Source organism: Virgibacillus kekensis (assembly GCF_042654125.1).
Lineage (GTDB): Bacteria > Bacillota > Bacilli > Bacillales > Amphibacillaceae > Lentibacillus > Lentibacillus kekensis.
This window is the reverse complement of record NZ_JBHSFU010000004.1, coordinates 922,743-1,038,085: the sequence shown is the minus strand read 5'-3', so window position 1 is coordinate 1,038,085 and position 115,343 is coordinate 922,743. Positions and strand designations below refer to the sequence as shown.

Below are 115,343 nucleotides of genomic sequence, written 5' to 3'. Positions count from 1 at the left end.
TTATTCCGCCTTTATAGGGTCCAATGGCACTATTGAATTGAACACGGTAACCCCGGTTCACTTTCACTTTCCCTTGATCATCGACCCATGGGACACGAAAGGTAATGATTCTTTCAGGTTCAACAATCTGTTCAAGAACCCCGCTCTCCATGTATCTTGGGTGTTTAACAAATACAGGCACAAGTGAGTCAAAGATTTCCTTAACAGCCTGATGGAACTCTTTTTCGTGAGGGTCACGTTTTTTAACTGCTTCATAGACCTCGTTGACATAATCTTTAGCCTTTTGTATCCCATCGTGCTTGATCTCCGTAATTGTTGCCATTATTATTCACTCCCTAACATTTAAAAAAGCTATATCTAATAAAAGCCCTAAAAGAAAAATTTCAGTTTTTTTACTTAAATGTATTTTATAAGTTATAATTAATCGAAACAATATCTAATTTAGATAATATTAATGCCGAAGTAAGATTAATTGAAACAAGAGGTGAACCCAATGGAATTAAGGCAAATACAATACTTTATAGAAGTAGCCTTAAGAGAGCATGTAACGGAGGCCGCTAATAATCTGCATGTTGCACAATCCGCCATTAGCCGTCAGATTGTTAATTTGGAATCAGAATTAGGAGTTCCTTTGTTTATAAGGGAAGGAAGAAATGTAAAATTAACCCCTATCGGGAGGATTTTTTTGGAGCATATGCAGAACGCCATGAAGGTTATTGAAACTGCGCGGCGTGAAGTAGAAGAATATATAGATCCAGATCGTGGTACCATTCGAATTGGTTTTCCAAGCAGTCTGGCTACTTACATGCTTCCAAATGTCATCTCTGCCTTTCGGGAGTCTTATCCAAATGTGAAATTCCAGCTCAAACAAGGATCTTATCATCAGCTGGTAGATGCCGTTGTAAAAGGCGAGATGGATATGGCCCTCATCGGACCATTACCGAAGCAAAATAAAAACATTAAAACAGAGATATTATTTGTTGATAACATCGTCGCTCTCTTGCCATCTAACCATCCTCTAGCTGAAAATACCCTACTTAAGCTCAGTCAGTTGAAAAATGATTCATTCGTTCTATTTCCTGACGGGTTCATACTTCGGGATATTGTGGTCAACGCTTGCCAATATCAAGGATTCCAGCCCAAGGTATCATTTGAGGGAGAGGATATAGATGCCATAAAAGGCTTGGTTTCGGCAGGTTTAGGGGTAAGCTTGATTCCTGAGATTACGTTAATTGATAATTTGCCACGCTCCACAGTCAAATTACATATTACGGACCAGCAAGTCACCCGGACAGTTGGAATCATTACTCCTAGTGATCGGAAATTACTTCCCTCAGAAAAAACTTTCTATGATTTTATAATAGACTTCTTTGAAACTGCCAGAAGATTTTCATAGCCATGTAGGAATTTTAGTGTTGTGGATTGGTGTTTTTCTCAATAAATTTAAAGGAAATCTCACATACATGCGTTTTCGGTGAACCTTATCACAAATAGTGTTGTAAGGTGGTAACGAATTATAACAAGTTATATAACAACAAGTCCCCTTAGAACTCCTACACAAGTTGGGGGTTTTTTTATAAAAAGAATTAATTATTAAAGAGAATAAATGTTCCCTTTTATTAATTCTTCCAATGTATAGATGGTATAATATTACATAGTAGAAGGTTAGAAAGTGGTAAGTAAGTTTCTATTAAAGAGGGAGTGATAGGTTTGCAAAATGAAACTGATGTCCTAATCTATCAAACAGAAGACGGAAACACAAAAATAGATGTTAGATTAGAAAATGAAACCGTTTGGATGACACAAAAGGCCGTAGCAGAATTATATCAAACCTCACCTCAAAATATTACGCTTCATATTAAAAATATATATGAAGAAGCAGAATTGCAGCAAGACTCAACTTGTAAGTATTACTTACAAGTTCAAAATGAGGGATCAAGAGAGGTAACTAGAAAAGCAAAACACTACAATCTCGAAATGATTATTGCAATCGGCTATCGAGTTCGCTCCCATCGTGGCACACAATTTCGTCAGTGGGCTACTGAAAGGTTAAATGAGTATCTTGTTAAAGGCTTTACTATGGATGATGATCGTTTGAAAGAAATGCGTAACTTTGGCCAGGATTACTTCGATGAATTATTGGAGCGAATCCGTGACATCCGCGCTTCTGAGAAGAGGTTCTATCAAAAGATTACGGACATTTACGCTACCTCTGTTGACTATGATTCTAAGGCAGAAATCACTCAGGAATTCTTTGCAACGGTTCAAAATAAACTCCACTTTGCAATTCATGGTCAAACTGCTGCTGAACTCATTTCAGATAGAGCAAATGCTGAGACCGAAAATATGGGCCTTAAATCATGGAAGGGAGATAAAGTACGGAAACAGGATGTCACTGTTGCTAAGAATTGTTTATCAGAAAAAGAGTTAAAGTCGCTTAATCGAATTGTTACGATGTATCTAGATTATGCCGAGGACCAGGCAGAAAGACAGCGACCAATGCATATGAAGGATTGGATTGGTAAACTAAATGCATTTTTGCAATTCAATGATCGTGAAATTCTTGAAAATGCTGGAAAGGTCTCTAAAGTTGTTGCAGATGAAATAGCCATTCAAGAATACGAGAGATTTAATCAACATCGAATTAACCATGATACTAATGATGATTTTGAACGATTTATTGAGAACAATAATCTTAAGAAGTAAATTTCCAGTGGTTTTTGAAGGAACTGTATCGAACTCAGGAATTACAGTATCAGACACTTTTTTTGCTTTTTCACTAGTTTGTAAAATCTAAGATGACCGAGGTGCATTCCATTCTTAGTTAATCTGCTAAAGCCGTGATGATTAATACAATAATGATAATAGATAGATAAATCTGATATAATTTACACCAACAACCGTAAAACTCAGAGGTGCATATGGAAGTTATACATTGGATGATAAAAAAAGTGCGTCAAACGGTGATGGACTACCAATATTCGATTCATGAAACGCTAGCCGGGCGGTATAGGATTGAAGAAATATTACGGAATGGCAGTTATGGCATCATTTATTTATGTTGGAATCTGGAATCCAACCAAAGATGCGTGGTCAAACAGATGCGCAAGAGTAAGAAAAAAGAGAATGAAGAAAACTATAAGCAGGAGACGGCCATTCTTCAGATGCTGGATCATCCGGGTATTCCCAAACTGATTGAAACTTTTTCGTATCAGAATAAGCAGTTCTTTTCTATGGAGTTTATCGAGGGGGAGAATTTAGAAGATACGTTATTTGCGTCGAAGCAGAAGTACAGTGAGAGCGAATGCCTGGTAATGGCAAAGAAGCTGACTGCCATTACCTGCTATATTCATGAAAAAGGAGTTATCCATGGCGATATCAGGATTCCGAATGTACTCCTTAACCGTGGGGAGTTATATCTGATAGATTTTGGATTGGCCCACAACCTGCATACAGACAACCACGCCAAAGAACATCAGGAACAGTTAATTCAAGAAGATTTTTATGACATAGGGGATTTCCTGCTCTTTCTTCTATACTCTCCCTACGAGGCTGAAACAAAGAAAAATAGATCCTGGACCGAAGAGCTAACATTAAATCCAAAAACAACAAATATCCTCAAAAGGTTGCTTCAGATTAATCAGCCGTACCATCGGTGTGAAGATATCCTTGCAGATATGGAAGAAGCAATCACCATTCTTTCAGCCACTGACCATAAGTAAAAAACTCCATTCAGCAGGGTGTTATCTTCCCGCCCAATGGAGCCCTGTAGCAAGTCATCCAGATAGCTATCAGCTACTACTTCGGTAAAAGCCTTTTTTCTTGTAACGATGTGAGCCTTGGTAGGGATAACGTCCGCGTCGTCCACTGTTGCTTCCGTAATACGGCCGCTTCTTTCTGTCGCTAGAGCTGCGACGATGGTATCTTGACCGGCCATTGCTGCTGCCGTGCTTTTTCATCTCATGAGAAACTTTCTTTAGGAACTTTTTAAACATAGAGCTCCCTCCTTTACTGTTTATACGGATTGGTATTTAGAGAGGTTTCATGATTTCGGGTAAAAGCACTCTCGTATACGAAACATAGGGTTGCCATTCTGATTGATCTATTATAATGAACCTTCGTATATCTGAAGCGGCCCAGCACCTATGCAAAAGTACAGGTAGTGGAAGTTGCGGATAAGAAGGTCACAGAGAATATGAGTGTGGCTGAAACGGAAGAGATGAAACAGAAAGAAGGCAAACGCATTCTTGCCAATATTAAGCAGGATACATACGTGGTGACCCTCGAGATCAACGGTAAAATGCTAAGCTCTGAGCAGTTTGCAGCCAAAATGGACGAGCTTGCAACATACGGGAAAAGTAAAGTAGCGTTCGTGATTGGCGGGTCGCTTGGGATAAGTGAAGACGTTCAGAAACACAGTGACCTGGCATTGTCTTTTTCGAAGATGACATTTCCACATCAGGTTATGCGGCTGATATTGTTAGAGCAGGTTTATAGAGGTTGCAGGATAAATCGGGGGGACCGTATCATATAGTGATAAGACAACTAGTGGAACTGTAAATTGATAAAGAATGGCTTAAGCAAGGGGTTGGTTCTTCGCTTCCATGAAGCAATAGAACCGTCCCTTTGCTTCGAAAGAACGAGAGAAGGTAGAGAATAAGAGAGATTGAAGGGAGCGGCGGCACTGTGAGAAGTGCCGCCGTATTTTTGGTACAATGTAAAGAACAACATAAAGTAATCGGTAAAAAGGATTGAATTGAATATAACCATCATTGCGGTCGGAAAATTAAAGGAAAAATATCTCAAGCAGGGAATACGAGAATATTTGAAGCGGCTCAGCACTTATGCAAAAGTCCGAATTATTGAAGTTGCTGATGTAAAAGCACCAGAGAATATGAGCGATGCTGAAATGGAAGAAGTTAAACAGAAGGAAGGCGAACGGATTCTCTCCAACATTAAGCAGGATACATACGTAGTAACCCTCGAAATCAATGGAAAGATGCTAAGCTCCGAACAGCTTGCAGCCAAAATGGACGAGCTTGCAACGTACGGGAAAAGTAAGGTTGCTTTTGTTATCGGCGGATCACTTGGGATTAGTGACGATGTGCAAAAACGCAGCGACCTGGCGTTGTCTTTTTCGAAGATGACATTTCCGCATCAGGTTATGCGGTTGATTTTGTTGGAGCAGGTTTATCGCGGATTTAGGATTAATCGGGGGGAACCGTATCATAATTAGGTAAGGTTTTTTTGGGTGAAATATAAGGCTCTTAATAACATAGAATCTTCGTGTTCCTATTCTTCTCTTTTTCTCCCATTCATTAACTTAAATAAATCACTTCATATCTCGATTATTCAAAATGATATTAATTGTTGGCATAATTATCAAAAATAGTCCTTACAATTTCTGCCTCATCTTCAACAATTACAAGTTTCTTCTTAATGCTTTTATATCCTAAAAATAAAAGCATAAAGTATACATGTAGGGATAATTACATTGCTATGTTTGAGTGGGGCGGTAATTCGTCTCACTTTTTACTTTTAACGGACTCAAAGCTTGACTATAGGAAAAAAATAATATAATTTTTTTGGCAATTATACTTTACAAGCAATTTATTTTGTTATAAGTTATATATAACAAAATAAATCGGAGGTGACTCATGCTTCTGGAAGAAATAGCGTCTATAAACCCTGGGTTGGTTCTCTCGAGAAAACGAGCTGATGAAACAGATAACAATATTTTCACTTATACAATGCTTTCTTTAACGGATATTGACCCTTCAGGATACATTAAGGCAGGGGTTTTTGAAGAATACAAATCAAAAGAGAATATTAAACAGAGTTTTCTCACTAAAAAAGATGATGTAATCATGCGTTTAACTTACCCATATACAACTTTGTTGATTGATAGCACGTTTGAAGACTTGATTATCCCCTCGTCATTTGCAGTTATTCGAATAATTGATAGGGAGTTTAAGCCTTCGTATGTTGCTTGGTTTTTGAATCAATCATCCATAAAACAATACATTCAATCCATCCAAAGCGGTTCTGTAATTGGAAGCACAAACAAAAAAGTTGTAGGGTCTATTGAAATCAAAAAACTTCAATTGGAAGATCAAGAAAGGCTTCAAGAAATTAACCGTTTAAAACACAAAGAAAAACAACTTTTAGAAAAGCTTTGGGAAGAAAAAGAGAAACTTTATCAGTATACAACACAACAAATTATAAAGGGAGAGAGTAAACATGATTAAAGAAACAGTCACACAATCAGATATTAACGCTGTACTATGGCGAGCGGCAGACACGTTTAGAGGGAAAATTGATTCAAGTATCTACAAGGATTATGTTCTGACAATGCTGTTTATTAAATACATAAGCGATGCTTATAAAGAGCATCTTACGGAGTACACTGAAAAATATAATGGGGATGAAAGACGAATCCAACGTGCCTTATCACGTGAAAGATTTGTACTTGAAGAGTCCGCTTCGTTTGATTACCTTTATGATCAGCGTCATAATCCTGAAATCGGTGAGATAATCAACAAAGCCTTAGCAAAGCTTGAAGATGAAAACACAGGAAAACTACGTGGGGTATTCCGTAACATTGACTTTAACTCAGAATCTGTATTAGGCAAAACTAAAGATCGCAATTCAATGCTGCGATCACTTTTAGAAGATTTTAACACAATCTCATTAAAACCATCTGTTGTTGGTAGTGAAGATGTCATTGGCGACTCTTATCAATACATGATTGAACGATTTGCATCGGATGCTGGGAAGAAGGGAGGAGAGTTTTTTACCCCCTCAATGGTATCTGAGTTATTAGCCAGACTGGTTCAACCGCAAGAAAACGATCGAATTTATGACCCAACATGCGGATCAGGTTCCTTATTGATTCGTGTTGCCAATCAAGTTCCAAATAAAAAAGTTGCCATTTATGGGCAAGAACGTAATGGTCAGACACAATCATTAGCAACCATGAACATGTACCTGCACGGCATAGATGATGCGAAACTTGAGTGGGGTGACACATTAGCTAACCCTCTTCACTTGGAGAATGACAAGCTCATGAAATTCCAACGGATAGTTGCTAATCCTCCGTTTTCTTTAGACAAATGGGCGATGGGTTTTGCTGAAGATACCTCAGATGATAAGAAGTTCAAAATGGATGCTTCATTAGACCCTTACAGACGATTTGAGTGGGGTGTGCCACCAAGTTCTAAGGGGGACTATGCTTTTGTTCAACACATGTTGTATTCCTTAGCAGAAGATGGTTCAATGGCAACCATTCTTCCACATGGTGTGCTATTCCGCGGGGCAAGTGAAGGAAAGATTCGTAAGCAGATCTTAGAGATGAATCTATTAGATGCTGTAATTGGGTTACCAGAAGGGTTATTCTTTGGAACAGGCATTCCTGCTTGCATCATGGTATTTAAAAAGAACCGTACACGAGATGACGTCCTCTTTATCGACGCTTCAAGTGAAGGGAATTATGAAAAAGGGAAAAACCAAAACAAACTTAGAGAAGAAGACATTCAGAAAATCGTCGAAACTTATGAAACCTATGAAACAATTGATAAATATTCTTATGTTGCTTCGATGGATGAGATTAAAGAGAATGACTTTAACTTGAATATTCCAAGATATGTGGACACTTTTGAGGAAGAAGAGCCTGTGGATATGGAAGAGGTTAAGCAGAATATCAATGAAATAAAGGCGGAACTTCAAGACGTTGAGAAGAAGATGGAAGCTTATTTAATAGATTTAGGATTGTAGGTGACTTTAGTGAAAAAAGAATGGGATACTTTTAAAATAAAGGAAATATCCGAGAGTATTACAGCTGGTGCAACACCGAGCACAAAGATTCCTGATTTTTGGGATGGGGATATTCCTTGGATGAGTTCTGGAGAGATAAATAAAAGAGAAGTTTTTAATACAGATAGAAAAATCACAGTGAAGGGATTTAAGGCGACCAGCACTAAAATGATTCCAAAAGAAAGCATTCTCATTGCACTGGCAGGTCAAGGTAAAACGAGGGCCACTGTCGCGATAAACAAAATAGAATTATGTACTAACCAATCTATTGCCGCAATTATTCCTAATAAAAAAATTAACCATAAGTTTTTATTCTATAACCTTGATAATAGATATTCTGAGATTAGAAGACTTTCCACTGGTGATGGGGGAAGAGGTGGGCTTAATTTAAAAATAATAGGGAGTATCAAAGTAGATATTCCACCATTAAAAGAACAACAAAAAATCGCCGATATCCTCTCTACTTGGGACAAAGCCATCGAACTTAAAGTGCAATTAATCGAACAGAAGAAAGAACAGAAAAAAGGGTTAATGCAGAAGTTGCTAACTGGTGAAGTGAGGTTACCTGGGCTTGATGGCGAGTGGGAAGAAGTTAAGCTTGGAGATATTGGTAAAACTTATAACGGATTATCAGGGAAAACAAAAGACGATTTTGGGTCTGGTAAACCTTATATTCAATACAAAATGATATTTGATGACTTTAAAATTAATTTAAATCATGTTGGATACGTGAATGTAGAAGAAGGAGAAAATCAAAACAGAGCTAAGTATGGAGATGTTTTCTTCACTACTTCATCTGAAGTAGCAGCAGAAGTGGGTATGAGTTCGGTCCTTTTGGACGAATACGATGAGTTATATTTAAATAGTTTTTGTTTTGGGTTCAGGTTTAATGACACACAGACTCTTATACCAGAGTTTGCTCAATACCTATTTAGAAGTTCGGTTTTCAGAAAACATACATTGAGATTGGCACAAGGCTCAACTCGATTCAATTTAAGTAAGAAAGAAATAATGAAAATTAAAATGCAAATACCTTCGTTAAATGAACAACAAAAAATTGCAGATGTATTAAATGCAGTGTCAAGAGAAGTTGAATTATTATCTAAGGAAGTCAAAGTACTGAAAAAACAGAAGAAGGGTCTCATGCAATTATTATTAACAGGAAAAGTGCGTGTAAAGGTTTGATACCACATGCCTCGTCTGTTAGTTGGAGGTGAAGAAATGGATTATATTGATCAATCAGAATTGGCAGTTAGCCAGCAACCTGCTATTGATGTGTTAATGAAGTTAGGCTACACGTATTTAACACCGGAAGAAGCGGAACAGCAACGCAAAAGTATATATGATGTATTGCTTTTGGACGTGTTAGAAGGTCAATTGCGACGACTGAATGAATTTGAATACAATGACAAAACCTATTCTTTCAGCAATGCAAATATCCATCAAGCCATCGAAGATTTAGATGAGAATTTGACAGATGGCTTAGTTAAAACTAATGAGAAAATCTATGAAACAATTATGTTAGGTCGGAGTTATTCAGAGACTCTGCCCGATGGTTCAAAAAAATCATTTACTATTCAATACATTGATTGGGAAAAACCTGAACACAATCAATATCATGTGACAGAGGAATTCAGAGTGGAACGTCGGGATGGAAAAGACACCATACGTGTTGATTTAGTGTTATTCATAAACGGTATCCCTTTCGTCACAATCGAATGTAAACGTGCATCTATACCTGTTTCAGAAGGTATTAGTCAGACGATTCGAAATCAAAAGCCTGATTATGCGCCTCAATTGTTTAAGTTTATTCAGCTCGTTTTATCGACTAATAAGAATGAGGTGAAGTATGCAACATGCAATACACCAGCAAAGTTTTGGTCGGTTTGGAAAGAGGAAGATTCCGAATTGCTAGATACCGAACTGGTTCGGACAGTAAAAGGACGTCTTCCGACTGAACAAGACAAAAACTTGATTTCGCTCTGCCACCCTGAGCGTCTCATCGACTTTACGCGATACTTTGTCATCTTTGATAAAGACGTTAAAAAGGTGGCAAGATATCAACAATATTATGCCATCAAAGAAATCATCAAGACAATCGAAGAACGTGATGAAAATGGCAACCGTCAAAGCGGTGTCATTTGGCATACTCAGGGGTCTGGTAAATCACTAACTATGGTGATGTTAGCCAAGTATATTTTGTCCGAATTGATGAAGCACAACCCTAAAGTGGTTGTTGTGACGGATAGAATAGACTTGGATAAACAAATCCACAAGACGTTTAATCATTCGAGATTAAAAGCCAGCCGAGCTCGAACAGGGCGACATTTGGTTGAATTAATCAATGACAATAAAGCGGACGTCGTCACAACGTTAGTTCATAAATTCGATACAGCGGTTAATAACCAAGAACCGATTAAATCACAAGACATCTTTGTCTTAGTTGATGAATCGCACAGAAGTCAATATGGTGAACTGAACATTAAGATGCAAAAGCTTTTCCCTAATGCTTCTTATCTCGGATTTACAGGCACGCCATTGTTAAAAAAAGAGAAAAGCACGATGATAAAATTTGGTAAACTCATTCATAAATATACGATTGCGGATGGAGTAGAAGATAAAGCCATCTTACCGTTGTTATACGAAGGGCGTATGGTGGAACAAACCGTTAATCAAAAAGCGATCGACAATCGTTTAAACATGATTACACGTCATCTGAATCAAGAACAGAAAGATCAAGTGATGAAGAAGTGGAGTAGGTTTGAACACATTGCTTCCTCAAACCAACGAATCAGTTTGATTGCTTATGATATTAACGACCACTTCCTACGTAATTACAAAACAAAAGGGTCTGGTTTTAAAGGAATGCTTGCAACGAATAGCAAGATTGAAGCTATTCGCTATTTAGAAGCTTTTGAAGAGTTGGGAGACTTAAATTGTGCCGTTGTCATCTCTCCTCCCGATCAACGCGAAGGTCACGAAGCCGTCGATCAAGAGTCTCAAGATATGATTCAGCAATTCTGGAAACGAATGATGGATCGCTATGGCGATGCAGATAAGTATGAGGATGGCATTAAAGATGAATTTACTCATGGGGATGATATAGATATCCTCATAGTAGTAGACAAGCTTTTAACGGGTTTTGATGCACCAAGAGCAACGGTGCTTTATATCGACAAAATGCTTAAAGAGCATAACTTATTGCAGGCTATTGCACGTGTGAATCGCTTATATGAAGGTAAAGATTATGGCGTCATCATTGATTACCGTGGGCTTCTTGAGAAACTCGATGAGGCGATGGAGATGTATTCTGGTTCAGGCTTGGATAACTTTGATCCGGAAGACCTTAACGGAGCTTTACACGATGTTGTATCAATTATCGGAAAGATTCGTCAAAGTCACTCGGATTTGTGGGATATCTTTGCTCCAGTTAAGAATAAAAAAGATGGAGAAGAATACGAGGTCTTATTGGCAGATGATGAGATTCGGACAGATTTTTATGATATCTTAAGTCAATTTGGTCGTAATATGGCGATAGCGTTAGAGTCCGAACGGGTCTACGATGCTTTAGGTGAAGAAGAGCTATCAAAATATAAACGGGAGCTGAAGTTCTTTCAAGAGTTACGTCGAAGTGTGAAACGTCGTTATTCAGATGATATCGATCATAAAGAGTATGAAGCGAAAATGCAAAAGCTTATGGATCAGTACATCTCTTCCGAAGATATGATGCAAATTACCAACCCTGTCGACATTTTGGATAGGAAAGGTTTTGAAGAAGAAATGGAACGGCTGGGCTCCAAGCGTGCGAAAGCTGATGCGATTCGGACACGGATGACGCGGAGCATCAATGAAAAATATGAAGAAAACCCAGCGTATTACAAGAAGTTCTCTGAGCGCATCAGAGAAACTTTAGATGCTTATAAAGAAAAACGAATCACAGAAGCGGAATATTGGCAGCAAATGAACAAACTAAAAGAAGAATACCAAGTTGGATCGTCTGATGAAAATTATCCTGAAGCAGTTCGCGGGAATGGTACTGCTCAAGCATTTTACGGTGTCACCAAAGATATTATGGAAGAAGTAAATGAAACTATGCCGTCTTATAACGTTGTCGGGGACTTAGCAAAAGAGATGAACGGGGTAGTAAATAACCACGCTAAGGTAGATTGGCAGAATAATACAGACGTTCACAACAAAATTGAGCAAGAAATCGATGACTTACTCTTCGATTTTGCTGAAAAACATGGGGTTAAGCTTTCTTACGATGAAATCGACAAGATCATTGATCAGGTTAAAACAATTGCCATTAGACGATATAACAATTAGAAAAGGACGACTCTCATGGAAAAACATCAAATCGAACACAACAATAAAACAATTACATTCTTTATTGAGCGCAAAGATGTTAAAAACGTCAATGTGAATATTAAACCTGATATGACTGTTGTGGTCTCCGCAAATAACCGAGTTCCAATAGATTTTATTGAAGGATTGATTCGAAAGAAGGCTCCGTGGATTTTAAAAAATGTTAAAGGGTTTGAGAAGGTGCAGCCAGAGCGAAGAAGTGAACGTGAATACGTAAGTGGTGAAAGCTTCAAATATCTCGGAAAACAATATCGCTTGGGGGTTTATGCAGTTGACCAACAAAAAGATGAAGGGGTAAAGTATCTGCGAGGGTATCTTCACCTCTATGTTAAAAATTTGCAAGATAAGATAAGGAAGAAGAACTTACTTGAACAATGGTTACGTCATCGTGCTCAGATTGTTTTTCATGAACAACTTGAAAAAGCGTATAAGAAGGTTGGCAAATACAACATAGACAAACCTGAAATATCTATCCGAACGATGAAAGTGCGTTGGGGTTCAGCTCTCTTAGATAAACAAATGATTCAATTGAACTCTGAATTAATTAAGGCTCCTAAATCTTGTATTGAATACGTGATTCTGCATGAGCTTATACACTTTATTCACAATAACCATTCGGAGACTTTTTATACGATGTTAGACGTTTCTATGCCTGATTGGGAGGATAGAAAGCGAATACTGGATGAAGAGATAGTGAAAGAGCTATGACGTTAACAAGAGAGCTTGAATTGTAAATTGTGTTAAGAAAAAATCAATATAACTAACTTACATCATGAGGCAGCTAACTACAAGGGTATAGAGCTGTCTTCTTTTTATAAAAAAATCAATGGAGGAATGAAAAATGACTAAAAAAAGAATTTTTATTAGCTTTGCTATGGAGGATAAGACTTTACGAGATTTTTTGGTTGGGCAGGGGAGAAATGACAAATCTCCATTTGAATTTGTCGATATGTCTGTCAAAAAACCATGGGATTCAGCTTGGAAAACAAATTGCAGAACGAGAATTAAGGGGTGCGATGGGGTAATTGCTATTGTTACAAAAAATACGAAACAGGCTGATGGTCAGCTTTGGGAAATAAAATGTGCAAGGCAAGAGGGTGTTCCTGTTAGAGGAATTTGGGGGAATGCAGATAACAAAACTTCTAATTTGCCTGATGAATTGAAAGGAGTAAAGGTCGTTTATTGGAATTGGGAAAATATTAGTTCGTGGATTAAAAAATTATAAAGTGAAATGGAGAGATAAGCATGAAAAAAGCATTAGTTGTTGGTATAAATGATTATCCTACTGCACCACTAAATGGCTGTGTAAATGATGCAACTGCACTTAAGAATGTAATTGAAACTAATGGGGATGGCTCTCCCAACTTTGATGTTCGATTATGTACAGATGTACAGACTAAAGCAGATTTGAAACGATTAATCACTGAATTGTTTCAAGGTGATAGTGAAACTGCACTGTTCTATTTTTCGGGTCACGGTTATATTGATGATATTGGTGGTTACATTGTTACGCCCGATGCTAAAGAACATGATTACGGGGTTTCCATGGATGAAATTCTAAGTATTGCAAATGAGTCAGAGACTAAAAACAAAATCATCATCCTTGACTGTTGTCATTCTGGTGCAATGGGGACCCCAAAAACCAGTGGAGGAGTTTCATCCCAGATAGTAGAAGGAGTCACAATTCTAACAGCAAGTAAAGATAGTGAACCTTCATTTGAGATTGATGGGCAGGGTATTTTTACATCATTGTTACTGGATGCACTGAAAGGCGGAGCGGCTGACCTTAGTGGATATATAACGCCAGGGAGTATTTATGCATATATTGATCAATCACTTGGACCATGGGATCAAAGACCAGTATTCAAAACGAATATATCAAAGTTTACATCCTTAAAATCTGTTGTCCCTCAAGTGCCTACTTCGATAATAAGGAATTTGGCTAAGTATTTCCCACAACCTGAACAAGAATATCAATTAGACCCATCCTATGAAGAAATGAATAGCCCTGATGTTGAGGTTGAATTAAAGAAACCCTATGCAGAAGAAGAGAATGTCAGGATCTTCAATGATCTTCAAAAACTTGAAAGTGTGGGACTCGTTGTTCCAGTTGATGAAGAACACATGTATTTTGCTGCAATGAACTCAAAATCATGTAAACTTACTGCATTAGGATTTCATTATTGGAGACTTGTAAAAGATAAAAGAATTTAAAATCGTTAGTAGTGATTTTTAAAACAACTGTCAACTGATGAAAAGGCATTCAAGTAGAAGTTGGATGCTTAAGAAAATGGAAGAGTCATAAGGGACAACTGGCCTTTTTATTTGGTTTCATTGCTATCTTAGGAAAAGCTAAGGGAAGATTCTCCTGCTTCATTGAATCAGAAGAACGGTCCCCTTGTTTTATTTTGGATGATTCTATATAAAGAAAAGCACACAAAAAATTGGGAATCCAGTGTGTTTTTCAGAGGCCTTTCATATTGAAAAGATACTTTTTATTCAGGCGTAACAGCTATAAATTCGTCAATAGTTTCAGGGGTATTTTTACCTTCTTTTCCTTTGAAAAGGTCCAAATTAACGGTTACATCCATACAGCCAAAGTATTTTCCATTTTCATCACGTACCGCCATGAACTCTTGGTAGATTTGCCCGGTTTCTTCACCGGAGCGTTTTGGAAACCAAAATTCCCAATCGTCACGTGCTCCTGAACGGAAATCATTCAATAACTTTTCAACGTGGTGAGCCGCTTTTGGGTGAAGCTCAAGCACATTGCGACCAATCGCTTCTTTACGGCGACCATGTACGCGGTCTAGATTATTTGAATACCAGCGGAAAATATCATTGGCATCACAAAAGCCCATTTCAAATGGCAAAAGGTTGATGATTGAATCCAAAGTACTTGCTTTGACCGCACCGGTTTCAAAGTTAATGACAGCTTCAGGACTAATTAACTCAGACAATTTATCTCTAAACATCTAGAACTCCCCTTTATGCATTCTCCCTCTATAAGAAGAATGTAATAGTAAAAATCTATTTTCAGGTGATTATTATCTAACTCATAAATAATGATAGCATTATTATGGATAGCGAATTGTGATTTATATCACAAAAGTTGATTTAGATAAAAACAAAAAACAACCATGGGTGAAGGATGATTTACTAAGGAACAAACAACAAATTAGAATCCATAGTAGACAAGAGACTTTTTAAGTGGCTTGGTTAAATAGAGGGCCCGATTCACAAGGTAATTAAAAACGCAGAGGTTTATTATCTTCTGTTTTTCCGCTTCTGGTGAGAATGCTAACTTTTCTCATTTTTGCAGTTGTTAAGTAAAGCTTGGCAACTGAGTCCTTTTCAATTGGCTAAAAGCAAAGGGACGGTTCTTTTGCTTCATGGAAGCAGAAGGACCGTCCCCTTGTTTTATGTATAACTGTAAAAAGTCCCCCAATTTTCTTGTCTGGAAAGTTGAGGATAGGTGGACATGAAGTTAATGATTATTGGAGCATAATCCAGTTTGGGGTGTGCATTGAAAAGAAGCCTATCACCGTATCGGATAGCTGTTAATGCCAGAGGTAATTCACGCCTGAATATTTCATTTCGTTTTTCTGATACATGGAGGTCATGCTCTCCTTGATCAATATATAGATAGACACAATAATGCAAGTGATCTCCATTTACTCTCCATTCAGCTAATACCTCATTTCGCATAGGATTGATTTTATCCCAGGCATAATGCTTTCCAATTGATAAAAATAGCTCACCCGCAGTATCAGAGTGAGTCAATGTGTACAACCTCGGAGTGACAGGTGCTGTGAGAGAAATGCCATTATTGAATTCCACAAATAATTTATCTGGTTTGAATTCGCTCAAGCGATCATCTCCAAACTTTTTAAAAGAACATTATGCTGATATTCTTTTATCCATGCATGCTTTACCATTAAAAATCCATAAAATAAAGGGCACCCCGATAACAGGTGCCCTTCCAGTAATAACTTATTTTGTAACTGTGCCCGCATCTGCCGGGTGAACGCCATGGCGGTAAAATTCTTTATACTCCGGATCCAATGGTTTTTTTCCAATGATAATATCTGCTGCTTTTTCCGCCAGCATCAACACCGGTGCATGAATATTCCCGTTTGTGGTAGATGGCATAGCAGATGCATCTACTACCCGTACGTTGTCCAGTCCATGAACTTTCATGGTCTCCGGGTCTACCACTGCCATCGGGTCGGAGGCAGGTCCCATTTTTGCCGTGCATGATGGGTGAAGTGCTGTTTCCGCGTCTCTCGTTACCCATTCTAAAATTTCCTCATTTGTTTGAACAGAAGGACCAGGTGAAATTTCACCCGTACTGTAAGGTGTTAACGCTGGCTGAGAGAGGATCTCTCGTGAAACGCGTATAGCTTCAATCCACTCTTGTCGATCCTCTTCGGTAGATAAATAGTTACATACGATGCTTGGATGCTCGAAAGGGTTACGTGAGCGGATTTTCAGGCTTCCTCTGGAGTTGGAATACATCGGTCCGACGTGTACCTGGAATCCATGCTTTGTATCCGCCTTTTGTCCATCATAGCGAACCGCGAGCGGAAGGAAATGGAACATCAAATTCGGATAATCAACTTCTTCATTCGAACGGACGAACCCGCCACCTTCAAAATGGTTCGATGCTGCCGGTCCCTTACGTCCAAGTAGCCACTGCAGGCCAATCCAAGGCATTTTAGCTTTATTTAAGCTAGGTTGTTCTGAAACTGGCTGTGGACAAGCATGCTGAATGTATACTTCGAGGTGATCCTCAAGGTTTTCACCTACGCCTGGCAAATCAAGAACCGGGTCAATGCCAAGTGAGCGTAAATGGTCAGCGTCTCCCACTCCAGACAATTGTAATAACTGCGGCGTGTTGAAAGCACCACCAGAAAGAATCACTTCTCCCGCGTTGACATGATAGGTTTTACCGTTCTTTTGGTAGGTTACACTCTGCGCCTTGGTACCATTGAAATTGATACTTGTCACAAAAGCACGAGTCTTTACGGTAAGGTTTTTGCGTTTCATTGCCGGACGTAAATATGCGCGTGAAGCAGAGACACGTCTTCCGTTATGCACTTGGCTGTCGAATGGGCCAAAGCCTTCTTGACGGAACCCGTTCACATCGGGTGTTCTGGTATAACCAGCCTCAACAGCTGCATCGAAAAAGGCTTGAAATAAAGGATTTGTTGCAGGTCCGCGCTTTAACTTAATCGGACCATCATGGCCGCGGTACTCATCCGATGAATCAGATCCAAATGCTGTCTCCAGTCGTTTAAAGTACGGAAGGCAATGGGCAAAATCCCAAGTTTCCATGCCCGGGTCTGATCCCCACTTATCATAGTCCATTGGGTTGCCGCGTTGATAGATCATGCCATTTATGGAACTTGATCCGCCAAGAACTTTCCCCCTGGCATGTGCCACACGACGTCCATTCATATACGGCTCTTCATCTGTGGAATAAATCCAGTCATAGAAGCGATTGCCCGATGGGAACATCAACGCTGCGGGCATTTGAATAAATAAGTCCCAAAAGTAATCACTGCGCCCCGCTTCCAGAACAAGAACACTGCTATTCTCATCTGCACTTAGACGGTTTCCGAGCACAGAACCTGCGCTACCTCCGCCAATAATTACATAATCGTATGTTTGATTCATATAAAATACCTCCATAAAAATTTTCAATGGAATACAGCCTACAAAGGAAGTTGAAAGCATTCATCAAAAGCGTCCGAAGTTTCATTTAGTTGAACGAATTCAGTAATCCAGCAAACTGTTTCATTTTTTAACTCTATTAGTTATGTTTATTTAAACTTGTAAATCCGGAAGTAATCTACTTCTGGAGCTTTACAAGTCACTGGTTGGTACGAACTCAATATAGCTCTAAACCTTGTTGTTAAAGAAGGCTTAGAGCTATTGATTAAAAAATAAAGATTCACACCAGGATTATTTAAACCAATTAACAGGTGCAGGTTGTTTGTTACGATAAATATGCTTAACTTCGGTATATTCATCCATACCTTCACGACCAAGTTCACGGCCAATACCTGATTGCTTATACCCGCCCCATGGCGCTTGTGCAAAATAAGGATGGAAGTCATTGATCCAAACGGTACCCATGCGTAAGCGTGCCGCAACGAATTCAGCCTTACTCAAATCCTGCGTCCAGACGGCTCCAGCCAAACCATAAATCGTATCGTTCGCAAGTTTGACAGCTTCCTCTTTGGTCTTGAAGGTTTCTACGGTTAATACAGGCCCGAATACTTCTTCCTGGACGATGCGCATATCGCTTGTACAGTTTGTGAATATGGTAGGTAAATAGAAAAAGCCGTTTTGCAGTTCGGGATCATCAGGACGCTTTCCGCCGACAACTAGTTTGGCTCCTTCTTTTTTGCCTATTTCCACATAGTTTTCAACTTTCGCACGGTGTTCTGCAGAAATCATTGGGCCGCTTTGTGTGTTTTCATCAAAACCATTGCCTAATTTGATGTGTTTCGTCCGTTCAATGAGTGCTTCAACAAATTCATCATGGATGCTTTCTTCGATTAAAAGCCTGGATCCAGCAGAGCAAACTTGTCCTGCGTGGAAGAATACAGCATTTAACGCCTGATCAACTGCCGTTTCAAAGTCCGCATCGGCAAACACGATATTCGGATTCTTTCCGCCTAACTCAAGTGCGATTTTTTTCATATTATGACTTGCTGCCTGCATGATTGTTTTTCCGGTTTCAATACCACCGGTGAATGAAATTAAATCAACGTCATTGCTCGTTGATAATTCTGCACCGGCAGATGCCCCGGAACCAAGCACTAAGTTGGCTACACCCTTTGGAATGCCAACCTCTTCGATTAGTTCAAAGACTTTAACGGTTGTTAATGGTGTAATCTCACTCGGTTTCATAACAATGGTGTTACCTGCTGCCAACGCCGGTGCAATCTTCCATGCGGCTTGTAATAAAGGATAGTTCCATGGTGTGATTTGACCACAGACACCGACGGGCTCACGAACAACTTTACTTTCACTGTTAGGTATCGGTGATGAAATGACTTCACCGCCATCTTTATCTGCCAAACCACCGAAATAAAGAAAAACATTGGCGATGTCAGCCATATCAGCACGGCTTTCTTCGACTGTTTTCCCTGTATCCAATGTCTCCAATTCAGCCAGTTCTTGCAGGTCTCGGCGGATCAACGTACCTATTCGAGAAACGAGCTCACCACGTTCACTGGAAGGTAATGTGCTCCAGCTACCTTCATCAAATGCCACCCTTGCTGCTTGAATAGCTGCTCGAGTATCTTCTTCATTTCCCTCAGCAGCAGTTGCAATGACTTCTTGATTATACGGGTTGATGATATCTCGTGTTTCTCCAGACTGGGCGTTGACCCACTCACCATTTATATACATTCTTTGTAAGCTCAAATCATCACTCCTTAACTATAATTATATTGTTAAATTTGTTAAATAAAAATTAAACATTGTTAATGTAGTTATCGTATCAGTACTTTTATTTACTTGTCAAACTGGGAAACAATGCGAATTTGTTCTTTCCCTGTTAAATCAACAAGAAAGCAAGATGAACGAAATATTCGGATTTGACAAAACAAAATCTTTCGTTAACCTAGTACATATAGTAAAAAACATTTAAAAAAAATTAAATGTATTTATTTTATTTAATGAAAAGGGGGCGAAATTAGTAATTAATGCTATCTAAAAGCACTTTTGGCAAAAGTGTGTGTTTCTCATTGGATGTTTGCCAAAAATAATATATATCAGAAAGGTGTTTGACAATTTATGAGTTTTCGCAGAATGAGTCAATTAATTTTATTTACTATCTCACTTACTGTATTGGCAGCTTGCGGTTCAACTAGCGGAAGTGACGGTTCGGATAGTTCAACAGGCGATTCGAATGAAAGCAAAGACCCAATCACGATTGGCCAGATTAATTGGCCTGAGAATATTGCAGTCACAAGTTTGTGGAAGACTATTTTGGAAGAGAAAGGTTATGACGTGGAGTTAAAACTTCTTGATATGGGTCCTCAGATGGCCGCTTTAGCCTCAGGAGATTTAGATGTGGCGCCGGAAATTTGGTTGCCGGTGCAAGATAAAAATTACTATGAACAGTATAAAGACGAAGTGAATTTTTTCGAAGACCCGTGGTATGAACATGGGAAAGTAGGATTGGCCGTTCCAACGTATATGGAAGATATAAACAGCATTAAAGATTTAAATGAACACAAAGAAAAATTCGATGGCAAAATAATAGGTTTTGAGTCCGGGGCAGGAACAATGCTGGTAACACAAGACGTAATCAAGGAATACGGGCTTGATTATGAACTGGTAGCGAGCAGTACGGCAGCAATGATTTCATCTATTAAGGAAGCAGTTGAAGATAAAGAACCTATCGTGGCACCGCTATGGAAACCACATTATGTGTTTTCTGAAGTGGACTTAAAGTTCCTGGAAGATCCGAAGAAAACGTTTGGTGGAGTAGAAAAAATTTATATGGCAACCCGCGATGGGTTTGACTCAGACTATGAGAAAGTCAATAAATGGTTGAAAAACTTTAAATTAAGTGACAAGCAACTTGGTGAATTAATGATTAACATTAAAGAAAACAAAGATAACCCTATTAAAGGTGCAGAAAAATGGGTGGAAGAAAATCAGGATGTAATTAACAAGTGGATGAAGTAAACATAATGGAAAGAGACGATATCCCAATTTATTGGAGAATCGTCTTTTTTCTATGAAGAATGAAACTTTCGCCAGGTAGTTTATAGGGGAAGTTGCATCTTAGTCATATTAATAATAAACTAAAAGAAACATTTAATACATTATTAATTAATTTAACAGGAAAAACGCTCGATTTAACGATAAGTATAAATTATGGTAGACATTATAAAAAGACTTACGCATTCGCTATAAGACGAGGCGAATGCCTGGCTTTTCTAATCCACCAAAAAGAGGTGCCACAATGGAAGAAAATCGGAAAAATTTAATTAATGAAAAAGCCGAAGAGAAAATTGCCCAGGCTGAAAATATGATGGTTAATACAATCTCAGAAACGATGGACCTTTATGGTGTTACCCCTTCAGTTGGACGTCTGTACGCAACAATGTATTTTCAACATCAGCCAATGACCCTCGATGAAATGAAAGAAGCCCTTGGTATGAGTAAACCCAGCATGAGTACATCTGTTAGAAAGCTTCAAGAGATCAATATCGTTCAAAAGGTATGGCAGAAAGGCTCGAGAAAAGATTCATTTATGGCTGAAAAAAATTTCTTCAATTACTTCTCCCAATTTTTTGGGATGAAATGGGAACGCGAAGTGAGTATGTTTTTGGTAAGTATTAAGAAGGCTCAAGAACAACTCCAAGAGGTGATTGAAGATAGTGAAATAGAAGAAGCATTACAAGAAAGAGCCAAGCTGCATTATCAACAACTTGACGATGCCCTGATCTATTATCATTGGTTGGAAAAGCTCACCAAACTTACTAAATCTGGTGAAATATATAATTATATACCTGTAGAAGTTGAAGGTGAAAGGGATTAGATATAATATAGACTTCGGTTATGCTTTAAAGATCACTATCGACCCGAATTCCGTGTATCCCTTGCGGAAAGATATGACATCAAAGTCTATGGCTCTTATGCGCCATTACGCCAAAGTAATGAGCAGGATTTCATCTTTATTAGAGAGTTGAACGGAGAAAAGATGATGGTAATGAGAAACTTCGCGGAAAAACAGCTGGACTTTGAAATGTCTGCTTAGTTGAAAAACCCGCTGGAAAGTGAACTGCTGATTGGCATAACATGAGTTACGGAGACTTCACTCTCCAATCGTATGAGGCAATGGTTTATAAAATAACAATGAAGAAGCCGATCTGGTGAGGTCGGTTTTTCTTGTGGTCTTAGCTATTGTGCAAATTACTTAGATTAACCAGTTAGCAAAAGGACGTGCAAAACTGAAGGAAAAATATCTGAAGCGGCTCAGCACCTATGCAAAAATCTAATTGTTGAAGTTGCTAATGAAAAGCACCAGAGAATATGAGCGATGCAGAAATGGAAGAAGTTAAACAGAAGGAAGGCGAACGGATTATCTCCAACATTAAGCAGGATACATACGTGGCGACGCTCGAGATTAACGGTAAAATGCTTAGCTCCGAACAGCTTGCAACCTATAGGAAAAGTAAAGTATCTTTCGTGATTGGCGGGTCGCTTGGGATAAGTGAAGACGTTCAGAAACACAGTGACCTGGCATTGTCTTTTTCGAAGATGACATTTCCACATCAGGTTATGCGGCTGATATTGTTAGAGCAGGTTTATCGTGGATTTCGGATTAATCGGGGGGGACCTTACCATAAATAGTGATAAGACAACTAGTGGAACTGTAAATTGATCAAGAATGGCTTAAGCAAGGGGATGGTTCTTCGCTTCCATGAAGCGATAGAACAGTCCCTTTGCTTCGTAAACAATAGAATAATTTTACTTAAAATCGCTTAATTAGTGTGTTTCTTTTTTGTTTAACATGTACTAGGACAAACTACTTGTTTCATACCCTTGTACTATTCAGGGGGTGGAAATTGTGGGGGATAAAAATCACTTGTATTTTGGTGATAATCTTTCTGTTTTGAGAAGAGACATTAAAAGTGAATCTATTGACTTAGTGTACTTAGATCCACCATTCAACAGTGATAGAGACTATAATCAAATTTTTACAAATAAGCAAGGAGATAAAGCCTCTGCACAAATAAAAGTGTTTGAAGATACGTGGCATTGGAATAATGAAGCGGAAAAATTATTTTTAGAAACAATTGAATATTACAGCAATAGCCTTGTATCAAATTTTTTAATATCAATGCGACAATTTCTTGGCACTAATAAGATGATGGCATATCTGACAATGATGGCGCCTAGATTATTAGAATTATATAGAGTTTTAAAACCGGATGGGGTTTTATTCTTACATTGCGATCCTTCATCTGCTCACTATTTAAAACTTTTACTAGATGCTGTATTCGGCTTTAGGAATTTTGAAAATGAAATAATCTGGTGTTATAGACAAGGAGGCAGAGGGAAGAGAAATTTTGCAAAAAAACATGATACACTTTTCTTTTATGCTAAGAACGATAATTACACCTTTAATTCTGATGAGATTAGAATTCCTTATAATGGAACAGGAGGTTACGTCAATAATAATAACGGAAACGTTGTAAATGGGAAAAGATATAAACCAAATCCAAAAGGAAAAATACCGGAAGATTGGTGGGATATTCCAGCTCTGACACCTACTTCTAAAGAACGAGTGGGTTTTCCTACTCAAAAGCCAGTTGCTCTATTAGAGAGAATTATATTAGCTACTACTGATGAAGATGATGTAATCCTGGATCCTTTCTGTGGTTGTGGTACTGCAATCGTAGCAGCACAAAGGCTGAAAAGGAAATGGATTGGGATTGATGTTACTCATATAGCTATACATACAATTAAAGAACGATTAAATAATGAGTTTGGATTCCTTAATGATTATAAAGTTGATGGTGAACCGATAGATATAGATGGTGCTAGAGAATTAGCCTCTAACAATAGATTTCAATTTCAGGTATGGGCAGTTTCTTTATTAGGGATAGATTATAAAAGTGATTTTAACTCACTTAAAAAGGGTGCTGATGGAGGTGTTGATGGAGTTAGGTATTTTCAAAATGGGGAAATTGGTAATCTTAAAAAGTGTATTATTCAAGTTAAAAGTGGAAAAGTTAGTGTTAAAGATATAAGGGAATTTGATTCAGTTATAAAAAGAGAAAGTGCAGAACTAGGTGTATTTTTAACTCTTAAACAACCTACTAAACCTATGATTAATGAGGCAGCTAGTGCTGGTTTTTTTACTAATTATCGTGGAATTGAGTATCCCGTGATTGGAATTGTAGAAGTAAAGGATTTATTAACTCATAAAATAAAACCACATAATATTTTTCCAGATTAGTTTTTCAAATAAACTGGTCGGTATTATGCGGACGGTTCTCTATAGCTAAATACGAATGTGGTTTTAATTAAGGTGAAGCATACGCTTATCAGAGGAGATAACATCTTTGTTAGTCTATCTTCTTTACCCCTAGCATATAGTTTTATAAGAAAAAGGGAAATGAGAGATATGGTGTTCCTAATAGAGTGGATCAGGTATGTGGTTTCTAAAGTTGGATAGAATGATTAATGATATCATATAAATCGTTAATTAACTAAAATTGACCTTTTATTAACAAAAAAGCTATAATGGAGGTAAGAGAGGTGAAAATGATGACTTTGACGATTTTTGAAGAAACAGAAAAAGACATTGAAAATGCTTATAAGTCACAAAATAAACCTAAGATTGAAAAAGAGACAAGCTATGTGTTAAGCCAAATTATCGTCATCATGTTAGGGACTTTTAAGGAACGCCTAAAAGAAATCGCCTTTGACACGACTTACCTTCATTTCAATGAGCAATACATTTTATCAGACAAAAACCGTCTAGCCTTACTAGAATGGTTAAAACGTTTGATGTTGCTTAGTACACCAACCAGTGATTTGGAATTCGGAAAGCTCAAGCTGGATTTAGAGAACTGGTACTATCAAATTAGTGGCCAAGATATTGATTTCGAGTATCGAGAGAACTATTTGATCAAACCAAAGCAAGCAGCAGTACTTCTAGGTGTATCTAATGTGACATTGAACAAGTATATGAAACAGGGTTTCGAACATATAGATACGTCTTCTCATAATAAGATTCCAAAGCATGCAGTAGATCTTTGGAAGGATCCAGTTTATTGTGTTAAGATGCAATACCTCTATCAAGAGAAGAAGCGATTACGTCAAACACCGGAAGAACGTTTGAGTGAGACTTATAAAGAGCTGATGCAATACAAAAAGAAATATAAGACACCAAATATTGAAGAAGCCTTTGAAGGAGTAGACATTGATGCGATAGATGACCCTTCAGATTATTATGAGTGGCGGGATCTGTTAGAAGAAGAAGAGGAGTTAACCAATCAACTTATAGGAGAGAAGGATATTGAGTAGAGAGACGGAAAAAATCCTTCTCCCTGCTAACATTCCAGAGATATTAGAGAAATATGCTGACTTATTCTGCAACTATCCGCAATTACCACCTAAGGACTCAATATATGGCAGTTATAAGCGGACTAATAATAAGTTATCGGTACTGTTTCCGCTAATTGAACATCCAGTACACGGGAAGACAGGACTACATGCAACTGAAAAATATGAAGCTGGCTTTGTCATAGAGTACCATTATCAATGGAAAATTATCATCCCCAAAATGGGAAAGTTCTATCATCATATTTCGGCGTGGGAAAACGAACCGCACGCTGCACCGTGGACCCCGGAGAAATATAAAGTTGAATCAGAACCCCATCATCACCATCATGTACCTGGTAATAGGGGGCAGCGAAAGGAAAATTGGGACATCTTGACCTTAGATGATGCCTTTTCTTTCGTTTCTCGTTACATACGCACCGGTGAAGAGTATAAGCCATAGAGGACTTCGAACGTTGTAGGAGTTCTCTTTTTATTTGTTCAACCCAAACTTTATCTATAAAAAAACACCTTAAGGTTCTCTTTCTGATCTCTAACTTTTATTTCAATAGGATTAAAAAAAGAGCCCTAACCAATCGATTAAGACTCCTTGTATATTCTAATCACTTATATACTCTAAATTCCACTCAGCGTCCTCCGCAATCAATCCTTTTTTCACATTCAAATCAATGGCTTCCTGCACATACACTTCCGCATTAGAGCTGGTACGATTATAACCGAGCTGTTTAGAGATCGCCCGGACTAAATCAGCTTTTGGCAGTCGGAGTGCTGTCTTCATAATCTGGATTACGCCATTGGCATACTCAATCTTGCTAATGTCCTGTAGTGCTCTGCGATGACGGTTTTTAACTCGAAAGTCGTTGTAGGAAGTGAACTGTTCTTTGTCTCGCCATAAGAAATTTCCTTTTTCTTCAGTAGTTTCATAAATCATTAATCCGGTTAATGCTTCCTGTATTACTTTTTCGAGCTTTGCACCACTTCTGGAGAATCCCCACGCATTTATGATTTCTTTGGTTAACCTTGAAAAACTTACAGGGGCTTCTTTATCAATAATCTTTTTGATCTGTCCCTGGATTACTGGTTTACCTTCGTAAGAGTAGAAGTAATCGTTAGGCAAAGCCACATCTTCTAAAATTGCCGGCTCATAAAAGCTTGCTTGCTGTTTCTCTTCTACAGGCATCGCCAGGCCACTAATTTTTTCGTGGATTGACTCTTGTTCTTTAACAGGCTGGGCTTCTGTCTCTTTCTTTGTCTTAGCACTATTCTTTTCGGCTTCCTGTAGTTGTGCAAGCAGATCCTCTATCTGTTTTTCTTCATTGTGCCACCATTCAACTGACCAGACTTTGATAATATGCCATCCCAGTCGGCCCAGCATAAGGTCTCCCTGTTTATTACGGTCCCGGGTAGTCGTAAAATCAGCATAGCGATGCCCATCCACCTGTATGGCAGCAAGGTATTCCCCGTTACTTTTACGATCTACTACCGCTAAGTCTACTTTAAAATCACTGTTCCCTACATTTGTCGCCACTTGATAACCGTTCTGCTGTAGAGCCTCTTTTATTTTTGGAATAATGACGTTGGAATTTGCCCGTTTGCTGTTTACCTGGTTTTCAATATCGGTGGGTATCTTACCTCTTTTGGCAAACTCCATAAATGCTTTTAGACTATGCACCCCCTCAGCCTTCGTGCGAGAGAGGTTGATTTTATCTGGCTCCATTGATGCGAAAATCACCATTTCTTTTTTCGCGCGAGAAACTGCGACATTTAGCCGGCGCCAGCCACCATCACGATTTAACGGTCCGAAGTTCAAGGTCATGTGTCCTGTATAGTCAGGGCCATAGCCAACCGTGAACAGAATAATGTCACGCTCGTCACCCTGTACATTCTCCAAGTTCTTAACAAAGACTGGTTCCTCTACCTCGTCAGTAAAATACTTCTCCAGGGAGGCATCTTGTCTAAGCCGTTCATCAATCATATCTTCAATCAACGTTTGCTGCGGCTGACTGAATGTAACTACTCCAATACTCTCATGTTGCTTCTCCGGATTGCTCAGCCGTGAAAAGATATCGTTGACTATCGCCTCTGCCTCAAGCTTGTTTTGCTTGGTCTTACCACGGTCGTAAACACCTTCAACATTTTTAAATGATACTCTAGAAGCCATATCATCTATAGATGGGAAGGTTACCAATTTCTTTTCATAGAAGTGATTGTTTGAAAAAGAAATTAAACTCTCGTGTTCACTTCGATAATGCCACCTCAAGTGCTTCTGCGGTAGTTGTACTGCAAGGCTATCATCAAGAACGCTCTCAAGATCCTGTAAATCAAAGTTTTCCTCTTCCTGTTTAGTCCCAAAGAAGTTCGTTGGCGGCAACTGTTTGGGATCGCCAACCACGATGACATTCTTGCCTCTACCCATTGCACCGATTGCTTCGCTCGTTGGTAACTGAGACGCCTCATCGAAAATGACCAGGTCGAATTTAGGAAATGATGGGTCCAGATATTGAGCAACAGATAATGGGCTCATCAGCATACAAGGTTTAATTTTAGGCAACAGATTTTTTATCCTGTCAAATAACTGCCGGATGGCGATGCCTCGTCCTTTACCCTTGATTGCCTTGGCTAGGATACCTGGTTCAGAGCTTTGAATAGTACTATTCATTAAGTCAGGTACGCGGCCCATTAGCTTCACATATACTTCAAGTTTAGTAAGCTCACTAAGTTCATCATCAGAGGTATGAAATTTATCAAGCTTATTCTCAAAACTTGCCTTCGAGAACTGGGATAGTTGTTCTCTTGCTGAGATTTCTCCGTCTATCCTGAGGCGATAAAATCCATATAAATAGGAGGATAGAAGCTCATCGTATTGCAGACTACCGGACAGATAAGGTTTCGTTACATTCTCCAACCCAAATTCTTCAGCTTCCTTAATAACGCTGGCCAGCTTACAGTTATCTTTAAGATTCGGTAAGGCGTCAATCAGGAGAGCAGCTTTGTCTCTGCTATAAGCCGCCCATTCTGCTTTATCACGTTCATAAAGGTTTTCAGCAACCAATTCTTTCTCAACTTTATCCCAGTGTCCCATGATTACTTCATAGCCTTCTGTATAACTATTTATTTGTTCTTTTACCTGGGCAGTAGATAGGCTTTGTTTATTGGCCTGCAGACTCTTGGCAAAATTAAAGAGCATTTCCTGTGATGGTTGCAACTCATTGATAGCAGTGCGGACATCTTCCATCCATTGGACAGCTTCCTCTATTCCATTCCAATCTCCTTTTCCCTCATTCCACAGATTAGGGAAGTGCCGTTTCATCAGATCATCATTCTGTCTTAAGAGCTCTTTCTTTTCCTGAATATCCCGGATAGCTGTTATAATGGTCTCCAGCTCATCTGTTTCAATTTTATCTTTTGTTTTCAGGAATTTCTTAAGCTCCTTCTTAATCTTCCCTTTCTCCAGCTTTTCTTTAATGAACCAGCTGTTCTCAGCTAATCTGAAGTCCTGGAGCAGCCCCTCTGCATCAACTTTTATGATTGAATCATCAAAACGTTCTTCCAGCTTGCCGGTTGCTTCATCGTGCTCTTGCCCCACAGTAATGACTTCTTTGATTTCTCTTTTCACCCTGTCAAACTGGTCATCACCAATAAGCTCTATTTCAGCAGTAGGTATCTCTTGTAATAAGGGAATAATCTTATAGATGAACAAGTGCCAGCTATGATCCTTGAGGTCATGTGATATCCCTATTTCAGCTAAACTCCTATCCAGCTGAAGAAGTTTTTCAGTATTCGACTCAATAGAGGATAATTCTTCCTTGATGGTATCCTGCAGAGCCAGTGAATAATTTGTTTGTTTAATTCCCAACCATGGGTTTTCTGTTACACTGCCACATGTCTCTCCGATAACTTCCAGATCTTCAATGGTTTGTTTAGTACGGCGTAATCTAACTTCGTCCATTTCCATAACTTTATCTCTATCAAACGCAATCATTTCTTTAGGTGCTGTCAGAGCGGAATAGGTTTCAATCATTTCAAAAATACTTTGGCCAAGTGAAGTAGTTTGGTGAAGTTCATACACATACTTATTTAACTCTTTTTTCAGAGCTTTAACTTCCTCAAACTTCTCACTCCAATTTGTACCTTTAACATTTCGCTGGGCCTCAAAAGAGTTCTCCAGCTGTTTAAGGATGTCTTTCTTTTGGCCTTTATTCGAGTATACTTCCAGGCAAAAGTCACCCAGTCCAATAGAGGCCAGTCGATTTTGTACGACATTTAAGGCTGCCATTTTTTCCGCAACAAAGAGAACAGTTTTTTCTGTTGCCAGTGCATGGGAGATCATATTGGTGATGGTTTGCGATTTACCCGATCCTGGAGGTCCATGCAGTACAAAACTGTTGTCCTCCCCGGTTGCCAGGATTGCCTCGGTCTGTGTGCTGTCAGAGCTTAAAGGTGCATATATTTTGGCCTCTTCATCTTCTTCCGTTGTCAGGGAGCCTGAGAAAGACTCATCCTGGTTACCGGTATAACTTCCTTTTAGCAGGCTTTTAACCACCTTGTTTTTCTTCAGTTCGTCTGAATGATTGACAAGGTCATTCCACATAACAAATTTAGAGAAAGAAAATACACCAATGCTGGCGGTTTCATCTACATCCCAGTTCTTCATTTGCATAATAATCCGTCTCATTGTTGTAAGTACTTTTCTCACATCTGCTCCATGTTCATCTTTTGGTATGTTGTAGAGCCTGGATGCATCAATACCAAACGTCTGCTTTAGATACTCAATCAGTGAAATATTAATTTGTATTTCCTCGTCGCGGGCCCTTATGTAGTAACCCTTTTTTGCGGAAAGACGTACAAGGTCTACGGGCAGAAGCAGAATAGGTGCATAACGCTCTTGGGAGTATGATTTAGGGTCATACCACTTTAAAAATCCCAGGGCAATAAATAACGAATTAGCTCCAGTCTCCTCAAGCGTATTTTTGGCTTTTCTGTACAGCTTGACGAGCTCTTTCTCCAATTTCGCTTCGGATAGAACCGACCTTAGCCTGTCATTTTTCATATCATCGGACAATATCTTGCTGGTCAGGAGTTCCTTTTGATCTCTAAAGTCTCTCACCTTATTACGCCACTCGTTTGGCAAGGGTTCGATAAAGACTTTTTTACCCATGGACAGAAAATCTTCTATCTGATCAAGCTTGGAGGTAACCACAGGGATTCCTTGTGTCTGAATGCGATAGTTCAATAGGTTGTTACGCAAACTCATATCAATTAATTTATTTTGCCAATACGTAATCTTATCTTCATGCTCATCTCTTTGATCTGGTGATTGCTCATCTTCCGGAATGATCTCTACCTTCTCAAAAGCAAAATTATCGTTAATCCGTACAGGCTCTTCCGGCTGAACAGCAACCTGAATGCTGGCCCCAACGCTGGTTTTTAAGGAGAGAGGTTTAATTTGTCCGATTCTGCTCCTATGTACGTCCACAAAAAAGTCGAAGTAATCGGGTTTGTTTAGACTGCTCTCTGCAGATTGAACCGCACTATTAAAGGTAGATATCTCATTGGTTAGTAGAGTGGATTCAACAACAACAATCTCATTAATCCCGCCAGCCATACTCTTAGTTAGTACACTCTTGTCATCCTGATAACTCTCTGCAGAAGCATATTCTCTCAACCAGAAAGCGGGATACGCGTGTCCACGGAAAAACACAATGAGCGGATGAATCCCTATTGCTTCTGCACATGCCGCATATAATAGCGCTAAGTCCAGACAGGTACCTAGCTTGTGTTCCTTTATCACGTCAGGAAAACGTATCTTTTGTCCCTGTGCCTCAAAGCTGGCAGGAGGGTTGGCATATGCAATCTCCTGAGCCTGAATGGCGGAATAGATGGCGGAAAGCTGCGCGATAACACGGTTAGGATCACCACTTTGATAACCATCCATTGCGTTGGTGTCGGTATTCTTCTGCATGATTCTGGACGCGTGTTTAATAATCTCCATCACAAAAGGACGATTAGGGGTGACAAAGCTTGAAATAATTTCTGGGATTACGTTTGAGCCCGGCCACGAATCGAATGACAGAATATCAACAGGTAAACTCTTCTGGTAAGCTTCCTTCTCACCGATTAAAATTCTAATGCTAAAATGCCCGGTCATACTTTCATCCAAATTACTAAGGTACTCCGCCGATAATTGAATATCTGGATGCAGTTCAATCGATTCTTCGGGATTTATTGCCTCAAGATGAAATGTTCTAGGATTGAAAAACGAAGGGTTAGAGGATAGTTCTATTTTAATATCGTTATGCTTCTCTTCACTAACATTCTCAATGGCTAAACGTTTAATAAATGGTACATGGTTCTGTTGAAGGGCAAAGCTAACCCTCTCATCATATTCAACTTCACAGGTTATTAATCTTTCCACAATATTACCCCCTTTTAAGCTACTCACATTTTATTAGGTCGTTCCTACTATTATAACAACTTCTTTTAATAATTTGTTCGAAAAAAGTAGAAAATTGTAAAAATACTTGTTAGTTTGTGGAATAGGGAATTAGAGAAGAACTTTATATAAGTATAACCAAGTAGGGTGTACATTAATGTGCAGGCCTTTTCTAATATTCTATACTAAGCTAGTCATTTTTTGGTTGCGACCATCCACTCATATTATTGAGAATGCCCTTGAATAATGAACAGATGAACATCAAAACGATAATTCATACAGGGTCACTGGAGTTCTTAAGGTGTAATGGCTAGAACTAATTGTCCTCTGACTGACATCTTCAAAATACAGTTCCAGAATCTTACGATAATTAATCATAAAAAAGCCTCCTGTATAATAGAGTCATGCTTGTTGGCATGCAATCTCAATTATACAGGAGGTTTTTCTATTTCTATAAGCTGGCTTCATAGTCCGCAAATAGTGGCTCTTTCCTCCGCAATCACTGGCTCAAAACTCCGCACTCGTGGCTCAATTCATCTGCAATAATCAGCTTGAAAAAAACTTTTTACTGATAAAACAAATAGAGAAACAAACCAAATAGCAGAGGAAATACGTTGTAACATTTCTAAATTACAACATGATGAATTGGATGAAGGCCATGTTACTGTGAGTATAGGTTTACAATCTTATAAAGAGGGAACTGGAAAAGAGATTTTTTTCCGGGATACAGATGCCTGTTTATATGTAGCGAAGCGAACAGGAAAAGATAAGGTTGTAAATGAATTAACAATTGATGAGATGCAAATAACTTAATGTGTTTTTTGGGTGTTAATATGTTTGTTAAACAAAACGTTATTCAAACATGGAGAGATGTTTCTCTATCATTATAAGTTTAGTAAAAAAGAGCAGGACCACAATCCTGCTCTTTACCTATTTACCCTAATACGGACGTTTAGCTGTAAATGTGAAAGGTACGTCCGCGCCTGACCATAGACCAATATATACATACCTTGTTCCACCTGGAATTACCCCTGACTCATCGGCTCCTGCTGTTGCGACTCCGTTTATCACCTCAAAGTTTTGGTTATAGAAATAAACGTCATAATCATAGGATGTTCCACCAGGTCCAGTTAAAGTGAAGTTGTGTATCCCATCTCCATATGGCTCAGGTAACGTAATAACATACCCGTCAACTCCTTGGGAGGTTGGGGTTGGATTTTGAGTTGTAACAAATTCATTTTCTGTTACAGCTAATGTAGCTGGTACTCCAGCCAAACTACCAATTCCAGTTCCTGCGTTTCCAACCTCAACAGACCCTTCTGCTACAAAAGGCTCTTCTGGTTCAAGCGTTAATGGCTCTATTTTGGATTTATCAGAAGAGAAAGCTTGAACTTCAGCTACTTGGACATAGCCTTTGGAATTATCTTGAGCACTATTTGCAATAAACTTCAGATATTTTGCTTCAACAGGTTGATCTAAATCAAATCCTTTATATTGTAAGTCTGGTGCATTTGGACGTGGTTTGCCTGCTGTAAATGTATCTTCAATCACTGTTTCCCAATTTTCCCCATCAATGGAAGTTTGGACGGTGAAATCCTTTAAAGTGGCAAAACGATTTTTCGATACATCTTTAAACGCGCTGACTTGGATATGTGACAGCTTTGTTGCTTGATCCCCTGCTAGGTCAATAACGAATTCTGCTCCAGTAAAACCACTCTCTTCTGTTTCAGAAGCATATACACTAGCTTCTGTATCATCAATGACCATTTTAACTGGGTTACTATCCGATACACTCGAAGCACTTATAACCTCAGCACCATTAAAGGAGGACGCTAGATTAGGTTCTACTTTTAATTGCATACGATTCTTTTTACCTGCTGTAATTTCAACGCTTTCGATTGTACGGGAACCAAAACCCTCCGCTTGAATGGTAACATCATACGTTCCTTCTACCATTGGTAATCCGAACTTTCCACCAGAACTAGTTACAACCGCAGGACTTGTTCGGGCTTCATACTGTCCAATGATAATACGTGCCCCTTCAATAGGCTTGTTAGTCGATGCGTTGACAACTTTTCCAAACAATAAACCGTTTTGGTCTTCGTCAGGATGGTTAAAGGCAGGAATAGGATCTGTATCATTTCCGCCGTTAGAGAAAGCATCAACACCTAATCCGCGTTGGGCGAACGCCTTCCATAGTACGTCTGAATACTCGCCACCATACCGTTCAAACTCGGCTGTAACGATGGCCGTTCTCATATCCTCCATGGAAGGATTTGGAATGGAAATTGGCATGGCATCCATAACGAGTTGTTCAGCAACTGTCTCACCGATATCTTTTCCTAATTGGTCAATTAGTTCTTCACGCATGTGCCATAAAATGGCTGCCCAAATATCTCCGTCAGAATGTACTTCTGGACCTACGATATCATAACCGATATCACCGAAATTATAAGGTGCCTCATCCAATGAGTAGCCTCGAATTCCGCGCTCAAGGTTTCCGGTCACATAACCGCCAACAACGGGCTTTTCCTGGAGACTGTTTTTAACTAAATAATGCATCCCATACCAGTCACCCCAGCCTTCACCCATCGAGCCGGATTGATGGCTACCTAAAGCTTCTCCACCGGCAACCAGGCGATTCGATAAAGCGTGGGAATATTCGTGATAAATAATCCCGGCATCATAGTCTCCATCTGCATATTCCCCTTCGAAAGCTCCGGCGATAGGTTCCCATAAAAACATGCCACTCCAAGATGGGAGTCCATCTGGTAGTGTTAACATATAGGCATTATCACGACCAGTGTAGGTCGGCTCGCCACCAGATATTGCTCCGGCTTGAACCAATCCCATTATAGGGTCACCATCCATACCACCTTTGCCAAAATTGGTAAGCTGCAAGTTCCCAGCTGCTTCAACCCAGCCTAAATTGTAATAATAGTCATGGAAAAGGTTATGGTGATAAAAAAGGTTTGTTGTTGCACTATTAACGTCTTCTGCATAGGATGGTGGTACAATCTCCCCTTCTGTTTCCTGCCAAGCATTTGTGAATTCATAATTAAATTTGCCTAGTGGATTTACTGGACGAACGATTTGGTCTGCAGGTGCCAAAAAGTTACTCCAGTTAGCGAATGAATCAGCATTGTTTCCAAAGGTTGTAACTCCTAAATCTGTTCCTGTAACGAGCCATCCATTTGGTGAAGCGTTTGGATCCCCTTTAAAAGACTTACTAACTTGCTCGCCACCGTTCGTTGCACCTGGGTAATTTTCAAAAATTAAACCTTCAGGCCCTAACAATTGATCAACAAGTGAACGTTTATAAAGTTGGTCACCAGTTGCTGCATCGATGACAATTTCATAGCCTTTGTCTAACTCTTCAATAAATAAAACGCGATAAGCGGGGCGGACACCATCATTTGTAATGAATGTTGCCTTTTTAACTCGTTGGTCAGTTGGTAAAATATCTCCACCGTCAAATACATCCCAACCTTTTTCTTCTCCTTTTAGAGTTGGTGTGTAACTAAGATTAGGCACTTCAAGTGATAGAACCTGGTTAAGTGCATCCATAGATGATAACTCAAAGTCGGCGAGTAGTTCTGTGGAGCGACTGAGGTTTCCAGTTACAGATAATATTTTCCCCTCTTTATTTACGGCGACAATCAACCTGCCTCCATAGACGGATTCAATCCCATCGAATGTTTGTTGGAAGGTAACGGGTTGAAGTTCTGTACCTGGCATTTTATAGTTTCGGATTACGTTAAGGTTATTAATCTCTTCTTGTGTTAGACCATATAGGTTTGAGTTTTCCTTAATCCAATTTAAGGCAATCGTTTCAGCGTTTAAAGAAGATTCTTCGGTTAAATAACCGTGATTCTTTACAATACTAGAAGGGGTTCCAAACAGTGGATCCCATTTAATTTTAACCCCGGTTCCTACTTCTTCTGCTAATGATTGTGCCGAGTCTAGTTGGATTTCGGTTGGCAAAACACGGTTGATCACATCTCTTACATCAAAAAATTCTGATTCCGCTTTCTCCAGTACACTCGTTTCTTGAATTGGCCCAGAAATCTGTTCGGCGATGAGTTGGCTGGGTATTACTAGTGCCCCCAAAAGTACGATTATACTGAAAACGGCAACAAGCTTTCTTCTTCTCATGAAGTCTTTATCCTCCCTTTATAGAATTTATATAGTATAGTTCTCAAAGTATATTAGCTGTTCCTTGTTATAAGTCCAAAAGTACTGACAACTGACTATTGAAATTAGTTGTTCGACCTATACAAGGTAATACAAAAGGTTTATAGGGAGGATCTAAATACTAGATTTGGGGTAATATAAAAAGTCTAATCATTAGGAGATGTTTTCAAAGATGCAAGCTAAAAATTCATACGATAGGAATAAATAGCAAAAAAGGTATTATCCATTAGGAGGTAATGAGATAACACCTTGTTTAAACAGATTGAATTTTTCAAGTCAGTGAAAAGTGATTGATTAATCTGGGAACGAAGAACAGTAAACTATCATTTTTTAATTAATAGGTTTGAAAATCGGGGAGTATATTTTTTCTAAGCATGTACCCCTAAAACTAAAAAGGGAGAGATTATTATGTTTTTTGGAAACCCTACAAACCGTTACGGTGAACCGTATCATAAATAAGCGTAAAATAAGGAGAGAAAGGGTTTCCCTTAAGTTTCCCATTTAACGATCCCTTGTTCATATCCACAGATATTCCAACCCCCTTTTTAAAAGTTTAATAAAATTAAAAGAGCATATTAATGTATGATTAATGTATGTATCCGCATTTTAAATTTATGAATAAGTTAATAATTAGACTTTCGAGGGCAAATATACGGGGATTTTCTTTTTTGACAAATGAGAAAATGGTAAACTTATTTTTAGTAGTATCCGTGAATAAATATTAAAGGGATGATCAAGGGATGTCTAATTCTTTTAAAAGTAATGATAATGTCGTTCAATCTATTGATACAGAGGAAAATTTTCCAATTAGTTTTGAGGAAATAGAAGGTGTAGCCAAAAAAGCTATGTCTGCTCCTGCTTTTAGTTATATCGCTTCCGGGGCCGGTGGTGAGGAGACAGTAAGGAAAAATGCCGATGCATTTAAGAAATATTCAATTACCCCGAGATTATTAAATGATGTATCTAATTTGGATACGAGTATAACTATTTTTGGACAAACATACCCTACGCCACTATTACTTGCACCAGTTGGTGTTTTAAAGTTAGCTGATGAGCAGGGGGATCTGGCTGTTGCTCGGGCAGCGGCTAAATATAAGGTTCCGTTTATACAAAGTACTGTTTCGAGTTATTCAATTGAAGATGTAGCTCAAGCTACAAATGGTAGTTCTAAATGGTTTCAATTATATTGGTCCACCAACGAGGAAATTTCCTTTAATATGGTGAAACGTGCTGAAGAAGCAGGGTATGAAGCGATTGTATTAACGATAGACACTATTACACTAGGTTATAGAGAGAAAGACATGCATCATCGCTTTTCCCCATTAGCGCTAGGCTATGGTCAAGGAAACTTTGAATCAGATCCTGTATTCTTATCAACATTAGAAAAGGTTAATTCACGCACTATACTTCAGGAAATTATAGATAATATTAATTATCCAGCTTTAAATTGGGAGCATGTCAAAGCGTTGAAAAAGAGAACGTCATTGCCAATCGTTTTAAAAGGGATTTTACATCCAGAAGATGCTCGTTGTGCTATTGAATATGGGGTTGATGGAATTATCGTTTCAAATCATGGTGGAAGACAGTTAGATGGTACTATTTCTAGCGTAGATGCTCTACCTGAAATCGTAAAGGTTGTAGATGGTCAAATTCCTGTATTATTTGATAGTGGGATTCGAAGAGGGATTGATGCCGTAAAGGTGCTAGCTCTTGGGGCTGATGCTGTCTTGGCTGGCCGTCCATATGTCTATAGTTTAGCTGTAGGTGGTGAAAAAGGGGTAGGACAATTTTTAGCTAATTTTCTTCAGGATCTTCAAACTTCTATGATGTTGTCCGGTGTTAAAAATGTAAAAGAACTACGCCAATTAAAAATTGCAAGGGTGTAGGTTAAAGCCTCCAAGACTAGCTTAAAAATGACCTATCAATAAATTTCATAAAAATATACTATATTTTATACATTTATTTATATACTCCAAAAGCCTGTTTTCTAGTTATTTAAAGAGAAAACAGGCTTTTGTATTATGATAAATCCAACATAAGATAATAAAACACACCATTGCATAATTATACAAATAAATGATATATTATAGATTATTAAGCTAAGCGGGGATAGTACGATCAATACTATCTACTAAAAATATAATGAAATTGGAGGGAGTCTACATGGAAATTGAAAAACTACAACAGATAGAAGAATTTACTAACAAAAAGGAATTTACAGCAAAACAATATATGCGCTTTTGGCTTCCCTCATTAATTGGAGTTTTGCTATTTTTAGTCCCTATCTCTGTAAATGGAAAAGTAACAATCGGACTTGGAGTTTTAGCGGATGGTTTACAGGGTGCCATAGCTGATTATATTCCTTCGATAATGACAGTTATTCTCTGTATTTCTGCCGTTGGTAGTTTGATCGTTAAATATACAACAATAGAAGCAGTTAAAAAGAGTGCATTCTTAACTAGTTTATTTGATATTACGCCATTCTGGTTAATCTTGAGATGTATTGGCGCATTATTTGCTGTCTTTACATTGAATCAAATAGGTCCTGAATTTATTTGGTCGAGTATTACGGGCGGGGTAGTATTATATGATTTAATTCCGGTATTAATGGTTTGGTTTTTATTCGCTTGTTTATTTATGCCTCTTTTACTTCAATTTGGGTTGATGGATTTTATAGGAACATTGGTACGTAAAGTAATGTTTCCTTTATTTAAATTACCTGGACGTTCCTCCGTTGATGCATTAGCATCATGGATGGGAAGTGGAACAGTGGGTGTATTATTAACAACACAACAATATGAATCTGGTTACTATACAAAACGTGAAGCATCTGTTGTTGCAACGAACTTTTCTATTGCTTCGATTGCCTTTAGTCTTGTTATTGCAAGGTTTTTAAATATTGACCATATGTTTATCCAGTTTTATTTTACTGTAATTGTAACAGGAGTAATTGCTGCAATTATTTGTCCAAGGATCCCGCCTCTTTCGTTTAAGAAAAATACGTATTACGAGCCGGTAGGGAAACAAATAGATGAAGTTGTGCCAGAAGGGGTGTCTAGTTTCCAGTGGGGAGTAAAAAAGGCCGTGGAAAAAGCAGATCAAGTCAAGAGTTATCCCAGTGTTATAAAAGGCGGGGTACAAAATGTGCTTGATATTTGGTTCGGTTTAATCCCATTGGTGATGGCGTTAGGAACGGTAGCCCTTGTTATTGCGGAGTTTACTCCTATATTTAATTACTTATCCTATCCTTTCGTACCATTCCTTCAGTTGCTGCAAATTCCAGAGGCTCAAGCTGCTGCGCCTGCTATGCTTGTTGGTTTTGCAGATATGTTTTTACCAGCTGTAATTGGAAGTGGGATTGAGTCAGAACTTACACGTTTTGTTATAGGTGTAATGTCCTTAGCACAGTTAATATACATGTCTGAAATTGGAATTCTATTAATAAAATCAAAAATTCCAGTTTCGTTTGCGCAACTATTTATTATATTTCTCCAAAGAACAATCATTACGTTGCCAGTTGCTGCGTTAATGGCACATTTATTATTTTTCTAAAATCTAGTATAGTAAAAGTGAATTAGAGAATGGTAATTGGAAGTTCAACCTATAATTTAATAAAAGGTCAAAAAGCATTGGTACCCGCCAATGCTTTCTTTAGTAATCTGTATATAATAATAAAAGCAAGATTTAATGGAAAGGTGAATGATAGAAATGAATATGGAATCTTTTTTTTCTGAAAGCACGAAAGCCGCCCTTCGGAATGAGCCACCGGGCGAATGGATGCCAACACTCCCAGATGGTTGTGTACGTTTAAGTTCTGGATTCCCAGCACCTAATCTTATCCCAGTTGAGCAGCTTCAAGCAGCAGTTAGACGCCTGCTTGAAGAAGAGGGGGATTTACCGTTACATTATATTGGAAGCCCTAGAATGGCAAAGCTAAAGGAGCAGCTTCAAGCGAGGTTGGTACAACGTGGTATCCGCGTTTCAGAAGAAGAACTCTTAATTACATCCGGGGCATGCCAAGCAATCGATCTAGTTGCCCGCATTTTTATGGATAATAAAACAGTCGTTGCCGTAGAATCGCCAACGTATATGGAAGCATTAGAAGTATTCCAAAACTACACGAAGCACTTTATTAGTATTCCTGTGGATGAGTACGGACTGCAAACAAATAAATTAGAAGAGATTCTAGCGGAAAGGAAAAGAAAAGGGTTCCCGCTTCCTCGCATTTTATATACAATCCCAACTTTTCAAAATCCAACAGGTACAACGATGACAATGGATCGTCGGAAACATGTGTTGGAACTTGCTGCCGAGTATGATTTTCTTATTTTAGAAGACGATGCTTATGGCGAATTATACTTTCAAACACACTCAGTTCCGTTAAAAGCAATGGACAACGAAGGACGTGTTCTACATGTTGGTTCTTTATCCAAGGTAGTAGCACCGGGAATGCGAATCGGATGGATAACTGCAACAACCGAATTTATTACCGCTTTGGCTTGGTTTAAAAAAGATTTAGACCATCCATTTGCCCAAGCATCAATGGCTTCCTTTTTAGAAAGAACTGACTTAGAGAAAAGGCTCAAAACCTTAAGAGAAACGTATCAACGTAAGTGTACCGTCTTACTTTCTGCATTGGAACAACACATGCCCAAATCGGTCTCCTGGTATGTGCCAGAAGGTGGTTACTTTGTGTGGGTCAAAATTGTTGGTGTTGATACGTCGGAATTTTTAACTCAGGCTCTCAATGAAGGTGTCTCCTATATCCCGGGGAAACATTTTTTCTTAAATCAGCAGGATGGAGCAGAGTACCTTCGTCTATCATTTAGTTATGCTGACCAAAAAGAGATAGTAGAAGGAATTCAAAAACTAAGTAAAGTTATAAAGCTAATCCTTTCATAAGTATTCATATCAAATGAAGGTATGATGAGTGCGATGAATCCTACCATAAATAAAATGAGTTTTTAATGTACAACCTTTACGATATAATATGACAAAATTCGGTAAGTTCCAGTGGTTGCCCCCCTTATAATGGACAGGTAGTGTATGATAAATATATGACATAACTGAATTTAAAGCTGTTTTTTAGTAACAGAAATAGTATACGTTTCTCATTATAACGCTTAAATGTCATATTTTAACTACCCATTTTTAAGGGGCTGGACTACAGGCACCCAAAGGAAAACAAGAGATTCCGTTTTACTGGTTGTCTCTAGAGGAAAGATGCAGCCGAACTAGTAAATTCTCCTAAAGAATGTTCTTGAGCAAGAATGTAAATAATTTGCTTAGTTGGAATATTTTAACATTAGTGTTAATCCAATTTCTCTTTAGGTTTTTCTTTATGCTTTCTATTTTTAACCTCAGTAAATATGTTATCTGACACACTTGTTTTAGTTTTCGATGTTTCATTTGGAGGATTAGATTGATTTGATTCAATCAGCGATTTCAGCATCTCAATATCCTCTTTAGTAGCGTATTTTTTATCAGGCTTTAACATATATCCTAACTGACCGTTCGATTCTATAGTAGCCCATTGTAAATCAGTAAAATCCTGAATGTTTTGTTGTCTCATTCGTACTTCAAGCATGTCAACCGTTAACCGCAGCTTCTTTAAATTGCTTTCATTAATTTGGCCGTTTTCAACTACTACAAGCCCTTTCCCATAAATTAAAGTTTCAAGAGCATTCGATTTCAAAACGATATACTCAATAAAAAGAAGTGTAGCTACCATTAAAAATGTAATCAACATTGTAATCCAAATGTTCCTATCGCCAACAGGTTGAATAATTAATGATCCAACAGCTATCATCATGACAGTCTGAGCAACAGTAAGCTGTGAGATTGATTTTCTTCCAGCTAACCGTAAAATCAGGATTCCTCCTATCACGACGACAACAGCTTTCCATATGAAGTGTAAATCCAATAGGATCCCCTCTTTTCAAATGTTGCTAAAAATATATTTACGGTTGACTTTTTCTGGTTTAATATCTAGTGATTATTGTGGATGAAATCATTTACTTTATTCTTTAGTGAAGTGTCTTTATATAACTAGAACAATAAAAGGGCAGCTTATTCCTGTTTACGTCTAATTTTCTAAGGTTTTTTCTTTTTTTCAACGTTTTCAATAGTTTCCGCGAGAAGAGTATTATATAACCTGCTCTTAGGCTCATATATTTTTTGAGATGGCCATAGTCCATGATGTCCTGAGAATAGATAGCTGACTAAACAAGCAACAAAAAAGTACTCTAACCCTTTTCCATCAAACATTTCCATTGCCAGCAGGAAAGCTGCTATAGGAGTATTAGCCCCTCCACAAAAAACAGCGATTAATCCTAATGCAGCGAGAAATGACATAGGTAAATCGATGAATGTGTGTAAGGTATTGCCTAATGTTGCTCCAATGAAAAATAAAGGTATGGCTTCACCGCCAACAAAGCCTGTACCAAGAGTTACTGCTGTAAATATTAGCTTGGCCAGGAAAGCAAAGGGTGGAACGTCTTCTATAAAAGATTGTTCTAACATCTGTAATCCTCGGCCATTGTAATCTTGTGAACTAACGATTAAAGTTAATACTACAATGACAATACCTCCAAAAAAGGCTCTTTTCATATGGTTTTTTTTGAAAAGTTTCTCAGAGAATTTTTCTATTCCATGCCTCAACTGACAGTATAAAACACTTATTAGGCTAAAAATGACTGCTAGAAGAATAACTATTATAAATGTACTAATAGATATTTCCGGTACGGTTTGTATTATAAATTTTTCGTGTTTATGTCCCCAAGCTGCTGTAGTTACATAGTGACCAACAAAGCTTGCCGTAAGACAAGGAACAAGTGCTTCAAATTTCAGCTTTCCTAAAGCAGTCATCTCCATCCCAAAAACAGCACCTGTTATAGGTGCTCCAAAGGCAGCCCCAAAACCAGCACTTATACCGCTCATCATTAAAATTTTCTTGTTGAATATGTTTACCTTAAAAAATTTGTTTACCGCAGCAGCTACACTTCCTCCCATTTGGACAGCAGCACCTTCTCTTCCAGTTGAACCTCCAAAAAGGACTGTGACAAAAGTCGCGAAATAGACGATAGGCCCCATTCTCCGCGGCACCTCTTTTTTTCCATGAACTGAGTCTATCACCAGATTATTTAGTTTTGCAGTGTCATTCAGAGTATTATTCAAAAATACCTTTCCGTAGTTCATATATATGTATCCTATGATAATTCCTCCAAAGGGGAGAAGGAAGATAAGCCAATCTCTTTTTAATCGTATATCATCTCCCAGATAATCGTTTATCTCTAAAAGGAAATAGGTTGTCGAGCCAACAACTATACCAATTATGCTTCCAAAGATAATCCATTGACCCAGCACTGAAAAAAAGTTTTTATACTTTAACAGCATTCACCAATTCGCCTCTTTCCTGTGGGGAATTCAATTCTATTATTGCCTATCGTATTATAATTATTTAAATAAATAGTGAATAGCCAATTATGAAAGAAGCGAAAAGGGATCAACCCATTAATTCAGTTTAATTAAAAATAGACGAATTCCTCTTTTTCTGGAAGGGCTAACATGAAGCGAAACCGGATTAAGAGACGATGAGGCAGGTACCTCGTCCTAATTACTTTCAGTGGGACAAGGAACCTGTCCCCCTAAGGAGTCCCAGTTTCAATTTGACTTCTTTTTTATGACAAATAGAACGATGCAATATATATGTATAAAAATACAATTAGATTTATATTAAATTATAATATTTTCCCATGAAATTATTGGAAAACCATTCGCTTTATTGGTAGCGATGCCATTGTTTACGCCATAACCATCCACTTCTTATCTGAAAGCGTTTACCAATAAATATCAGTCTAAAAACTTATAAAAAATGCATAAAAGCAGGTTGCCATACACTCAGGATGGGGGTATAATTACGACTAATTATTTTTTCCAATTTGAAAAAGTTTTAAGTATTACTTTGAATTTTTTCAAATTTCAAACCAAAAAACATCAAGAGGGGGAAAACGCATGTCAGAACGATTTAAATCCAAAGCCATTACAGACTATGAACGTGAGCCTGTACCACAGGATAAACGAAAAGGATGGGGGAAACTATCTTTAGTGTGGATAGCAGGTATAGTTGCTCTATCCGCAGTTGTATTAGGAGGAACTTTAGGAAGTGGGATGACATTATCAGATTCTATCATCGCTTCACTCATAGGAACATTTATTTTAGCGATACTTAGTGCAGCATGTTCAATTGTTGGAGCAAAAACTGGATTATCCACTGCACTTGTATCAAGCTTTGCTCTAGGTAAATATGGTTCTTATGCAGTGTCTTTCGTTATTGCCATCTCGTTATTTGGATGGTTCGGGGTTCAATTGAATTTGTTTAGCACAAGCCTGCAAAACATTCTTTTAAAAACGTTCAGTATAAATGTGGATCCAATCTTCCTTGTTCTATTTGGCGGTTTAGCTATGTCTATATCAGCTATAATTGGCTATAAAGCAATTGAAAAATTAAGTATGGTAGCTGTTCCATTACTAGCGATTCTTTTAATTAGTTCCTTGGTCCGTGTCTTGAATGGCACATCTGTTTCTGAAGTTGCACAAGCACCATTGACCTCAGATCCACTTTCAACAGGGGTTGCGATTTCGTTAATCATTGGTTCTCTAGCAACAGGTGCAATCATTGGTCCGGATATCTCTCGTTATGCAAAATCAACCAAAGATGCAGTTATTGCTTCTTTTGTCGGGTACTTTGTCGGTTTTAGTATCGTTCTTATTATTTCATCGATTTTAGCAAAAGCAACAACACAGGTAGATATTGTAGAAATCATGTTAACTCTTGGTTGGGGATCTGGAGCATTGGTGATCCTAATCATTGCACAGTGGACAACCAATGATAATAACTTGTATTCCTCTGCATTAGGATTTTCCGTTATTTTTCAAAAGGTGCCAAAATTCTACTTATCGATTGCTGCCGGTGTGATTGGAACATTATTAGCAGTAGCAGGTATTTATGATAGTTTTATTCCGTTTTTAAGCTTTTTAAGTGTATTAATACCACCAATTGGCGGAATATATGTAGCAGATTTTATTATCAACCGAAAAAACTATGCTTTTGAAAATCTAAAAAACGTGAAAAGTGTAAATATCCTAAGTATCAGCATCTGGGTTATAGCATCGTTGGTTGCATTCCTTACAACCCCAGAACCAAATGGATTTGGAGTATTCACTTTAACAGGCGCATCTGGATTTGATGCCTTTATCGTCGCTTTTATCTTGCAATTGATTGCGAGTAAAATACAGGTTGGAAATGGCTTACAAACAACAACGAGTTTTAAAGGAGAGCAAGCATCATGAGACTAATCGGAAAACAAGAAATTGAAGATATTGCAGTTGGAGCCGCGCTTCTTGGAACAGGAGGCGGTGGTGACCCTTATATTGGAAAATTAATGGCACAACAAGCAGTTGAAGAATTTGGACCAATCAAGTTAATCTCTGTTGACGAAGTTCCAGATGATGCTTTAATTGTTCCATCGGCAATGATGGGAGCGCCAACTGTCATGGTAGAAAAAATCCCTAGTGGAAACGAAGCGCTTGGCGCCTTTGAAGCATTACAAAATTACCTCGGAAAAGAAATTTATGCAACCATGCCAATTGAGGCTGGCGGTGTAAACTCGCTTCTTCCGTTTGCCTTAGCAGCCAAATTAGGCTTGCCTGTTATTGATGCAGACGGGATGGGTCGTGCGTTTCCTGAATTGCAGATGGTTACCTTCTATTTAGACGGCGTATCCGCAACGCCAATGGTTCTTTCCGATGAAAAAGGAAATAGCTCCATACTAAATACTGTAAATAGTGTATGGGCAGAGAAAATCGCGCGTGTCGCCACCGTTGAGATGGGTGGTTCCACCATGTTGTCGATTTATCCAATGGACGGAAAAACAGTAAAACAAAGCTCGATTCACAATACCCTATTATTAGAAGAGAATATTGGGAAAGCGATTCGTGAGGCGAAACAGAATAAATTAAATCCAATTACAGAAGTTTTGAATCTAACAAATGGACATACCTTATTTAAAGGTAAAGTAAGTGACATTGATCGTAAAACAGAAACTGGATTTGCTCGAGGAAAGGCAACCATTGAAGGGATGGAGGATAACCAAGGAGAGACACTATCCCTTTACTTCCAAAACGAACATCTTTTAGCTAAATCAGGAGATAAAGTATTATGTATGACACCAGATTTAATTGCTGTTCTAGATACAGACACAGGGCTTCCAATCACTACGGAAGGCTTACGCTACGGTGCACGGTGTGTCGTTATTGGATTGCCTGCAGATGCTAAATGGCGTACGGAGAAAGGAATCGAAACAGCCGGTCCGAGATACTTCGGTTATGACCTAGATTACACACCATTAGAAGAGTTGCTAGAGGGGGAAAAATAACATGACAAGCTATCGTATCGGAATCGATGTTGGTGGAACCCATACCGATGCTGTATTACTAGATGAGAACTATAACGTTATTTCAGAGACAAAATCTTCAACGACAGGGGATGTAAGTAGCGGGATTTATAATGCTCTACGTAAAATCGTCCAAGAAGCCAATGTCCCTGTAGAGCAAATCAACTATGCTATGCTAGGAACCACACATTGTACTAACGCAATTGTAGAAAGAAAACGTCTAAACAAAGTGGCAATTATCCGAATTGGTGCACCTGCAACACTTGCTATTAAACCACTTGTAGGTGTGCCAGATGACTTAAAGGATATTTTAAAGAAGCATGTTTACCTAGTACATGGTGGACATGAATTTGATGGCCGCTTAATAGCAGAACTGGATGAAGAACATCTTTATCAAATCGCCAACGAAATTAAAGGTGAGGTAGACTCCGTAGCGGTTACTTCCGTATTCTCTCCTGTTTCCAATGTCCATGAGGCTCGAGCAGAAGAAATTTTGCGAGAAGTGCTGGGTGAAGACATTGCGATTTCCCTTTCCAGCGAAATTGGCAACGTTGGATTATTAGAAAGAGAAAATGCAACCATACTTAATGCATCGGTAGTAGATGTGGCAAGAACCACAGCAAACGGTTTCGTTAATGCATTAAAAAAAGAAGGCATTGATGCAAAGGTATTTTTCGGTCAAAATGACGGGACATTAATGTCGGTGGAATATACCGTGAAATATCCAATCCTTACCATTGCCTGTGGTCCAACAAACAGCTTACGTGGTGCCGCTTATTTAACAAATAAAGCAGATGCCATCGTTATCGATGTGGGAGGAACAACAACCGATATTGGGGTGTTAAACAATTCCTTCCCCCGCCAATCATCCTTAGCAGTAGAAATCGGTGGCGTTCGTACGAATTTTCGTATGCCAGATATTTTATCTGTAGGACTTGGCGGCGGAACAATAATTCGGGAAAACGAAGATGGTACCGTAGCAATTGGACCTGAAAGCGTTGGACACCGTCTTTCGGAAAAAGCACTTATTTTCGGTGGAGATACGATAACAGCTACTGACATTGTTGTAGCTTTAGGTAAAGCGGAACTCGGTGACGCTTCTAAAGTAGCTCACCTCGACAAAACCTTTGTGGAAAAGGTCTATGTACAAATGATTGAGATGGTAGAAGAAGCATTAGACAAGATGAAGACCAGTGCAGAAGATACGCCAGTTATTTTAGTTGGTGGCGGAAGTATTTTGATTCCAAATAAATTAAAAGGTGCTTCAGAAGTAATCAAGCCAAATAACTTTGGTGTGGCGAATGCAATTGGTTCTGCGATTTCCCAAGTGAGTGGACAAATTGAGAAGATCTACAAGATGGACGAGTTAGGTCGTGAGAAAACGATTGAAACAGCTAAAGAACTTGCACGTCAAGAGGCGATTACAGCAGGCGCAGAGCCAGGTAACCTTGTGATTGTTGACTTAGAAGATGTCCCTTTAGCATACCTTCCAGGAAACGCAACCAGAATCCGTGTGAAAGCAGCTGGGGATTTGAAAAAATAAGAAGCAAGGGGACGGATCTCGTGCATCATAGTCTCTAATGAGGTGGAAAAAAACGGGAGTTTACACTCCCATATTCTGCTGTTTCTGTTTCTGCAATCTGATCCCTATCTTTTTTGCTCAAACCACACTAAAAAGGCTATTTTCGTTCTTCAACTCCATATATTTAGTGAATTAGAGGCTTTTTCATGAAATACAGTAACTCAAAATAAGGAAGACAAACAATAACAAAATCCGGCTGTGCAATTATTTATCATGCACAGCCGGTTCTATCTGATTCTTATGATGCTTTCTGTCAAAGCTTCTCTATACTACCATCCAATTTCCTCTAAAGGAACGAATGTAGGGATGAGGGAATTGTTAAAGACCTCTCTGATATGCTTCGCCACATCTTCCTGCTGATAAATCTCTACAATCTTTTGGTAAACCTTCTTGTCTGTTTCATCTGCACGAGCGGCAATGATATTAATGTAAGGCGTTGCAGTATCATCTTCAATGGCAATCGCATCTTCAACCGGTACAAATCCAGCTTCCACTGCCACTCCGTTATTAATGACGGATGCTGCAACATCAGGCAGCACACGCGGTGTTTGGGCTGCCACGATTGGTTCGAATTTCAGGTTTTTAGGGTTTTCTTCAATTTTGCTCAAGTCCCCGTTGCCATCAAAGTCATCAGGTAAGCCAATCAACTCCGATTTTTCAAGAAGCAGTAGAGCCCGTCCCATGTTCGTAGCTTCCTTAGGTATAGCAATTGAGCTTCCATCAGGTATTTCACTGACATCTTTATATTTATCGGAGTATACACCCATTGGTGCGATCAACGTGGTGGCAATCGGAGCAAGATCTAAGCCACGCTCCTTAATGAATGCATCAAAATAAGAAACTGTCTGAAAGGCGTTTAAGTCAATATCTCCATCGGCAAGCGCCAAATTAGGTCTTACATAATCCGCAAACTCCACTAATTCAAGTTCAATATTTTCTTTAGCGGCTTTTTCTTTAACCTTTTCCCAGATTGGGACTCCCGATCCATTTAAACCTACTTTAACTTTTGTTGTTTCCTGAGAGGCTGATTTTCCTTCTTCCGAGCAGGCCGATAATATAAAACCGACTGTAAGTAATAGTGTTAGTGTAAAAATACATTTTTTCATGATGATTCCTCCTTATTGTCTGCGTACTTTTTTAGATAAGAAATTTCCAATGGTCTGTGTGAGCTGAACAATTAATACAAGCAGTAAAACGGTGACAATCATAATATCGGTCTCGAATCGCTGATAACCGTAAGCGATGGCGAGGTCACCAAGTCCTCCTCCGCCGACAAATCCAGCCATGGCCGAGGCTCCGACAAGTCCAATAGTCGCGATAGTTAAGTTTAAGGTAATCGAACTCAAACCCTCTGGTATATACACACGCCAGATAATCTGCCAGGGAGTCGCCCCCATAGCCTCTGCTGCTTCAATAACACCTGGCTTAACTTCCAGTAAACTGCTTTCCACCAGTCTTGATATATATGGAGCAGAGAAAATGACGAGTGGGACTACAGCCGCGGCGGTTCCGATGGATGTACCCACAATCAGCCTTGTGAAAGGTAAAATTGCAACTAGCAAAATAATGAATGGAATAGAACGAAAGAAGTTCACAACGGTGCTGAAACCATTGAATACTGGCATGTTCTCCAGAAGTCCGCCTTTTCGCGTGACCACCAGGAGAATTCCTAACGGTAATCCGATTAATGCAGCGGCGACCAGGGAAATGCCTACCATCACTAAGGTTTGATATGTCGCTTCCCAAATCCTGGGCCAAAATTCCATCAAATTAACCTGCATATGTCGTCACCTCCTGAATCGATACTTTTTGCTGGATATGGTTAATCACGCGTAAAATCTCTGCTTCATCTCCCTGAAGCTCTATAATAAGATTGCCGAACGGAATTCCCTGAAGCTCTGTAATCTGCCCGAACAGTACATTGACTTCCACATTGAACTTCTTAGCAACCTGCGAAAGGACAGGATGCCCGGCACTTTCATCCACGAAGGTCACACGGTAGATATTCCTTAATGATCCTCTCGCTTCAATTCCATTTAAAATGGAAGCAGGGATATCATTTTCCATCACGGTTCGCACAAAGTTCTGTGTAGTCTGGTGCTGTGGATTGGAAAATAAATCGAAAATCGATCCTTTTTCAATGATCCGGCCGTTTTCCATCACAGCTATCCGGTCACATACCTCACGGACCACGTTCATCTCGTGTGTAATCATCAAAATGGTGATTCCGTATTCATCACGAACTTTTCGCAAAAGCTTGAGGATGGATTTCGTTGTTTCGGGATCTAAAGCAGAGGTCGCTTCATCACACAATAAGATATCCGGGGATGTAGCCAGCGCTCTGGCGATGCCCACCCGCTGCTTTTGCCCGCCTGAAAGCTCTTCCGGGTACTGCTTGGCCTTATCCGACAGTCCGACAAATTCGAGAATTTCCGTAACTCGCTGATTGATCTCCTTTTTCGGAGTGCCCGACAAAGCAAGGGGAAAAGCAACGTTATGATAAACCGTTTTGGACTCCAGCAAGTTGAAGTGCTGAAAAATCATGCCGATTCGCTTTCTCACTTTTCGTAAATCCGGTTTAGAGAGCTGGAGCAAATCCTCACCATTTACAATCACTCGCCCCTCGGTCGGACGTTCCAGTAAATTGACTAATCGGACCAAGGTGCTTTTTCCGGCTCCGCTAAAGCCGATAACACCAAAAATCTCCCCTTTATGTACCGTCAAATTCACCTGGTCCACTGCTCTCAAGTCACTGCCATTATGCTGGTAAACCTTTGATACACTCTCGAACTCAATCATGTTGTCCCTCCTATACACAAAAAGTACCCCTCTTCTGTAAAAAAATAAGAAGAGGGGTACTCATAATATGAGATACCGTCTCTTCCCATCTTTCACGTGCACGTGGCACATGCTGGAGTTGGCACAGTTTCTGATCATTTTTTACGGATCAGTTCCGCTGCCGAGGTTTCGTAGGGCCAGTCCCTCCACCTCTCTAGATAAGAAGAAAAGTTAGTCGCTTTTTAATTGATGCTGATTATCATAATACAGTTTAAGGGCTTTGTCAATTTAATTTACTAAATTCATAGACTTTTTGTTTCTTTTGTTTAAAGCTGTTATTCTCCGCCAGTGACGGCGAGCGCTTAGCCGGTAATCGTTGCTGCAATTTCTGAGTGTTTAATAGCCCTGTTCTCTAAGCAATATAGTCTTCCCGCTCAATTTCCTCGTTATCTTTTTTGATATAATATCTTCCTTTTGTGGCAACTGCCAGTACAATTGTTAGGATAGCAGCAAGGATTGAGGCGAAGAATGCAGCAGTGCTTTGCAGAAATGTTCCCATGAATCCTAATGCCGCAATGGTACCGATGCCGCTTGCTATGATAAGTGCTCCTACACCAACCGGATTCCATTTATATAAATTGTCCTGTTCTGCTTCATAATAGCCAGGACCGATCTTCAGGATTTTTTTGACGAAAATAGCGTCCACCACCAGGATTGTTGCCCATGTCAATAGGAATACTCCCTGAAATGTCATGACAACTTCCAAGTGTTCAACAATATTAAGAAGCATCAGGATGATTGCTGATACACCAGTGACGACCACCCAGAAATGTCTTCCCGGTTTAAATTTAAATATATTTTCAAAGAAACTAGATAAGGATAAAGAACCACTATAAATATTGGTAACGTTTATTCTAATTTGGGTCAGCATTGTAAATAAAGCTCCCCAAATACCAAGAAGCAGTACAATATATACTCCTGGATTTGGTTCTCCAAGGCGAACACCGAACCAAATACCTAGTCCACCCATTACTCCAAAGCAGAATATTTGAGGGATGAATCCAATAGCAAAGATTCCAATTTTCGTATCCTTTGGTTTCAAAAAGCGGGCGTAATCTGAAGCAAGAAGAGGGGTTAAGCCCATAATTCCGTGTTGCATTCCAATACATAACAGTAATGCAGTGCCTCCAACTTGAACACCTTCAGGCATGTATGACCAGAATGCGCCATCATAACCGGATGTTTTCATAGCGGCCATCACAATGGCAGCAATCAGGAATAGAAAGAATAATGGTAAAGACCATTTCTGCAGTTTGTCCAATTGTTTGATTCCAAACCAGTTCAATGGAATAACGATTAAGCCAAAGAATAGAATCAGTACCCATTCTGGAATAACGGGGAAAAACTCATGGATTGCAGAAACGAGTATTAAACCTTCCAGCGCACAATACATAATGAAATTCGTGGCATAAATTAATGAGGTCAGGGACGCGCCGATATAGCCAAAACCTCCACCTCTTGATAAAAGGTTTACGTTCATTCCGGACTTAGCGGACAAATATGCAATGAATGTCCCTAATATTCCGGCCACAATGATGGCATAAACGGCAGAAATTATGGCGTTGATTGCCCCGAATTGAAGCGCCATAACACTTCCCATTTGAAAATAAAAAATGGCTGTCGCAATTCCGAATGTAATATTCGTTATGCTTAACCAACCCATATTACGCTTCGCGCGAGGGACTCTTTCCAGTGAATAATCATCACCACTTCCCTTTGACTGGGCAAGTTCTTGAGATTGGTTTTCTTCCATATGATCAGCTCCTTATTGTAGTTTATAAAATCCATACCTCAAGGAAATTATCAGGAAGTACAACTAATCTAATGTATCAAGAAGGGAGCATTAATACAAACTGCAATTTTTTTGATATTTTTCTATAACAGCCCTTTCATCTCTCTAATCCTACGTTTATCTTGGAAATGGTCAAAATCCGTACATAATATTACTCATATTTTCAAATGTTCGTTTTTAAAGCGTTATCCTCAATAAACTCATTATCAAATCGGGGAATAACGGAAAAAAGCTATTATCCTTTAAAACAGTTGGGTATCTTAAAAGGAGTAATTGTAAGAATGGTTACGTTATCCCCTTGAAAATTCTTCGAGAGATTATCCTAGCCATCTCTTTGCGAGGAAACCGATAGATTCACGGTTTGAGTTATCCGGTCAAAAAGATATAGAATTTAAAACAGTTGTCTTTTTAGAAATAATGCATTTTTTTTTTGCAATAAGAGTGTGGAACCTTTGAGACAACTGGGAAAATTATCACATAATACAGCTAAAGGGGAGTCATATATAACATGTTAAACATTAAAAGGAAAAGGTTAGGACTAATTACTGGTTTATCTTTATCTTTAGTAGCAGCAGGTTGCGGTCAAGGTGATGAAGGAGGCAGTGACCAGGCAGAAGCTGCGCCAAATGTAAGTGAAGAATTAGAATATACAATTACCGGTATTGAACCTGGTGCCGGCCAAACAGAGACAAATGAAAAGGCGATAGCTGAATATGATAGTCTTGCAGGCTGGGAACAGGAAACTGCTTCGTCTGCTGCCATGTTGACAGCATTAGAGAACGCGATTGATAACGAAGAACCGATAATAGTTGCTGCATGGTCGCCTCACTATAAATTTGCCAAATGGGATCTGAAGTATCTGGAGGATCCTAAAGGTGTCTTTGGCGAAGATGAGCAAATTACTACAATTGCAAGAAAAGGCTTAAAAGATGATATGCCAAAAGCATATAAGATTATAGACCGAATTCACTGGGAACTCTCAACCATGGAATCCGCTCTGCTCCAAGCTCAAAAAATGAATTTTGAATTCGAAAAAGTAGCGAAGAAGTGGGTGGATAACAATCAGGACATAGTTGAAAAGTGGACAAAAGGTGTGGAGCCTGTAGATGGTAAAGAGATAGAACTTGTTACAACTTCCTGGGATACAGAACTTTTTTCAGCGAATGTAGCAAAAATTGTACTCGAACAACAAGGATACGATGTTAAGCTTACACCAGTTGACCCGGCTATTCTTTTTGGAGCTATTTCCTCAGGTGAAGCTGATGCTTCCCTTTCTCCATGGATGCCAACGACTCATGGTGCATTCTATGAAAAGTATAAAGGGCAATTTGTGGATTTAGGACCAAACGTAGAAGGTGCAAAGATTGGTTTAGCCGTGCCGGCCTATATGGATATTGATTCCATTGAAGATCTTCAGCCTAAAGAGTAATACACCTTTAATAGTAAACTCCCCTTCAAGTCATTAGGGACTTGAAGGGGAGTTTTATTTGTACGGAAAAGTCTAAAGCACGGAGGCGGGACATATCCAGCCCTCATAATTACTAAGGTGCACGATAGACTATATTTCCGAAGTGGGTCCTTTACGCTAACATTATTCCAGTTGTTCGGCCTCTTACTTTGCAGGCAACTAAGATTGCACTTTTATCCAAGCCTGCGACCAGTCCTCAATTGTTTTTAAAATTGGTTCCATGGAATGTCCTTTTTCTGTTAAGGAGTATTTTACGATGACTGGTGTTTCGGGTATCACTTCACGGTTCACGATGTCCTGTTGTTCTAATTCCTTTAAGCGGTCCGATAATACTTTTCCGCTTATACCTATAGAGGATTGAATTTCATTAAAACGTTGGGCACCCATTAATAATTGATAAATAACTAAAGTCGTCCATCTCTGGCTTAGCAAGGAAAGGGCTTTTTCAAACTTTGGACAGATTTCGGGTTGTGTCAATGACTATCACCTCTCTTGGCATATATTATACCACAAAAAGTTACTAGATTATTAAAATAAAATTAGTTTCTTGACATAACCTAAATACGATTGTAAACTAGGTTACATAAAGTAACTAACTGAGAAAAGGAGAGTAAGAAAATGAATAAACAAGAAATAGGGAAAGTTATTTTAAGAGTAATATTAGGTCTTACATTCTTCATCCATGGGTTTTCAAAATTTCAAGGAGGGATCTCGAATACAGTAGGTTATTTCGACAGTCTTGGGATTCCTGGGTTTCTTGCCTATGCAGTTGCTGCTATAGAGTTAATCGGAGGGATTGCTTTAATTATAGGTGTTGGAACTAAAATCATTGGTGTATTGTTTGCGCTTATTATGGCAGGAGCTATCGTTACGGCTAAGTTACCAGCTGGTTTTATGGGGAATGGTCAAATGGCTGGATATGAACTTGAATTGATATTATTAGCAGCATCCATTTACTTTATATTCGCAAACAAATCCGCATTATCCTTAGAACAAAAGCTATTTAACCCAGCAAACAACTAGGAGGATTAATATGGGGTTTCACAGTAAACCAACGAAATTTGTAGGTCATGTCAATATAAAGGTCGAGAATCTGGAAAGGTCTTTAACATTTTATCAGGAAATACTGGGATTCGATATTCTGGAACAGTCTCCAAATAGCGCAAAACTCACAACTGACGGAAAGACAAGTTTCTTATCATTGGAACAACCTGAAAATGTTATTCCAAAACAAGGACGAACAACTGGATTATATCATTTTGCCATTTTATTGCCGAAAAGGTCTGACTTGGCTAATATAGTAGTTCACTTAACCGAAAAGGGAATCCGTTTCGGGTCATCTGACCATCTTGTCAGTGAAGCTCTGTATTTACATGATCCTGATGGAAATGAAATTGAAATTTATATCGACCGAGATCCGTCTGAATGGACATGGAGTGGGGAAGAAGTCGCCATGGCTGTTGACCCGCTGGATTTTGAAAATTTATTATCGAGTATCAATCCAAGTAACCTGTGGAAGGGCATGCCTAAGGACACGGTCATGGGGCATATTCATTTACATGTTTCTGAACTAACGAAAACGGAAGAATTTTATGTAAAAGGACTTGGGTTCGATGTGGTTAATCGCTTCGGCCGACAAGCATTATTCCTTTCAACAGGGAAGTACCATCATCATATTGGGGTGAACACCTGGAATGGAGTTGGAGCTCCACAACCACCAGAGAATAGTGTTGGAATGGAATCGTTCACACTCATTCTGCCTGATGAAGATGCAATCAAAGAAACGGTTGATAACCTGCAAAAAATTGGAGTGGCAGTAACAGAAGAAGACGGAAGGCTTATTACGTATGATCCGTCAGGTAATCGCGTTGCGCTAGCTGTTTAAGAGGGGGGAATCGTATTGTCTTCTATAAAACAAAATGGAATCGAAGTGGGAATATATACACTTGCAGATATAGGTCCCGACCCTTTTACCGGAAAAACGATAAGTACGAAGCAAAGAATGACTGAAATCATTGAAGCAGCAAAACTGGCAGACGAAGCAGGGCTCGATATATTCGGGGTTGGGGAACATCATCGACTGGATTATGCTGTTTCCTCTCCAGCAGTTGTATTATCGGCCATTGCGCAGGCGACGAAGCGTATTAAATTAACAAGTACCACAAGTGTATTAAGCACCCTTGATCCGGTTCGACTATATGAAGATTTTGCCACATTAGATGTAGTATCTGGGGGACGTGCTGAAATCCTGGCTGGTCGAGGAGCTTTCATTGAATCCTTTCCACTATTTGGATACAGCACAGACGATTATAATGAGCTTTTCAGTGAACACATGGATTTATTATTAAAGCTGAATGAAAATGAGACGGTTTCTTGGAGCGGAAAGTTTCGTCCTTCGTTAAAGAATGCGGAAATCTCCCCTCGCCCTGTACAAAAACAGCTGCCAATTTGGATTGGGGTTGGAGGCACGCCAGAAAGTGCTGCACGTGCGGGAAGACTAGGAGTTGGTATGGCGTTAGCTATATTGGGCGGTGATCCCATGAGATTTAAGCCACTCGTGGACATTTATCGCACGTCAGGTTTGGATGCTGGACACTCATTGGATAAATTAAATGTCGGTGTTACTGGGCATGCCTACCTTGCCAATACGACAGAAGCGGCAAAGGATGAGTTTTATCCTTATTACGCTAACTATTGGCGTTATGTGAATCGTCAGCGTGGGATGGGAACAAGAATATCTAGAGAAGATTTCGAACACATGTCCAGCCCGCAAACAGCGTTGTTTGTGGGGAGTCCAGAAGAAGTTGTTGAAAAGATTTTGCGTCAACACGAACTATATGGGCATACACGTTTCTTGGCTCAAGTTGATATTGGTGGCGTTCCCTTCCAAAAGGTGGAGAGAAGTATCGACTTACTAGCAACCAAAGTTGTACCAATGTTAAACAGAAATCTGTCTTGACAAATTGGCTTTTCTTTAGTGCGAGTGACGAATACTAAAAAAGTTCTTTTCTAATCCATGTTAAAAATCCTCTTCAATTCATTGCGAACTTGAAGGGGATTTTTATTATGACTGAATAAGTTTACTGTAGAGAAGATGACTCTCTCTAGCCCTGACACAAGTGGGGTAAAGGTTGACTGAAGTTAAACTAATGAAAAGAATTCAATCCAAAAGATGCACTTCATCCTCCACATGAATGTCACCGGTTTTAATCACAGAAGCATAAACGCCAAAGTTATTCTTTCTTTCTTTTGCCACTGTTTTATGCAGATCCGGAGACCGTTCCGCATTATCAGGGTTGACCGTAATAATCATGCATCTTTTACAATGCCTAATTAATTCAATTTCCACTTCAGGACCTATTTTTAATCGTTTGCCAAACCACTTTTCCTCTTCGAAAGGATTTTTGTCTTCCAAGGATATAATTAGATTTGGACGAAAACGTCGATGATCAATTTTTGCTTCTCCCCATAATTCTTCAATTTTGTTTAGGGAGGCATCTGTCACCAACTGTATGTTTTCTTCTGCAATTGGCCCTATAGGTACATGGGCCGGGGGATAAGTAATAGTAGATACTTTCCGGTTTGATTTTTGTTCTATTTCGGCCATTAATTCTTTATTGTCCCAATCAAAAACGTTACCTTCTGGTGTAACTATTTCGACTTTCGGATATTCCTCCACTCGCTCTTCCCCTACAAATCTTGCTTTATATCGAACCATCTCCTGAAACTGGGTGATGGATAAAAAATTTCGATTATTCGATTCATCTATAAGAGCATGACTACGATCCCCATATAAGCCATAATCCATTATCTTTGTTTTTTGTACATTCTCTCCACGAAACGACTTAACAGGATGCCGCACAATTTCCTTTATTTGACCAATTAGCACTTAATCACGCTCCTTTAATTAAAATTTCTTCGCCTTAAAGTATTGCAGGATTGATTTAAAGTCTGCCAGCCTGCTTCATTATATACACTTTAACATATTTGCATAATTTTATGATTAGACGCTCGATTAGCAGTAAAATCCGAACAATAATAATGAATAAAAATTTATTGTTAAGTTTTTAATTGATTCTCTCTTGTAAATCTGCTATATTGTCTAGGTAATCATTTATATGAATCACTCGTATATGCTCGGTAATATGGTCTGAGCGTTTCTACCAGGTTCCCGAAAAGAACCGGACTACGAGTTGAAGTGCTCGGTGGAGGCTTTTTTTGTCCCTGCCGTTTAGAGGTTTTTTGCATCAATTAATCTGATGCTTAACAATCCATACTTTGACTTGTACAGGTCCAGAAGGTAGAAATCATTCTACAGCTTCTGGACCTTTTTCTTATGGCCGTATTAGCGGGTGAATCACACAACTAGGAGGAGACAGAATGATCGTCACAAAATCAAAGTTTTATAAGTTCATTTCACTAGCATTTATTACAGTATTATTTTTAGCGGTAATGGCAGGATGCAGCTCTGCTGATAAGTCAGAAGCAGCAGCGGAGGAAGATTCCAAAAGGCCTATATTGGTTGAAGGTCCAATGCCAATCGAAGCAGAAAAGTTTGCTGAAAGGCTTGAGAATGTGGAGAAAGAGACGTCCGGCACGTTTGACTACTATATAGGTACCGTGGATGATTATCCAGTGATTGTTGCGCAAACAGGCAAAGGAATGGAGAATAGTGCAGCTGCGACAGTGGTGGCTATTGAGCGATATAACCCGGTTGCGATCATCAACCAGGGAACTTCCGGTGGACATGATCCATCCCTTAATGTATTTGATATTGTGTTGGGAAAAAAATCAGTTAATATCGGTTCCTTGAAAACAGGCCAGCGAGGTGAAGGGGAAGGTATTGCCCCTAAAGAGTGGATTCCAATGGATCTGATGGCGTCTGAAGGAAGTGCCGGAGAGGATCCAGATGCGGAGAACATCCGGTATTTCAAGGCAGATAAGGATTTACTTGCAGCTGCAAATGCAGTGAAGGATAAACACACAAAAGGCAAGGTTGTTGAAGGAACGATAGGTTCTGCTGATGTCTGGAATAATGAAGTCGATAGAATTAAGTGGTTCCATGAGAAGTTCGGCACTTCCGTAGAAGAGATGGAAACTGCTTCAGCAGCACAGATTGCCAAAGCTTACGATGTACCATTCCTTGGAATTAGAATCCTGTCTAATAATAAAACAAATGGCGGGGAATATAACCCGAACACAGCCGCTGTAAATCAGGAATATGTGTACGAAGTGGTACAAGAATATATCGCTACGTATCTAAGTGAATAATAAGGATCCCAAACATCAGAGTCTTTGTTGACTCCTGATGTTTGGGATTTTAATTTTATGCTATATATCTTCTATAATGGATTTAATGAATATTTTTTCTGGAGGTGAATCGATTGAAACGGTCTAATAAACTATTGTGCGTATCTGTCATAGTAATCATTGCAGGTCTGCTTGATATTAAATATAAAGGATTGTTTTACCGGACGCTCCCTGATTCGGTTAAGTCGGGCCTGGAAGATTTGGTATAGCGGTTAATTCTGATATTCAGTGACCGGGATAACACTTACTCATCAGGTGTTGTCCGTTTTATGTTTCGTGATAAAATAAAGGAAAAACTAAACGAGGATGTGTATCATGACTAAACATCGGATTTATACAATGAGTTTCGCGAGTGTCTATCCACATTATGTTGCGAAGGCGGAGAAAAAAGGACGTACGAAATCAGAAGTCGATGAAATCATCCGCTGGTTGACAGGGTATAGTCAGGAGCAATTAGAAGCGCAATTGGAAAAACAGTCAGACTTTGAGACCTTCTTTGCGGAGGCTCCCCAACTGAATCCTTCACGGGCTTTAATCAAAGGTGTGGTCTGCGGTGTCCGAGTGGAAGACATTGAGGAACCAACCATGCAGGAGATTCGTTATTTGGATAAAATGATTGATGAATTAGCCAAGGGAAAAGCAATGGAGAAGATTTTGCGAAAATAATAATTAAAAACGATGAACACTATTCTGGCATGGCGATCACTTAATCTATAAGCTGATGCCTTTTTCTGCAAGGTTTTGTATGCATTCCTGCAGATACTCCTGATTGTGTTCCGGATAGATCGGATTTTCATCGGTACTGCTTTTTTTAATCAGCTGCTCACTCTTAAAAGGTGGGCAGGCCTTTCCACGGTAAAATGGACCTTCCCACAGGCTGTCATTTTTGTAGCCACGTCGTTTCATTTCTTCTATGACCTTCATGTGATACTGGTACAATTTATATGGGGAGTAGTTGAAAACGTAATTAACCGTACGATGATTTTTCCCCCACCCATTTCCTCTCAAGGCACAACACTCCCTGTGCTGACCGAGCAATTGCTGACGGGGTAATTTTGCAAGTAGTTGTTCATGCCATAAACGCATCGTATTTCCTCCGTTATGTTCATATTAAGGGAACGTAAAACACGAATTAAGCAACCGCAATCATCATAAACCCCATTCGATTTTGTCCCTTTTTGATTTCCGTAATACCCATAACCAGTAACATGGTACTCAATAAAAACATCATATATGGTAAGGTCTCGGAAGTCCCGGTTATTAAGCTATATCCCGCTAAAACCATCCCGATAATGGCATCATATATTACCTTGCCAAGATTAAATTAATCCAGTAAAAATGAGTTCCTTTTATATACAAATATAATACAGCAATTATAACATACCTGATTGGTTGGTTTTACAGGGCGAAAACCCTTGCAGCAAGCCTCTTCGCATTGATTTAATCCTAGATATAGTACATAACGATGTCGTATATAATCGAATTATTCCACTCACTTGTAAAGAATTATGATACACTATAAGGAGGATTATATTGTAATGTGTTTGACTATGTCTGCACACTTTTATAAATTTTTACATTTTAAGGATGGTAAATATGAGCAACTTGCCTAAGTCAACAGATGTTATTTTAATTGGTGCCGGAGTTATGAGCGCGACGCTGGGGTCGCTATTAAAAGAATTGGCACCTGACTTTGAAATTACTGTATTTGAAAAGCTTGATAAAGCAGGGGAAGAAAGCTCCAATGTTTGGAATAATGCCGGTACAGGACATGCCGCACTTTGTGAGTTGAACTACACGAATGAAAAGCCTGACGGTTCCATCGATATGCGGAAGGCTATAAAAGTAAATCAACAGTTCCATGTTTCCAGACAATTTTGGTCTCATTTGGTTAACAACGGACTGATTGAAAACCCGGAGGACTTCATCCGTCCATTGCCGCATATGAGTATGGTGCGTGGTGAGGATAATGTCAACTTCCTTAAGAAGCGTTTTGATGCGATGTCCAACAATCCTCTTTTCAAGGAAATGGAATTCTCCGATGATCCTGAGACACTGAAAGAATGGCTTCCACTGATCATGAAAAACCGTTCATTTGACGAACCGGTGGCGGCAACCAGGATTGATACGGGTACCGATGTTAACTTTGGAGCGCTGACACGCACGCTGATGAATCATCTTGAGCGGGAGAATGTCGAGGTCAACTACCGACACAGCGTGGAAGACCTTAAACGTACAGAAGATGGAAAATGGGAAGTTAAAGTGCATGATATTGAAAACGGTAAACTGGAATATCATACTGCTAAATTCGTCTTTATCGGCGGGGGTGGAGGAAGCATTCATCTGTTGCAGAAATCCGGAATCCCTGAAGGTGAAGCGATTGGTGGCTTCCCGGTAAGCGGACAATTTTTAGTATGCAAGAATGAGGATATAATTTCACAGCACGAGGCTAAAGTTTATGGGAAAGCTCCGGTTGGTGCCCCACCGATGTCGGTGCCGCATTTGGATACCCGTTATATTGATGGAAACAAGTCTTTGCTTTTTGGACCGTTTGCTGGCTTCTCGCCAAAGTTTTTGAAGAACGGCTCACTGATGGATCTGATTACTTCCGTCAAGCCGCATAATGTTTTGACTATGCTCGGAGCAGGCGCTAAACAAATGCCGTTGACCAAGTATCTGATTCAGCAAGTTCTTTTATCAAAAGAACAGCGTATGGAAGCTCTCCGTGACTTTATACCTGATGCCAAGAGCGATGATTGGGATCTTGTTGTAGCTGGACAGCGTGTGCAGGTTATTAAAGATACTGAAGAAGGTGGAAAAGGTACACTTCAATTCGGTACCGAAGTTGTGAGTGCAAAAGATGGCTCCATAGCGGCATTGCTAGGTGCATCTCCAGGTGCATCTACAGCAGTTCACGTCATGCTTGATGTGCTCAAAAGATGTTACCCGGAACAAGTGAAAGAATGGGAACCTAAGATTAAAGAAATGATTCCTTCTTATGGCCTGTCACTTGCTGAGAATCCTGAACTTCTTCAGGAGATTAAGGATAAGACATCTGAGACACTTGGTCTGACTGAAATCGAAAAAGAAGCGGTGCACAGTAGTTAATTTATAAAAGAGATTTATACAAAAGTGGTGGCCTGGAATATAGGTCGCCATTTTTTATTGTATTCGTTATTCTTAATGGAGGAATCGAATCTGGTATTGTTAAATAGTTTACCTTTAATAACCTTGTAAGGGTGAGGATTAAGGGCTTTTTATCATTTTTGAAATCCTATTAATTCCCTTTCTTCTTCTTGATGTCTTCCTCATAGGTTTCGGCTTGTGTTAACAGGTCACTTGAATTATCACTTCCATACTTACCTGCATGTCGGTCGGGGTGCCCTAATATATACGCATATTTTTGCAGTCGAACTTGTCTAAGTATAAGTGAAATGAACAATCCGATTAAAGATATAATAACGCCATTATTGTAATTAACTAGTAATGATATACTCAATAGGAGTAACGATAAAATGCCAAGAGTTACTTGGATAGATTTCACGCTGTATCTCTCCTTTTCTGTTAATTTGTATATTAAATATACGCGTTACTAGTAGATTTGTTTCAAAAAGAATAAGATTGGAGACCTATTACCATGATCTACATAAATACACCTCGTCTAACTTTACGTGATTGGAAATCAGAAGACCTTGCTCCGTTCCGCCACATGAATAACGATCCGGAAGTCATGCGGTATTTCCCTAACACACTGACTTCCCAAGAGACCAACAAATTTTATGAAGTTATTCAACAAGAGATTCATGACCACGGGTACGGTCTCTATGCTGTAGTAACAAATGATACAAATGAATTCATAGGGTTTATCGGCTTTCATCGAGCGACATTCGAAGCTGACTTTAATCCCTGTGTGGAAATCGGGTTTCGTCTGAAAAAGGAAGCGTGGGGGAAGGGTTTCGCGACAGAAGGGGCACGCGCATGCCTGGAATATGGATTCGCGGAACTTGGCTTCAACAAAATCTACAGTTTTACTGCAAAAATAAATGCCCCCTCGCAAAATGTAATGAAGAAAATAGGTCTGCAGTTTGAGAGAGAATTCAATCACCCGAACGTCGATCCAGAAAGCAAACTATACCGCCATGTGTTGTATAAAACGGAACGATAAGGTACTCTTTCCTCTGCTGAAAAGCGGGGGCTTTTACTTTCTAAACAATTTTTTTGATAAAACCCGTTGTAAAACGACATTGGTGTCGGTATAATAAAATAAAAAATTATAACAACATAAGTGTCGCTTTTGAAACGAGGAGACTGGCATGAAAAAGTTAGCGAAGAACAAAGGGTACATGACGTTGATGAGTGCACAGGCTATATCAAGTATCGGTGACTGGTTAAGTATTGTGGCAATCATTACGCTTGTTGGATTGAAGTGGAATGCTTCCCCAATGGAAGTTTCCTTAATAATCCTTTGTCTTGCAGTTCCGATGGCTTTGCTAGGACCGGTGGCCGGAATCGTTGCTGATCGGTTCAGCAGGAAGGCAATCATGATTATTTCGGATGTTGTAAGGGCAGGTCTGATTCTTATTTTAACGATTGCAAGTGAACTTTGGATGGTGTACATCACACTCTTTACAATCGGTTTATTCTCAGCGGTGTTTATACCGGCAAAGAACGGCAAGCTGAAAGAAGTTGTACCGGAAGAGGATATGAAAGGGGCAATGTCCATCACCTCGATGATTGATTCATCGACGAAGGTTCTTGGACCACTTATCAGCGGGGTACTGGTAACGGTATTTAGCGCTCAGCAGGTGTTTTTAATTGACTCAGCAACGTTTGTGGTCTCTGCCGTTCTGCTGCTTTTTTTACCCAATGAAATTAAAATCGAATCCGCGGAAGAAACAGAGGAAAAACAGCAGTCGTTTAAGAAAGAATTCGTTCAAGGACTTTCGTTTATCAAGTCAAGCCGTTTTATGGTTATCGGCTTACTGATGATGGGTATTAGTCTCTTAATTCTTCAGATGTCCGACTCGCAACTGATTGTATTATTGCGGGAATTGACTAGTGCCTCTCCTGATTTGTTCGGGTATCTTGTTACAGGATCAGGGCTTGGCATGTTCTTCGCTGGCTTCTTGCTTGCTAAAAAAACTGACTATCGCGCCTATCCGCTTATGCTGCTCGGCGTTTGTGGAATTGGTCTGAGCTTTGGTATGATGGGAATTTTAACTAATTATGATGTTAGCTATTCAATTATTTGGGGACCGGCACTTGGATTCATCGGCGGATTCTCAGCCAGCCTGATTTTCGTACCGTTCCAGGCGACAGTCCAGGTTGAAACGCCTGTTAACATGACTGGTCGTGTGTTTGGAGTCATTAACAGCGTCATGACAACGGCAACGATTATCGGGCCACTGCTTGGCGGCTGGATGGCAATCGTTATCGGTGTCATTCCTGCCTTTACAATTACGGCTGGATTGCTGATTCTCGTATCATTAATAGGATTCTTTACAAGACAGAAAGTAGAACGGGGGAATGATGATGGCTCCACGGGTGAGCGAGCAACATCTGCAGCAACGACGGACTGATATTCTTGCGGCCGCTTCCAATGTTTTTATGGAACGTGGTTACGAGCATACAACGATGAAACACGTTATGGAAGCAGCTGGTGTCAGCCGGGGAGGTCTCTATCAATATTTTTCCAATAAAGAAGACTTGTTCGAAGCAATTTTGGAAGAAGGCCTGAACGATGAGGCAGCGAACACGGAGAGCTTGCTTACGAATACCGAATCCCACTGGGAACTTCTAATGCAGTTGATATATGGAGAAAATGGAACGCCGGACGCAAAAATGGACCCGCTTGCCTCTAGTAAGCTGGAATTCTTTATCACAGGACGAAATGATGAGCGAAGACGAGCATACGGTGAGAGGCGTTACAAAATAGGTCTCCGTATTTATGCGGATGTCATTAAGGCCGGACAGAAGGCTCGAGAGTTCAGTGACCGCTATGACAGTGAACTGATTGCACGTTCGATCATTACGTTCATTGATGGGCTTGCGCTCGATGACGCAATTCTGCCGGGGGATGTTGTGCAGGTGGAAAATCAGTCAAAACTGCTCATGGATTATTTGAAAATGGCGTTAGACGTATAAAGGTGTTCGATTTGAATGGAAATTAAACATTTACAAAGAAATATCCTGAGGTGACATTTCAGTTGGAGAAGGATGGATCCAGACAAATTGAAGAGAAGAAGGAAAAGCAGAGGAAACCAGTTATAAAACCTGTAGAAGCTTTATACCAAGATAAGAAAATGGGAAAGTTCCTAATTAGGAACCTTCCCATTTTTTACTGGTTTACCGTTTCTTTTCGATCCATTGTATAACCAATTGCTGCGGCCAAAAGCGCCGGCAGAGTCCATGCTAGTCCATTCTCATAAAGGGGAAGGACGGATAGAATAGAGTTTAGTTGGTCAATCTGGATATTAAACGAACTAAGCGCACTGTAAAAGGCAAATACTGTCGCTACGGCAATCGCGTAAATATACATTTTTTTGCTTCCACCAAAGAAGTGCTGGAATAAGGTTAGGACGATAAGCACTATTGCGATTGGGTAAATAAATGTCAGCAATGGTGCAGCCACTGATAAGATTTGATTTAGTCCAAGATTTGTAATAAGCATACCGATAACGATAAACAAGAGAGCATATCCTTTATACGAAATCTTAGGAAAAACCTCATGGAAGAAGGTGCCGCAAGCATTAATCAGTCCTACACAAGTGGTTAAACATGCAAGGGTGACAATGATTCCAAATAATACGCTTCCCCCAAACCCAAACAATTGCTGAGAGGCTAGTACTAAAATTTCAGCTCCGTTTGCAATAGGATCTTCATGCGGCATTACCCTGCCAATCCAGCTGAGTGATATATAAACGGCGGCTAAACCGATGGCTGCTATAAGTCCAGTAAGGATGGTTCCACGCATTAGTTCTTTTTTGTTCGTCGCGCCCTTACTTTTTAAACCATTGATGATTACGATGCCAAATGCAAGGGCGGCAATTGCATCCATGGTAAAGTATCCTTCAAAAAAACCAGTTAGAAAAGGACTGGATTGGAATTTTTCAGCGGGCAAAGCATCTGCATACGTATATGTCAGGAAAGCCTTTACCACCAGTATCGCAAGCACGATGAGTAGCGCCGGTGTAAGAAACTGACCCACATAGTCGATAATCTTCGTCGGATTGACACTTAGCAGGTAGGTTATCCCAAAGAAAATAACTGAGAAAATAAGTAAAGGCAGTTGACCTTCGACATTAAGCACTTGCGAATAACCTAATTCATATGCAACACTTGCCGCGCGTGGGATGGCATAAAACGGGCCAATCGACAAGTACACGACACTGGCAAAAATTAATCCAAAAACCGGGTTAACGCGTTGTGCCATTGATAAAAGCCCATCATTGGATAAGGCACCAGAAATTATAGCTAAAAAAGGCAGGAAAACTGATGTCAGTATAAATCCAGCTATCGCAGGAATAAAGAAATTACCGGATTCCATGCCAATGGATGGTGGAAAGATTAAATTTCCTGCACCGAAGAATAATGAAAAGAGTGTGAAGCCTGAAAATAAGATATATCTTTTCCTCAACGTATATCCTCCTAAATTTATTAGTAAACACAATAGGATGTGAAAGTGTAGTTTTTTTAGTAGTGTGAAATCATGGAAGGATGATAGCATCTTCAAAAGTTTCAAACTATTTTAAGGGCGGTACTCCTTTGCCATTGACTATCATAATCCCCACCGAAGTGGAAAGCAATATGTTATCGTAAAAAACTTTGTACCTAAATTAGGAAAAATGCGAACAAGTGCTATATGGCAAGTTTTCAAAAAAACAGAGTTTCAGAAAAATGTTATGATAATAAAAGATTACGATTTCCATTGATTATGAAGTCGTGTAAAGGAGGTTTGTATGTTGGGTTCAATTATCTCAGTTAAGGATTTAACGAAGACATATAAGAAGACAGAGGCAGTTAAGCAAATCAATTTTGAAGTGGAAGAAGGAGAAATCTTCGGGTTTCTGGGACCAAATGGGGCCGGAAAGAGTACGACGATAAATATGATTTGTACGATGCTGAAACCAACCTCTGGAAGCATTGTAATAAATGGATATGATGTAAAAAAACATAAAGACGCAGTAAGAGGGAGTATCGGCATTATTTTTCAGGAGAATACACTGGATAAAAAACTGACAGCCCATGAGAATCTGATGCTGCATTGTCGGTTTTATAACGTACCTAAGGAGAAACGGGAGGGGCGCATTCAGGAGGTCCTCGAGATTGTTGATTTGGTTGATGAACAGAAGAAGAGGGTTGAGACGTATTCTGGTGGGATGACACGCCGGCTGGAAATTGCTCGTGGCCTGCTCCACTATCCTAAGGTTCTATTTCTCGACGAACCCACAGTGGGGCTCGATCCGCAAACGCGCGCGCATCTTTGGGAATACATATTGAAATTAAAGAAAAAAGAGGGAATAACGATGTTCCTCACAACTCACTACCTGGATGAAGCGGAAATAAGTGACCGTGTAGCGATTATGGACAAGGGCGAGATTATTGCCATCGATTCGCCGGCAGCCCTTAAAGATCAGCTTGGTGGTGACCTGATAGAGTTATCAACAGAAGATAATGAAAAAGCGCTGGCGGAAATCAATGAAAAGGTTGATGGAGCGGAAGTTTCAGTAGAAGGAGATACAATTCACCTGAAGGTAGCGAGCAGTGATGCGTTTATTTCCTCGTTCATTAAAACACTGGAAATTCCGATTACCCGCCTGAATATCCGCAAACCAACGTTGAACGATGTATTCCTGGCGTATACAGGTAGAAAAATAGGCGAAGCAAAGGACTAGGAGGGGTGTTGTATGGAAGGAGTAATTGCGATTTGGCAACGGGACCTGACTAAATTTTTCAGGGATCGTGCTAGACTGTTCGGCTCTTTTACCATGCCGATATTATTTTTGCTTATATTTGGCGGAGGATTAAGCGGAACGATGGATGCGATGATGACCGGGTCCATGCCGGAGGGAGCAGAGAACTTCAATTATGTGGAGTTTGTGTTTCCGGGAATCGTTGCGATGACCTTGTTGATGACATCGATATTTTCGGCGATGTCGGTTATCGAGGATAAGGATTTCGGCTATATGAAAGAAATCCTTGTTTCACCGATTTCAAGGGTTAGCATCGCGGTAGGGAAGATGCTTGGAGCAGCAACGGTTGCTACGATTCAGGGAGTACTGCTTTTTCTGCTGATTCCGTTACTGGGGCTCTCATATGATATTTTTGCGCTCCTTCAGGTGATACCGTTTATGTTCCTGTTAGGATGCGCATTATCTGGCCTTGGGCTTTTATTTGCAAGTCTGATCAGTTCAACGCAGGGATTCCAGTTGACGGTGCAGATACTCGTCATGCCGCTTGTTTTCCTATCAGGAGCCTTGTTTCCGGTTAACAATATGCCTGCGTGGATGGATTTTATCGTTAAAATCAATCCGGTCACATATGGGGTTGATGTAATGAAAAAAATAATGATAGATGTAGAAAGCTTACCGTCAGTAGTCTTGGACGCAATGGGGCTGAATTTAACTGTGCTCGGAAGGCAGGTTACCATTTTTGAGGAAATCCTGTTTATTGTGGTTTTCACCGTCGTCTTGGTATTATTAGCAACTATCAGTTTTAAGCGTGCCAATGCATAGACTGGGACACAGTGCCTGTCCCTCTGTCCCTACATAAAACTTTTAGCGATGGATAAGCTAAGGGGAAGGAGGGTTAAATATGCGAAAATTTTTGGCAATGCTTCTCCTCGCATCTTCAATGTTTACCCTGGCAGCTTGCGGAAATGAAGAACCCCCAGAGGAAGGCGAGCAGCTCGAAGATGTTGAGGAAGAAGATGAAATCGGTGACGGCGAAATTAACGATGAGTAAATGTAATTCATGGGGACAGAGTCACTGTCCTCATTTTTGTGTAAACTATCCTTGCGACCGGTCACAAAAGCAATAAAGAAGGACAAGTAAATTGCCCCTCTATTTAAAACATCGGCAGAATATAGTTGATCAGGAACCACAAAATAATGACCAGAATGACGATATATGCTGTGTATTTTATGAGGGTTGTGGCCACCTGACTGGAATCTGATCGTTTTTCCTTCCGCTCTATTTCTACATTCTCATCTTGCCGGTCCATATATTTCGTCTCCCTTCTGGTTTATATTTTAACGTGTGTATTAGTTAGTTGTATTTTCCCTTACCTCCTTTTTTAAAACCATCTGACTTGGCAATTTTTTTACATGATAGGTTTATATCTGGCTGTGGAAAGGTATTACGTGTAAAGATAATGGACTGAAAAACAATATGTTGTATAATGGACAAACAATGATCGTGTTATAACGCTTTTCTACATAATATTTGTACGCAGGGAGAAAACAGTAAAGGGGAGTAGCTGGACAATTAACGCCGTCATCACGAGGTTTACCTCCGGCTTGATTGGCAACACTTGTTGTTAGCGAGACCTTTATGAATGAGATACAGCAAACATTATAGTACCGAAAGGAGAGGTATAGTTGGAGTCAATCTGGCTGGAATATGGATGGACATTATTAATTCTTATTGGATTGGAAGGTTTATTATCAGCAGATAATGCCTTGGTACTGGCCGTTATAGCTAAACATTTACCTGAGGATCAAAAGAAGAAGGCAATCAATTACGGTATTATCATGGCATTTGTTTTCCGGTTCATCGCACTGTTTGCCATTTCATTTATCGCGAACGTTTGGCAGGTACAAGCCATTGGTGCAGCCTATCTTCTTTATCTGGGACTGAAGCATGTTATTGAGGCCCGGTTTGGTAAAAAGAATGAAAAAATAGAGGAAAATATTGAAGAAGAGTCCGCGGGCAAAGGCTTCTGGCCGACTGTAGGAAAGATAGCACTGGCGGATTTAGCGTTTGCAATTGACTCGATTCTTGCGGCTGTTGCGCTGGCCCTTGGACTTCCGGATTCCCCGTTTGGCGATTTTGGCGGGATGGATGCAGCAAAGTTCACAGTCGTTGTCATTGGGGGTATCGCTGGGCTAATTCTGATCAAATATGCTGCAACGTGGTTTGTTAAGCTGCTTGAAAAACGTCCGGCTCTCGAAACAACTGCATATGCGATAGTTGCGTGGGTTGGTGTAAAGCTTGCGGTAATCACCCTTGCGCACGACGACATTGGTGTTCTGCCCCATGACTTCCCGCACAGTACAGGATGGACAATTATATTCTATGGCGTACTTGTGGCGATTGCACTGTTAGGTTGGTTTTCACCGAAAAACAAAACGAAGGAAGAGTAAGGGAAGGTTCAATACTAAAACTTTGCTTTCACAGACGGAACGAATTAGTAAAGGAATCTTAGAATATTACCCTTCTGTAAGTGGATCTCATTTCAGAGTTGATATAAAATTCGACATATCATCGAAGCTCCGCTCCGGCAGAACACTTCGCTTTCACCGCTCCGGGTGCAAGTACGACATCTGCTCATGATTTCGCAGTGTCTCCTTTGCCGTGGGCACGGCCTCAGCCTCCTCAGAAGCAAAAAACGCTTCTTGCGGGGTCTTCGCCTCGTGCTGTTCCCACTGGAGTCTTCGTATTCTGCCTCCGCTAATAGGCGTTTGTTAATAGGATTTAAAGAACAATCTAAATTAAATAATAATCGACCTCAATCCAGCGACGGAAATACATGGAGACTCCAGCGGGAAAAGCAACAGCTGAAAATCCCGCAGGAAGTGGTCTTCTTCCGAGGAAGTTGAAGCGTTGCCCGCGGAAAGCGGAATGTATTTCTGGAGCGAAGCTACGAGTTGTTTCGCAGTTTATATCTTATACGAAACATAAAAACCGAACTACCTGATAGTTCGGTTTTTATATGACCTATAGACTTTTGTCCCGGTCTCTTTTTTAAAAGTTTTCATTATTGAACAAAATGATGAATAGTGATAACAATTAAGATATACATAAACCAATTTTAAAAACAGGGGGAGAATGTTTAATGAGCATTGCAGTTATTTACGGTAGTACCCGGGCAGACAGTAATACGGAATTACTGACGGAACAGGCCATTCAAGGACTTGATGTAGAACGAATTATTCTTCGTAACTATGCCATTCAGCCAATTGAGGATGGGCGGCATGCTCCAGAGGGGTTTAAAGATGTGAAAGACGACCATAAAGCCCTTTTCTCAAAAATGGTGGAGTCGGATATTATTATTTTTTCCACGCCCATATACTGGTATGGAATGTCGGGAACAATGAAAAACTTCGTTGATCGCTGGTCTCATACGATGCGTGATCCGGAGTTTGCTGATTTCAAGGAACGTATGGCTCAAAAACAGGCATTTCTGATAACAGCTGGTGGGGACGACCCTTACCTAAAAGGTCTCCCGCTGGTTCAGCAATTTAAATACATCTGTGATTTTGTTAACCTGCCTTTTGGAGGATATGTGTTAGGGAAAGCAAACAAGCCTGGAGAGATAAAGCAGGATAAAAAAGCAATGGTTTCAGCTGAGCAGCTTAATGAGCAATTGAAGGTAATTACGCAAAAAACGCGGAATAAAAAATCTTGATTCAGAGGAGGAAGCGCATGATCACAAACATAGCAACTGTAGCAATATACGTGAATGATCAACAGCGGGCAAAAAAATTCTGGACGGAGAAAGCGGAGTTTGATGTGTATGCGGAGCATCAGATGGGCCCGGATGCATTCTGGCTTGAGGTTGGACCAAAAGATGCAAAAAGCAGACTGGTAATTTATCCAAAGGAAATGATGCGAGGGTCAGAAAACATGAGGGCGTCCATCGTATTTGAATGCGACAATGTAATGGAAACTTACGAACACATGAAAACAAATGGAGTGGAATTCAAGGACGCACCACAGGAGATGCCCTGGGGGACTTTCACCCACTTCTACGATGAAGATGGCAATGAATTTCTATTAAAAGGCTAATTTATAGCAGACAGTTTCGATTTGAGACTGTCTGTTTTATTTTGTCTCTTTTTAAGTACAGGACTCCATGTTAATTTATTTAATCTCTGTAGACGATGCTCCACTGTGCGATAGCTTGTTTTTCTAACACCTGGACTGCCACCGTGCCTGCTTTTCCAATCCCTTCATAACCTGTCTTACAAGCGGGGAAAGGAGGGGGAATTTTGTTTGGATATTCATTGGTTCAGGTGGTTCGGGCAAATGCTGCGAGAGTCGACCGGCCTGCACGGGAGGAAATTTTAAACCTTTACAAACCATTTAAATGGACGCCGTGTATTTTTCACAAGGTTATTGAAGGGACAATCAAACGAACAAGAAAGCTGTCCGTGATCATTGAATTTGAGAAGGACCATTACGAAACAGGATGCCATGAAATAAATGGTATGCTGAAAAAGCATACGCGATGCAAGGCAAAGGATTACTTTCCACGGGTAGCCTGCTGCAGTGCAGACATCACACCCGCCGCTCTGGAATCAATTCTTTCAGACTGTAAACATGTCAGAAAGATATTTTTAAATAGAGAAGTTAAGGCACTTCTCGATGTTGCGGTCCCATCCGTGAATGCAAAGAACGTAGTAAGAGAGGGTCTGGAACTTACAGGAAAAGGGGTAAATATAGCGGTGATTGATACAGGAGTCCACCCGCACCGGGATCTTGCCGGCAGAATTGCTGGATTTGTGGATTTCATTAATAATCGAGCCGAGCCATACGATGATAATGGCCATGGTACCCATTGTGCAGGTGATGCAGCCGGGGACGGTACAGCTTCTTCGTTCAAGTATGTGGGGCCTGCTCCGGAAGCAAATATATTCGGAATTAAGGTTCTTGATAAAGTCGGGTCCGGATCGCTTGAAACCGTCATGCAGGGTGTTGAATGGTGCATCCAGTATAACGAGGATTACCCGTCTAATAAGATTGATGTTATTAGCTTGTCTTTGGGAAGCACTGCCCAGCCTTATGCAGATGAGAATGCCGATCCCATGGTTCAAACCGTCGAAGCCGCCTGGGCATCAGGCATCACGGTATGCGTTGCTGCCGGGAATGAAGGACCAGAAAGCAGGACAATTGCTAGCCCCGGGCACAGTGATCAGGTCATTACAGTAGGTGCCCTCGATGACAGTGACACACTAGAACTCCAGAATGACGATGAAGTAGCTAGTTTTTCCAGCAGAGGTCCAACAGCTTATGGAGAAATAAAGCCAGATATCTTGGCCCCTGGAGTGAATATTATTTCCTTGAGGTCTCCTGGTTCGTATTTGGACAAAATACAGAAGGCAAATCGTGTGGATAGCGATTATTTTATGCTATCTGGGACTTCTATGGCAACCCCAATCTGTGCTGGTGTTGTAGCGTTAGTAATTCAGAGTAACCCTGAATTGCAACCGCAGGAAATAAAAGAATTACTGAAAAAGGGAGCAGAGCTCTGGGATGACCGTGACCCTAATATTTATGGATCCGGCTATCTAAATGCCGAAAGGACTATCCAATAAATTAAAAAGTCACTTCTCCATGGGAAGTGACTTCTTTATTGTTACTCCATATTTTTTAACATACCCTCTATTATAGATGAGGAATTTTCCACTGCCGTCTGTTTAAAGTCTTCCCATTTGACTACTGCTTCTTCACCAGCATCGTCGGAAGCAGAGCGGATTACGATATAAGGCACGTCGTTTAAGTGTGCCACCTGTCCGACTGCAGCACCTTCCATTTCGACTACATAGCCATTAAATGTGTTGTAAATCCATTCTTTCTTTTTCTCATCGGCGATAAATTGGTCACCTGTAGCAATTCTGCCCTTAAAAACAGTTACATTCTCAGGTAGCGTTTCAGCTGCTTTTTCTGCAAGTGATATAAGTTCTTTATCTGCTTTAAAATAGCCTATTTCAAGCCGCGGAATAATACCAGGTTCAAAGCCTTTTGCCGTTTCATCCATGTCATGCTGTACAGTATCTGTGGAAATCACAATGTCTCCAAGCTTTACATCCGGATGGATTGCTCCAGATATCCCCGAGTTGATGAGCTTGTCCGCATCGAAGTGACTGACTAATAGCTGCGCAGCCATTGCTGCATTTACTTTACCGATGCCAGATTGTACAAGGACAATATTCTGGCCCTCTAATTTTCCCTTATAAAATGTCATACCAGCAATATCTTCGGAATTCTTTACTTCCATATGTGAATGGAGAATTTCAATTTCTTCTTTCATAGGTCCGATAATTCCAATAACGGTTTCATCTTTCTCTTTGGCTGCAACTTCCTTTTCATTCGTTTCGGCTTGTGGTGAGCATGCCATCAGGATTCCGGTTATTAATCCGAATAAAAGCAGCACTTTAATGTGTTTTGTAATGTTCATGGTTAATCGCTCCTAGTTGTTAGTTTTGTGCTGTGTTTGCTGTGAATTACTCAATTCACGAACTATATTGATAAATAATTATTTAATGTTCGATTTTTATTCTACTACACAATCCAAAAAAGGTAAAGGTAACTTTAAAAATGGGTAAAAAAGAACCACTTCATTAACGAAGTGGTCCTGAAATTTTCACTGTCCAGTATACGAATGAATAAGATTCTGATTCTGTCCCCGGGCGAATACGTCAATCCGGTTAGGACCCCACGAGACTGCAGCTGGAGCGGAAGTTAATGTACCGCCAAGATCCTCCCAATCTTCCCACCTGGAACCGTTCCATGTTCGTTTGTAGAGACGATTACCGGTTCCTCGGACAAATACATCTAGCTGATTTGGCCGGCGTGATGAGACAGCTGGAGCACTCGTTAACGTTCCGCCAAGGCTTTCCCAGTTACTCCATGTGGAACCATTCCACCATTTATGAATCAGGTCGTTATTTTGGCCTCGCGCAAATACGTCAATTCGGTTAGGGCCCCATGAGACGGCGGCAGGTTCAGAGGCTAATGTTCCACCAAGATCTTCCCAATTCTCCCACCTGGTTCCATTCCATGTTCTTTTATAAAGCCTGTTGCCAGTCCCCCTGACAAATACATCAAGCTGGTTGGACCGGCGTGATGACACAGCTGGTCCGCTCGTTAACGTACCGCCAAGACTTTCCCATTCGGACCAGCTTCTACCATCCCACCATTTGTGGTATAGACTTTGGTCGGTTCCACGCACAAATACATCTATACGGTTTTGTCCCCAAGAGACGGCTGCCGGTGCAGAGGTTAATACTCCGCCAAGTGTTTCCCATTGACTCCAGTTGCTTCCGTCCCACCACTTATGGTACAGCGCCTGATCCGTTCCACGTGCAAACACATCAAGACGATTTTGTTGCCATGAGGCAACGGCAGGAGCGGAGGTCAATGTACCGCCCAAATCTTCCCAGCGAGACCATCCCTGTCCGTAATCATCTGGTCTCAATGCATTTAATGTAATTTCAATGACGCGAGTTAGCACACGATCAATCAGGTTTTGTGGCACATTATTTTGCAAAAGAAGGAAATTTATCCATGGCATTTGCTGGCGAAACCGGTTATATATCTGGCTTGCTGTCAAGTTAGTGTTTGCCTGAAGTGTAAAGTAAATGACAAAATAAAAAATATAACCTACCGTCTGTCTTGGCATTCCCGCCCGCTGGATTTGGCTATAAAGATTCGAATGCTGCGAACGAAGAATCTGTAAAATCTCCTGTGCAGTTGGCTGTTGACGGATATCCCAAGTAATATTTTGATTATAATCCTCCATTGGATAGTACTGTGGTACATCGTAATAAGGGTACCTGAACATATAAATACCTCCACTTTTTAATCAGCATATGCCCCCAGTAATTAAATGGGAAGATAAATCTTAGTTTAATAATTGGACACAAATGGGGTGTTGGAAATGCATGATTAAGAGAAGGATTATGAATTAATATGCGTAATAAGTAAGAACCATTACTTGATTGAGGCGGGCTATAAGGGTAAAAGATTTGGGGAAGCCTGTTAACATTAATAGTTAAGTCATATGGACACGTTTAAATACACCAGTAACGCTCCGTATTGTATCTGAGAGTTACTGGTGTATTTAATCAGTTAAAATAACGACATAATTAACATTGAAATAATCGGACCGAGGATTACAAAGCCTAATAATAGTGCAACTATTGCCATGGGAGCCGAAATTCCCTTTGGTTTATTATCAATTTGGTCAAGTTTATGATTTATTTTCCTGAGTTCATTCAAGATCTCCTGATTTGTTGGTTCAGACATTAATATTCCTCCTTCAAGTTGTTCTCTTTTTCAGGACAAAAAATAAATTTAGAAAGCAACCTTTTTCGAGGCTAATTTGTTCTTTAATTCTTTTTTTAGCTCCTCTGTGTTATCAGCAGTTAAACGGACCATCATTAATGGTCCGTCAGATATTATTTAACCAAAATCTGGCTTCCTAAAATGGTTTTTTATTAGATATCCGTAAATTCCGTATCCGAGTATACTGATATTAATACTACAGCTTTTCCCTCACCAATATTTTTAACAAAATGGGGGACGCTTGCATTCCAGCTGAAGGAGTCGCCTTTCTTCACAACCGTGGAGTCCTCTCCCTGTTCAGCAAGAAGTTCTCCCTCTAGGACTAAATGACATTCCTCACCCTCGTGAGCATTGGTTTCTCCCATTGAGGTGCCAGGAGGGAATTCCACCTGCATCATTCTCAGTCCACCCTTGGAAGTTAAATGTTGGATCTTCAGATTATTGAATGAGGAATATGCGCGTTCATCTTTTCGCACTACCCGCATTTGCTGTTTCTTTTCCAGCAGCAAGTAGGTCAATGGTACATTTAAATATCTGGATAATGTTTGCAGGGTGTTGATGGATGGGGAGGTATTATTATTTTCCACATTACTGATGAATCCTTTTGAGAGTCCTGTCGCTTCACTCATTTTTGCTATAGTTATTTTTTTTCTGTTTCTAATAGTACGGATTTTAGAACCGATTTCCAACATATTCACCTCATGTATATCTTTATAAACAACTTAATTCTATATTAGCAAAAAATAAGTTGACATTCTATAGTGTTTGTTGTTATCTTATAGATAATAAATATTCATAATGAAAAACAATTAGTTTGAGTGAGCTTTTATTTTTTTATCTTTATGTTTTCAAATATGAATATATTATTCTTAATTGAAACTATAGGGAGGGGGATCGAGTTATGAACTCACCAATGGAATATGTGCTTCGTAAGCCAGCGGAAGAAGAGTCACAGAAAACTTATCCAGTAATCTTTGCAATGCATGGTATGGGGAGTAACGAACAGGATATGCTTTCACTGCTGAGTGGCTTGGAAGACCACTTTTATATATTCAGTATCCGCGGTCCGTTACAACAACCTCCCGGGTTTGCCTTTTTTACGATAGAGGGTTTTGGGAAGCCGCACAGAGATACGTTTGACACAGTAATCGGTAAATTAACAGATTTTATCGACTATGCAGTGGATGAATATCCAATTGATAGATCTCGCGTATATTTGCTTGGATTTAGCCAGGGAGCTATTTTGGCTAAGTCGATTGGCCTGAAACTAGGCGAAAAAATTCGTGGAATTGCTGCGCTCAGTGGTTATATACCTGAATTTGTAAAGGATGAGAACAGCTCCGCATCAGTAAAACAGACATCTTTGTTTATTTCACATGGCCAGATGGATCCGGTGTTGCCATTTGAATGGGGCCTGGCTAGTAACAAATATTTCTCTAATTTAGGGGCCCAGGTAACTTTTAAAGAATACCAGGTTGCTCACGGGGTCTCGGAACAAAATTATCATGATGTTAGGGAATGGCTTCTTGATTCTATTGAAAAAAATTAATTATTGGAGGTATTAGGAATGAATAAATATGAAGTAAGTACGTTAATTCTACGCGTGGTACTGGGAATCAGCTTTTTTGTCCATGGATTGGACAAGTTCCAGGGAGGAGTTGCCAATACAGCCATGTGGTTTGATAGTATTGGTATCCCTGGTTTTCTGGCCTATGTTGTAGCATCTCTTGAACTCGTTGGTGGCATACTGTTGGTAGTAGGTCTGGGTACGCGTGTTGTTGCCGGACTGCTTTCCATTATAATGGTTGGTGCTATACTAAAAGTCAAATTGACAATCGGTTTCCTGGGTAATGGACAAATGGCAGGATATGAACTGGATTTGGCATTCCTTGCTATGGCGGTATTCCTGGCAATTAACGGAAGCAAAGCACTGTCATTGGATAATGTGATTTTCAACAAAGAAGATAGAGATATTCATAAAGTGGCTTAGATAGAAATAAAAGCAATAGCAGATGGCTTCTTCGGCCAAAGCTATTGCTTTTCTTGTTTCTAGATTTCTTTTTCCCAGAATTCTTTTTCCTGATCTTTCATTTGTTTTTCAGTTTCTTCGGGATAAACGGTCCGGAACTTATGTGAGTCCTTTGGAATAATCTCAATCATCTTATCAATCATATCCTGTGGATCAAACTGGTTGTTCATCCCTTTTTCCTGTTCTTTCATATCCTCAGCAGGTGTAAAGTGAACATCCTCATCGAACCATTTCCATTTGGCCTCGACTGCCCGGTCATTAAACCCTGTTTCAAATGGACCGGGATTAATGGTTGCGACTTTTACACCGTGCTGGTGAAGCTCTTTCTGCATTGTTTTAGCTATAGCTTCTATCGCATGCTTTGAAGCAGCATATAATCCGCTGTACGGTGTAGCCATAAGACCTGCCATCGATGACATGAAAATGATTTTTCCATTTCCTTTTTCCACAAGTTTGCGTGCAGCTATTTGTGCTGTCTCCAACGTGCTGAAAACATTTACTTCAAAAATCTGGCGGAAAACAGACATAGGCACCTCGCCAAGTGGACCGCCTTCATTAATTGCGGCATTCGCTACAAATATATCAAAGTCGTACTCCAGCATATTTAACTGGTCGTCTAGATTGGTAATATCCATCTTGAAAATCTCCAGATCAACGCCAGCTTCGTCCGCAGCCTCCATCAATGCTGTTTCCTGTGCGTGTATCTCCACGGGTGCAATGACGCGGTGCCCCTGTTTTGCAAGGCCAATTGCTGTGCCTTTTCCAAGCCCGGAACCAGCTCCGGTTATCAAAATTGTTTTACCCAATTTTAACGCCTCCTTCATGATAAATCCACAAACCTTTATTCCCGGGGCAGAATAGGGGTAAACAAGTGAGTAGAGAGTGAAAATTTATGAAAATGACAAGATGGTTATCTATAGTTGAATTTTTTAATCCGAGGAGGTCCACTTATGGATGAAGAGAAGCAGAAAAGACATCTATATATGGTGATAGGGGATATTGGTCTCCTATTTTTAGGATTGGCTGTATTAAGGTTAATAGTTATTTTGGATGACGTGATAGGACAGTGGCTAGTGTTCTTAGGAATATGGTGTGTGCTTCTGTATCAAAGGTACTTGGTGAAATGAGCTCAGATCTCCAAAAAAGAAAATGCTGTCAGAACAGTTATTTATGTAGTAGTGTTCGGAGTCGAGATTCTCATGTTTTTCTTTTAAGGATGGATGGCAATAGAAAATCGAGCGAGAAGACCTCATAGTCGAGCGAGTGTACCCTGAAGTCGAGCGAGCAGTCCTCAAACTCGAGCCAGTGCACCCTAAACTCGAGCGAGCATATACAAAACGCAAGCTGAAATGAAAAAAATCAGACCCGGACAGAGCAGCCCGAGCCTCATTCTTGCCTTATTCTGTCAGCCCTAATGCTTCGAGCCCTATTGCTGAGAGTATCTCTTGTCCTTCCTCTGTGGGGTGGATATCGTTACCTAAGATAAATATGGCTTGGTTATCCCCGAAAGCCGTGTAGGCATCGGCGTGCATCACGGTTGGTACAGTAGCAAAGATTTTTCCATTGATTAACGGAAGAATAGTATCACCAAGATTATGGAGGTCGGTCCCCGCAGGAAATGGATTATAGACATTGTATACAACAACCTTTGCGTCCGACAGCTGATTTACTTCTTTAACTATGTTGCTGATGTTTTCGAATGTTTTCCTTTTCCCGATTTCTTCCATCAAGCCACCACCATTCGGACTGCCTGCTGCCGCTAATGCATCCAACAAATCATTACTTCCGATCGTCAAGGATACATAATCTGCATGGTGCAATGCCTGACGGTACTTCTCATCATTTTTTACAGCCTCCAATAGCTGACCGGTTGTCCATCCCGGCACTCCAAGGTTTCGGACGCGGAGATCACCTTCTTTTCCAATCAGATACGGGAAGGCGACTCTTGCAGTTGCATTGTTGTTACTATTGCTAAGATTGTACCCAAATGGAATCGAATCCCCGAGTGCCACGAAGGATTTTTTACCGTTATCCTCTTTGGCGGATACCCCGGTGGTAAACAGCAAACTCATTACGATAGTTAGCACAGCCAACTTAAAAATTTTCCTCATCTTCTTCACTCCTATTTTTTAGCATGTCCAAAGTATAGGTTATTCTGCCTGAGAAGTCTGTCGGAATTTGGAACTAGTATACAAAAAATTACTATGCCCCTGTGAGCGGGGCATAGCGATTTTTAATCACGATGGCTGGTTTTCAGCACGATTCGCTTCTGTTTTGTTGACAACCGTGGTTCCTGCCAGGTCGCCCGTAACATTTAGAGCTGTACAACCCATCCCAACAAGTACGTCAATCGCAGCTAGGAGACCAACTGCTTCCATAGGCAGACCGAGCTGTGCGAAGACAGTCGCAATCATGATGATTCCAGCACCCGGAACGCCAGCAGTACCGACGGATGCTAACGTACCAACAATTACAACCTGAAGCATATCGGTAAAACTCAGAGGATCACCGACGATGTTTGCAGCAAATGCAGCGGAAACTGCAATCCTGATGGCTGCACCGTCCATATTGATTGTGGCGCCAAGCGGTAGACTGAACCCATAAAGACTCCTGGACAGGTTTAACTCTCTGGCAGCATTCAAGGTAAGCGGCAATGTCCCCGAGCTGCTCTGCGTCACAAATGCCGTAATCATAGGGGTACGCGCATGTTTGAAGAACTGTTTTATGTTTGTTTTGGTTAGGATTAGCAGAATAATATAAAATACCAGCTGAACAAATAATGCAACGTATAGAACGGCAATCATATTACCCAGTTCGAGCAGGGTGCTCAGTCCCTGGTTACCAACAATCTCAGCTACAATCGCAAAGACACCGATCGGCACATACTGGATGATGACCTTCATGATGGACAAAGTAGCCTCATTCAATCCGTTAACAACTTTATATACACTCTCTCCCAATTCAGCGTGTTCGCTTGATGAGCGAAGTGCAGAAATTGCAATGCCAAAAGCAATCGCGGTAAAAATAATTCCCAGTAGATTCAGTTCACTGAAAGCGGTGATAATATTATCCGGTACAATATTTAAAAGAACGCTTGCGAGACCTGGATTTTCTGGAACATTAAACTCCTCTTCGGTATCCAGGGTCATCCCTGTACCTGGGTCGAAAAACCCTGACACAGCAAGTCCTACTATTATTGCTATGGCAGAAGTTGCAAGATAATAAATAAACACCTTTCCACCCATTCGGCCAAGATCTCCCAGTCTGGTCTGGTTGACACCGACTATTAAAGTGAATAACACAAGCGGTACAATCAGGAATTTAAGCAGCCTAATCAATAGGTCGCCAAAAGGCGCCAGTACCGCAGCGTCTTTGCCAAAAATCAATCCAACAATAACTCCAAGTATAAGTGCAATCGTAATCTTAACAATAAGTGATGCTTCTATATAGCCATTCCAGAATTTTTTCATAAGTTTTCAACCTCCCCATAATCCCAACTATTACTATCGGGTTTCTGATGTAAGCATAACATAAAATTGGGACAGGCTCCCGTCCCAGCTCCAAGGCTGGGACAAGGTGCCTGTCCCCTTGTCCCTTTATTTCTTTTGGATAAACATTTGGGTCCAGTAGTTGCCGTCTTCTACGTAACCTACACCGATATGGGTGAAGTTTTCATTCAGGATGTTGGCACGGTGTCCCGGGCTGTCCATCCAACCTCCGACCACCTGTTGTGGTGTCTGCTGGCCACGTGCAATATTTTCTCCTGCGGACTGGTAGGAAACATTGAATTCCTGCATCATGTCGAAAGGAGATCCATATGTTGGACTGTTGTGCGAAAAGTAATCTTTGTTATTCATGTCCATTGATTTCTTTCTAGCAACCTGGCTTAATTTCTTGCTTATCTTAAGTTCAGATAAACCTGCATTTCGGCGTTGCTGATTTGTTAACTTAACTACTGTTGCAGAATATTCACTGAATCCCTGCTGCGTCTCGAATTCATTCAGTCCGGTATCACGATTGCGGTCCCCGTTAAGCTGATCATCCTGATTTTGGCCATTCCTGTTGGGAGGATTATCGCCGCCAGTTATATTACCGTTTCCAAGGTCTCCATCCTCAAAAGGAAATTCCCGGTTTTGTTCATTGTTCCCTGTATTTTGCTCCTCATCTCCGGTTTGCGCTCCCAGGTCCATTCCAGGGTCATCTTCATTCAATCCATTTTCATTATCCCGATTTCCAATATTGCGGGTATTGGGCCGATCGTCACTCGGCTGGTCTGTTGCTGTACTTGAAGCAAACAGCTCTTCCTCTTCCTGCTGTCCTGCTTCTTCATTACCTCCGCAGGCTGCAAGCGTAATTAACACAATACTAAGTAAACATAGTAGAAGTTTATTTATCTTTTTCACCTTAAAGTAACCTCCTTTTGACTTAATTTCTGCTTTTTTTATAAAAATACAAATGGAAAATTAAGCAAAAGGAGGGATTTTTATCTGATTAAAAGGTACCTTGTTCAGAAAGTCCTTTCAGGTCAACCTGCTGCTCGTGGTTCATCTCGTCGAGCGGAAATACAGTTGCCATTTCACTGTTGTGAACTTCCTTTATATAAACCGGGATTCCCCGGTAGCTCACATTTACCATCGCAAGTGAGTCAATAATCTCTTGTGCACGCTGATTATCCATAATGCTCTAACTCCTTTATCAGGTGGTATGTATATTTTTAGCTGAGTGCAGGCGGATATACGAGGAGGAAAAAACCATTTTTAAAATACCTGTGTTAAAATAGAACGAAAATAATAATGTTAGCGGTGAGCATATTGCTAGAGGATACAGGTGAACGAGTTATTCCTGAAAAAATGAAAATAACAAATGAATTATTGATTGAGCATGTTGCAAGGTATCACTTTGCCAGGGAGCATGCGTATGGACGCGTGCTCGATTTTGCGTGCGGTTCAGGGTACGGAGCTCATATTATTATCAAGAAGAGCAAGGGCCGTGTGAATGAAGTGGTTGGCGTCGATATTGACCTTGAGTCAGTGAAATATGCAAAAGCAACGTATTTTCATCACAACTCAACCTTTATGGAAGCTGATGTAACGGATCCGGAATTGCCGGAGAAGTTGGGGCAGTTTGACTGTATTCTTAGCTTTGAAACAATTGAACACATTGAAGATGAAAAGCGGTTTTTAAGTAATATATACAGGATGCTGAAGCCTGGAGGGACGCTGATTATGTCCACGCCTTTTGGAGAGGGACGCGGTGTTCCTAGCGGTTACCCATTTCATGTACATCAGCTTACAAAGGGAGAGTTCAGAAATCTTTTTGAGGAGTATACGAGCAGTGAGTTTTATTTTCAAAAAGGTGCACTGATCATGCCAGCTGACTTTGGTGCGGAGCGGAACAGGGGGACAGGCTCCGTGTCCCGGGTCAAGCACTATCCAGTCGGCATAGCGGTTTGTAGGAAATGAAGTGGGACATCGGGGTCTGACCCCGTGTCCCACTTCGAGGAATAAAAAACCTACCTTCAGGGAAAATGAAGGTAGGTTTTATTTATGCTTATTTGAAGATCAACACTTCACCGACTGTGCCGTCTTCGCTTTGTCCTGTAACCCGGAATTTGAGACCATATTCCGGCACGTTACGTCCAGCGTCCACAAGACCTGGATTGCTCCAGTCCGAACTGTCATCGAATAATGGTGTCTGTTTCGTATAATTATCTCTCATTGTAAATAAATCAGGGTAATCTAGGAACATTTTTTCAGTCTTTTCATAATGGAAAGCAGCATCATGCAACTGATAGCGTGTAGAACCAACTGCACCATCGCTCCAGTAATTTGCATGCTGGTCCGCATCCACTACACCGAGGAATCCTTCGCCAGGGTGTACACCAGTCCAGTTGTTGTCATACGACTCATCAACATACCAGACAACAAGACCAGGGTCGTAGCTCATCAGGCTGGCGCCACGGCGAATATGAGCTAACCCTTCATCTACACCGTTATGGGTTCTCCACTCAAGAAGGTAGTAATGATTAGTTGTGTATTTACCATTGTGCTTTTCAAATCCTTCTAGGGTGAACTTTGGTTCTCCCTCAGCACCATCAGAGAATACCTCACTACCATCTGCAGTGACAGAAACATTATCTGCAAAGAATCCGTCCAGATTAGTAGCCCAGTCGGTCATCGAACGGAACTGAAGCTGGATTTCCTGCCCTGCATATTCACTGATATCGATTGTTTCATGAACCCATCCATTACTTGATCCTGTGTATCCTGGGAGGTTTTCCTTGATTGCAGGATAGCCCTGTGGGTGAATCACATCAGTGGTTCTTTCACTGGATAATGAAGTCCAAGTTGCTCCTCCATCGGTCGAGACCTGAACCATCGCAAAGTCCCAATCCTGCTCAATGTTGAACCATGCATCAAAATCAAGCGTTGCATTAGTGGCATTTGTAAGGTCGACAGTTGTAACCATTTTATTGTCAACTTCATCGCCCTTACCACCGTAGTACTCAAAAGCTCCTTCTGCAGGTGTGTTTAAGACATTAACTTTATCAGGAAGGTTAACTCGTACTGCATCATTGTTTGTACCCTTTGTAACTGCTTCGTCAAGTAGTACAGTTGTACCTTTATTTGTTATTTCGTCCGAATGTAGGGTAGCGCCGCTCAACCAGTTACCTCCATGCCATTCCTGCAGTTTTTCTTTGGCATAAGCACTGAAACCAGGAGGTTCAGTTCCAGGAATATCTCCAGCCCAGCTGCCGCTAGCCATTACGGACCAGTAAGCAACAGCTTCACCTGCACCACTGTAGATAGTATCATATTCATCAGGAAGGCCTAAATCATGACCATACTCGTGAATAAATACCCCGGCAGCACCGTCTTCAGGCTCGATTGTATAATCGTAAGCTCCTAATAATCCCCCGAAACGGTCGCTATCAGAAGTACCACCTGGAACAGCTATTAATCCACCAAGGTTCCAGCGGTGTGACCAAATCGCATCGCCACCAAGAGAGCCACCACCAGCTTCTTCACCTACGCCGGCATGAATTACCATCAAGTGATCGATTATACCATCCGGCTCATTGTAGACACCGTCACCGTCATAGTCATCACGGTCCCAAACGTCATATTCGCTTAAATCGACATTAGGATCAGCCCCCGCTTTAGATAGTGCTTCGTAAACCAATTCCCTTGGACGTGCATCATTTCCGTCAGGTGCTGGATAATTACCACCATAATACGCAGCCGGATTATCTGCAGTATACCAACCGGCTACCGTACCATCGACAGTATAGCTTCCACCTGACTGCTTTTCGTAATATTGTTTCATTGATACAAGATTTTCGCCGTTCGGTCCTTCATACCCTTCACTTCCAAAAACCATATCCTGAAAATGTGATAGTGGGTAATTTTCGTACCACATATCCGTTTCCTCTTTGGTAATAGAACTGTGATTGTAGTCTGGAAACTCAATGGCAAGTACTAATACTTTATCACTGCGGTTCTCTCCGTCGTATGGATCAGTTACAGAGGGGTCTGTATTATTTCTTTTAGCAATTCCTAATTTATTTCCTTTACCGTTATTGAACCCTTTTGGTAATTCATCAAGTGTTTTTCCAGCATTTGAGGATTTCTTCTTTAAATATTTCCCTAAAACATTTTGAGCTTCAGCAGGAGAAGTACCTTTGGCAATTTTACCTTCTCTTTTCAGCATTTCTATTAATCTGTCGTCATTGGCAATACTAATATCAAAGGGTGCTCCTGAATGTTTTGCAAGTTTTTCGGATAAATCAGCATCTGCATCACCTGAAGATACTGATTCTGCGCTCACGCTTCCTAATCCTAATGATAGTGCGAGCGTTGCTGAGAGGAGTAGTCCTTTCTTCTTCATAACCATGTAACGCCTCCTATACTGTTTTTGGGTAAGTAAACCTTTTGACCTATTTAGATGCCTCCTTTTGCAAAAAAATAGTAAGACAAGCATGAATCATTTATATGATAATATCATTATTGAATATTGTAAATATTTAAAACATTATACGACAAAAGAAGTGATAATATCGCCCAATCAGCCATAATAATGGTCCTTAATAACTGACAAACTGACAAGAAAAAGTGGGACATCGGGGTCTGACCCCGATGTCCCATAAAGACCCCGTGTCCCACAAAAAACCTGCCATTCGCAATGGGAAGGCAGGTTCTATCAAGCTAGATTTACTTAAAGATCAATACTTTACCAACTGTACCGTCGTCGCTCTGACCGGTTACACGGAAGTTAAGTCCGTATTCAGGTACGTTCCGGCCAGCGTCAACCAGACCTGGATTGCTCCAATCGGCGCTGTCACTGAACAGTGGAGTGCGTTTTGTAAAGTTGTCTGTCATTGTAAATTGTCCTGGATAGTTCAGGAACATTTTTTCAGTTTTCTCGTAATTGAAGGCCGCGTCGTGAATCTGGTAACGAGTTGAGCCAACTGCTCCGTCACTCCAGTAAAGGGTGTGCTGGTCGGCATCTACTACACCAAGGAAGCCATCCCCAGGGTGTGCGCCAGTCCAGTTGTTGTCATACGATTCATCGACATACCAAACAACAAGACCTTCATCATAGCTCATTAGGCTTGCGCCACGACGAATATGAGCAAGACCTTCGTCAACACCATTGTGGGTTCTCCACTCAAGCAGGTAGTAATGGTTAGACGTGTACTTACCATTATCTTTTTCAAATCCGTTTAGATCAAATACTGGTTCACCTTCTGCTCCGTCAAAGAATACTTCTTCGCCGTCTGCAGTTACGGTTACATTGTCTGCGAAGAATCCATCCATGTTGGTTGCCCAGTCAGTCATATAACGGAACTGGATTTTGATTTCCTGTCCAGCATATTTGCTTAGGTCGATAGATTCGTGAACCCATCCATCACTTGAGCCAGTGTATCCTGGTAGATTTTCCTTGATTGCAGGATATCCATTAGGATGAATTTCATTTGTAGTTCTTTCAGTAGCCAGTGATTCCCAGGTTTGTCCACCATCTGTAGAAACTTGAACCATAGCGAAATCCCAATCAGATTCAATGTTATACCATGCATCGAAATCTAGTGTTGCAGAAGTTGCGTTTGTCAGATCGACACTTGCAACCATTTTGTTATCAATCTCATCGCCTTGTCCGCCATAATACTCAAAGTTACCTGCAGCAGGGGTGTTCAATACATTTACCTTGTCTGGAAGGTCAACTCGTACAGCGTCATTGTTTGTACCTTTAGTTACTGCCTGGTCCAGAAGAACGTTTTTACCTTCGCTTGTAATATCATCAGCATGAAGGGTTGTTCCGCTTAACCAATTTCCACCGTGAAGGTCTTGCAGCATTTCTTTTGCAAAAGGACTCATACCAGGTGGTTCTGTTCCTGGAATATCTCCAGCCCAGCTACCAGCAGCCATCAACGACCAGTATTCAACTGCTGCACCAGCGCCACTGTAGATAGTGTCATATTCATCCGGAACACCAAGATCGTGTGCATATTCGTGGGTGAACACACCAGCTGCGCCATCTTCAGGCTCGATAGTGTAATCGTAAGCAGCCAAAAGACCACCGAAACGGTCACTATCAGACTCGCCACCTGGAACTGCAATCAGTCCACCAAGGTTCCAGCGGTGTGACCAAATGGCATCGCCACCAAGTTTACCGCCGCCAGCTTCTTCACCGACACCAGCATGGATTACCATCAGGTGGTCAATGATACCGTCTGGCTCAGCTTTTACGCCATCGCCATCATAGTCGTCACGGTCCCAAACGTCATATTCACTTAAATCAACATTAGGATCCTGTCCAGCTTTAGTAAGTGCTTCATATACCAGTTGTCTAGGTCGTGCGTCACTTCCATCCGGAGCAGGATAGTTGCCACCGTAGTATGCTGCAGGATGATCCGCAGTGTACCAGCCAGCTACGTCTCCTTCGACAGTGTAGCTGCCGCCGGATTGTGCTTCAAAATACTGTTTCATGGAAGTAAGGTTTTCGCCGTTCGGTCCTTCATAACCATTGTCACCGAAAATCATATCCTGATAATGGGAAAGTGGATAGTTCTCATACCACATATCTGTTTCGCTTTTTTCAATCTTATTATGTGCATAATCAGCGAAATCGATAGCAAGTACGAGTACTTTATCCTTACGTACTTCACCATTATATGTTTCTTCTTCCACTGAATCTACGTCAGCATTTTTAGCCTGTCCAAGTTTATTACCTTTACCTTCTTTCAGACTAGGACTGTTGCTTTTATCATCTTTAAGCGGATTTCCAAGAGATTTCCCTGGTACTTCCTCACTTCGCTTGGAAGTATTTTTCGCTTTTGCTGCTAAGTAATTGCTTAACGCTTTTTGCGCTTCAGCCGGTGTAGCATCTTGTGCGATGGTTCCATTTTCCTTGAGCATTTTGATCAGTTTCTCATCGTTCGCAATGCCCAGGTCAACTGGTGAACCAGTATAGGCTGCAGGTTTTGCAGTTAGTTCTGGTCCGTTGTTTACAACAGGTGTTGTATCCGCATTGACGATTCCCAAACCAAGGGATAAAGCCAATGTCGTAGAGAAAATTAACCCCTTCTTCTTTACCATAAAACTCCTCCTATAAGATATTGTAAGATTGCTACTTTAAAAGAATTTTCTTTTGGTAGCCCCCTTCATAAAAAAAGAATTTATCCAAAATGTGGAACAGTTTAATAGTAAAATAATTGTAGAATATTGTAAATATTGTAACTGTTATATTACAAAAGAGGCGATAAATTACCTATATAGAATTAGGTATATAGTCATTATGTGTTCTTGTTTAGTGAGTCTATTTATCTATAAAACGACTTGGCATTGACTACCTAAAAAAGTTTCTTTTAATACGATCCCATAAAAAAGAGGCTGTCTCAAAAGGTAGATTTAACCTTGTAGAGACAGCCTGTTGATCATATAACTATGCTGATTTCTTCTTATTTTCTTCGTCACTTTCTTTCTCTTGTTTTTTTCTAAAGATTGTAGCTATGATCGGCCCTGAAATGTTGTGCCACACGCTAAAGATTGCACTAGGAACAGCGGCGATCGGACTGAAGTGGATTGCTGCTAATGACGCACCGAGCCCTGAGTTTTGCATCCCAACTTCAATCGACACAGCGCGTTGTTTTGTTGGAGTCATTTTAAATAGTTTACCAAGTCCATATCCAATTAGATAACCAAGGCCATTATGGAGGACTACAATCGCAAATATGAGGGCACCTGTTTCGGCTATTTGTTCCTGACTGGTACTAACCACAGCAGCAACAATGGCAACGATAGCTATTACCGACACAAGAGGCAGTGCTTTAACCCCTGCTTCAATTTTTTTGCCAAATAAGTATTTTACTAGAAGTCCAAGCAAGATTGGAACAAGCACAATTTTTACGATGGACCAAAATAAAGCCCCTGCTGAAACTGGAAGCCACTGACTCGCAAATAACAATACCAAAACAGGCGTTAATAACGGTGCTAACAGCGTTGAGACAGCGGTGATGGAAACAGATAATGCCGTATCTCCCTTAGACAAATACGTCATAACGTTCGATGATGTACCACCCGGACAACAACCAACAAGGATAACCCCGACCGCAACTTCTGGTGATACGGGTAGGAGAGTAGCGAGTGCAAATGCAAGCAGTGGCATGATTGTAAATTGTGCACCTACTCCTATTGCCACATCCTTGGGTCGACGAAATACTTCTTTAAAATCATTGGCGGAAAGCGTGAGGCCCATACCAAACATAATTATTCCAAGAAGCGGAACGATATAGGGTGCAATCCAGGTGAACCCGGTTGGAAGAAGGAATGATAAGACAGCGAAAAGTAAAACCCACACTGCAAATGTACTTCCGACAAAATTACTGATTCTTTCTAATACCCTCATTTTTCATTCTCCTTTTTTAAATATTTTAATAGCATACAACACTATTAGCAGCATGTGAAGTATTTTTTCTTAAAACTTCAACAAATGGGTCGAATACCCTCTATTCACTTATTTAAATAGTTGGAATATTATTAAATAAACAGATTTAAGAGAGAGGAAGTATTGTGGCGGGCTATGGTGTGATTGTTGTCGGCGCAGGTCTTGCTGGTCTCGTTACGACGAAGGAACTGGCTGACACTGGAAAAAAAGTGCTTCTAGTAGACCAGGAGCCGGAAGCGTCATTCGGTGGACAAGCATGGTGGTCATTTGGCGGGTTATTTTTAATAGATTCACCGGAACAGCGGAGGATGGGGATAAAAGATTCACGTGAATTTGCCTGGCAAGATTGGGTCGGTACGGCTGGATATGACCGGTTGGACGATGGGGACTATTGGGCACGTAAATGGGCGGAAGCGTATGTCGATTTTGCCGCTCGAGAGAAGCGCCAGTGGTTCCGTGAAATGTGCGTTAAGTTCTTTCCGGTAGTGGGCTGGGCCGAGCGTGGCGGTTATGACGCATAGGTCCATGTAACTCAGTACCTAAGCTTCATAACCAACACTCTCTTTTCTAATGTTCACTCTCCAGTTCTGCCAGCTGGTCCATAATCTGTTCAATAACATCATCAGCAACTTCATTCGAAATGATGTCTTCTTTGTTTAGTTGCTGTACTGCTTCATGCTGGGCGTAAAGCGAATGGCGTATGACAGTATTTTGCTGCTTTTCCTTTAATTCAGGATGTTCTTCAAAGAGATGCTCAATTTTACCCTGGATATTATCCAATTTTTCATGATAGTCATCAAAAATCTCTTTTGTTACTGCGTCTGCAATCCTGAGATTTTGTTTTACCTGGGAAATTTCTTTAATTCCGCTTTCAAACCTGTACGCTTGGGCCAGTAAGGCTTCATATTCTACATAACCTTTCTCCTTCTTGTTTACACCCATCCAGTTCACTAGGGGTTGTATGGTAAGACCCTGCCCGACCAGGGAAAAGAGCACAACACTGAAAGCGACAATCAGAATATCTTCACGTCCGGCGAAGTCTCTTGGAAGGCTGAGGACCAGAGCGATCGACAGGGAACCCTTTAGACCACCCCAGTTAAGTGTATGTTTCCAGGCAGTTGGAATATTTTTTGTGAATAATGTACTGGTGTAAACGGCAATACTTCTGGCGACGAGGACAATTAATATGCCAAGGAAGATAAGAGACCATTTGTCAGCCATACTAATCCGGGTGATTTCCAGGCCAACCATCAAAAATACAAGTGAATTGGCAAGCAGCGTAATAACATCCCAAAAATTGCTGATATTCAGTTTCGTGGTGGGACTCATACCGATTTTCGCTCCGTAATTTCCTAAAATAAGTGCGGAAACCACAACTGCGATTACCCCGGAAGCATGAACACTTTCCGCCAATAGAAATACACCGTAAAAAAGTATAATACTGAAAATGATTTCGAGTGGATAGTCATCAAATTGCTTTGTTATCCGGGAGATGACATATCCGGAAACTCCTCCGATCATCACTCCTAGTGCGACCGCTTGTACGAATTCCCATACGCCAAGTCCTACCCCTTCAACCCCCATTCCTAAATAAGAAAGCAGGGAGAAAGCAGATATGTTAAAAAGCACAACTGCTAAACCATCGTTAAACAAACTTTCCCCTTCAATAATGGTGGAAAGCCGCTTATTCACCCCGAGGTTTTTGAATATCGATAAAACGCTGACAGGGTCTGTTGCACTCATAACCGCCGCAAACACAAAGGCAGCTGGAATGGAGAATTGCAATAACCACATGGATGAAAATCCAATGACGATAAACGAGAGAAAGGTTCCACCAAAGGCTAGTGTCAGTATAGGTCGTTTATTTTCATACAAATGGGAGAACGGCAGTTTTAGCGCGGCTTCTCCCAATAGTGCCGGCAGGAATAACGTGATAACAGCAAAGTTAAAGACCTCCCCCTCGGTAATAAACTCTTTTAACGGTGTAAGAAACGGAATGTTTATCATGCCGATAACTGCACCAATTATCACTAGTGCAATGGGGTAAGGTTTGTTAAATTTCATAGCAATTGCGGTAATACAAGCAGCAATTATTACAAGGATCAGAGCAAGTGAAAATAGATGATGAAGATCCAAATCATGCACAGCATTCGCCTCCTTCAATGTCTTTTTATTTTAACCATCATAGCATTCATCTTTTCCAATATCATGAAAAATACCATTAATTTAACAGGAAAAAAGCCGGTTTAACTAAAACCGGCTCTCAAAGCTCCCCACTATACCATTTAAAGTAACCAAGATACCATGATACTCCTGCTGCAAGAAGGACGGTAATGATCATACAGCCTAAAAATAACCAATCCTTTGCTTTGACCGTGAATTGTCGGTAGAAGGTACGGTTCTTTTCCCCGGTAAATCCCTTTGATTCCATCGCCATTGCGGTTCGCTCTGCCTTTCGGATTGCGCTTGCCAGTAATGGAATGGAAAACCTTTTAAACTGGCTGAGTTTTCCGCGTAATGTCTTTTCCTGATTGTATCCCCTTATCCGATGGGCGGCGCGGACCAAGAATAATTCATCCTTCATCATGGGCAGGAATCGGTATCCGGCCAGGACTCCATAAGCAATTTTAGGAGGAAGTCTCAGCTGCTGAATCAGGCTTAAAATGAAGTCCACTATATTTGTTGTGAAAATAAACATTAAAGATAAAGCCGCCACGCTAAGAACCCGGAGCGATAGGGCAAGCGCGGTGATAAAGGATTCTTCCGGAAAGCTGAAGCCAAAAATTGTGAGGCGTTCAGCCGGATTGTCCGGCGTATCAGCAAAAACGATTGTCGTCCAAAGCATTCCAAATGCAATAATGGTGAACGGAAGAAAGTACAAGGCATACTTTTTAATGCTGATTTCCCCTCCGAAAAAGGTTAGTGTAATGGTGAACACCATAAATAAAAAAGGGGTAATTGGATCAAATACCAATGCAAGCAAAATTACGACTACTACAATGGATACTGCTTTGATGCTTGGATTAAGGTGATGCAGAAACATATTCAGCATTCCTTTCAGACAGGTGTTGGAGCTGGACCTCAACCGGAAGTTCCAGTTGCCAGCCCTGCAATGTGGATTCTGGCTGCTGCCAAAGCTCCAATGGATGACAATCCGCAGCAACTCTTCCCTGATCCAGTACAATAACACGATCTGCATAGTGATGAATGATTTCCATGTCGTGCGTAATCATAACAATCGTGGTGTCCTGCCTATTCCGTTCCTCGAGCAGATCCATTAGTTCGCCGGTTGAGTGCGCATCCTGCCCGAAGGTTGGTTCGTCAAGAATCAGCATCTTCTGATCATCAACAATCATGGTTGCTACGCTAAGTCTGCGTTTCTGACCCTGACTAAGCGCATAAGGATGTTCATTCTCCAGCCCGGTTAACCCGCAAACCCCAAGAATGTCCGTAACCGATTTCTGAATTACTTCATCTGCAGCCTCTTTTATCCGGAGACTGAAGGCCACTTCCTCATAAACGGTATCCGTGACAAACTGATGCTCCGGATTCTGGAAGACATATCCGATTTCCCGGCGTAAATCTGCCTCATTCCATTTTTCAAGTGGCTTATTTTTTAGCATGATATTCCCGGTACTGGGCTTCTGAATCCCAGCAAGAATCTTGGAAAGGGAGGTCTTGCCACTGCCATTCGCGCCGGCTATCGCTATAAATTCCCCTTCATGAATCTCCAATGAGATATCCTCAATTATTTTTCTTTTTCGTTTTTGCCATGATAGATTGGATGCTTTTAAAAAGACTTCCCGTTTACGTTTATCGGGTATTTTTTGCCGTTCGAATGAAATCCAGTTACTGGAAACCTCATCCATAGTTAAAGGGATAGATTCCGGATTATGCGCCAAGGCATACTGCGTGATTCTTGGCAGCCAGATTCCCTGCTCATATAGACTAGGCAGAATCGCCTTGACCCCGGCCCGGAGTGAACCATCATAAAACACTTCACCATTGCGGTTAAGCAACAGACTGCGGTCCATAAATTCCATCCATCCGTCCAGCTGATGTTCAATGACAATAAGTGTGAAATCCTGCTGCAATTTCAGATTCTGAATCGTCCGCATTAAATCTTTGCTTGCAACGGGGTCAAGGTTTGCTGTCGGTTCATCCAGTATTAGCAAGTCCGGTTCCATCGCCAGAATACATGCCAATGCAAGTTTCTGTTTTTGCCCGCCGGATAGTGTAGCAACCTCTGTATTCCTGAATTCATGCAGATTAACAAGCTTTAGGGCATCCTCGATTTTTTCGCCTATTTTCTCGCGGGGAGTATTTATGTTCTCGAGGCCAAATGCAATCTCATCCTCCACCGTCAACATGCAAAATTGCGTTTCCGGGTCCTGAAATACTACCCCCACATAACGACTTAGTTCGCCTGGCTGAAATGCGGTAGTTTTTTTACCATGGAAAAAAATCTCCCCGCCAAGTTCCCCGTCAAGCTCACGGGGATACAACCCATTCAGGCAAAAGGTCAATGTGCTTTTACCGCAGCCACTTGGCCCCAGCAGTAAAAGTGATTCTCCCTTATCCAGTTCAAAATTAATACCGGAAAGGGTGTTTTGTTCCCGGGTTTCAAATCGCAAAGATAAATCCGATACACGTAATAATGGCTTGGTGCTCATGCGGTCCGCTTCTTTCGGTATTCTTTTCCGAGGGCATAGCTGGAAAGCACTCCAGTTTTCGCAAGCCCATCACTTATCGCTTTTCCAAGCAACCCGGAAATCAGTGCACCACTAATGATTCTGGCAATGAACATTGCTGTAACATACCCAGTGGATAATGCAGCAAAGCCACCCAGGAAATACCCGTAAACAAAGCTGAACACCGCTGCTCCGACACCCGACGCCATCAGAACCCACGTATGATAGTTTTTCCAGCGGGTCATCGCAAACGCTGCCTCAGCGCCGAGTCCCTGAACCATGCCCGATACAATCAGCATCGGACCGACCGCATTACCGAGCAGCACTTCGACCATCGCGGCAATGGTTTCGGACATAAACGCTGCACCCGGTTTCCGGATAATGTACGCCGCAATAATGGAAACGATAAACCAGATTCCGAAAATAAGGTCGTACCCAATCGGGCCAAAAAATCCCACGAGAACCTTGCCGACCGGAAGAAATGCCAGGTATACGACGGCAAAAACCACAGCTAATGCTGACATGACAACGATTTCTTTAAAGCGCCAGTTATTCATTGTTGCTGCCTCCTTTGTGGGATGGGCTGTTCGCTGAGATAGATACCGTCATAACCGTATGGCTTGATCCGCCTTCAACGGTGGCCTCGAATACTTGCTGAAGACCTTCAAATATTTTAACCGAATGACCATCAAGCCTTGTTGCATAGTGGGCATGTGATACATCGACATGTTTTTTCATTGCCTCAATCTGATTCATAATAATATCCATATAATTGCCACCCCCAAGCGGATACAATGAAAATTTGGCCGCAACCGGCTGGTGGATTTCTTTTACCTGCTCGTGGTTTGCCGGAGCATCATCCTCTGCCAGATAGACATCACCCGCTGAATCTCCCGGACATCCAAGTGAATACGTTGCTTCAAATGCTACATGCTCACCAGTCTCCGCTGCATGGATGAAGATTGCCTTGGTCACATCAAAAACATGCGTTAACTTTCCTCGTACCGTTGTTGTTACATCATCCGTATTCATCCATACTTTTGAGGTATCTGCTTTTTCGAGAGCTCCCGTAATAATTTCGATAAATCTGTCGCTCATCGGGTGAACTGAAAAGCTGCACCCCGCGATTCCCGTACCGCCACTGCATTGCTGATTTGCCATACTGAATTCCTCCTCTATTTTTTTCAAATAAAAAAACTGCATCCCGGGGGAATGCAGTCTGAATGTATATATAGTAAGAATCCAAATACATGCGTCGACCACACTTCCCCACGCTGGTATTATCCAGATCGGGTGCCAAGGGTCAGAACAATACAGTTCCTCTCAGCCGCTTTCACAGCTCCCCTAGTGCAAGGTTAATATGCAGTTTTCTATATTTATCTTAACGAGAGGTTTTGAGATTGTAAAGGTTAAAGATTATTATCACAGAATCAGCTGAGATCATAAGTCCTGTAATCTGCAGTCTCATCACCTGTCTCCCCGGGCATCACGGTCTAAAGGAATTTTGCCTGGTCGGATTCGGGTCGATAAAAGAGAAGTCGAGAAAATCATATCATCCCTGTTCCCCTTTACCAGGGTCGTCCGTATTTGGGGTGAAAAGATTAGAAGAGTGAAAGAAGTAATTAATAATATTTGCATAGAATGTAATAACAAACCGTTAAAATAAATTTTTGATAAATCTATATCCCCCAGGATTTATCTGTAAGGAGAGAGGAGCTATATATCGATGAACAGTCCAATTTAAAATTCCCCGTTTAGATAAAAAAGTTATTTAATTATTGGGGGATATAGTATGAAACTGAATAAAAACTTTTCGTTATTATTGGTGGGACAATCACTTGCGAATATAGGTGATGTTCTGTATATAGTGAGTATTATTAGTACAATCTTTGTTTTAACAGGATCAGCGACTGCAGCATCGTTCGTTCCGTTTACAATTACTTCATCGATGTTTGTATCCAGTCTGTTAACTCCACTCTTGATCGGAAAAGTGAATTTAAAGTGGTTACTGGCTGGTTCACAACTGGGAAAAACATGTTTAATCATTCTATTAGGATTGATGTTGTTTGGGATTTCAGCATCCAATTATTTTCTCTTATTTGTCATTATCGGGTTAATCGCATTGCTTGATGGATGTGCAAACCCAATCAGGCTGACGCTGATTCCACATTATGTGAAGTCAGAAGAATTATTACACGCAAATGGGGTTGCTGAAACAGTAACTCAACTAATTCAAACAGTAATGTGGTTTGTGGGAAGTTTGTTTTTAATAATTATGAGTTCCCAGCAGATAATTTGGGTCGTAGGCGGCTTATTCGCCATAGCAAGTATCCTGCTGTGTTTCTTAAGGAATGTCAAACAAGCTCCAGTTGAGACACAAGGAAAATTAGAACAGATTAAAGAGGGTTGGAAAACCTTATGGAAAACGCCTGTGTTAAGGAAAATCGCATTAATAAATTCTCTTGAGACCACGGCAGGAGCGGTTTGGATTGCTGCCATTTTATATGTATTTGTCAGTGAAGCTTTACAGGTTGGTGAAAAATGGTGGGGCTTTATTAATGGTGCTTTCTTTTTGGGTTTAATAATAGGGAGTGTGTATTGTGTTAAATACTCCTCTACACTTGAAAAGAAACTAGGTACGGTTATTTTAGTTGGTTCATTATTTGGTTTTATAATAACTGTATTGTTCAGCATGACCAGTAATCCGTATATTGCTTTATTATTGTCTCTCTGTGTGGGGCTTTTTGGGCAAATAAAGAACATTCCTCAGCAAACGGTAATTCAATCAAGTGTTCCAAAGGCAAATTTGTCGACTGTTTACACTTCCCTAAGTGCAATTGGAACTGGTGTGTTTGGTATATCCTCGCTCATTATGGGGATTTTAGCAGATTTAATGGGAGTCAGAACAGTCTTCATTATTTCAGGGCTATTACTTGCTGTGATAAGTATAATCATCTTTAAAAATAAGCATTTGTTTGTTAGAAATATAATCGAGTAAGTGATGAAAGAGTGAATCTTATTTTTATGGATCGCTCTTCTTAAGAGGTATAAAGACAATAAGAGTTAAACTGTACCCCCATGGACAATGCCTGCAAATGGGGGTACAGTCCTTTTTTCTACTGTTATATTTATTGCATCGGCAACCAGCCAACCTTCCAGACGTCAAGTTTAGTATTTTTGTAAAGCCTGAACATCGGGTCTCCCTCAGATGACCCAAAATCGAAGCTGACTACTGCTTCATTTTCCTTCAAATAAATCTCCTCAAAAACCTTAACTTTCTGCAGTTCTTTATAAAATTCCTTTTCATTTAGTTCCATTGCCTTTGTATCAGCAAAGAATGGGTCGTTAAAATAAGTTTCCTTATCAGGTGTACCGTGCGGATGGCCTTTTATATAGAGTGCATACTGAACTTCCTCATCACCCTCATTTTCTGCATGAAAATACATTTTAAAGACATCAATCGGTTTCAGGCCTTTTAAAAGGGTATCATCCAGTGATTCAGCATACGCGTTGTAAACGTTACGCAAGTCTTCCGAAAGCTTAATTGAAGTTTCGTATGTTTCTCTTGGAAAGTCCAATTCATTTTCCGCACTTACCGCATTCCTGACTTTAAAGTTTATACTCGAACCCTTTTCAGAGTAGATATATTCAATTTGTTCAATGACGATTGACAATTCATCAGTTGATTCATAAGACGCTCCAATTCCGAATATTTTTCGTACCACATCTTCATTAAGTAATCCTGCTTTCACCAACCGACCTAAATCCTGGGTTGCAACGGGTAGTTGCTGCGTTGATTCCATATTCGGAATGAACTGAAGCTTTCCGGCACTGTCGTAGAGTCCTCCTGTCAGTTCCATGAGACCATCAAAAGTAATCACGGTTCCCTCGCTGTTCCTGCTTACATCTGTCACTTTCATCGCATCAGATGTATCTTCCCCGACTACATCTCCAGATTTAATCGTTTCCGGATCAAAAGTAAGCGAATCATATTCCCGATTCTTGGTGAAATGAAGAAGAAGTTCTTCTTTTTCCTCAGGTTCTGCTGTAAGTGAATCACTATTTTGAGGCGCTGGTTTCGGTATATCACCATCCATACTAAGTCCAAGTTGGTCATTAGCAATGATCACGCCAACAAACAAAAGGGTCGCAAAAACTGCTGCTGTCATTACTTTCGGAAAAATATGTCTGGAACCGCGTTCGGGTTCTTGTTCATTTATCCTGTCCATGACAGCCTGCTTATCACGCGCTGTAAAGGATGTCGGGATTTCTTTTTCAAACCGGTCTTTCAGTTCGTTTAACTCCTTATCCATTGGTAACACCTCTTTCTGCCGATAAGAGCTGTTTTAGTTTATCGCGGCCACGCTTCAGTCTCGTTCTCACCGAGACTTCTTTCATGCTGAGTGCATCGGCAATTTCTTTTGTCGATAATTCTTTAAAATAATGAAGCACAATCACTTCACGATATTTAATTGGTAAACCCATCACCTGATTGAGCAGGCTGCTGAATTCGCTTTGTTTTAAAGTGTGATCTTCTGGTGAATCACTGGTATCTTTTTTAACTCTTGCCGATTGTATCAACCGGTCTTTCAACCGTTTATTGCGGGACTGCCAGCTGCGCAGATGGTCTTTTGCTTTGTTGATTGCGATGGAATAAATCCAGCTTCTTAGTGAGGACTGTCCCTTAAAGGTGTCCAATTTTTTGTATACCGTCACGAATACTTCCTGTGTGACGTCATCGGTATCCGCGGTATTTTTTACATAGGTGTAGATTAATCGTTTAATTTCATCGCCGTACAGGTCCATGATTTTTTCTATCGCCCTAGTAGGGGCTGTGTTCAAAATCTCTTGTTCAATTTCCCTGCACGGGGAATGGAAAGCTTCCGAGTGGCCCACTCTGTTTCCCCCTCACCTGGTCATTCATAAGTAAGACGCTGCCATTTCCGAATATGATTCATTTCATTATACTAAAAATTTCAGGCGGGCAGTGGATGGGTTAGGAAGAATAGATGCAGGATAAGAACATTAAACGCGATTTTAAGCATAATACCGGTTGTTACACTGGTATTCTGAATTATCACTCTATTATAATAAAGCAAAGGGGAGGATACATATGACATTTTCAATCGTAGGTTATGACCCGGAAACAAAGGAACTAGGAGTAGCTGTTCAGTCAATATTCCTCGGCGTAGGATCGGTCGTACCATGGGCGAAAGCTGGTGTTGGCGCGGTGGCGACACAAGCATTTGCCAATCCAGCATATGGGCCAGACGGGCTTAACCTGCTTTCACAGGGCAAGTCAGCACAGGAGGCAATCGATACGTTAATTTCAAACGATGAAGGAAAAGAAGATCGCCAGGTGGGTATTGTCGATGCAAACGGCAACTCGGCCACATTTACTGGTAAGCAGTGCTACGACTGGGCTGGTGGCCGTGCAGGAGAGCATTATGCAGCGCAGGGCAATATTCTGGTGAATAAGGAAACCGTGGATGCAATGGCTGAGACTTTCGAAAAAGCTACCGGAACCCTTGCTGACCGGCTGCTTGCTGCGCTTGATGCTGGCCAGGGAGCAGGTGGAGACAGTCGTGGAAAGCAATCAGCGGCTATCTATATAGTAAAAGAAAGAGGTGGGTATCTCGGGGTGAACGACCGTTATATTGACCTGCGAGTAGATGAGCACCCGGATCCAATCAAGGAACTTATCCGAATTCATCAACTGCACCAGCTTTATTTTGGAACGGTAAAAGAAGAGAATATCCTGGATATCGAGGGTTCTGTCCGGGAAGAGCTCGTCGGCAATCTGAACCGCTGGGGATACCTTGATTCCACTGAGGTGGAGGACGATAAACTGCACGAACAGTTCACAGCGTTTCTGCACACGGAAAATTTTGAGGGACGTGAGCTGGAACGTGGAAAAATTGATAGAGAAGTGTTCAATTTTATGAAGCAAAAGTAACGGAAGAAGGCTGTCGATTGTTAACAACGACAGCCTTCTTTAATGGTGTTTTCGCGAAACATTCGGAGGAAAACGTAAAACGTCCGCCTGGAAACGCGAAACTTTCAGATGAGCGTCCCATCAGATCGTTCTCCCGCTATTCAAGATTCCTTCACTATGATAGCCTGCGTGACCTTTGTCTTCCTCAGCTCCGCAAACACGTTTTCATCAGCCAATCCAAGCCGGAACGCGGCTTCAAGCTTTTCAGCATCCGGCTGCTTGATAACCTGTATACAATCCTCCAGGTTAAGCTCTTCCAGCTTTTCCACGGTGGATGATTTATCATAACTGATTGCCTCACGGACCTGGCGCTGTACTTTTAGGCCTCCACGCTCAAATTCGCCCTTTTGGCCTTTTCCGATTAACCCGTCGAGTACATCGTTAAACTGCTTCTTGAGATGCTTCATTTCCGCCTCAATCTCTTTTTTCTGCTTATTCAACTCCATATATCGCTTTAGGTCTTTTTCTGTAATAGTTGGTGTCTTGTCCTTCGATTTTGCCATATTCACTTCCCCCAATCGGATTGTTTAATTAATTGTTATGTTTAAGGGGTGAAAATAATGACCTTTAATGAAGACATGACATTTGTCATATATGCTTGCTTACATTTATGACTTAATGGAAAAACAAATTTTGTTTAATATAGAGATTAAGACAAGTAAAAGTGTAAAAAATAAACATAGATATTTCTGCCTTTGGAGGAGAAAAAATATGAGTAAACAAAAACAAGCACAATTAAAAAAGAGCGTTTCAACATTTGCAAGTCCAGATACGAAAGCCAGCATCAAGCAGTTACTGAACACATTATTGCCGTTCTTTATAATCTGGTTTCTGGCATACCAGAGCCTTTCGATTTCCGTATGGCTCTCGATTCCACTGTCAATTGTTGCGGCAGGGTTCGTTGTCCGTATCTTTATAATTTTTCATGATTGTACGCATGGATCTTTTTTCAAAAATGCGAAGGCCAATCGGATTGTCGGAACAATAACCGGCATTGTGACGCTGTTTGCTTTTGAAAAATGGAAGAGAAGTCATGCCATCCACCATGCGACCAGCAGTAATCTGGATAAACGAGGCACTGGTGACGTCTGGGTTATGACGGTGAATGAATATATCGAAGCATCCTTCTGGGGAAGGCTTGCATATCGGCTTTACCGGAATCCAATTGTAATGTTTGGGTTCGGACCGTTTTATCTGTTTGGTATTTCCAATCGCTTTAACCGTAAAGGTGCTAAGCGAAAAGAGCGCCTTAACACGTATGTGATCAATGCCTCAGTTGCAGCGATTTATGCCCTGCTTATATGGGCAATTGGCTGGCAGGCATTCCTGATCATTCAGCTGCCGATTCTGTTCGTGGCAGGTTCAGCAGGTATTTGGCTGTTTTATGTGCAGCACCAGTTCGAGGATTCTTATTTCGAAAATGAAGATGAATGGGATTTCGTGAAAGCTGCGGTTGACGGAAGTTCATATTACAAGCTTCCAAAAGTTATGCAGTGGTTGACCGGAAGCATTGGGTTTCACCACGTCCATCACCTGGCCCCGCGGGTGCCGAACTATAAACTGGAAGAAGCGCACGAGTCCACACCGCCGCTTCAGAAAGCTACGACAATCACATTGGCATCCAGCCTGAAGTCAATCAGGTTCAGGTTGTTTGATGAAGAAAATAAATCTTTTGTAAGCTTCAAAGAGATAAAACATCTTTTGAAGAAAAAAGAACCTAAGCTGCAAAAAAATCCTAGAAGTATTTAATGAAATGAACCAGCCCTTCAGCTTGCTGAAGGGCTGTACTAGTGTAAACAGATAGTTAGGAATAGTCGTTCTGTGGCGATAAACCGGGATATCTACTATAATGAGTGAAAATGAAAGGATGGACTGTATGCAGAAGTGGTACCATATCATACCGAAAAATACCGGACTAAGTATATATGCATGGATTATTTTTTGCATACTTCCATTTTACTTTATCTTCCGTACGTCAGGAACACTGGAGATTTTTTTCGGAATCCTGATGATTCTCCTGTTTTTCGCAGCATACCGGGTTTCTTTCATATCTGAAGGCTGGACAGTTTATCTGTCTGTCGGAATCGAGATGTTAATAAGCATCGTAATGACAGTGCTGTTAGGATACGTTTATTTTGCTTTGTTTCTGGCATTCTATATCGGTAGTATTCAGGGGAAAGCAAGGTTCATATCACTGTATGTCGTTCATTTGGTGACCACTTTAGCTGCAGTCGCAGTTGCTTTTTTTACCCAGGAGGCCATCTTTCAGACTCAGCTTCCGTTTATTATTATAAGTGTCATTGGCGTTATCCTGCTGCCACTTACTATTCATTCCAGAAATAATCGGGAGAAACTGGAGAGTGAACTCCGCATCGCCAATCAGAAACTTTCTCAGATGGTGGTAATGGAAGAACGGCAACGGATTGCCCGCGACCTTCATGATACGCTTGGGCAGAAGCTATCCCTAATTGGATTGAAGAGTGATTTGGCCGGGAAACTCGTACGCGTCGAACCGGATTTTGCCAAAAACGAACTCCATGACATTAACCAGACAGCTAGGACTGCATTAAAAGAAGTTCGTGAAATGGTCTCTGATATGAAGAGTGTGAAGCTTGCCGATGAAATGGTACATATCAGGCAAATGCTGAGAGCCGCCTCGATTGCCTTTCGTCTGGAGGGAGAACCGCGTCTTACTCATACGCCCCTTCTGGTGGAAAATGTGGTAAGCATGTGCTTACGGGAAGCAATAACCAATGTGGTTAAACACAGCGAGGCAACGATTTGCACTGTTAATATAAATCAATCACCGGATGAACTGGTCCTGAAAGTCAGCGACAATGGAAAAGGGATGGACTATCAGGAGAACTTTCAACGGAAAAACGGAATTAAAGGTATGCGGGAACGTCTTGAATTTGTTAATGGCAGTCTTGAAATAAAACCAGACAATGGCACGGAGCTTATATTCAGGTTTCCGAACGCCATTCAGCAGTCAAAACAGGGGGAAAGAACATGATACGGATTGTAATCGCAGAAGACCAGGGGATGCTGCTTGGTGCATTGGGATCTCTGCTTAATCTGGAAGAGGACATGGAAGTCGTGGGGAAGGCAAAAAACGGTGAAGAGGCAGTAAATCTGGTTAAGCAAAATAGCCCAGATATTTGTATCATGGATATCGAAATGCCGGTGAAAAGCGGGTTGGATGCTGCTGAGGAACTGAAAGAAGACCCATGTAAAGTGATTGTCCTGACCACATTTGCCCGCACGGGATATTTCGAACGTGCACGTAATGCCGGGGTCAGCGGCTACCTTCTAAAGGATGGTCCAAGCGATGAACTGGCTGATTCCATCCGGACAATAATGAAAGGCCGGAAAATATATGCACCCGAGTTGATCGACATGGCATATGATTCCGATAACCCGCTAACCGATCGTGAGACTGAAGTGATCGGATTGATTGCAGAGGGAAAAACGACAAAGGAAATTGCAGGGGAACTTTTTCTTACAAATGGGACGGTCCGTAATTATATTTCAGTTATTCTCGATAAGCTTCAGGCTGGCAACCGGATTGAAGCGGTTTCGAAGGCTAAAGAGAATGGCTGGCTGGAATAGATGGATGTATAATTAAACCAGCTCAACCGCAAAATAATGCGGAAAGGGGTGGTTAAATGGCTAACAAGAACAATCAATTTAAAGAAAACAAAAACCACGGTGAGCACCGTAACGGGCGCAAAAGCCAGTATAAGAACCACAGCACGCATGGCGGTGACAATGCACCGGATGAGTTTATTGATAGTAAAAAAGATGAATAACAAAGCATGTTCCAGCAGTGTGATAAACTAAATTCACACTGCTATTTTAATGGGGGAGGAACAGGATGGATACAGAGAGCATTTTCAAATCGGTACCTGAACTGTACACAAAAAATTACTTATTAAGAGGCCTCATTGTCGATGATGCAGCTGAGCTATTCTTATTTATGCAGGATACTGAAACGATGAAATACATAACACCAACCCCTGTGAAATCTGAGCGAGCTATGAAGGAAGAGGTTCAGCGTCAATTGGAGAAGTACGAGCTTCAAAAAGAAATCCCATGGGTGATTCTGAATAAGGAAAACGGCGAACTCATCGGTAAGTTCAGCTATCACAAACTCCACATGTGGCACCGGAAAGCTGAAATGGGGGTTGTTATCCGTAAAGAATACCAACGCTCAGGCGTCATGACGGAAATTATGCCGGAAGTATTACGGTTTGGCTTTCAAACGCTTAACCTTAACCGGATTGTCGGTGATATTTTTGCTGAAAACCGAGGTTCAGAGCGGCTGCTCGAAAAACACGGGTTCATAAAAGAGGGCGTATTAAGGCAAACTGATTTTGACGGGGAGAGATATCATGATACGGTCGTCTTCTCCCTTCTCAAGCCCGAATACGAGGGACAACGAATCGAATTGAAATAGAAGGTGACATGATGAACAGGGGTATGTTTCTGGATCGGGACGGCGTTATCAATGAAGTCCTAAGCAAACGAGTTAAATTTGTTAATAAACCGAATGATTTTTACCTCCTTGAAGGCGTCGGGGAGGCAGTAAAACAGTTCAACGACCTGGGTTTCAGGGTATTCGTTGTAACCAACCAGGGTGGAATTGGACTTGGCTATATGAAAGAGACTGCACTCGCCGAGGTTCACAAGAAAATGCGGTCGGAGCTTGAAACGTTTGAGGCGCGGATCGATGATATTGCCTACTGCCCGCACAAGCCGCATGCTAACTGTGCTTGCCGTAAGCCTAAACCTCAGCTGATCTTTGACCTGGCTGAAAAACATAACGTTGACCTTGCGGAGAGTTTTATGGTAGGTGACAGGCAGCCCGATATTGAAGCTGGAAAGGAAGCGGGTACAAAGACAGTGCTCGTAGGGAGTCGCGAGGGCGACCAGGTCAACGCCGATTATTCTTTTAAGGATCTCAGAGAATTTGCTGAATGGCTTACGAATAACGAGAAGGCAGGAGATTAATCCCTAGGCAAGCAAAAAAGGATTTTTTCCCTAGTTGGAGAATACTATATACCAATAGTAGAAAATTAGGGGGGATTTCATGAGTGGCAAAGGTAAAATTAAAGTGAACGATAACGGACCATTGCTTGTGACAGGAGACGTGGAACTGATCGATGCGGAAGGAAATGTCTTTGAAACGAAAAAAGCATTCTCCATATGCCGCTGTGGGCAGTCGTCCAACAAACCGTTTTGCGATGGTACACATAAGAAAATTGGGTTTGAAAGTGAAGTAATTGCAAAATAGATGATGTGTTTCATGACAAACGGATTTTAATTTGTTATCCTAAGGAAGAACAACTCAATATTTTCAATAAATTACTACTAGGGGTGCCCAAAGAACGAGGGCTGAGAGGGAAGCACGAACAGTTTCCCGACTCTTACGGACCTGATCTGGTTAATACCAGCGGAGGGAAGTAGTCTGATGATGAGCTTATTTTCAGCTATTTCGAGCCAGGTCCATAAACGGATCTGGCTTTTTTGATTTAGGTGCTGGGGCTATGGATTTCTAAAATACCGAATAAGCTTCGTCCAGTTCCAACGCTTAGTAGAATTCCCTCTTCGTGTTTTTTATCTCACACAGATCAGTACACCCTTTAATGAAAGGAGGGTCATATTGAATCGGACGCGGCTTTTAACGACGATGTCTGTTTTTGTGGCGATTGGTACATTAGGAGCACAATTACTCTGGTTCCCAGCAGGGGTCGCCAAGGCGTATCCCGTCCAGCATGCGGTTAATGTTATGGCTGCAGTGACACTCGGACCAGGTCCGGCGGTTATGATTGCATTTATGATTGGTTTGCTGCGCAATATGCTTGGGCTTGGTACGCTGCTGGCGTTTCCCGGTGGCATGATCGGTGCATTTTTAGGGTTATCTATTTCGAAAGACTGGTAAAAAAGGAATGGCAGCGCTTGGTGAAGCAATTGGTACCGGTATAATCGGAGCACTTTTTGCTGTGCCCTTTGCAAAAATACTTATGGGAAGCTCTGTCGGAGCATTATTTTTTATCCCATCGTTTCTGGTCAGCAGTGTTACAGGGGCATTGATAGGCTGGCTGGTTGTTTCGAAAATTGAGCAGAGAAATATATTACAAAATAGCATATAGGAAAACTACTAGGGGCGCTGTAATGGCTGAGAAAAGGATGATATTCCTTAGTCCCTTTGAACCTGATCTGGATAATGCCAGCGCAGGAAAGTAGTCGGAGCGTTACTATACCCTCTATTAATCTACTTTTATTCTCCCTAGTAGCTTCCTGTATCAAACAGGAGGAATAATATGACATTCACACAAACTTTACGAGAAGAAAATCAGGATATATTTCATGCGATATTTGACCATCCATTTGTTGATGGTATTGGAAAAGGGGAGGTTCCTGCTGAGTCAATTAAACATTATATTAAAGCAGACTTTGAATATCTTAATGCGTTCATGCGTGTTTATGGGATTGCCCTTGCGAAGTCGCAAAACAGGGACGATATTAACTTTTTCCATGAAAAAATCCAATTTATTTTGAACAGTGAGATTCACCCGCATCACAATTTTTGTGACTATGTAGGAGTGGATTATGAAGGGCTTCAAGGTTATCCTCTCCCGCCATCAGCTGATCATTACATCAAACATATGATGCATCACGCGCAAACAGGCGGTCTTGGCGAGATTTTAAGTGCTCTGTTACCTTGTCCGTGGACCTATCTGGAAATTGGCCGGGAGTTAATGAGTACGTTTAATCCAACAAGCGACCATCCTTTCTACCCGTGGATCAGTTTCTATGCGGATGAACGAACTGCAGCCACGACTTTGGAAATGCGCGAGCGTCTGGATGCTATTGCAGCGGATTCATCTAAACATGAACAGTTAAAAATGAAAGATGCATTCCGAAAAAGCTGTCAGCTGGAATTGGCATTCTGGGAAATGGCGTATACATGTGAAGAGTGGCCTGAGTCGGTGGTCAGCCGATGAGAAATATCCCATGTGCACTGACAATTGCCGGAACTGATCCTAGTGGCGGGGCAGGAATTCATGCGGATTTGAAGACCTTTCAGGAATTAAAAACATACGGGATGTCGGTCATTACCTCTGTGGTTGCACAAAATACCACTGGTGTTCAGGCCGTTCATCATATTCCTGTCAATATGATTGAACAACAGCTCGATTCCGTTATATCGGATATGCCGCTTCATGCATTCAAAACGGGCATGATTCCAACCATTGAGATAATGGAAATGCTTGCTGGAAAAGTATCTGAATTGGATGTTCCATACGTGATGGACCCTGTTATGGTCGCCACAAGTGGAGACCCATTAATTGCAGAGGATGCCCGTACTTACTTGCGTGACCATCTTTTGCCGATGACATCCTTGGTAACACCGAATATTTCGGAAGCGGAAGAAATCACAGGAGAAAAAATCGAAACACTTGAGGATATGAGATGTGCTGCTGCTTTAATTGTCCACGAGTTCGGTGCAGGTGCTGCATTGATTAAAGGCGGACATCTTAAAGGGGATGCAATTGATTTTTTATATGACGGCGAAAGCATCCATTCATTTTCTTCAGAACGTATTGAAACAACGAATACACATGGCACCGGCTGCACTTATTCAGCGGCAATTACAGCGTATTTGAGCCAGGGATATTCTTTAGGGGACGCAGTTAAACAAGCAAAAGACTTTGTGACGGCTGCAATCCGCCATTCATTTTCGATTGGCAAGGGAAACGGACCAACCAATCATTGGGCACATCGTAGCGAAGGAGTGGAACAATGAATAAATCGATTATTAACAAAGTAAGAGAAACAAGTCCATTGATCCACCATTTGACTAATCAGGTCGTCATGAATTTTACGGCAAATGGTTTATTATCATTTGGCGGAATACCTGTTATGGCAAAATCTGAGGAGGAAGCCAGTGACATGGCAACCCTGGCTGACGGTGTGTTGCTGAACATTGGAACAATAACGAAGCAGGAAATCCCTGCGATGATTAAAGCTGGAAAAGCTGCAAACGAGAAGGGGATTCCCGTAGTAGTGGACCCGGTTGGTGTAGCGGCAACACCTTTTAGGACAGCAGTTATGAAAAAAATATTAAGCGAGGTTCATCCAACGATCATCAAAGGGAATGCTGGGGAGCTTGCACACCTGGTGGAAATACCTTGGAAAACAAAAGGTGTCGAATCTGTAGGTGATGGGGATACGGATGAAATCGCCTTAAAAGTAGCGGAGGTTTATCAGACCGCTGTTTTACTGACTGGAAAGACCGATGTCATTTGTACTTCAAATGGGCTTGCCTATAATGAGACAGGACATTCGCTGCTTGCTAAAGTGACCGGAGCCGGCTGCCTGTTAGGTTCTATAGCTGCAGCATGTTTGACCACAGATGACCCCGTTGATCAACAACTGTTGGCCGCGACGGCATTTTACGGGTCAGCTGCAGAACATGCTGCTGACAGGGCAGATGTATCCGGACCGGGTACTTTCGTTCCACATTTTATTGATGCTCTGTCACTTGATTCCACTAATTTAAGCGGAGTAAGCAAATGAATCTAAGAAAATATCTAATTATGGGAAGCCAAAATTGTGATAGGGATCCAGTAATTATTTTAGAAGAAGCTATTAATAGCGGAATCACAGCATTTCAGTTTCGCGAAAAAGGTCCCGGGTCCCTGAACGGAAGGGATAAATTGGAGTTAGGACGGAAACTGCGCAGCATATGTAAACGGGAAAACATATTATTTTTAGTAAATGATGATGTGAGTCTGGTCGACCCGTTGGAAGCGGATGGGATACATGTTGGCCAGGATGATATTTCCGTTGTGGAATTGCGAAGACGTTTCCCTGATAAACTCATCGGACTTTCCGTATCGAATGACGCTGAAGTAGCGAATAGTCCCATTGATAGGGTTGATTATTTTGGAGCGGGTCCTATCTTCCCGACATCCACCAAACATGATGCCAAGTCTCCGGTAGGTTTGGAATGGATTGAAAAGCTAAAAAAGCTGTACCCAAATCTGCCCGTGGTCGGTATTGGCGGGATAAACACAAGAAATGCCTCATCGGTCATGAAAAGTGGTGCTGATGGTGTAGCCGTTATCTCTGCAGTAACCAGAGCAAGTAATATAAAAGAAGCGGTGGAAAGGTTATAACCGTAAAGGTGTAATCGGCCTCAAACAGCATAATTGTCATTAAATTCCGTGTTTGGAATAATAATAGTGAAGACTTATTCCAAATTGGAGGAGATGTATATAATGAACGTTCTGCTGATTGGTGCCAATGGCCAGATTGGTCAGCATCTTGTTGATTTATTTGCAAATAAGAGTGAACATACAGTTCGGACAATGGTTCGAAAAGAAGAACAGGCTGCCGCATTGAAAGAAAAGGGAGTAGAAGCAGTAGTTGCTGATCTTGAAGGAAGCGTGGATAAGATTGCTGAAGCAGCACAGGGCTGTGACGCTGTTATTTTCACAGCTGGTTCAGGCGGCAAAACGGGTCCAGACAAAACGCTCCTGGTTGACTTGGATGGAGCGGTGAAAAGTTTCGAAGCTGCTGAACAAGCTGGTATTAAACGCTATGTAATGGTAAGTGCGTTTCAAGCGGGCAACCGTGAAAACTGGAATGAGAAACTACGACCATATTATGTGGCAAAGCATTATGCCGATAGAATGCTTGAAGAAAGCAGCCTTAATTATACAATCGTTCGCCCTGGAGGGCTTCTGAATGAGGAAGGAACCGGTAAAGTTGCTGCTGCAGTTTCCGGTCTGGAACGCGGATCTATTCCACGTGTTGATGTAGCAAGGACGGTTTATGAAACCCTAACCGAGGAAAAAACGTATAAAAAGACGTTCGACCTAATATCCGGTGATACGGAGATAGAGGCTGCTTTGAAAAGTCTCTAAGCGCTGAATGTAGAGGAAATAGCGCTCAATAACGACAGATAAGCGCTCAATAACAGTGATAAAGCGTGAATAACGGCATAAAAGCGCTCATTTCCATCAGTAAAAGGAAATTATCATTGTCCCGTCGAATATATAGGTTGGATAATTAGGATAGGGGAGGAATTCAAATGTTAAAGAAATGGCTTGCTAGCGCTGGAATAGGCAGTGCGGAGGTAGATACCCAGCTTGATAATGACAATCTTGTTCCAGGGGAAGTCGTCAGTGGTAAGGTTGTCATCAAGGGTGGAAATGCCGAACAACAGATTGACCGAATCAATCTTTTCCTTATGACAGAAGCACTCCGCGAGGTTAACGATAACAAAGTCCGTCAAAAGGTAACGCTTGGTTCTTTTACTGTAGGAAGCGGTTTTACCATTGGTAAAGGTGAGAAAAAAGAACTTGATTTCAGTTTCACGCTGCCGATACATACGCCGCCCACACTTGGCCGGACGAAAGTATGGGTGCAGACTGGACTGGATGTTCCAAATGCAGTGGATCCAAAAGACCGGGACTTCGTTCGTGTGGAACCTCATCGTAGTATGAATACGGTACTTGACGCGTTAACCAACCAGCTTGGATTCCAGCTTCGTAAAGTGGAAATGGAATACTCCAAGCGCTACAACTACGTTCAGGAATTTGAATTCCTCCCAGGTCGAGAGTTCCGTCGTGACCTTGATGAACTGGAAGCAATGTTCTTCATGCGTGAAAATGGTGTGGAGATTGTGTTACAGGTGGATCGTCGTGCAAATGGTCTTGGTGGGCTGTTTGCCGAAGCCCTTGAAATGGATGAAAGCTTTGTCAGGGTCTCCTTCACCAACGAGGAAATCAGCCAGGGTACACACGCTGTTGCCGATAAATTACACCGTACAATTAAACAATTCAGCTAAAACAACACGAACCTGCAGGCAAATGGTCTGCGGGTTTTTTTAAAATGGAGGGAAGATTGATGAATAGTCCGATTAAAAACCAGGTAAACACAATTTTTATTCATGTTAGTGATTTGACGCGTTCCGTTGAGTGGTACTCCAAATTGCTCGGACAGGAATACGATTTATCGGCAATCTCCCGGCCGGTTTATAACCTGAAAATAAACCATCATACCGGGGTTACGCTTGATGCGGGACCAGAAGGGTCAACCAAACAACTCGCGCCAAGTCAGCAACCGCTGTTCAACTTTGCTACCGAAAATATTCACGAAGCATACGAATATGTCCGGCAGCTGGGATATGAGACAGCGGGAGAAATTGTTACGTTTGATGACTTCGCTTTTTTTAATGTTGTTGATCCAGACGGAAACCGGATCATGATTTGCACGGGATAACCTTCACCTATATTATCGAATGTTGCAGCCAAACAGAGGCATGCAAACAATTAAGTTTACATGCCTCCTTCCAACGCTGAGATGCGAATATAAGAGAAAGCCTACATGTTCGCAAGTTCAATTTCGGAGTCCAGCTCACCCGTGATTTTTTCCACTTCAATGTCATTGCCTTTCAACCAGTCACCGAAATCAAAGACAATCGGATCCTGATCACCGCCAAGTGAGAACCAGGCTTTCAATTCTTTTGGGAAATATGCTGCAGTATGAATTGTTCCGGCCCAGCTTCCATACAATTTGGAGAATATATCCCTTTTCGTGTCGTTCATCAAACAGAATGCTTCACCGGCTGTAATGTCGGGCTTGCCATTTTTCTCAATCAGATTTTTTCTCCTTAGGGAATCATCCAGATTGTAGCGATTCTCATGGGTAAGGATTTCAAAATGATTGGTACAAATATTGGATTCCCTTACTCCCACCGACCGGGCCGTGGTTTCTACAACATAGCTTTCTCCACTGGGATCCATTACAACATAGCTGAAGGACCCGCGGTGTGGTATTTCTTTTAGTAATTGAATAGCGTCATCAACCGTGGCACAGGTTTCCAGAATTATTCGGCCAATCATATAGCAGATAAATCCGTCACCTGGCCGGCGGCGCTGCATAAAATTATACCCCATGGAAAGTCCTTTCTCGTTCATACCATCCATTCGCCCGGTTACGCGGGAAGCGGGTCCCATCATAGCATAGCCTTGATCTGTTGGCTGAAAAAAACTGTACCTCCCGTCATATGTAATCGGATTATAATCATAGTTTCGGACCATAAAATCGGTACCTGTCAAAATGGAGCATCCTCCTGGTTTTGCATTCACCCGGTAATTTCCGAAGTTACGGAGAATTTCTTCCATCGGTAATTCCAGTGCTTCCTGAAGACCTAAAAGTTCATCCCAGATACCCGGGGTAAATCGCATATATGCCTGTTTCGCTTCTTGTACGTTGGTATAAAAGCGGGGTTTCCTTGTTTTCCAGCCTTTCTGCCGGTTTATAAGTACATTTGATTCTCTAAGATAACGGCCCTGGGCATATCCGAAGTCAAAATGGCTGCCACGGAACTGTGTCACATCGCTGTATACTTTCATAACGGTTGATCATCCCTTTTTCAATATATGGGTACATTTTACAGCAGCTGGTAAAAAAACTGAAACAATGTGGGACAAAGGGGTCAGACCCCTTGTCCCAAAAATCTGATAAAATAAAATTATTAAAAGAACAAGTGTCAGAAAGAGGTGGCATATGAGCAAAAGAGGCTACGCAATATTACAGTTTGCTTTTCCCGTATTAGCCGTTTTGGTAGTCGCGACCGGGGCAGCAGGGTCTGCAACTCCATTGGCTTTCATAGGACTAGTCCTGATCGGCTTTATGTTTTCGGTCTATCTTGTAGTTGCAAAACGGATCATCCTGTGGGGGCTCATCAATATCGTCTTGACACTCGGCTTATTATTTTATTTGCTATTCATCTTTTATATTATTATTTCTTCAGGGGTCTAAAGAAGTCACCTGTAAATTCCGCTCTTCGCAATGGGAGTGCTTTTGTCCCTGATCCGGTTGAAGACAGGCAGTCTCCGCTGGCCTGTTTACTCGCATTTGCTGATGGATGTTGATAATCTATTAGTCTTTGTATTTCTAAATCTTTATATTCCGCATGGGATGTAAAACTAATATAAAACAACCTCATTATGGAGTGATTGCGTCAAAATGCCACATAGAGAACCTTTCTTTGGAAACTTTATACTATTAATAGCATTACTGGTCCTAATTATATGTATTTTCAGTTTTATATTGCGAAAAGTGCTGAAGGTAGAACGCAGAAAATTAATTTCCCAGGATTACCTAAATGAACTCCATAAAAAAGGTGATAGGACGATACGGATATTATATACAGCTGTGTCCCTGGTACTGGTATTTGTAACTGTGAGTGGTCATGTGCAATACGATTCTTGGTTAGTAATAGGATTTGCAGTTGTATTTTTAATAATGGATGGTACATTTAGAGCAATAATGGAATGGAAGTTTAAGAAGGGACACAACGACTACTTATATACCTTCATCCAAATGATTTTCCTACTTGCAGTATTTTACTTTGCCTTTACAACAGAAGGGTTTGGGCTGTTTAACTTATAGAATAGTTTAATAGTGAGGGATGATTTATATGACAAGAGTAAAAATCGGTATCGATGCAGGCGGCACCTTGATAAAAATCGCATACATAGAAGATGAGAAAGTTAACTATCAAACTTTTAACTCCAGAGAGACAGATGAGGCCAGCAAGTGGATAAAGGAAAAGTTCAATAATCCATCAATCTGTATTACTGGAGGTAGAAGTGAACAGCTCGCAGGTCTACTGGACGCTCAGCCCCAAACTGTCGTCGAATTCGATGCAACTGCAAGCGGTATTAAATATTTGGCGGAAAAACAGGGGTATCAGCTTGGGCAGAACTACCTGTTTGTGAATGTAGGTACCGGTACATCAATCCACTCGGTAAAAGAAAGTCAGCAGGAACGTGTTGGTGGCTCGGGCATCGGTGGAGGAACCCTATTGGGGCTTGCCTATTTGCTGACGGGCAAACTGGATTATGAAGAGATAATCCGCTCCGCTTCTGAGGGTGACCGGGGGAACGTTGATCTTAAGGTAAAAGATATCTTCGAGGGAAGCCTCCCGCCCATTTCTGGTGATCTGACTGCCAGTAAT

At 40.8% G+C, this 115,343-nt stretch carries 104 protein-coding genes, 5 pseudogenes and 5 riboswitches (2 of these 114 cut by a window edge); of the genes and pseudogenes, 69 read left to right on the top strand and 40 right to left on the bottom strand.

Annotated elements, in window-relative coordinates:
* On the bottom strand, window positions 1-322 hold the 5' end (the start) of the coding sequence (gdhA, locus tag ACFO3D_RS09170; RefSeq protein ID WP_390295040.1) for an NADP-specific glutamate dehydrogenase. Its footprint begins 1,061 nt before the window's first position; only the first 322 of its 1,383 coding nucleotides appear in the window; its start codon is at window positions 320-322; the stop codon falls past the left edge of the window.
* Between the two features lie 171 nt (window positions 323-493).
* On the opposite strand from gdhA, the gene ACFO3D_RS09165 reads away from it, so the two are divergent.
* The 12 genes and pseudogenes from ACFO3D_RS09165 to ACFO3D_RS09110 all read left to right on the top strand — a co-directional run bounded on the left by ACFO3D_RS09165 (window position 494) and on the right by ACFO3D_RS09110 (window position 14,391).
* On the top strand, window positions 494-1,396 hold the full coding sequence (locus ACFO3D_RS09165; RefSeq protein ID WP_390295038.1) for a LysR family transcriptional regulator: 903 nt from the start codon (window positions 494-496) through the stop codon (window positions 1,394-1,396).
* Window positions 1,397-1,710: 314 nt separating this feature from the next.
* Window positions 1,711-2,706 carry a virulence RhuM family protein gene (locus ACFO3D_RS09160; RefSeq protein WP_390295036.1) on the top strand — a complete coding sequence of 332 codons (996 nt, stop codon included), beginning with the start codon at window positions 1,711-1,713 and terminating at the stop codon, window positions 2,704-2,706.
* 233 nt (window positions 2,707-2,939) lie between these two features.
* On the top strand, window positions 2,940-3,722 hold the full coding sequence (locus ACFO3D_RS09155) for a serine/threonine protein kinase (protein WP_390295034.1): 783 nt from the start codon (window positions 2,940-2,942) through the stop codon (window positions 3,720-3,722).
* A gap of 401 nt (window positions 3,723-4,123) precedes the next feature.
* Window positions 4,124-4,534, top strand: a pseudogene (gene rlmH / locus ACFO3D_RS09150) (23S rRNA (pseudouridine(1915)-N(3))-methyltransferase RlmH); the annotation flags it as partial.
* Window positions 4,535-4,756: 222 nt separating this feature from the next.
* Window positions 4,757-5,236, top strand: a complete 480-nt coding sequence (rlmH, locus tag ACFO3D_RS09145) for a 23S rRNA (pseudouridine(1915)-N(3))-methyltransferase RlmH (protein WP_390295032.1) — start codon at window positions 4,757-4,759, stop codon at window positions 5,234-5,236.
* A 421-nt stretch (window positions 5,237-5,657) separates the two neighbouring features.
* Window positions 5,658-6,248, top strand: a complete 591-nt coding sequence (locus tag ACFO3D_RS09140; RefSeq protein WP_390295030.1) for a restriction endonuclease subunit S domain-containing protein — start codon at window positions 5,658-5,660, stop codon at window positions 6,246-6,248.
* Window positions 6,244-7,773: a type I restriction-modification system subunit M gene (locus ACFO3D_RS09135; protein ID WP_390295511.1), complete on the top strand. Its 1,530-nt coding sequence runs from the start codon at window positions 6,244-6,246 to the stop codon at window positions 7,771-7,773. The genes ACFO3D_RS09140 and ACFO3D_RS09135 overlap by 5 nt, the downstream gene beginning before the upstream one ends.
* A gap of 9 nt (window positions 7,774-7,782) precedes the next feature.
* Window positions 7,783-8,997 (top strand): restriction endonuclease subunit S, encoded by a 1,215-nt coding sequence (locus ACFO3D_RS09130; RefSeq protein ID WP_390295028.1) that lies wholly within the window; start codon window positions 7,783-7,785, stop codon window positions 8,995-8,997.
* A gap of 36 nt (window positions 8,998-9,033) precedes the next feature.
* Window positions 9,034-12,138 (top strand): type I restriction endonuclease subunit R, encoded by a 3,105-nt coding sequence (locus ACFO3D_RS09125; protein WP_390295026.1) that lies wholly within the window; start codon window positions 9,034-9,036, stop codon window positions 12,136-12,138.
* A gap of 15 nt (window positions 12,139-12,153) precedes the next feature.
* The gene (locus ACFO3D_RS09120; protein WP_390295024.1) at window positions 12,154-12,885 is read left to right on the top strand and encodes a M48 family metallopeptidase; all 732 of its coding nucleotides are present in this window, start codon (window positions 12,154-12,156) and stop codon (window positions 12,883-12,885) included.
* A 133-nt stretch (window positions 12,886-13,018) separates the two neighbouring features.
* Window positions 13,019-13,402 carry a TIR domain-containing protein gene (locus tag ACFO3D_RS09115; protein ID WP_390295022.1) on the top strand — a complete coding sequence of 128 codons (384 nt, stop codon included), beginning with the start codon at window positions 13,019-13,021 and terminating at the stop codon, window positions 13,400-13,402.
* Between the two features lie 20 nt (window positions 13,403-13,422).
* Window positions 13,423-14,391: a caspase family protein gene (locus tag ACFO3D_RS09110; RefSeq protein ID WP_390295020.1), complete on the top strand. Its 969-nt coding sequence runs from the start codon at window positions 13,423-13,425 to the stop codon at window positions 14,389-14,391.
* Window positions 14,392-14,672: 281 nt separating this feature from the next.
* Here ACFO3D_RS09110 and ACFO3D_RS09105 read toward each other — a convergent pair whose 3' ends face one another.
* The 4 genes from ACFO3D_RS09105 to betB all read right to left on the bottom strand — a co-directional run bounded on the left by ACFO3D_RS09105 (window position 14,673) and on the right by betB (window position 19,602).
* Window positions 14,673-15,152, bottom strand: coding sequence for a PAS domain-containing protein (locus ACFO3D_RS09105; RefSeq protein ID WP_390295018.1), 480 nt, complete (start codon window positions 15,150-15,152; stop codon window positions 14,673-14,675).
* A 445-nt stretch (window positions 15,153-15,597) separates the two neighbouring features.
* Entirely contained in the window at window positions 15,598-16,047 is a 450-nt protein-coding gene (locus tag ACFO3D_RS09100) for a staygreen family protein (RefSeq protein ID WP_390295016.1), read from the bottom strand.
* Window positions 16,048-16,170: 123 nt separating this feature from the next.
* Window positions 16,171-17,856 carry a choline dehydrogenase gene (gene betA, locus ACFO3D_RS09095; protein ID WP_390295014.1) on the bottom strand — a complete coding sequence of 562 codons (1,686 nt, stop codon included), beginning with the start codon at window positions 17,854-17,856 and terminating at the stop codon, window positions 16,171-16,173.
* A gap of 288 nt (window positions 17,857-18,144) precedes the next feature.
* Complete coding sequence (betB, locus tag ACFO3D_RS09090; protein WP_390295509.1) at window positions 18,145-19,602, bottom strand: betaine-aldehyde dehydrogenase; 1,458 nt, start codon at window positions 19,600-19,602, stop codon at window positions 18,145-18,147.
* A 402-nt stretch (window positions 19,603-20,004) separates the two neighbouring features.
* Here betB and ACFO3D_RS09085 point away from each other — a divergent pair, with 402 nt between their 5' ends.
* The 6 genes and pseudogenes from ACFO3D_RS09085 (at window position 20,005) to ACFO3D_RS09060 (ending at window position 25,726) form a co-directional block, all read left to right on the top strand.
* On the top strand, window positions 20,005-20,889 hold the full coding sequence (locus ACFO3D_RS09085; protein WP_390295012.1) for a glycine betaine ABC transporter substrate-binding protein: 885 nt from the start codon (window positions 20,005-20,007) through the stop codon (window positions 20,887-20,889).
* Between the two features lie 280 nt (window positions 20,890-21,169).
* Entirely contained in the window at window positions 21,170-21,748 is a 579-nt protein-coding gene (gene cudC / locus ACFO3D_RS09080) for a choline uptake/conversion transcriptional regulator CudC (protein WP_390295010.1), read from the top strand.
* A gap of 382 nt (window positions 21,749-22,130) precedes the next feature.
* Window positions 22,131-22,563, top strand: a pseudogene (rlmH, locus tag ACFO3D_RS09075) (23S rRNA (pseudouridine(1915)-N(3))-methyltransferase RlmH).
* Between the two features lie 217 nt (window positions 22,564-22,780).
* A complete protein-coding gene (locus ACFO3D_RS09070) occupies window positions 22,781-24,175 on the top strand; it encodes a DNA methyltransferase (RefSeq protein WP_390295008.1) in 1,395 nt (464 codons plus the stop codon).
* 308 nt (window positions 24,176-24,483) lie between these two features.
* Window positions 24,484-25,248, top strand: a complete 765-nt coding sequence (locus ACFO3D_RS09065) for a DNA-binding protein (RefSeq protein ID WP_390295507.1) — start codon at window positions 24,484-24,486, stop codon at window positions 25,246-25,248.
* A complete protein-coding gene (locus ACFO3D_RS09060) occupies window positions 25,241-25,726 on the top strand; it encodes a hypothetical protein (protein ID WP_390295006.1) in 486 nt (161 codons plus the stop codon). The genes ACFO3D_RS09065 and ACFO3D_RS09060 overlap by 8 nt, the downstream gene beginning before the upstream one ends.
* A gap of 156 nt (window positions 25,727-25,882) precedes the next feature.
* On the opposite strand, the gene ACFO3D_RS09055 is transcribed toward ACFO3D_RS09060, so the two are convergent.
* On the bottom strand, window positions 25,883-31,699 hold the full coding sequence (locus tag ACFO3D_RS09055) for a DUF3320 domain-containing protein (protein ID WP_390295004.1): 5,817 nt from the start codon (window positions 31,697-31,699) through the stop codon (window positions 25,883-25,885).
* Between the two features lie 600 nt (window positions 31,700-32,299).
* Here ACFO3D_RS09055 and ACFO3D_RS09050 point away from each other — a divergent pair.
* Window positions 32,300-32,530: pseudogene (locus ACFO3D_RS09050) on the top strand (nucleotidyl cyclase domain-containing protein); the annotation flags it as partial.
* 126 nt (window positions 32,531-32,656) lie between these two features.
* On the opposite strand, the gene ACFO3D_RS09045 reads toward ACFO3D_RS09050, so the two are convergent.
* On the bottom strand, window positions 32,657-35,872 hold the full coding sequence (locus ACFO3D_RS09045; RefSeq protein WP_390295002.1) for a M36 family metallopeptidase: 3,216 nt from the start codon (window positions 35,870-35,872) through the stop codon (window positions 32,657-32,659).
* Between the two features lie 779 nt (window positions 35,873-36,651).
* On the opposite strand from ACFO3D_RS09045, the gene ACFO3D_RS09040 reads away from it, so the two are divergent.
* From ACFO3D_RS09040 to ACFO3D_RS09030, 3 genes are all read left to right on the top strand, one after another.
* Entirely contained in the window at window positions 36,652-37,797 is a 1,146-nt protein-coding gene (locus tag ACFO3D_RS09040) for an alpha-hydroxy-acid oxidizing protein (RefSeq protein ID WP_390295000.1), read from the top strand.
* A gap of 277 nt (window positions 37,798-38,074) precedes the next feature.
* On the top strand, window positions 38,075-39,463 hold the full coding sequence (locus ACFO3D_RS09035; protein ID WP_390294998.1) for a YjiH family protein: 1,389 nt from the start codon (window positions 38,075-38,077) through the stop codon (window positions 39,461-39,463).
* Between the two features lie 156 nt (window positions 39,464-39,619).
* A complete protein-coding gene (locus ACFO3D_RS09030; RefSeq protein WP_390294995.1) occupies window positions 39,620-40,813 on the top strand; it encodes an aminotransferase-like domain-containing protein in 1,194 nt (397 codons plus the stop codon).
* 409 nt (window positions 40,814-41,222) lie between these two features.
* On the opposite strand, the gene ACFO3D_RS09025 is transcribed toward ACFO3D_RS09030, so the two are convergent.
* Both ACFO3D_RS09025 and ACFO3D_RS09020 read right to left on the bottom strand, forming a co-directional pair.
* A complete protein-coding gene (locus ACFO3D_RS09025; RefSeq protein ID WP_390294993.1) occupies window positions 41,223-41,834 on the bottom strand; it encodes a DUF421 domain-containing protein in 612 nt (203 codons plus the stop codon).
* 170 nt (window positions 41,835-42,004) lie between these two features.
* Window positions 42,005-43,306 carry a voltage-gated chloride channel family protein gene (locus ACFO3D_RS09020; protein WP_390294991.1) on the bottom strand — a complete coding sequence of 434 codons (1,302 nt, stop codon included), beginning with the start codon at window positions 43,304-43,306 and terminating at the stop codon, window positions 42,005-42,007.
* A 618-nt stretch (window positions 43,307-43,924) separates the two neighbouring features.
* On the opposite strand from ACFO3D_RS09020, the gene ACFO3D_RS09015 reads away from it, so the two are divergent.
* From ACFO3D_RS09015 to ACFO3D_RS09005, 3 genes are read left to right on the top strand one after another with little or no spacing between them, the layout of a single operon-like run.
* Window positions 43,925-45,262: a cytosine permease gene (locus tag ACFO3D_RS09015; RefSeq protein WP_390294989.1), complete on the top strand. Its 1,338-nt coding sequence runs from the start codon at window positions 43,925-43,927 to the stop codon at window positions 45,260-45,262.
* Window positions 45,259-46,347 (top strand): DUF917 domain-containing protein, encoded by a 1,089-nt coding sequence (locus ACFO3D_RS09010; protein WP_390294986.1) that lies wholly within the window; start codon window positions 45,259-45,261, stop codon window positions 46,345-46,347. The genes ACFO3D_RS09015 and ACFO3D_RS09010 overlap by 4 nt, the downstream gene beginning before the upstream one ends.
* Window position 46,348: 1 nt before the next feature.
* Window positions 46,349-47,908, top strand: coding sequence for a hydantoinase/oxoprolinase N-terminal domain-containing protein (locus ACFO3D_RS09005; RefSeq protein ID WP_390294984.1), 1,560 nt, complete (start codon window positions 46,349-46,351; stop codon window positions 47,906-47,908).
* Window positions 47,909-48,216: 308 nt separating this feature from the next.
* On the opposite strand, the gene ACFO3D_RS09000 is transcribed toward ACFO3D_RS09005, so the two are convergent.
* The 4 genes from ACFO3D_RS09000 to ACFO3D_RS08985 all read right to left on the bottom strand — a co-directional run bounded on the left by ACFO3D_RS09000 (window position 48,217) and on the right by ACFO3D_RS08985 (window position 52,538).
* Window positions 48,217-49,053 carry a MetQ/NlpA family ABC transporter substrate-binding protein gene (locus ACFO3D_RS09000; protein ID WP_390294981.1) on the bottom strand — a complete coding sequence of 279 codons (837 nt, stop codon included), beginning with the start codon at window positions 49,051-49,053 and terminating at the stop codon, window positions 48,217-48,219.
* A gap of 12 nt (window positions 49,054-49,065) precedes the next feature.
* Window positions 49,066-49,728: a methionine ABC transporter permease gene (locus ACFO3D_RS08995; RefSeq protein ID WP_390294978.1), complete on the bottom strand. Its 663-nt coding sequence runs from the start codon at window positions 49,726-49,728 to the stop codon at window positions 49,066-49,068.
* Complete coding sequence (locus ACFO3D_RS08990; protein WP_390294976.1) at window positions 49,718-50,746, bottom strand: methionine ABC transporter ATP-binding protein; 1,029 nt, start codon at window positions 50,744-50,746, stop codon at window positions 49,718-49,720. The genes ACFO3D_RS08995 and ACFO3D_RS08990 overlap by 11 nt, the downstream gene beginning before the upstream one ends.
* Before the next feature lie 82 nt (window positions 50,747-50,828).
* Window positions 50,829-50,950: riboswitch (SAM riboswitch) on the bottom strand.
* A 187-nt stretch (window positions 50,951-51,137) separates the two neighbouring features.
* Window positions 51,138-52,538 carry a purine-cytosine permease family protein gene (locus tag ACFO3D_RS08985; protein WP_390294974.1) on the bottom strand — a complete coding sequence of 467 codons (1,401 nt, stop codon included), beginning with the start codon at window positions 52,536-52,538 and terminating at the stop codon, window positions 51,138-51,140.
* Window positions 52,539-53,085: 547 nt separating this feature from the next.
* Between ACFO3D_RS08985 and ACFO3D_RS08980 the strand changes: the two genes are divergently transcribed.
* A complete protein-coding gene (locus tag ACFO3D_RS08980) occupies window positions 53,086-54,006 on the top strand; it encodes a glycine betaine ABC transporter substrate-binding protein (protein ID WP_390294972.1) in 921 nt (306 codons plus the stop codon).
* A 198-nt stretch (window positions 54,007-54,204) separates the two neighbouring features.
* On the opposite strand, the gene ACFO3D_RS08975 is transcribed toward ACFO3D_RS08980, so the two are convergent.
* Entirely contained in the window at window positions 54,205-54,522 is a 318-nt protein-coding gene (locus ACFO3D_RS08975) for a winged helix-turn-helix transcriptional regulator (protein ID WP_390294970.1), read from the bottom strand.
* A 141-nt stretch (window positions 54,523-54,663) separates the two neighbouring features.
* On the opposite strand from ACFO3D_RS08975, the gene ACFO3D_RS08970 reads away from it, so the two are divergent.
* From ACFO3D_RS08970 to ACFO3D_RS08960, 3 genes are read left to right on the top strand one after another with little or no spacing between them, the layout of a single operon-like run.
* Window positions 54,664-55,068 (top strand): DoxX family protein, encoded by a 405-nt coding sequence (locus ACFO3D_RS08970; RefSeq protein ID WP_390294968.1) that lies wholly within the window; start codon window positions 54,664-54,666, stop codon window positions 55,066-55,068.
* Window positions 55,069-55,078: 10 nt separating this feature from the next.
* Window positions 55,079-55,930, top strand: coding sequence for a VOC family protein (locus tag ACFO3D_RS08965; protein WP_390294966.1), 852 nt, complete (start codon window positions 55,079-55,081; stop codon window positions 55,928-55,930).
* Window positions 55,931-55,945: 15 nt separating this feature from the next.
* Window positions 55,946-57,004, top strand: coding sequence for an LLM class flavin-dependent oxidoreductase (locus ACFO3D_RS08960; RefSeq protein WP_390294964.1), 1,059 nt, complete (start codon window positions 55,946-55,948; stop codon window positions 57,002-57,004).
* A gap of 201 nt (window positions 57,005-57,205) precedes the next feature.
* Here ACFO3D_RS08960 and ACFO3D_RS08955 read toward each other — a convergent pair whose 3' ends face one another.
* The gene (locus ACFO3D_RS08955) at window positions 57,206-57,934 is read right to left on the bottom strand and encodes an MOSC domain-containing protein (RefSeq protein WP_390294962.1); all 729 of its coding nucleotides are present in this window, start codon (window positions 57,932-57,934) and stop codon (window positions 57,206-57,208) included.
* Between the two features lie 218 nt (window positions 57,935-58,152).
* Window positions 58,153-58,254: riboswitch (purine riboswitch) on the top strand.
* Between the two features lie 243 nt (window positions 58,255-58,497).
* Here ACFO3D_RS08955 and ACFO3D_RS08950 point away from each other — a divergent pair.
* The 3 genes from ACFO3D_RS08950 (at window position 58,498) to ACFO3D_RS08940 (ending at window position 60,021) form a co-directional block, all read left to right on the top strand.
* On the top strand, window positions 58,498-59,316 hold the full coding sequence (locus ACFO3D_RS08950; protein WP_390295505.1) for a 5'-methylthioadenosine/S-adenosylhomocysteine nucleosidase: 819 nt from the start codon (window positions 58,498-58,500) through the stop codon (window positions 59,314-59,316).
* 113 nt (window positions 59,317-59,429) lie between these two features.
* On the top strand, window positions 59,430-59,564 hold the full coding sequence (locus ACFO3D_RS08945; RefSeq protein WP_390294960.1) for a hypothetical protein: 135 nt from the start codon (window positions 59,430-59,432) through the stop codon (window positions 59,562-59,564).
* Between the two features lie 106 nt (window positions 59,565-59,670).
* Window positions 59,671-60,021, top strand: a complete 351-nt coding sequence (locus tag ACFO3D_RS08940; RefSeq protein ID WP_390294958.1) for a DUF2200 domain-containing protein — start codon at window positions 59,671-59,673, stop codon at window positions 60,019-60,021.
* A gap of 45 nt (window positions 60,022-60,066) precedes the next feature.
* Here the strand turns inward: ACFO3D_RS08940 and ACFO3D_RS08935 are convergent, their stop codons facing one another.
* Entirely contained in the window at window positions 60,067-60,441 is a 375-nt protein-coding gene (locus tag ACFO3D_RS08935) for a TIGR02328 family protein (protein WP_390294956.1), read from the bottom strand.
* Window positions 60,442-60,951: 510 nt separating this feature from the next.
* On the opposite strand from ACFO3D_RS08935, the gene ACFO3D_RS08930 reads away from it, so the two are divergent.
* Window positions 60,952-62,463, top strand: a complete 1,512-nt coding sequence (locus tag ACFO3D_RS08930; protein ID WP_390294954.1) for a malate:quinone oxidoreductase — start codon at window positions 60,952-60,954, stop codon at window positions 62,461-62,463.
* Window positions 62,464-62,632: 169 nt separating this feature from the next.
* Here ACFO3D_RS08930 and ACFO3D_RS08925 read toward each other — a convergent pair whose 3' ends face one another.
* Window positions 62,633-62,899 carry a hypothetical protein gene (locus tag ACFO3D_RS08925; protein WP_390294952.1) on the bottom strand — a complete coding sequence of 89 codons (267 nt, stop codon included), beginning with the start codon at window positions 62,897-62,899 and terminating at the stop codon, window positions 62,633-62,635.
* Between the two features lie 93 nt (window positions 62,900-62,992).
* Here ACFO3D_RS08925 and ACFO3D_RS08920 point away from each other — a divergent pair, with 93 nt between their 5' ends.
* The 3 genes from ACFO3D_RS08920 (at window position 62,993) to ACFO3D_RS08910 (ending at window position 65,499) form a co-directional block, all read left to right on the top strand.
* The gene (locus ACFO3D_RS08920; protein WP_390294950.1) at window positions 62,993-63,520 is read left to right on the top strand and encodes a GNAT family N-acetyltransferase; all 528 of its coding nucleotides are present in this window, start codon (window positions 62,993-62,995) and stop codon (window positions 63,518-63,520) included.
* 148 nt (window positions 63,521-63,668) lie between these two features.
* The gene (locus ACFO3D_RS08915; RefSeq protein WP_390294947.1) at window positions 63,669-64,934 is read left to right on the top strand and encodes an MFS transporter; all 1,266 of its coding nucleotides are present in this window, start codon (window positions 63,669-63,671) and stop codon (window positions 64,932-64,934) included.
* Window positions 64,888-65,499 carry a TetR/AcrR family transcriptional regulator gene (locus ACFO3D_RS08910; protein WP_390294945.1) on the top strand — a complete coding sequence of 204 codons (612 nt, stop codon included), beginning with the start codon at window positions 64,888-64,890 and terminating at the stop codon, window positions 65,497-65,499. The genes ACFO3D_RS08915 and ACFO3D_RS08910 overlap by 47 nt, the downstream gene beginning before the upstream one ends.
* Before the next feature lie 193 nt (window positions 65,500-65,692).
* On the opposite strand, the gene brnQ is transcribed toward ACFO3D_RS08910, so the two are convergent.
* Entirely contained in the window at window positions 65,693-66,991 is a 1,299-nt protein-coding gene (brnQ, locus tag ACFO3D_RS08905; RefSeq protein ID WP_390294943.1) for a branched-chain amino acid transport system II carrier protein, read from the bottom strand.
* 325 nt (window positions 66,992-67,316) lie between these two features.
* Here brnQ and ACFO3D_RS08900 point away from each other — a divergent pair, with 325 nt between their 5' ends.
* From ACFO3D_RS08900 to ACFO3D_RS08890, 3 genes are all read left to right on the top strand, one after another.
* On the top strand, window positions 67,317-68,249 hold the full coding sequence (locus tag ACFO3D_RS08900; protein ID WP_390295503.1) for an ATP-binding cassette domain-containing protein: 933 nt from the start codon (window positions 67,317-67,319) through the stop codon (window positions 68,247-68,249).
* A gap of 12 nt (window positions 68,250-68,261) precedes the next feature.
* Window positions 68,262-69,089, top strand: coding sequence for an ABC transporter permease (locus ACFO3D_RS08895; RefSeq protein ID WP_390294941.1), 828 nt, complete (start codon window positions 68,262-68,264; stop codon window positions 69,087-69,089).
* Between the two features lie 79 nt (window positions 69,090-69,168).
* On the top strand, window positions 69,169-69,318 hold the full coding sequence (locus tag ACFO3D_RS08890; RefSeq protein WP_390294939.1) for a lipoprotein: 150 nt from the start codon (window positions 69,169-69,171) through the stop codon (window positions 69,316-69,318).
* Between the two features lie 103 nt (window positions 69,319-69,421).
* Here ACFO3D_RS08890 and ACFO3D_RS08885 read toward each other — a convergent pair whose 3' ends face one another.
* Window positions 69,422-69,577, bottom strand: coding sequence for a hypothetical protein (locus ACFO3D_RS08885; RefSeq protein ID WP_390294937.1), 156 nt, complete (start codon window positions 69,575-69,577; stop codon window positions 69,422-69,424).
* Between the two features lie 376 nt (window positions 69,578-69,953).
* Here ACFO3D_RS08885 and ACFO3D_RS08880 point away from each other — a divergent pair, with 376 nt between their 5' ends.
* The 4 genes from ACFO3D_RS08880 to ACFO3D_RS08865 all read left to right on the top strand — a co-directional run bounded on the left by ACFO3D_RS08880 (window position 69,954) and on the right by ACFO3D_RS08865 (window position 73,892).
* A complete protein-coding gene (locus ACFO3D_RS08880; RefSeq protein ID WP_390294935.1) occupies window positions 69,954-70,718 on the top strand; it encodes a TerC family protein in 765 nt (254 codons plus the stop codon).
* Between the two features lie 692 nt (window positions 70,719-71,410).
* Complete coding sequence (locus ACFO3D_RS08875) at window positions 71,411-71,983, top strand: flavodoxin family protein (RefSeq protein ID WP_390294933.1); 573 nt, start codon at window positions 71,411-71,413, stop codon at window positions 71,981-71,983.
* A gap of 17 nt (window positions 71,984-72,000) precedes the next feature.
* Window positions 72,001-72,363 carry a VOC family protein gene (locus ACFO3D_RS08870; RefSeq protein ID WP_390294931.1) on the top strand — a complete coding sequence of 121 codons (363 nt, stop codon included), beginning with the start codon at window positions 72,001-72,003 and terminating at the stop codon, window positions 72,361-72,363.
* A gap of 203 nt (window positions 72,364-72,566) precedes the next feature.
* Complete coding sequence (locus tag ACFO3D_RS08865; protein WP_390294929.1) at window positions 72,567-73,892, top strand: S8 family peptidase; 1,326 nt, start codon at window positions 72,567-72,569, stop codon at window positions 73,890-73,892.
* Window positions 73,893-73,933: 41 nt separating this feature from the next.
* On the opposite strand, the gene ACFO3D_RS08860 is transcribed toward ACFO3D_RS08865, so the two are convergent.
* The 4 genes from ACFO3D_RS08860 to ACFO3D_RS08845 all read right to left on the bottom strand — a co-directional run bounded on the left by ACFO3D_RS08860 (window position 73,934) and on the right by ACFO3D_RS08845 (window position 77,333).
* Window positions 73,934-74,755 (bottom strand): 5'-methylthioadenosine/adenosylhomocysteine nucleosidase, encoded by an 822-nt coding sequence (locus ACFO3D_RS08860; protein WP_390294927.1) that lies wholly within the window; start codon window positions 74,753-74,755, stop codon window positions 73,934-73,936.
* A gap of 186 nt (window positions 74,756-74,941) precedes the next feature.
* Window positions 74,942-76,141, bottom strand: coding sequence for a PLL family lectin (locus ACFO3D_RS08855; RefSeq protein WP_390294925.1), 1,200 nt, complete (start codon window positions 76,139-76,141; stop codon window positions 74,942-74,944).
* A gap of 287 nt (window positions 76,142-76,428) precedes the next feature.
* The gene (locus tag ACFO3D_RS08850; RefSeq protein WP_390294923.1) at window positions 76,429-76,605 is read right to left on the bottom strand and encodes a hypothetical protein; all 177 of its coding nucleotides are present in this window, start codon (window positions 76,603-76,605) and stop codon (window positions 76,429-76,431) included.
* A 191-nt stretch (window positions 76,606-76,796) separates the two neighbouring features.
* On the bottom strand, window positions 76,797-77,333 hold the full coding sequence (locus ACFO3D_RS08845) for a helix-turn-helix domain-containing protein (protein ID WP_390295501.1): 537 nt from the start codon (window positions 77,331-77,333) through the stop codon (window positions 76,797-76,799).
* Between the two features lie 212 nt (window positions 77,334-77,545).
* Here ACFO3D_RS08845 and ACFO3D_RS08840 point away from each other — a divergent pair, with 212 nt between their 5' ends.
* Both ACFO3D_RS08840 and ACFO3D_RS08835 read left to right on the top strand, forming a co-directional pair.
* Window positions 77,546-78,193, top strand: a complete 648-nt coding sequence (locus ACFO3D_RS08840; protein ID WP_390294921.1) for an alpha/beta hydrolase — start codon at window positions 77,546-77,548, stop codon at window positions 78,191-78,193.
* 18 nt (window positions 78,194-78,211) lie between these two features.
* Complete coding sequence (locus ACFO3D_RS08835; protein ID WP_390294919.1) at window positions 78,212-78,634, top strand: DoxX family protein; 423 nt, start codon at window positions 78,212-78,214, stop codon at window positions 78,632-78,634.
* Window positions 78,635-78,693: 59 nt separating this feature from the next.
* Here ACFO3D_RS08835 and ACFO3D_RS08830 read toward each other — a convergent pair whose 3' ends face one another.
* Complete coding sequence (locus ACFO3D_RS08830; RefSeq protein WP_390294916.1) at window positions 78,694-79,479, bottom strand: SDR family oxidoreductase; 786 nt, start codon at window positions 79,477-79,479, stop codon at window positions 78,694-78,696.
* A gap of 144 nt (window positions 79,480-79,623) precedes the next feature.
* On the opposite strand from ACFO3D_RS08830, the gene ACFO3D_RS08825 reads away from it, so the two are divergent.
* The gene (locus ACFO3D_RS08825; RefSeq protein WP_390294914.1) at window positions 79,624-79,800 is read left to right on the top strand and encodes a hypothetical protein; all 177 of its coding nucleotides are present in this window, start codon (window positions 79,624-79,626) and stop codon (window positions 79,798-79,800) included.
* A gap of 270 nt (window positions 79,801-80,070) precedes the next feature.
* Here the strand turns inward: ACFO3D_RS08825 and ACFO3D_RS08820 are convergent, their stop codons facing one another.
* From ACFO3D_RS08820 to ACFO3D_RS08805, 4 genes are all read right to left on the bottom strand, one after another.
* A complete protein-coding gene (locus ACFO3D_RS08820; RefSeq protein WP_390294912.1) occupies window positions 80,071-80,784 on the bottom strand; it encodes an SGNH/GDSL hydrolase family protein in 714 nt (237 codons plus the stop codon).
* Window positions 80,785-80,910: 126 nt separating this feature from the next.
* Window positions 80,911-82,143: a dicarboxylate/amino acid:cation symporter gene (locus ACFO3D_RS08815; protein ID WP_390294910.1), complete on the bottom strand. Its 1,233-nt coding sequence runs from the start codon at window positions 82,141-82,143 to the stop codon at window positions 80,911-80,913.
* A 126-nt stretch (window positions 82,144-82,269) separates the two neighbouring features.
* The gene (locus tag ACFO3D_RS08810; RefSeq protein WP_390294908.1) at window positions 82,270-83,076 is read right to left on the bottom strand and encodes a CAP domain-containing protein; all 807 of its coding nucleotides are present in this window, start codon (window positions 83,074-83,076) and stop codon (window positions 82,270-82,272) included.
* Between the two features lie 88 nt (window positions 83,077-83,164).
* Window positions 83,165-83,350 carry an H-type small acid-soluble spore protein gene (locus ACFO3D_RS08805; RefSeq protein ID WP_390294906.1) on the bottom strand — a complete coding sequence of 62 codons (186 nt, stop codon included), beginning with the start codon at window positions 83,348-83,350 and terminating at the stop codon, window positions 83,165-83,167.
* Between the two features lie 134 nt (window positions 83,351-83,484).
* On the opposite strand from ACFO3D_RS08805, the gene ACFO3D_RS08800 reads away from it, so the two are divergent.
* The gene (locus tag ACFO3D_RS08800; RefSeq protein WP_390294904.1) at window positions 83,485-84,135 is read left to right on the top strand and encodes a class I SAM-dependent methyltransferase; all 651 of its coding nucleotides are present in this window, start codon (window positions 83,485-83,487) and stop codon (window positions 84,133-84,135) included.
* A gap of 88 nt (window positions 84,136-84,223) precedes the next feature.
* Here ACFO3D_RS08800 and ACFO3D_RS08795 read toward each other — a convergent pair whose 3' ends face one another.
* The 3 genes from ACFO3D_RS08795 to ACFO3D_RS08785 form a co-directional block, all read right to left on the bottom strand.
* Window positions 84,224-86,560, bottom strand: coding sequence for an immune inhibitor A domain-containing protein (locus tag ACFO3D_RS08795; protein WP_390295499.1), 2,337 nt, complete (start codon window positions 86,558-86,560; stop codon window positions 84,224-84,226).
* A 323-nt stretch (window positions 86,561-86,883) separates the two neighbouring features.
* Window positions 86,884-89,268 carry an immune inhibitor A domain-containing protein gene (locus tag ACFO3D_RS08790; protein ID WP_390294901.1) on the bottom strand — a complete coding sequence of 795 codons (2,385 nt, stop codon included), beginning with the start codon at window positions 89,266-89,268 and terminating at the stop codon, window positions 86,884-86,886.
* A 346-nt stretch (window positions 89,269-89,614) separates the two neighbouring features.
* Window positions 89,615-90,577 (bottom strand): bile acid:sodium symporter family protein, encoded by a 963-nt coding sequence (locus ACFO3D_RS08785; RefSeq protein WP_390294899.1) that lies wholly within the window; start codon window positions 90,575-90,577, stop codon window positions 89,615-89,617.
* A 164-nt stretch (window positions 90,578-90,741) separates the two neighbouring features.
* Between ACFO3D_RS08785 and ACFO3D_RS08780 the strand changes: the two are divergent.
* Window positions 90,742-91,166: pseudogene (locus tag ACFO3D_RS08780) on the top strand (FAD-dependent oxidoreductase); the annotation flags it as partial.
* Between the two features lie 17 nt (window positions 91,167-91,183).
* On the opposite strand, the gene ACFO3D_RS08775 reads toward ACFO3D_RS08780, so the two are convergent.
* The 5 genes from ACFO3D_RS08775 to ACFO3D_RS08755 form a co-directional block, all read right to left on the bottom strand.
* Window positions 91,184-92,761, bottom strand: a complete 1,578-nt coding sequence (locus tag ACFO3D_RS08775) for a Na+/H+ antiporter (RefSeq protein WP_390294897.1) — start codon at window positions 92,759-92,761, stop codon at window positions 91,184-91,186.
* 118 nt (window positions 92,762-92,879) lie between these two features.
* Window positions 92,880-93,659 (bottom strand): energy-coupling factor transporter transmembrane component T family protein, encoded by a 780-nt coding sequence (locus ACFO3D_RS08770; RefSeq protein WP_390294895.1) that lies wholly within the window; start codon window positions 93,657-93,659, stop codon window positions 92,880-92,882.
* Window positions 93,640-95,289, bottom strand: coding sequence for an ABC transporter ATP-binding protein (locus ACFO3D_RS08765; RefSeq protein WP_390294893.1), 1,650 nt, complete (start codon window positions 95,287-95,289; stop codon window positions 93,640-93,642). The genes ACFO3D_RS08770 and ACFO3D_RS08765 overlap by 20 nt, the downstream gene beginning before the upstream one ends.
* Window positions 95,286-95,864 carry an ECF transporter S component gene (locus ACFO3D_RS08760; protein WP_390294891.1) on the bottom strand — a complete coding sequence of 193 codons (579 nt, stop codon included), beginning with the start codon at window positions 95,862-95,864 and terminating at the stop codon, window positions 95,286-95,288. Before ACFO3D_RS08760 ends, ACFO3D_RS08765 begins: the two co-directional genes overlap by 4 nt.
* Complete coding sequence (locus ACFO3D_RS08755; protein ID WP_390294889.1) at window positions 95,857-96,468, bottom strand: YkoF family thiamine/hydroxymethylpyrimidine-binding protein; 612 nt, start codon at window positions 96,466-96,468, stop codon at window positions 95,857-95,859. The genes ACFO3D_RS08760 and ACFO3D_RS08755 overlap by 8 nt, the downstream gene beginning before the upstream one ends.
* A gap of 88 nt (window positions 96,469-96,556) precedes the next feature.
* Window positions 96,557-96,663: riboswitch (TPP riboswitch) on the bottom strand.
* 436 nt (window positions 96,664-97,099) lie between these two features.
* On the opposite strand from ACFO3D_RS08755, the gene ACFO3D_RS08750 reads away from it, so the two are divergent.
* Complete coding sequence (locus tag ACFO3D_RS08750) at window positions 97,100-98,305, top strand: MFS transporter (RefSeq protein ID WP_390294887.1); 1,206 nt, start codon at window positions 97,100-97,102, stop codon at window positions 98,303-98,305.
* A 130-nt stretch (window positions 98,306-98,435) separates the two neighbouring features.
* Here ACFO3D_RS08750 and ACFO3D_RS08745 read toward each other — a convergent pair whose 3' ends face one another.
* A complete protein-coding gene (locus tag ACFO3D_RS08745) occupies window positions 98,436-99,620 on the bottom strand; it encodes a hypothetical protein (protein WP_390294885.1) in 1,185 nt (394 codons plus the stop codon).
* Entirely contained in the window at window positions 99,613-100,203 is a 591-nt protein-coding gene (locus ACFO3D_RS08740) for a sigma-70 family RNA polymerase sigma factor (protein ID WP_390294883.1), read from the bottom strand. The genes ACFO3D_RS08745 and ACFO3D_RS08740 overlap by 8 nt, the downstream gene beginning before the upstream one ends.
* 217 nt (window positions 100,204-100,420) lie before the next feature.
* Between ACFO3D_RS08740 and ACFO3D_RS08735 the strand changes: the two genes are divergently transcribed.
* On the top strand, window positions 100,421-101,263 hold the full coding sequence (locus ACFO3D_RS08735) for a DUF1028 domain-containing protein (RefSeq protein ID WP_390294881.1): 843 nt from the start codon (window positions 100,421-100,423) through the stop codon (window positions 101,261-101,263).
* A 140-nt stretch (window positions 101,264-101,403) separates the two neighbouring features.
* Here the strand turns inward: ACFO3D_RS08735 and ACFO3D_RS08730 are convergent, their stop codons facing one another.
* A complete protein-coding gene (locus tag ACFO3D_RS08730) occupies window positions 101,404-101,805 on the bottom strand; it encodes a hypothetical protein (RefSeq protein WP_390294879.1) in 402 nt (133 codons plus the stop codon).
* A gap of 208 nt (window positions 101,806-102,013) precedes the next feature.
* Here ACFO3D_RS08730 and desA point away from each other — a divergent pair, with 208 nt between their 5' ends.
* From desA to ACFO3D_RS08655, 15 genes and pseudogenes are all read left to right on the top strand, one after another.
* Window positions 102,014-103,051: a Delta(5) desaturase DesA gene (gene desA, locus ACFO3D_RS08725; RefSeq protein ID WP_390294877.1), complete on the top strand. Its 1,038-nt coding sequence runs from the start codon at window positions 102,014-102,016 to the stop codon at window positions 103,049-103,051.
* 127 nt (window positions 103,052-103,178) lie between these two features.
* A complete protein-coding gene (locus tag ACFO3D_RS08720; protein ID WP_390294875.1) occupies window positions 103,179-104,315 on the top strand; it encodes a sensor histidine kinase in 1,137 nt (378 codons plus the stop codon).
* Window positions 104,312-104,911, top strand: a complete 600-nt coding sequence (locus ACFO3D_RS08715) for a response regulator (RefSeq protein ID WP_390294872.1) — start codon at window positions 104,312-104,314, stop codon at window positions 104,909-104,911. Before ACFO3D_RS08720 ends, ACFO3D_RS08715 begins: the two co-directional genes overlap by 4 nt.
* Before the next feature lie 56 nt (window positions 104,912-104,967).
* Complete coding sequence (locus ACFO3D_RS08710; RefSeq protein ID WP_390294870.1) at window positions 104,968-105,111, top strand: hypothetical protein; 144 nt, start codon at window positions 104,968-104,970, stop codon at window positions 105,109-105,111.
* Window positions 105,112-105,176: 65 nt separating this feature from the next.
* Window positions 105,177-105,758 (top strand): GNAT family N-acetyltransferase, encoded by a 582-nt coding sequence (locus tag ACFO3D_RS08705; protein ID WP_390294868.1) that lies wholly within the window; start codon window positions 105,177-105,179, stop codon window positions 105,756-105,758.
* 11 nt (window positions 105,759-105,769) lie between these two features.
* On the top strand, window positions 105,770-106,312 hold the full coding sequence (locus ACFO3D_RS08700) for a D-glycero-alpha-D-manno-heptose-1,7-bisphosphate 7-phosphatase (protein WP_390294866.1): 543 nt from the start codon (window positions 105,770-105,772) through the stop codon (window positions 106,310-106,312).
* Window positions 106,313-106,391: 79 nt separating this feature from the next.
* Window positions 106,392-106,595 (top strand): CDGSH iron-sulfur domain-containing protein, encoded by a 204-nt coding sequence (locus ACFO3D_RS08695; RefSeq protein ID WP_390294864.1) that lies wholly within the window; start codon window positions 106,392-106,394, stop codon window positions 106,593-106,595.
* 69 nt (window positions 106,596-106,664) lie between these two features.
* Window positions 106,665-106,780: riboswitch (TPP riboswitch) on the top strand.
* 184 nt (window positions 106,781-106,964) lie between these two features.
* Window positions 106,965-107,454 (top strand): annotated as a pseudogene (gene thiW / locus ACFO3D_RS08690) (energy coupling factor transporter S component ThiW).
* A riboswitch (TPP riboswitch) is annotated at window positions 107,455-107,560 on the top strand.
* Between the two features lie 65 nt (window positions 107,561-107,625).
* Window positions 107,626-108,309, top strand: coding sequence for a thiaminase II (gene tenA / locus ACFO3D_RS08685; RefSeq protein ID WP_390294862.1), 684 nt, complete (start codon window positions 107,626-107,628; stop codon window positions 108,307-108,309).
* Window positions 108,306-109,112, top strand: coding sequence for a bifunctional hydroxymethylpyrimidine kinase/phosphomethylpyrimidine kinase (gene thiD / locus ACFO3D_RS08680; RefSeq protein WP_390294860.1), 807 nt, complete (start codon window positions 108,306-108,308; stop codon window positions 109,110-109,112). Before tenA ends, thiD begins: the two co-directional genes overlap by 4 nt.
* On the top strand, window positions 109,109-109,885 hold the full coding sequence (thiM, locus tag ACFO3D_RS08675) for a hydroxyethylthiazole kinase (protein WP_390294858.1): 777 nt from the start codon (window positions 109,109-109,111) through the stop codon (window positions 109,883-109,885). The genes thiD and thiM overlap by 4 nt, the downstream gene beginning before the upstream one ends.
* Window positions 109,882-110,487, top strand: coding sequence for a thiamine phosphate synthase (thiE, locus tag ACFO3D_RS08670; protein WP_390294856.1), 606 nt, complete (start codon window positions 109,882-109,884; stop codon window positions 110,485-110,487). The genes thiM and thiE overlap by 4 nt, the downstream gene beginning before the upstream one ends.
* A 102-nt stretch (window positions 110,488-110,589) precedes the next feature.
* Window positions 110,590-111,237, top strand: a complete 648-nt coding sequence (locus tag ACFO3D_RS08665) for an SDR family oxidoreductase (RefSeq protein ID WP_390294853.1) — start codon at window positions 110,590-110,592, stop codon at window positions 111,235-111,237.
* A gap of 167 nt (window positions 111,238-111,404) precedes the next feature.
* A complete protein-coding gene (locus ACFO3D_RS08660) occupies window positions 111,405-112,163 on the top strand; it encodes a sporulation protein (protein WP_390294850.1) in 759 nt (252 codons plus the stop codon).
* A 59-nt stretch (window positions 112,164-112,222) separates the two neighbouring features.
* Complete coding sequence (locus ACFO3D_RS08655) at window positions 112,223-112,597, top strand: VOC family protein (protein ID WP_390294849.1); 375 nt, start codon at window positions 112,223-112,225, stop codon at window positions 112,595-112,597.
* Window positions 112,598-112,698: 101 nt separating this feature from the next.
* Here the strand turns inward: ACFO3D_RS08655 and ACFO3D_RS08650 are convergent, their stop codons facing one another.
* The gene (locus tag ACFO3D_RS08650; RefSeq protein WP_390294847.1) at window positions 112,699-113,733 is read right to left on the bottom strand and encodes a C45 family autoproteolytic acyltransferase/hydolase; all 1,035 of its coding nucleotides are present in this window, start codon (window positions 113,731-113,733) and stop codon (window positions 112,699-112,701) included.
* Window positions 113,734-113,887: 154 nt separating this feature from the next.
* Between ACFO3D_RS08650 and ACFO3D_RS08645 the strand changes: the two genes are divergently transcribed.
* The 4 genes in view from ACFO3D_RS08645 to coaW are tightly spaced (at most 42 nt apart) and all read left to right on the top strand, a layout consistent with a single transcriptional unit that may run on beyond the window.
* On the top strand, window positions 113,888-114,142 hold the full coding sequence (locus ACFO3D_RS08645; RefSeq protein WP_390294845.1) for a hypothetical protein: 255 nt from the start codon (window positions 113,888-113,890) through the stop codon (window positions 114,140-114,142).
* 30 nt (window positions 114,143-114,172) lie between these two features.
* Window positions 114,173-114,307, top strand: a complete 135-nt coding sequence (locus ACFO3D_RS18920; protein ID WP_465270751.1) for a hypothetical protein — start codon at window positions 114,173-114,175, stop codon at window positions 114,305-114,307.
* 42 nt (window positions 114,308-114,349) lie between these two features.
* The gene (locus ACFO3D_RS08640; RefSeq protein ID WP_390294843.1) at window positions 114,350-114,775 is read left to right on the top strand and encodes a DUF4181 domain-containing protein; all 426 of its coding nucleotides are present in this window, start codon (window positions 114,350-114,352) and stop codon (window positions 114,773-114,775) included.
* Between the two features lie 28 nt (window positions 114,776-114,803).
* A protein-coding gene (gene coaW, locus ACFO3D_RS08635; protein ID WP_390294841.1) for a type II pantothenate kinase crosses the window boundary here: on the top strand, window positions 114,804-115,343 show its 5' portion. It continues 282 nt past the right edge of the window; the window shows 540 of its 822 coding nt (coding positions 1-540); its start codon is at window positions 114,804-114,806; its stop codon lies off the right edge, out of view.

What these genes read in the sequence shown, in the direction of transcription:
- ACFO3D_RS08695 (WP_390294864.1), top strand. Translation starts at nt 106,392, where the DNA reads ATGAGTGGCAAAGGTAAAATTAAAGTGAACGATAACGGACCATTGCTT.
- ACFO3D_RS08970 (WP_390294968.1), top strand. Translation starts at nt 54,664, where the DNA reads ATGAATAAACAAGAAATAGGGAAAGTTATTTTAAGAGTAATATTAGGT.
- ACFO3D_RS08935 (WP_390294956.1), bottom strand. Translation starts at nt 60,441, where the DNA reads ATGCGTTTATGGCATGAACAACTACTTGCAAAATTACCCCGTCAGCAA.
- ACFO3D_RS08790 (WP_390294901.1), bottom strand. Translation starts at nt 89,268, where the DNA reads ATGGTAAAGAAGAAGGGGTTAATTTTCTCTACGACATTGGCTTTATCC.
- ACFO3D_RS08950 (WP_390295505.1), top strand. Translation starts at nt 58,498, where the DNA reads ATGGCAGGATGCAGCTCTGCTGATAAGTCAGAAGCAGCAGCGGAGGAA.
- ACFO3D_RS08665 (WP_390294853.1), top strand. Translation starts at nt 110,590, where the DNA reads ATGAACGTTCTGCTGATTGGTGCCAATGGCCAGATTGGTCAGCATCTT.
- ACFO3D_RS09040 (WP_390295000.1), top strand. Translation starts at nt 36,652, where the DNA reads ATGTCTAATTCTTTTAAAAGTAATGATAATGTCGTTCAATCTATTGAT.
- ACFO3D_RS09000 (WP_390294981.1), bottom strand. Translation starts at nt 49,053, where the DNA reads ATGAAAAAATGTATTTTTACACTAACACTATTACTTACAGTCGGTTTT.
- ACFO3D_RS08835 (WP_390294919.1), top strand. Translation starts at nt 78,212, where the DNA reads ATGAATAAATATGAAGTAAGTACGTTAATTCTACGCGTGGTACTGGGA.
- ACFO3D_RS08735 (WP_390294881.1), top strand. Translation starts at nt 100,421, where the DNA reads ATGACATTTTCAATCGTAGGTTATGACCCGGAAACAAAGGAACTAGGA.
- ACFO3D_RS08755 (WP_390294889.1), bottom strand. Translation starts at nt 96,468, where the DNA reads ATGGCAAATCAGCAATGCAGTGGCGGTACGGGAATCGCGGGGTGCAGC.
- ACFO3D_RS08720 (WP_390294875.1), top strand. Translation starts at nt 103,179, where the DNA reads ATGCAGAAGTGGTACCATATCATACCGAAAAATACCGGACTAAGTATA.
- ACFO3D_RS09140 (WP_390295030.1), top strand. Translation starts at nt 5,658, where the DNA reads ATGCTTCTGGAAGAAATAGCGTCTATAAACCCTGGGTTGGTTCTCTCG.
- ACFO3D_RS08750 (WP_390294887.1), top strand. Translation starts at nt 97,100, where the DNA reads ATGAAACTGAATAAAAACTTTTCGTTATTATTGGTGGGACAATCACTT.
- ACFO3D_RS08990 (WP_390294976.1), bottom strand. Translation starts at nt 50,746, where the DNA reads ATGATTGAGTTCGAGAGTGTATCAAAGGTTTACCAGCATAATGGCAGT.
- cudC (WP_390295010.1), top strand. Translation starts at nt 21,170, where the DNA reads ATGGAAGAAAATCGGAAAAATTTAATTAATGAAAAAGCCGAAGAGAAA.
- ACFO3D_RS08885 (WP_390294937.1), bottom strand. Translation starts at nt 69,577, where the DNA reads ATGGACCGGCAAGATGAGAATGTAGAAATAGAGCGGAAGGAAAAACGA.
- ACFO3D_RS08710 (WP_390294870.1), top strand. Translation starts at nt 104,968, where the DNA reads ATGGCTAACAAGAACAATCAATTTAAAGAAAACAAAAACCACGGTGAG.
- ACFO3D_RS08815 (WP_390294910.1), bottom strand. Translation starts at nt 82,143, where the DNA reads ATGAAAAAATTCTGGAATGGCTATATAGAAGCATCACTTATTGTTAAG.
- ACFO3D_RS09035 (WP_390294998.1), top strand. Translation starts at nt 38,075, where the DNA reads ATGGAAATTGAAAAACTACAACAGATAGAAGAATTTACTAACAAAAAG.
- ACFO3D_RS08700 (WP_390294866.1), top strand. Translation starts at nt 105,770, where the DNA reads ATGAACAGGGGTATGTTTCTGGATCGGGACGGCGTTATCAATGAAGTC.
- ACFO3D_RS09110 (WP_390295020.1), top strand. Translation starts at nt 13,423, where the DNA reads ATGAAAAAAGCATTAGTTGTTGGTATAAATGATTATCCTACTGCACCA.
- ACFO3D_RS08640 (WP_390294843.1), top strand. Translation starts at nt 114,350, where the DNA reads ATGCCACATAGAGAACCTTTCTTTGGAAACTTTATACTATTAATAGCA.
- ACFO3D_RS08930 (WP_390294954.1), top strand. Translation starts at nt 60,952, where the DNA reads ATGAGCAACTTGCCTAAGTCAACAGATGTTATTTTAATTGGTGCCGGA.
- ACFO3D_RS09125 (WP_390295026.1), top strand. Translation starts at nt 9,034, where the DNA reads ATGGATTATATTGATCAATCAGAATTGGCAGTTAGCCAGCAACCTGCT.
- ACFO3D_RS09085 (WP_390295012.1), top strand. Translation starts at nt 20,005, where the DNA reads ATGAGTCAATTAATTTTATTTACTATCTCACTTACTGTATTGGCAGCT.
- ACFO3D_RS08645 (WP_390294845.1), top strand. Translation starts at nt 113,888, where the DNA reads ATGAGCAAAAGAGGCTACGCAATATTACAGTTTGCTTTTCCCGTATTA.
- ACFO3D_RS09015 (WP_390294989.1), top strand. Translation starts at nt 43,925, where the DNA reads ATGTCAGAACGATTTAAATCCAAAGCCATTACAGACTATGAACGTGAG.
- ACFO3D_RS08795 (WP_390295499.1), bottom strand. Translation starts at nt 86,560, where the DNA reads ATGAAGAAGAAAGGACTACTCCTCTCAGCAACGCTCGCACTATCATTA.
- ACFO3D_RS09065 (WP_390295507.1), top strand. Translation starts at nt 24,484, where the DNA reads ATGATGACTTTGACGATTTTTGAAGAAACAGAAAAAGACATTGAAAAT.
- ACFO3D_RS09045 (WP_390295002.1), bottom strand. Translation starts at nt 35,872, where the DNA reads ATGAGAAGAAGAAAGCTTGTTGCCGTTTTCAGTATAATCGTACTTTTG.
- ACFO3D_RS08805 (WP_390294906.1), bottom strand. Translation starts at nt 83,350, where the DNA reads ATGGATAATCAGCGTGCACAAGAGATTATTGACTCACTTGCGATGGTA.
- ACFO3D_RS08995 (WP_390294978.1), bottom strand. Translation starts at nt 49,728, where the DNA reads ATGCAGGTTAATTTGATGGAATTTTGGCCCAGGATTTGGGAAGCGACA.
- ACFO3D_RS18920 (WP_465270751.1), top strand. Translation starts at nt 114,173, where the DNA reads ATGGGAGTGCTTTTGTCCCTGATCCGGTTGAAGACAGGCAGTCTCCGC.
- desA (WP_390294877.1), top strand. Translation starts at nt 102,014, where the DNA reads ATGAGTAAACAAAAACAAGCACAATTAAAAAAGAGCGTTTCAACATTT.
- thiD (WP_390294860.1), top strand. Translation starts at nt 108,306, where the DNA reads ATGAGAAATATCCCATGTGCACTGACAATTGCCGGAACTGATCCTAGT.
- ACFO3D_RS09165 (WP_390295038.1), top strand. Translation starts at nt 494, where the DNA reads ATGGAATTAAGGCAAATACAATACTTTATAGAAGTAGCCTTAAGAGAG.
- ACFO3D_RS08820 (WP_390294912.1), bottom strand. Translation starts at nt 80,784, where the DNA reads ATGAGGAAAATTTTTAAGTTGGCTGTGCTAACTATCGTAATGAGTTTG.
- ACFO3D_RS08910 (WP_390294945.1), top strand. Translation starts at nt 64,888, where the DNA reads ATGGCTCCACGGGTGAGCGAGCAACATCTGCAGCAACGACGGACTGAT.
- ACFO3D_RS08850 (WP_390294923.1), bottom strand. Translation starts at nt 76,605, where the DNA reads ATGTCTGAACCAACAAATCAGGAGATCTTGAATGAACTCAGGAAAATA.
- ACFO3D_RS09030 (WP_390294995.1), top strand. Translation starts at nt 39,620, where the DNA reads ATGAATATGGAATCTTTTTTTTCTGAAAGCACGAAAGCCGCCCTTCGG.
- ACFO3D_RS08655 (WP_390294849.1), top strand. Translation starts at nt 112,223, where the DNA reads ATGAATAGTCCGATTAAAAACCAGGTAAACACAATTTTTATTCATGTT.
- ACFO3D_RS08875 (WP_390294933.1), top strand. Translation starts at nt 71,411, where the DNA reads ATGAGCATTGCAGTTATTTACGGTAGTACCCGGGCAGACAGTAATACG.
- betA (WP_390295014.1), bottom strand. Translation starts at nt 17,856, where the DNA reads ATGAATCAAACATACGATTATGTAATTATTGGCGGAGGTAGCGCAGGT.
- ACFO3D_RS08870 (WP_390294931.1), top strand. Translation starts at nt 72,001, where the DNA reads ATGATCACAAACATAGCAACTGTAGCAATATACGTGAATGATCAACAG.
- ACFO3D_RS08840 (WP_390294921.1), top strand. Translation starts at nt 77,546, where the DNA reads ATGAACTCACCAATGGAATATGTGCTTCGTAAGCCAGCGGAAGAAGAG.
- thiM (WP_390294858.1), top strand. Translation starts at nt 109,109, where the DNA reads ATGAATAAATCGATTATTAACAAAGTAAGAGAAACAAGTCCATTGATC.
- ACFO3D_RS08890 (WP_390294939.1), top strand. Translation starts at nt 69,169, where the DNA reads ATGCGAAAATTTTTGGCAATGCTTCTCCTCGCATCTTCAATGTTTACC.
- ACFO3D_RS09155 (WP_390295034.1), top strand. Translation starts at nt 2,940, where the DNA reads ATGATAAAAAAAGTGCGTCAAACGGTGATGGACTACCAATATTCGATT.
- ACFO3D_RS08715 (WP_390294872.1), top strand. Translation starts at nt 104,312, where the DNA reads ATGATACGGATTGTAATCGCAGAAGACCAGGGGATGCTGCTTGGTGCA.
- ACFO3D_RS08785 (WP_390294899.1), bottom strand. Translation starts at nt 90,577, where the DNA reads ATGAGGGTATTAGAAAGAATCAGTAATTTTGTCGGAAGTACATTTGCA.
- ACFO3D_RS08765 (WP_390294893.1), bottom strand. Translation starts at nt 95,289, where the DNA reads ATGAGCACCAAGCCATTATTACGTGTATCGGATTTATCTTTGCGATTT.
- ACFO3D_RS08920 (WP_390294950.1), top strand. Translation starts at nt 62,993, where the DNA reads ATGATCTACATAAATACACCTCGTCTAACTTTACGTGATTGGAAATCA.
- ACFO3D_RS08915 (WP_390294947.1), top strand. Translation starts at nt 63,669, where the DNA reads ATGAAAAAGTTAGCGAAGAACAAAGGGTACATGACGTTGATGAGTGCA.
- ACFO3D_RS08940 (WP_390294958.1), top strand. Translation starts at nt 59,671, where the DNA reads ATGACTAAACATCGGATTTATACAATGAGTTTCGCGAGTGTCTATCCA.
- ACFO3D_RS08985 (WP_390294974.1), bottom strand. Translation starts at nt 52,538, where the DNA reads ATGGAAGAAAACCAATCTCAAGAACTTGCCCAGTCAAAGGGAAGTGGT.
- ACFO3D_RS09005 (WP_390294984.1), top strand. Translation starts at nt 46,349, where the DNA reads ATGACAAGCTATCGTATCGGAATCGATGTTGGTGGAACCCATACCGAT.
- ACFO3D_RS09120 (WP_390295024.1), top strand. Translation starts at nt 12,154, where the DNA reads ATGGAAAAACATCAAATCGAACACAACAATAAAACAATTACATTCTTT.
- thiE (WP_390294856.1), top strand. Translation starts at nt 109,882, where the DNA reads ATGAATCTAAGAAAATATCTAATTATGGGAAGCCAAAATTGTGATAGG.
- ACFO3D_RS08650 (WP_390294847.1), bottom strand. Translation starts at nt 113,733, where the DNA reads ATGAAAGTATACAGCGATGTGACACAGTTCCGTGGCAGCCATTTTGAC.
- ACFO3D_RS08770 (WP_390294895.1), bottom strand. Translation starts at nt 93,659, where the DNA reads ATGTTTCTGCATCACCTTAATCCAAGCATCAAAGCAGTATCCATTGTA.
- ACFO3D_RS08825 (WP_390294914.1), top strand. Translation starts at nt 79,624, where the DNA reads ATGGATGAAGAGAAGCAGAAAAGACATCTATATATGGTGATAGGGGAT.
- ACFO3D_RS08730 (WP_390294879.1), bottom strand. Translation starts at nt 101,805, where the DNA reads ATGGCAAAATCGAAGGACAAGACACCAACTATTACAGAAAAAGACCTA.
- betB (WP_390295509.1), bottom strand. Translation starts at nt 19,602, where the DNA reads ATGTATATAAATGGTGAGTGGGTCAACGCCCAGTCTGGAGAAACACGA.
- ACFO3D_RS08745 (WP_390294885.1), bottom strand. Translation starts at nt 99,620, where the DNA reads ATGGATAAGGAGTTAAACGAACTGAAAGACCGGTTTGAAAAAGAAATC.
- ACFO3D_RS08980 (WP_390294972.1), top strand. Translation starts at nt 53,086, where the DNA reads ATGTTAAACATTAAAAGGAAAAGGTTAGGACTAATTACTGGTTTATCT.
- ACFO3D_RS08855 (WP_390294925.1), bottom strand. Translation starts at nt 76,141, where the DNA reads ATGTTCAGGTACCCTTATTACGATGTACCACAGTACTATCCAATGGAG.
- ACFO3D_RS09020 (WP_390294991.1), bottom strand. Translation starts at nt 43,306, where the DNA reads ATGCTGTTAAAGTATAAAAACTTTTTTTCAGTGCTGGGTCAATGGATT.
- ACFO3D_RS08860 (WP_390294927.1), bottom strand. Translation starts at nt 74,755, where the DNA reads ATGAACATTACAAAACACATTAAAGTGCTGCTTTTATTCGGATTAATA.
- ACFO3D_RS09105 (WP_390295018.1), bottom strand. Translation starts at nt 15,152, where the DNA reads ATGTTTAGAGATAAATTGTCTGAGTTAATTAGTCCTGAAGCTGTCATT.
- ACFO3D_RS09010 (WP_390294986.1), top strand. Translation starts at nt 45,259, where the DNA reads ATGAGACTAATCGGAAAACAAGAAATTGAAGATATTGCAGTTGGAGCC.
- ACFO3D_RS08705 (WP_390294868.1), top strand. Translation starts at nt 105,177, where the DNA reads ATGGATACAGAGAGCATTTTCAAATCGGTACCTGAACTGTACACAAAA.
- ACFO3D_RS08660 (WP_390294850.1), top strand. Translation starts at nt 111,405, where the DNA reads ATGTTAAAGAAATGGCTTGCTAGCGCTGGAATAGGCAGTGCGGAGGTA.
- ACFO3D_RS08965 (WP_390294966.1), top strand. Translation starts at nt 55,079, where the DNA reads ATGGGGTTTCACAGTAAACCAACGAAATTTGTAGGTCATGTCAATATA.
- ACFO3D_RS09115 (WP_390295022.1), top strand. Translation starts at nt 13,019, where the DNA reads ATGACTAAAAAAAGAATTTTTATTAGCTTTGCTATGGAGGATAAGACT.
- ACFO3D_RS08895 (WP_390294941.1), top strand. Translation starts at nt 68,262, where the DNA reads ATGGAAGGAGTAATTGCGATTTGGCAACGGGACCTGACTAAATTTTTC.
- ACFO3D_RS08760 (WP_390294891.1), bottom strand. Translation starts at nt 95,864, where the DNA reads ATGAATAACTGGCGCTTTAAAGAAATCGTTGTCATGTCAGCATTAGCT.
- tenA (WP_390294862.1), top strand. Translation starts at nt 107,626, where the DNA reads ATGACATTCACACAAACTTTACGAGAAGAAAATCAGGATATATTTCAT.